Below are 115,343 nucleotides of genomic sequence, written 5' to 3'. Positions count from 1 at the left end.
ATCGCGGCGGCGGGCCACCCGGCGTGGTCGCGCACGGCGACGCCGACGGAGCGGAGACCCAGCGTGACCTCGCCATCCTCGACCGCCCAGCCGCGCGTGCGCACCTCGCGCAGCACGTCGCGCAGCTCGCTCGGGCGCGACGGACCCCGCCCCGTGCGGTCGGCGAAGGCCGAGGCATCCGGATACAGAGCTCTCACCTGCTCGCGGGGGAGCGCCGCGAGCATCGCCCGGCCGGTCGCGGTGAGGTGGGCCGGCAGACGCACGCCGACATCGGTGACGAGAGCCGGGCGACGGGGTGCGCGCTCCTCGACGATGTAGAGCACATCGCGTCCGGTCATGACGGCGAGGTGCGCGCTCTCGCCCGCCCGGTCGGCCAGCGCTGCGATGAGCGGGCGGCCGAGCCGGGCGAGGGGCTGCTGGCGCGAGTAGCCGCCGGCGAGCTCGAAGGCCGCAGTGCCGAGCCCCCATCGGCGCTCCGTCGGCAGGTGGATGACGAAGCCGTGCGCCTCGAGCGCGGCGAGCAGGTGGTACGTGCTCGACCGCGGGATGCCGAGGGTCGTCGCGATCGTGCTCGCCGCCACGGGTCCGCGCTGGCGCGCGAGGAACGACAGGATGCGCAGCGTCTGGTCGGCGGCGGGCACCTGGGGAGGGATGGAGTTGTCTGGCATGCCAGACACAGGATCCCACCACGGCCTGTCGCGCGCCACCCGGTCGGTGTGCAATCGACGCATGACCACCGGCATGACCACCGTCTCCGACCGCCGTTCGGGCGTCGTCACCGTGGGCGCGGCACCCCTGCGCCCCGAGGACGTCGTCGCCGTCGCCCGGCATGACGCGCTCGTCGAGATCGCCCCCGAGGCGCTGGCGCGCGTCGCCGCCACGCGAGCCCTCGTCGAGGGCCTGGCCGACGACCCCAATCCGCACTACGGCATCTCGACCGGATTCGGCGCTCTCGCGACGACGTTCATCGCCCCCGAGCGCCGCATGCAGCTGCAGGCGAGCCTCATCCGCTCCCACGCCGCCGGCACCGGACCCGAGGTCGAGCGCGAGGTCGTGCGGGCGCTCCAGCTGCTGCGTCTGCAGACGCTCGCCACGGGCCACACCGGCGTGCGCCCGATGGTCGTCGAGATGTACGCCGGGATGCTCAACGCCGGCATCACGCCGATCGTCCGCGAGTACGGCTCGCTCGGCTGCTCGGGCGACCTCGCCCCGCTGTCGCATGTCGCGCTCGCCGCGATGGGCGAGGGGCGCGTGCGCGACGCCGGCGGCATCGAGGTCGACGCGGCGGACGCGCTGGGCGCAGCATCCCTCACCCCTCTCGTCCTGCGCGAGAAGGAGGGACTGGCGCTCATCAACGGCACCGACGGCATGCTCGGGATGCTGCTGCTCGCGCTGCACGACCTGTCGGTGCTGCTCGACACGGCCGACGTCGCCGCCGCGATGTCGGTGGAGTCTCAGCTGGGCACCGACGCCGTGTTCGCCGCCGACCTGCAGGCGCTCCGTCCGCAGGCGGGTCAGGCGGTCTCGGCCGCGAATCTGCGCGCGGTGCTCGCCGGATCGCCGATCGTCGCGTCGCACAAGGATCCCGCCGTCTGCACGCGCGTGCAGGACGCGTACTCGCTGCGCTGCTCGCCGCAGGTGCACGGCGCCGCCCGCGACACCGTGGAGCACGCCCGGCTGATCGCCGCACGCGAGCTGGCCGCCGCCGTCGACAACCCCGTCATCACCGACGACGGCCGCGTCGAGTCCAACGGCAACTTCCACGGCGCGCCCGTCGCGTACGTGCTGGACTTCCTCGCGATCGCCGTCGCCGACGTCGCGTCGATCTCGGAGCGCCGCACCGACCGCGCGCTCGACAAGGCGCGCAGCAACGGGCTGCCGCCGTTCCTCGCGCACGAGGTCGGCGTCGACTCGGGCCTCATGATCGCGCAGTACGCCGCGGCGGGCATCGTCTCGGAGCTGAAGCGCCTCGCGGTTCCGGCATCCGTCGACTCGATCCCCTCGAGCGCCATGCAGGAGGATCACGTCTCGATGGGCTGGGCGGCCGCACGCAAGCTGCGCCGCGGCATCGACGGACTCGGCCGCGTGCTCGCGATCGAGGTGCTCACCGGCGCCCGCGCCCTCGACCTGCGCGCCCCGCTCGAGCCGGGCGCCGCGACCGGCGCGGTGCGCGACCTGGTGCGCGACGCCGGCGTCGGCGGTCCCGGCGCCGACCGCTTCCTGTCGCCCGACATGGAGACCGTGACCGAGCTCGTCGCCTCGGGCGCCGTCGCCGCGGCCGCCTTCGGGACCGCGGCATCCACCCCCGCCCGTTCCGCCCCCTCGACCCACACCCCTCCCACCCACACCCCTCCCACCTCCCCAGAACAGGTGATCTGACGCACACAGGACGAGTCGACGCAGAATCTCCTGTCCTCGCCAGATCACCTGTTCCGAGCAACCGCAGATCACCGAAAGAGAGCGATCATGACGACCACCGACACCGCCGCCCGCACCGTGCGCGCCGCGCGGGGCAGCGAGCGCACCGCGAAGAGCTGGGGCGCCGAAGCCGCCAAGCGCATGCTCATGAACAACCTCGACCCGGAGGTGGCCGAGCATCCCGAAGATCTCGTCGTCTACGGCGGCACCGGCAAGGCGGCGCGCAGCTGGGAGGCGTTCGACGCGATCGTGCGCACGCTCGACGAGCTCGAGCCCGACGAGACGCTGCTCGTGCAGTCCGGCAAGCCGGTCGGCGTCTTCCGCACCCACGAGTGGGCGCCCCGAGTGCTCATCGCCAACTCGAACCTCGTCGGCGACTGGGCGACGTGGCCCGAGTTCCGCAAGCTCGAGGAGCTCGGCCTCACGATGTACGGCCAGATGACCGCCGGCTCGTGGATCTACATCGGCACGCAGGGCATCCTGCAGGGCACCTACGAGACGTTCGCCGCCGTCGCCCGGTCGCTCGGCCGGGACGACCTCAGCGGCACGCTCACCCTCACCGGCGGCGCCGGCGGCATGGGCGGTGCCCAACCGCTCGCCGTCACCCTCAACGGGGGAGCGGTGCTCATCGTCGACGTCGACGAGTCGCGCCTCGCCCGCCGCGTCGAGCACGGCTACCTCGACGAGTATACGACGGATCTCGACGCCGCCCTCGCGCGCGTCGTCGCCGCCAAGGCCGCGGACGAGGCGCTCAGCGTGGGCGTCGTCGGCAACGCGGCCGAGGTCTTCGGCGATGTGCTGCTGCGCCACCGTGCCGGCGAGCTCACCGTCGACATCGTCACCGACCAGACGAGCGCCCACGACCCGCTCGCCTATCTGCCGGTGGGCATCGCCTTCGAGGACTGGAAGGCCGAGGCATCCCGCGATCCCGAAGGGTTCACGGCACGTGCCCGCGGAAGCATGGCGAAGCACGTGGCGGCGATGGTGGGATTCCAGGATGCCGGCGCCGAGGTCTTCGACTACGGCAACTCCATCCGCGCCGAGGCGCAGCTGGGCGGATTCGACCGCGCGTTCGAGTTCCCCGGATTCGTGCCGGCGTACATCCGCCCGCAGTTCGCCGAGGGGCGCGGGCCGTTCCGCTGGGTCGCGCTTTCGGGCGACCCCGAGGACATCCGCAAGACCGACGAGGCGGTCAAGGCGCTGTTCCCCGACAACGCCGGGCTCGTGCGCTGGCTCGACAAGGCGGGCGACGCCGTGCACTTCGAGGGGCTACCCGCCCGCATCTGCTGGCTCGGCTACCAGGAGCGCCACCTCGCGGGGCTGAGGTTCAACGAGATGGTGGCGTCGGGGGAGCTGTCCGGCCCGATCGTCATCGGCCGAGACCACCTCGACTCGGGCTCGGTGGCGAGCCCGTACCGCGAGACCGAGGCGATGGCCGACGGCTCCGATGCGATCGCCGACTGGCCGCTGCTCAACGCGCTGCTGAACACGGCGAGCGGCGCCGCATGGGTGTCGATCCACCACGGCGGCGGTGTCGGCATCGGGCGCAGCATCCACGCCGGTCAGGTCACCGTCGCCGACGGCACCGCGCTTGCCGCCGAGAAGCTCGAGCGCGTGCTCACCAACGACCCCGGAACCGGCGTCATGCGCCACGTCGACGCCGGGTACGACCGCGCCAAGGAGGTCGCCCGCGAGCGCGGCCTCCAGGTGCCCATGCTCGACGCCTGACCGTTCACCGCCCGGGTTCAGTGTCCACAGACGCCGGGTCGCTGCCATCGTCAGCCCTGCACCTGTGGACACTGAACGACAGGGAGAGAGGGATGCTGTGACCGCGACGCTCATCACCAACATCGGCGAGCTGACCACCAACGTCGAGCGCGACGGCGACCCCACGGGTCTCCTGCGCGATGCGGCGGTGCTGGTGGAGGGCTCGCGCATCGCGTGGGTCGGCGCAGCCGCGGATGCCGAGACCCACCTTCTGCGACGAGACGACGCGCCGAAGCCGACGTCTCGTGACGGATTCGACGTCTCGCGCATCGGGAGCGGGAGCGACGGGAGCGCGGGCGGCGGGGACGTCCAGGTCGTCGACGCGGGCGGGCGGGCCGTCATCCCGGGGTTCGTCGACAGTCACACGCACCTCGTGTTCGGCGGCGACCGGGCCGACGAGTTCGAGGCGCGCATGACCGGAACGCCTTATGCCGCCGGCGGCATACGGCGCACGGTCGCCGCGACGCGCGCCGCGAGCGACGAGGAGCTGCGCGCCCGGCTCGCCGGCTTCGTCGCCGAGCTGCACGGCCAGGGCACGACGACGTTCGAGGTCAAGACCGGCTACGGGCTCTCGGTGCACGACGAGGCCCGCCTTGCCCGGCTCGCCGCCGAGGTCACGCCCGAGGTCACGTTCCTCGGGGCGCATGTCGTACCGGCCGACTACGCCGAGCGCCGCGACGAGTACGTCGACCTCGTGGTGGGGGAGATGCTCCGCGCGTGCGCTCCGCACAGCCGCTGGATCGACGTGTTCTGCGAGCGAGGCGCCTTCACCGCCGACGAGAGCCGACGCATCCTCGCCGCCGGCGTCGCGCACGGCCTGCTGCCGCGCGTGCACGGCAATCAGCTCGGACCGGGCGACGGCGTGCGACTCGCGGTCGCCGCGGGCGCGGCATCCGTCGACCACTGCACCTACCTCGACGACGCCGATGTCGCCGCGCTCGCCGGGTCGGACACCGTCGCGACGCTCCTGCCGGGCGTCGAGTTCTCAACGCGGCAGCCCTACCCGGACGCGCGCAGGCTGATCGACGCGGGGGTCACCATCGCCCTCGCAAGCGACTGCAACCCGGGGTCGAGCTTCACCTCGTCGGTGCCGCTCATGATCGCGCTGGCCGTGCGCGAGATGGGCATGACGCCGGCCGAGGCGGTGTGGTCGGCGACCGCCGGCGGCGCGCGTGCCCTGCGCCGCGACGACGTCGGCGTGATCGAGCCCGGCCGACGCGCGGACCTCGTGCTGCTGCACGCGCCGACGCGCGTGCACCTGGCCTACCGGCCCGGAGTCCCGCTCATCGACCGCGTGTTCAAGGACGGCGTCGCGCCGGTGTGAGAGGCCGCGCTCAGCGCGGCGTGTCGATCGTCCACTCGTCGGGATCCAACGACGTCGCGACGTCCCAGTCGTCGGTCGCCCAGGTGAATGTCGCGACCGCGCACGTCGGCATGGCCGCGATGCCGCCGTCGGACAGGCGCTCGGCGAGGGTGGTCATGCCCGGGTCGTGCGCGACGACCATGACCCACGACGCGCGCGACTCGACGGCCGCGCGAAGGATCCGCGACGCCGGCGCCCCGTAGAGCTCCTCCTGCTGTTCGACGGCCACCTTCGTGCGCTCGCTGAAGAACTGCGCGGTCGTGCGCGCACGCAGCGCGGTGCTCGACAGGATGACCGCCGGACGCCAGCCGCCCGCCGCGAACCGCTCGGCCATGCGCGGCGCGTCGCGCAGGCCGCGCTCGTTGAGCGGCCGGTCGTGGTCGTCGAGCGACGCATCGCCCCAGTCGGACTTCGCGTGACGCACGAGTGCGAGCCGGATCATGCTGCGACCGCCTTTCCGGCGAGGAGCTCGAGCACGCAGAGCGCGGCCAAGCGCACGGTGCGTCCGTCCGGGGCGTCCGCCGTCGCGTCCACTTCCACGATGTCGGCGCTGCGAAGGCGGGGATCGGATGCTGCGTCCCGCACCAGCGCGCGCAGCTCCCACGCCGCGAGACCACCGGGCACCGAGGCCGGGCAGCCGGGCGCGACCGATCGGTCGCACACGTCCACGTCGATGTCGAGGTGGATGCCGCCGCCACCGCCACCGGCGATCTCGAGCGCCTCGGCCATGACGTCGGCGGCGCCGCGGCGGCGCACCTCATCGAGCGTGACGACGGTGATGCCGAGGTCGGTCGCGCGCTGCGCGTACGCCGCCGAGTTGGCGAAGTCGGCGATGCCGAGCTGCACGATGTGCCGGGGATCGAGGCCGTCCTCGACGAGGCGGCGCACCGGCGAGCCGTTCGAGACGCCGTCGCGCAGGTCGTAGTGCGCGTCGATCGTGATGAGTCCCGCCGCCCCCGCGCCCTGCGCGACCGCGTACGTCGCGGAGTTGTCGCCGCCGAGTGCGATGACGAGTCCCGCGTCGGCGATCAGCTCGCTGACCGCCGTGCGCACGGATGCCTCGCCCTCCGGTCCGTCGGGCGAGGCGATGTCGCCCGCGTCGGCGATGCGCAGCGCCTCGGAGAGGTCGACCGGTGGCGGCCCGATCAGCGTGGGGCTGTAGCGGCGGAGCGCCTCGCGCACCGCCGCGGGCGTCGCGTGGGCGCCCGTCGGCGAGAGCGACGTGCGCCAGGCGGGCACGCCGAGGATCGCGGCATCCCACCCCTCGGCCTCGTCGGGAGAAGACCAGCCGCCGGCACGCGGCCACAGCGGATCGTGCGAAAGCGTCACAGGGTCGACGGTACTCCGAAGCGCGGCTCACACCGAGACGTACGCCCAGGCGCGTCGTCCGCTGGCGAGCACGACGGACACGCGCCGGTACAGCGCGACCTCGTACTCGTCGGCCGCGTCGAGCTCGTCGGCCGTGACGCGCAGGGTCTTGCCGACGACCTTGTCGAGCGGGCTGCCCGTCTCGCGCACGATCGGGTGCACCGTCTGCTTCGAGAGGTCGACGACGCGGTGGTCCTCGATCTCGGCGTAGTCCACCGTGTACCCGGGGAGGACGTCGTCCTCGGCGTCCAGCAGGCGGCCGAACGTGTCGAGCTGCACCTGCGGATGCTGAAGGGTCCCGTAGCTGAAGAGGAGCTCGGTCGACGGAGCGCTGGCCACGGGATCAGGCTAGCGCCCGAGGCACGGGAGGGCACCAGAGACGCCGACGCGGCTCAGCCGAGCAGCGCGTGGGCGATGGTGAAGATCACGAGGCCGGCGAGGGCGCCGACGCGGCTCAGCCGAGCAGCGCGTGGGCGATGGTGAAGATCACGAGGCCGGCGAGGGCGCCGACGATCGTGCCGTTGAGACGGATGTACTGCAGATCCCGGCCCACCATCAGCTCGATCTTCTCCGTCGTCTCGGCGGGATCCCAGCGCTCGACCGTGTCGGTGATGATCGACGCGATGTCGTGGCGGTAGCGCTCCACGAGGAAGACGGCGGCATCGGTGACCCACACGTCCACGCGGCGCTGGAGCGCGGCATCCGTCGTCAATCTCTCCCCGATCTCGGCGAGCGCCGCCGCCGCCCGGATCCGCAGCCCGCTCCGCGGATCGGCCAGCGATGCGAGGAGCCCGGCCTTCGCGGTGTTCCAGGCCTCGGCCGCGAGCTCGCGCACGCGCGGGCTGTCGAACACGCCGGACTTGGCGTCTTCGAGCCGGCCGATCGTGCCGGGGTCGTGCTGGAGGTTGTCGGCCAGGCGGTCGAGATAGCCGTCGATCGCGCGGCGGGCGGGATGCTGTGCGTCGAGCCGGATCGCCGCGACGAGCTTGACCGCCTCGCTGTACACGGTGTCGTCGACGAGCCGGTGGGCGACACCGGGCAGCCAGGACGGCAGGCGACGCGACACGAGTCCCGTGAAGGCCGGCTTGTTGGCGTCGAGCCAGGCCGCGACGGTGTCGAACGCGAGGTCGACGGCGCCATGGTGGGCGCCCGACTCGACGATGCGCCCGAGCCAGGCGCCGAGCGGCGGCCCCCACTCCGGCGCGATGAGGTGCTCGCGTGCGAGATCCTCGATCACGCTCTGGACGTCGTCGTCACTCAGCGCCTGCAGAACGCCGGACGCGAGAGCGGATGCCTCGGCCGACACCCGCTCGGCATGTGCGGGCTCGGCCAGCCACTCGCCGAGGCGCGCCGCGATCGCGGTCGCCTCGAGCTTCGTGCGCACGACGTCGCCGCGCAGGAACTCCGTCTCGACGAACTCGCCCAGGTTCCGGCCGATCTCGTCCTTGCGGTTGGGGATGATCGCGGTGTGCGGGATGGGGATGCCGAGCGGATGCCGGAACAGGGCCGTCACCGCGAACCAGTCCGCCAGTGCGCCCACCATGCCGCCTTCCGCGAACGCGCGGAGGTAGGCGAGAGCCGGGATCTGCTGCTGGAACGCGAACGCGAACGCGAAGAGCACGGCCATGAACAGGAGGGCCCCGAGGGCGACGCCCTTCATGAGCCGCAAGCCGCGCCGGCGCTCCTGGTCCGCCGGACTGAGGAGGGCCGTCGGCGTCGGGGACATGCGCTCATCCTCGCACGCGGGGTCGGTGCGGTCCCGGGCCTTGACGCTGAGCGCTCCGATCGTCGCGGCCTCGCTTACTATCTACTACGTCAGTGGGGCGCGACGACGATGTCGGGCGCAGGGGGAGGTGGATTCGTGGTCGAAGTGCTGAGCCTGCGCGCCAGCGGCTTCGACGTGGTCGAGCAGACCTGGCGCGAGTTCGTGCCTTCGGCCCGGCTGCGCGAGCCGGGTCCCGACGTCAGCGCGGAGCTCGCGTGGCAGTCCGCCGCCGTCGAGGGACTGTCGGCGGTCGCGTATCAGCTGTCGGGCAGCGTGCGCTCGTCGATCGAGCCCCACGGCCAGCTCATGGCCTGCCGTGTCGCGACCGACGACGGCTGGGTGGGTGTGCCTCGGCGCCAGTTCGACACTCGTCTGCCGTGGGTGTCGTCGGGTGCGGCAGCCGAGGCCGCGTGGGACGGCACCGCCACCGTGCGCGCGCTCATCTTCGACCTCGAGAGCGCCCAGCACACCGCCCGGCTCACGTCGGGCGACGACGGCCTCGTGCTCGACGTGCTCGACCCCGCGCCGCGCAGCGCAGCACTCGGTGCCCAGTGGGAGAGGACCCAGTCGTACGTGCTCTCGGCGCTCGTCGCCGTGTCTCGGTCGAACGACTCCGAGCCGCTTCTGGAGGCAGAGTTGAGCCGACATGCGCTCCATGCGACGCTCAGCGTCTTCTCCACGACGTTCGCCGAGGCGCTGGAGCGGTCTGCTCAGCCGGGACCGGCACCGCGGGCGGTGCGCCGCGCGATCTCGTTCATGGAATCCCGCATGGCCGACCCGATCACGATCGACGACGTGGCGGCCGCCGCCGGCATGTCGACACGCGGACTCCAGGCCGCCTTCCGCCGCGCGCTCGACACGACGCCGACGGAGTACCTGCGCGGCCTCCGCCTCGCCGGGGCGCACGAACAGCTGCGTGCCGGAGGCCCCGAGACGGTCGCGGAAGTCGCCCGCTCGTGGGGATTCGCGCACCCGTCGCGATTCGCGGCGTTCTATCGAGAGCGCTACGGCCGCAGTCCGAGCGAGACAGCGCGCCGCGGCTGAGTCGGGTCAGTCCTCGACGGGGCCGAGCCAGGCCGTTGCGACGGTCGAGTGCGCCGACTCCGGATCGCTCGGATGGAAGAGGCCCGCGAGCACGTCGCGGTACAGCCTGCCGAGCTCGTTCGAGGCGAAGTACGACGAGCCTCCCGCGACCAGGACGGCGTCGTCGACGATGGCCTTCGCAGCCGTGACCGCGCGGTGCTTCATTCCCGCGAGCAGGGAGAACCAGCGGGGGCCGTGGTCGGTGAGCCCGTCGACGTCGCGCGCGAGCGCGTCGAGCTGCGGCGGCAGGGCATCGTAGGCGAGCGCCATGTCGGCGATCCGCCAGCGGGTGTCGGGGTCCTGGCTGTACGGCCTTCCGGTGCGCTTCGACGTGCGCTTCGCCGCCGCCGCGACCGCCAGATCGAGCGCGCGCCGGGCGATCCCGGTGTACACCGAGGCGAGCAGCAGCTCGAAGACGCTGAAGATGCCGAAGACCAGCGGATCGGGGTTCGGGCCCGGATCGATGCGCCGCGCGACGCGCTCGGGAGGTGCGACCGCGCCGTGCAGCTCGGTGGTGCGCGACTGCGTGCCTCGCATGCCGAGGGTGTCCCAGTCGTCGCGGGTCACGATCCGACCGGCGGGCTCCTCCGACCGCGAGACGAACGCGTAGACCATCTTCGGACCGTCGGGAGACGTCGTGTCGAGTCCGTGCAGACCGAGCTGCGTCCACACGGGGGCGAGTGACGTGAAGATCTTCGTGCCGGTGAACGCGTAGCCGCCGTCGGCCTGCGGCGCGGCATCCGTCCCGCTCCCGAACAGCACGAGGTCGTTCCCCGCCTCGCTGATGCCGAACGCGAACACCTCGCCGGCCACGGCGCCCTCCTGCACGAACCGCAGCGCGTCGACGCCGCGATCGGACAGCACCTTGGCGACCCCGGTCCACACGAGGTGCATGTTGATCGCGAGGGCGGTGGCCGGTGCGGCGCCCGCGAGTCGCTGCTGGAGAGCGGATGCCTCGGCCAGCCCGAGACCCCCGCCGCCGAGCTCGGCGGGCACGAGGATCGCGAGGTAGCCGGCATCCCGCAGCTCGTCGAGGTCTGCCTCGGGGAACGTGTTCTCGCGGTCGTGCCGCGGGGCCCGCTGACGGATGCGCTCGAGCAGATCGTCGGGGAGGTACGCGGTCGGGTCGAAGTCGGTCACCCGGCCATTCTCCCGCCTCTCTCCGCTCGCGGGCGCGGCGTGCCACGATGATCGCAGACAGTGAGGAGTCGACATGTCGCGGCTAACCCAGACCCTCATCCCGACCGCTCAGCGGCAGTCCGTCGAGGAGCTCACCGACGCCCTCGACCTCGGCCATGGCGACACCCTCGCCAAACGCAGCGGCTTCCTCATCATGCTCACCCTCGCGGGCCTGATCGCGATCGCGGGCGTGCTGACAGACTCGACCGCGACCGTGATCGGCGCCATGATCATCGCACCGCTCGGCACCCCGATCCTCGGCATCGGGCTCGGCATCGTCACAGGACACCTCAGCCTCGTGATCCGGTCGATCCTGTGGGTGCTCGTCGGGCTCGTGATCGTGGTGGCCCTCGGTCTCGTCTTCGCGCTCTTCGTCGCGACGCCCGAGAGCCTGGCCGCGAATTCGCAGGTGGAGGGGCGCACATCGCCCAGTCTCATGGACCTGGTCGCCGCGCTCGCCACCGGGTTCGCCGGCGGATTCGCGATGTGCCGAAAGGACCTCAGCGCCGTGCTGCCGGGCGTCGCGATCGCGATCTCGCTCGTCCCGCCGCTGGGCGTGGTCGGCGTGTGCGCGGGGCAGGGACTGTGGGGCGACGCGCTCGGGGCGCTCGTGCTGTTCCTCTCGAACGTCCTCGCGCTCGTGATCGCCGGCACGATCGTCTTCACGATGGGAGGGTACGCACGCGACCCCGGATCGTCGCCCACCGCGAACCGCCGTCGCGCGTACGTCGTCGTGACGGTGCTGGCCCTCGTGGTGACCGTGCCACTGGCGGCGAACTCGATCGTCGCGGTCGCACTCGCGCGCTGGACCGCGACGATCCAGACCGTCACCACAACGTGGCTCGCGGACGAGCCCGGCGCCCGCGTCTACGACGTCACCTGGAGCGGCGCGGATGCCACGGTCGACGTGACCACCGACGACGGTCAGGTGCCCGACATCGGCGATCTGCGGACCGCGCTGTCGACGGCGATCCCGGGCTGGGTGGGCGTCGTGGTCGACGTCGGCCAGGGGAGCGAGTACGTCGTGCAGTGAGCCCGGTGTGCCGCGGGGGCGGCGGTGGTGGCGCTCAGGTGTCGAGTCCTTCGAGTGCCTCGAGGAACTGTGCGATCGTGGCCTCGGGCTCGTCGCGATGCGGCGAGTGACCGGCGCCGGCGACGACCGACATGGTGATGCGCGGGTTGGCCTCGACCACCGACTCGGCAGGCTTGCCGCGGAAGATGCTGTACACAGCGGGGTCGGACGCGATCACGTGGGTCGGCACGGCGAGGGCGGTCGCGGCATCCGTCACATCCCATTCCGCGTTCTGCACGCTCGTCTGCTCGACCGCCCAGCGGCTCGCCTGCTGCGCGGACAGGGCCTTGAGCTCGACGTCGTGCTCGTGCCAGTGCGGGTGCGCCTCGCGCACCGCGCGCGGTGAGGGGTCGGCGAAGGACTCCTCCTGGCTCGTGCGCACGATCTCGCGGTCGCGGTCGGTCAGGGAGATCGCGGGGTCGATGAGCACGAGCCGGCGCGTCCACGCGGGATCGGCGGCGACCGCCACGGTCGAGGCGGCCGCGCCGAGCGAGTGACCGACGACCACGTCCCACGCCGCGCCGCCGACCGGACGCGTGGCCGCGAGATCGGCGGCGTAGGCGGCGATCGTGTAGTCGAGCGCGCGCGGCGCAGTGCCGTGGCCGCGCAGGTCGACGGCGTCGGCGCGCCAGCCCGCATCGGCGAGCGCGACGCCGTACCGCCACATCAGCGGACCGTTCGACCCGAGGCCGTGGACGAGCAGGGCGCGGCGCGCGGCATCGGGTGCACCCCAGGACAGACGCGGAAGGACGACGGGTGACGGCATGGTCTCCAGCCTAGAAGCGGCCCGGGGGTGCGCCGTGCCACGGCAGGATGGTGGCATGATCTCGACGGAACTGGCAGTCGCACTGCGCGATGCCGGGCTGGTGTGGCATCCACGATCAGGCGACCGGTTCCAGCTCGACGAGCCCGAGTTCGAGGCCGACGTCTTCACGGTCAGCGAGATGACCATCGAGCCGCGCGAGTATCCGACCGGGCGCATCCTCGCCTTCAATGGCACGACCGAGTGGGCGCTGGACTCGGTCGCCCTCGAGGACGCGCTGTGGCTGCCGCACGAGAGCCAGCTGCGCGACATGCTCGGCGCCGCGTTCCGGGCGCTGCGCCGCCTGCCCGACACCTATGAGGTCGAGATCGTGCTCGCGGGGGAGAAGCGCGTGTTCGAGTACCCCGATCCCGCCGACGCGTACGCGCTGGCGCTGCTGGAGGTGCTGCGCCGGATCGCCTGATCCCCTCGTGCGCCTGGGCGGGTGCGTGGGGGTTCGGGTGTGTGGGGGTTCGGGTGCGTGGGAGTTCGGGTGCGCCGGCCGGTGCGCCGGCCAGTGCGCCGAGACACCGTTTTTGCGATGAGACGACGTGTGGGGCGTGACGTCTCGTCGCGGATGCGCCGTCTCGCGGTGGGGCGGGGGTTGCCCGGTCCGGCGGGTTGCACGGCTGCGGGGTTGCCCGGGTCAGGTGATGGTCGGAACCGGCTCGGTGTCGGGGATCGGGCTCGCGTCGCGGCCGCGCAGGTCGGGGAAGCCGCGCACGAAGGCGACCGCCACGAGGAGACCCGCCGCGGCGAAGGCGGTCGCGGCGACGTACGCGCCGGTCGGGCCCAGGTCGTCGATCAGGAAGCCGGCGATGGCCGAGCCCGCCGCCGCGCCGATGAGCTGACCCGTGCCGACCCAGCCGAACGCCTCTGCGGTGTCGCTGAACTTCACGCTCGCCGACGTCATGGCGAACAGCACGGCCAGGGCAGGTGCGATGCCGATGCCGGCCAGCACGAGGGTGCCGCCCAGCCAGAACACGTTGAGCGAGACGATCGTGAGTGCGAGGCCGACGGTGACGATCGCGAGACGGCGGGCCATCGCCCACGGCCCGATCGGGATGTGCCCGAACCCGAGGCCGCCCGCGAGACTGCCGACCGAGAAGAGCGCGAGCACGATCCCCGCCTCGAGGCCGCCGTGGTCGAACGTCGCGACGACGCCGGCTTCCACCGCCGAGCAGGCGCCGATGAGGAGGAACCCGACGACGGTCGCGAGCAGCACCGGGGTCTTGGTGAGCACCTTGCCGATGCTGCGGCGACTGCGCGGGATGCGGACGCGCCCGACCTCGGGGGAGAGGATGAACCACGATCCGCCGCCGATGAGGATCACGACGATGAGCAGCAGCGCCTGCACGGTGCCGACCTGCGTCGCGACGAGCGTGATGACCACGGGCGCGATGATCCAGATGATCTCCTGGAGCGACGCGTCGAGGGAGAAGAGCGGCGTCAGCTGCTTGGAGGTGACGAGCTTCGGGTAGATGGTGCGGGCCGCGGACTGGATCGGCGGCGTCGACAGGCCGCTCACGAATCCGAGGGCCATGTAGCCGGGCAGCGGCAGCGCGAGCAGGGCGATCGCCGTGATCGACAGCGCGCACACGATCATCGTCGACGTGATGACGGGGCGCATACCCCACCGGCCCATCCAGCGGCTGGTCACCGGCCCGGCGATCGCCTGCCCGATCGAGGCCGCCGCGAGCACGAGGCCCGCCGCGCCGTACGAGCCGGTGACGTGCTCGATGTGCAGCAGGATCGCGAGGCTCGTCATGCCGTTGGGGAAGCGCGCCGTCAGCTGAGCGGCGATGATGCGGCCGACGCCCGGAGTGCGAAGAAGATCCCGGTAGCCCGCCACAGAACAACGTTAGCGCGGCCCCCGGCGCCGGCGAGATCGGTTCATGGGCCGCTTCGACGGCGGCAACCCTGCGACACGCCGCGACGCGCCGCGACACGCCGAAGACGTCTCTCCACAGGCAGATCCGATGTCGGAGGGGCGATCTAGCGTCAGACCTGTGGACAGCCGCGGCCGCGGCATCCGAAACGCCCGTGATTCAGGCTTTTTCCAGGTTCGAGACCAGAGGCCGACCTGTGGATGAAACGGTGGACAACCTGTGTTGTACATGGGGAGAGCGGTGGAAAATCACACGGATGTAACTACTAGCCCTTGTGGTGCTATCCAATGTCGGTACCCATATGTAGTATTGGACTCCCGGCGGGGGGCCTGCCGGAAAATGAGCGGATTTGAGGGGAAAGACACGATCAACATGGCGATCACCGTCTACACGAAGCCCGCGTGCGTGCAGTGCACCGCGACCTACCGAGCCCTTGACTCGAAGGGCATCGAATACGAGATCCACGACCTCTCAGAGGACCCTTCGGCCCTCGAGCAGGTCAAGGCGCTGGGCTACCTCCAGGCGCCCGTCGTCATCACCGATGAAGACCACTGGTCGGGCTTCCGGCCCGACAAGATCGACGAGCTCGCCTCGCGGCTCGCGTGACGCCATGGCAACCGCGATCGCACAGCGAGACGCGGTTGCCGGGCGGGCGACCGCGGCACGTCTCCTCGTCTACTTCTCGAGCATTTCGGGCAACACCGCGCGTTTCATCGAGAAGCTCGGGGCGAGGGCGGTCCGGATTCCGCTGCATCCGACGGATCCGGCCCTTGTGGTCGACGAGCCCTTCATCCTCGTCACACCGACGTATGGCGGAGGCCAGGGTCGGGGCGAGGAGAAGGGCGCCGTTCCCAAACAGGTGATCCGGTTCCTCAACGACGAGCGCAACCGCAGCCTGATTCGCGGAGTCATCTCCGCGGGCAACACCAACTTCGGCGAGCACTTCTGCATCGCCGGCGACATCATCAGCCGCAAGTGTCATGTGCCGCACTTGTACCGGCTTGAGGTTTTCGGCACGCCTGAAGACGTGGAACGCGTAAGCGAGGGATTGGAACGATGGCAGACGCTGCAGTGACAGAGAAGGACTTGAAGACAGAGGCGCGCTTCGAGGGCATGGACTACCACGCCCTCAACGCGATGCTGAACCTCTACGACGCCGACGGGAAGATCCAGTTCGACGCCGACAAGCGCGCCGCGCGGGAGTACTTCCTGCAGCACGTGAACCAGAACACCGTCTTCTTCCACTCGCTGAAGGAGCGCCTCGACTACCTCGTCGAGAAGGAGTACTACGAGCCCGAGGTGCTCGCGAAGTACCCGTTCGAGTTCATCCAGCAGCTCAACGACTTCGCCTATGGCAAGAAGTTCCGCTTCGAGACCTTCCTCGGCGCGTTCAAGTACTACACGAGCTACACGCTCAAGACCTTCGACGGCAAGCGCTACCTCGAGCGCTTCGAGGACCGTGTCGTCATGACCGCCCTCGCGCTGGCTGACGGGGACCAGGAGCTCGCGACCTCCCTCGTCGACGAGATCATCAGCGGCCGCTTCCAGCCGGCCACGCCGACCTTCCTCAACGCAGGCAAGGCGCAGCGCGGTGAGCTCGTCTCGTGCTTCCTGCTGCGCATCGAAGACAACATGGAGTCGATCGCCCGCGGCATCAACTCCGCGCTGCAGCTCTCCAAGCGCGGCGGCGGCGTCGCGCTCCTGCTGTCGAACGTCCGTGAGTCGGGCGCGCCGATCAAGCAGATCGAGAACCAGTCGTCGGGCATCATCCCGGTCATGAAGCTCCTCGAAGACAGCTTCAGCTACGCCAACCAGCTCGGCGCGCGTCAGGGCGCCGGCGCAGTGTACCTCAGCGCACACCACCCCGACATCATGCGCTTCCTCGACACCAAGCGCGAGAACGCCGACGAGAAGATCCGGATCAAGACCCTGTCGCTGGGCGTCGTGGTGCCCGACATCACGTTCGAGCTCGCCAAGAACGACGAGGACATGTACCTCTTCTCGCCGTACGACGTCGAGCGCGTCTACGGCGTGCCCTTCGGCGACATCTCGGTCACCGAGAAGTACCGCGAGATGGTCGACGACCCGCGCATCAAGAAGACAAAGATCAACGCGCGCGAGTTCTTCCAGACGCTCGCCGAGATCCAGTTCGAGTCGGGCTACCCGTACATCATGTTCGAGGACACGGTGAACAAGGCCAACCCGATCAACGGCCGGATCAACATGTCCAACCTGTGCTCCGAGATCCTGCAGGTCAACACTCCGACCACGTACAACGAAGACCTCTCGTACGCGCAGATCGGCAAGGACATCTCGTGCAACCTGGGCTCGCTCAACATCGCCCTCGCGATGGACGGCGGCAACCTCGCCAAGACGGTCGAGGCGAGCATCCGTGCTCTCACGGCCGTCAGCCAGCAGAGCCACATCGCCTCGGTGCGCTCCATCGAGGACGGCAACGACCGCTCGCACGCGATCGGCCTGGGTCAGATGAACCTGCACGGCTACCTCGCCCGCGAGCACGTCTACTACGGCTCGGAAGAGGGTGTCGACTTCACGAACATCTACTTCTACACGGTCCTGTTCCACGCGCTGCGGGCCTCGAACAAGATCGCGATCGAGCGCGGCGAGACGTTCGACGGGTTCGAGGACTCGAAGTACGCGTCGGGTGAGTTCTTCGACAAGTACATCGACCAGGAGTGGGTCCCTGCCACCGAGAAGGTCGCCGAGATGTTCGCCGGCCACCACATCCCGACGCAGGACGACTGGCGCGAGCTGAAGGCCTCGATCCAGCAGTACGGCATCTACAACCAGAACCTGCAGGCCGTGCCGCCGACCGGCTCGATCTCGTACATCAACAACTCGACGTCGTCGATCCACCCGATCGCGGCAAAGGTCGAGATCCGCAAGGAAGGCAAGCTCGGCCGCGTCTACTACCCGGCGGCGTTCATGACGAACGACAACCTGGAGTACTACCAGGACGCGTACGAGATCGGCTACGAGAAGGTCATCGACACCTACGCCGCCGCGACCCAGCACGTCGACCAGGGTCTGTCGCTCACGCTGTTCTTCAAGGACACCGCGACCACGCGCGACATCAACAAGGCCCAGATCTACGCCTGGCGCAAGGGCATCAAGACGATCTACTACATCCGCCTGCGTCAGATGGCGCTGGAGGGCACCGACATGTCCGAGTGCGTCTCCTGCACGCTGTGACGGCCACGGAACTCTGAGAGAAGAAGGACGATGAGCGAGAAGCTCCAGCTCCTGGACCACGTCCAGGCCATCAACTGGAACCGCATCCAGGACGACAAGGACCTCGAGGTGTGGAACCGCCTCGTGAACAACTTCTGGCTGCCCGAGAAGGTGCCGCTGTCGAACGACATCCAGTCGTGGAACACGCTCACCCCCGAGGAGCAGACACTCACGATGCGGGTGTTCACGGGCCTGACGCTGCTCGACACGATCCAGGGCACCGTCGGCGCCGTGTCGCTCATCCCCGATGCGCTCACCCCGCACGAGGAGGCCGTCTACACGAACATCGCGTTCATGGAGTCCGTGCACGCGAAGTCGTATTCGTCGATCTTCTCGACGCTGTGCTCGACGAAGGAGATCGACGAGGCGTTCCGCTGGTCGGTCGAGAACCCGAACCTTCAGAAGAAGGCGCAGATCGTCATGGAGTACTACCGTGGCGACGAGCCGCTCAAGCGCAAGGTCGCGTCGACCCTGCTCGAGAGCTTCCTCTTCTACTCGGGCTTCTACCTGCCGATGCACTGGTCGAGCCGCGCCAAGCTCACCAACACGGCTGACCTCATCCGCCTCATCATCCGCGACGAGGCCGTGCACGGGTACTACATCGGCTACAAGTTCCAGCGCGGGCTCGAGAAGGTCGACGAGGCCACGCGCAACGACATCAAGGACTACACGTTCTCGCTGCTCTACGAGCTCTACGACAACGAGGTGCAGTACACGCAGGACCTCTACGACGGCGTCGGTCTGACCGAAGACGTCAAGAAGTTCCTGCACTACAACGCCAACAAGGCCCTGATGAACCTCGGCTACGAGGCGATGTTCCCTGCATCGGTCACCGACGTGAACCCGGCGATCCTGTCGGCACTCTCGCCCAACGCCGACGAGAACCACGACTTCTTCTCGGGGTCGGGCTCGTCGTACGTGATCGGCAAGGCCGAGGCGACCGAGGACGAGGACTGGGACTTCTAGACGCTCCGACCGTGAGCCGAAACGGCGAGATCGGCTGAACAGCACCAGGGGCCTTGCGCACGTCTTGCCCGCATCTGTGCGGCGCCCAGCGCTGGGCCGCAGGTAATACTTGAACGCGTTTTGGCCGATCAGCCGACTGATCGTTCATCTCCTGCATTGATGCCTTCGGCAGGGCATGGGCCGTAGGCTGGGATCGACGTTCGCGTTCACCATGGCCGTCCCCAGCGGCCGCAAAGGGTTCGCCCTGTCCCCAGCAGGGCGTGAGCCGGACCTGTCCCCACAGGCCCGGCGTCGCGATCCGTCCGGTCCCCTCGGGCCGCTCGGCTGGCTTGCGTTCGGCTCGAGGGGGCTGCTCCCCAGCCCCGAGCGTGCCCGTCGGCTTGGTGATCCCCAGCGTGGTGGCGGGTGCGGGACAAGATCCCCAGATCTCCCCAATGCCCCTCACGGCGCCTCCATCGACTACGGTAGCTGTCCCCCATTCGGGGGACAAACTGTGACGCTGAAGGTTTCCGCAAGGAATGCGCAAGACGCATCCACCTGAGTGTGGTCGTCAGCCGTTCGGGTTCGGACGGGCTGCGGAACAGCTCGGGACTTCTGTCCCGTGCCGGCGGAGGTGCCGAAGCGCCGAAGCCAGCGTCCGGCACGAGTTGGCGGCGCGCTGGGCCCAAGGTCCCGCGCGCCGTTCTCCATCCGCACCGTGGACGGGGGTGCAGACGCGTCGCGCGCGGACGACACGGGACCTTGTGCCCGTCCGCGCGACGACGGCTTCTGCACGCTGGGAGGTGACGGAAGCACGAGCAGAGGAGACGTGAAATGCGCGTTCTTGTCACGTACGCAACCAAGAACGGTTCCACCCAGGAGATCGCCGACGCCATCGCAGACGAGTTGATGGCTCACGGACTCGACGTCGTCTGCGCGTCCGCGGCGGACGCCGATGCCGCCGATTTCGACGCGGTGGTGCTCGGCAGCGGAGTCTACGCGGGACGCTGGCTGCGGCCGGCACGGCGATTCCTCAAGGCGAACGCCGACCACCTGCATCGACTCCCGTTCTGGGTGTTCAGCTCCGGACCGTTCGGAGAGCAGGCAGTGAATCCATCAGCCGAGGATCTGAAGTGGCAGGAGCCTGCGAAGGTGATGGCTCGCGCCGAAGATCTCGGGGTTCGCGAACACGTCGTCTTCGGCGGGAGGCTTCCGCTCGAGCCGCACGGCTTCATAGAGAACGCCATGGTGCGCAACACCCCGTCTGAGAACCGCGACGCACGGGACTGGACGCGGATCCGGGCGTGGGCATCGGGCATCGCGCAATCGCTGGGCGCCCCCTCGCGGAGGACGACTCCACTGGTCGTCGACTGACCTCGTCGAGACAGGCCAGGCGTCCATCGCGGCTCGAGGAGCGTCCGTCGGGGGTCAGCCGCCTCGGACTGAGAGCCGCGACACGCCACGTGAACACCGCCGGTGATACGTCCCGACGACGGGTGCAGAGCGATAATGTCAGGACTGCGGATGTCCCCAGCATCCGCCGGACGACGGGTGTCCCCACACCCACGTCTTTACATCGCCGGGGCTCGTGGCCTTGGGCGCACGAGCCGATACTCGCGATGGCCGGGCTTCGGGTGTCCCCAGCACCCGAAGCCCGGTTGCGTGTCGGCGACCGGGCCATCGATGATGAGCGGATGCCGCGCCCCGCCGGCGCCGGTGGATCATCCTGAGCGGGTGAGGCCCGCTGCGTCAGCGCGTCCCTACAGTGGGCATCACACCGTCCGGCGTCGCCCCCCGACGACGCCCCTGGGGAACGGCGAATGGAGACGCGCCCATGAGCAGCGACAGCACACCTCCGATCACCCAGCCGTCGGCCGCTGTGCCGGCGAGCCCACCGCCGTCCGCCGGTGTGACCAGCCGGACGCTCATGTGGTTCGGCCTCGCGATCGTCGTGCTGGCCTTCTTCGCCGCGTTCCTCGGCTCGTGGCTCGCGCGGTCCGTCGACACGGCCGATCAGGCGCCGGCCGCGGCATCCGCTCCCGAACCGTCCGCCGCACCCGAGGAGACGCCGACGGTCGAGGACTACGAGGCCGCACTCGAGGAGATCCTCCCGGCGGGGTCCGCGGTGCGCGCCGGAACCGGTGCGCCCGAGTCGGGCAAGGGCAGCGAGGGCGACGTGTACATCGACATCGCCACCGCCGACGTCTACCTGTTCGAAGACGACTGGACGCGCGTCGGCAACATCCGCGAGTCGGCTGCCGCGAACCTCACCGGCGCGACGGGCGCGACCGGAGCCACGGGAGCCCCGGGCCAGCAGGGCCAGCAGGGTGAACAGGGCGAAGAAGGGGAGCAAGGCGAGGCAGGGGCGCCCGGCACGCAGGTGACCCTCGGCTCAGGGGAGCCCGTCGACCCGGCATGCGAGAGCGACGACATCTTCATCGACACGACGACGCCGATGTTCTACCAGTGCAGCGATGGCGCGTGGGTCGCGTTCTCACCGCCGCCGCCGGCGACCGAGGAGTGACGCGTCGGCCTGAGGAGAGTCAGCGCCGCGTCGACGCGGTCACCGTGAACTTCGCGTTGCGCGCGATCTGACGCGTCGGTCCGACGAGGCGCTCGAGTGCGGGTCGGTACTGCAGCGCGGAGTTCCACACCGTCCACAGCTCGCCGCCCGGTCGAAGCACCCGCGCGGCGTCGGCGAACATGCGCGGCGCCACACCGTCGTTCACCGCTGCTCCCACATGGAAGGGCGGGTTGAGCGCGATGAACGACGCCGTGGCGTCGGCCTGCGAGCGCAGCATGTCGTCGCGCACGACCTCGACGCGATCGCCGACGCCGTTCGCCTCGGCGGTGGCACGCGCAGACGCGACGGCGGTGGCCGACTGATCGCACGCGACGACGTGAAGCCCGGGATGCCGCAGCGCGAGCGTCGTCGCCACGACTCCCGTCCCGCACGCGAGGTCGATCACCGAGCCCGCCGGCGCGCCCCGCTCAGGCAGGTGCTCCCGCAGCAGCCGGGTGCCGATGTCGATCGACGTGCCGGCGAACGCGCCGCCGAAGGCGCACACGACGAGGTCGCCGTGCGTCTCGGTCCGAGGCTCCGGCTCGCGCCCGTCATGGGGGCCGCGCGCGATGAGCACGCGTGACTTCTGGCGGGCGTGGCTCACGTCGACGCGCGTGAAGTGCTCGCGCAGCACGTCGTTCATCGCGGGCGTCATGTGCTTGATCCGGCCGCCGGCGTACACGACGACGTCGGCACCGGCGTGCGCGGCGATCAGCCCCGACTGGTCGCGAAGCGCGTCGAGCGACCGGGGGAGCCTCAGGAGCACCACCCGCGCGCCCGCGACGAGGTCGGCGCCGAGGGGATGCGACGCGAAGGTTCCGGCGAGGCCGAACCGCTCGGCGTTCGCCGCGAGAGCCCGTTCGCCGGTGAGCGCGTCCTGATGCACGCGGATGCCGCGCGCGCCCTCGCTCGCCGCGCCCAGTGCGAGCGCGCCGTAGCCGTCGCCGATGACCACCACGGCACCGTGGACGGCATCGCGTCGCGCGTCGGCGGACTCATCGAGGATCAGCCGGTCCGCGGCATCCACGGCCGGCAGGTCGGGACCTTCGAGGTCGGGCCAGCGTCGCAGCGCGGCGGGGGAGTACTCCACCGTTCCACGCTAGCCCGTCGGCCGCGCACCGTCCGCCCCACCGGGAGGGCCGTGGCGGGCCCGGACTCCCGGCGAACCTAAGCTCGAAGCATCCCCACCCGAAGGAGACCTGTGTTCCGCACGCCCTTGAACCTCTTCCGTGTGCTCGCCGTCGCGGAGGCCATCTCGTGGACGCTGCTGATCGCCGGGCTGATCCTCCGCGCCACGAGCGACTTCGCCATCGGAGTCACGGTGGGCGGCGCGATCCACGGCTTCGTGTTCCTGTCGTACGGCGCCACGGCGATCCTGGTCGCTCTGAACCAGCGCTGGGGCGTGTGGCCGACGGTCGTCGCGGTCGTGAGCGCCGTGATCCCGTACGCGACGATCCCGACCGAGCTGTGGCTGCACCGCTCGGGTCGCCTGACCGGCGCATGGCGGCTCACCGCCACGGATGATCCGCGGGATGCCGCGTGGCACGACCGTCTGATGCGCTGGTTCCTCAACCGGGCGTGGCTGCTCGTGGTGCTGATCGCTGCGGCCGTCGTCGTCCTCTATGCGGCGCTGCTGGTGATCGGCCCTCCCGGCGGCCGCCACTGACCGCCGTCCGTGCGCTCACCAGCCCGTCGTGAGCACCCGGTCGAGCGCCGCGACCACGGCGTCTGCGCTCTCGCGTGAGAAGCACATCGGCGGCTTGAGCTTCAGGATGTTCTGGTGGTCGCCCGTCGGCTGAGCGATCACGCCGAGCTCGCGCAGCCGGGCGCAGATCGCCGCGGTCTCGGCCGTCGCGGGCTCCCACGTGCCGCGGTCCCGCACGAACTCCGGGCCGAGGTAGAACCCCGAGCCGTGGACGGCGGCGAGGAGCGGATGCCGCTGCCCGAGCTCTTCGAGTCGTGCCTTGAGGTATCCGCCGACTTCGCGCGCGTTCTCCTGAAGTCGCTCGTCGCGAATGATGTCGAGCACCGCGAGCCCGACCGCGCTCGACACCGGACTGCCGCCCGCCGACGAGAAGAAGTAGCCGCCCTCGCGGTAGCGCTCGGCGATCTCGCGGGTGGTGACGACGGCGCCGAGCGGATGCCCGCTCCCCATCGCCTTGGCGACGGTCACGATGTCGGGCACCACGCCCTGCTGCTCGAAGCCCCAGAACCAGGTGCCCAGGCGTCCGTAGCCCACTTGCACCTCGTCGGCGATCGCGAGCCCGCCGTGCGCCCGCACCGCTGCGTAGACGGCGTCGAGGTAGCCGCCGGGAAGCGCGACGCCGCCCGCGTTGCCGAAGATCGGCTCGGCGATGAACGCGCCGACCGGGGTGCCCTCGGCTGCGAGCCGCTCGACCTCGGCGACGGCGCCGTCCGCGTACCGCGCCGGCGAGGCACCGCGGTGGCCGTAGGGCGCCGGCACGGTGTGCACCCACTCCGGGCGGGTCTCGAGCGCGGCGGGGTTGTCGGCGACCGACGTCGACACCGCATCCGACAGATAGGTCCACCCGTGGTACGCCTCGCGCACTGCCAGCACGTCGCGTCGCCCCGACCACGCCTGCCCCAGACGCAGCGCGAGATCCACGGCCTCGGACCCGCTGTTCACGAGGAAGACGGTGTCGAGCGGCTCGGGCAGCAGCGCCGCCAGCCGCTCCGAGAACTCGACCACGGCGGGGTAGTGGAACCGCGAGTTCGTGTTCAGCAGCCGCCACTGCGAGGCGACGGCATCGACGAGTCTCGGGTGCGCGTGCCCGACCGACGTGACGTTGTTGAGCGTGTCGAGGTAGACGCGGCCGTCGGCGTCGACGAGGTGCTCGCGCCAGCCGCGCACCATCACGGGCGGGTCGTCGAAGTAGTGCTCCTGCACGTCGGCGAAGACGGCGTCGCGGCGAGCGAGCAGCGCGGCCCCATCGACGGCGCCGGAAGAGGAAGATGCGGGATGCCCCGGCACGAGCGGGCTCGGATCGGCGACCACCGCCCGCCAGGCGCCGGCGAGGCCGCGAGGCGCGAAGCGCGGTGCGTCGGCGCCGACGCCGGCGCGCACGACCTGCACCCACAGCGTCTCGTCCGCTTCGCCGAGCAGGTCGCCGGCCTCGACGGCGCTGCCGTCGTCGAGCGCGGTGCGCATGCCGTCCAGGCGCAGGGTCCAGTCGCCGGTGCCGACGAGCACGCCGGCCGACGTCACTGCGACGACGCCGGCCCACGGCGCCGCGAGCGGCTGCCGGTCGGCGAACCGCAGCTCGACGCCGAGTGCGACGTTGTGCGGCTCGTCGGGATCGAGCGGCCGCGAGCGGGTGAGCCGGGCCTCGCCGAACCTGGCCACGGCCACGCGGGCGTTGTCGAGGCATCCGCTCATCACATCGTGCTCGGCGGATGCCGCCAGCCAGCGTCCCTCGTGCAGGTGGGGGCTCGTCGGCGACAGGTCGGCCACCACGACGTCGTCGGCGATCAGCCACGGCACGAGCAGCTGCGCCGGCGGGAGGACCGGCTCGGGAACGGCCTGCCCGAGCGCCTGGAGGACGAGCGCGCTCGCGACGTCGAGCGGCACCGACGTCGCCGCGTCGAGGATCGCACGCTCGTGCAGGAGGTTTGCGGCCGCGTAGGCGTTGGCGGGGTCGGTCGCGAGCACGTGGTGGGCGCTCGCGACGAGCGTCGCCGCGCGCACGACGACCAGCGGCCACAGTGCGCGGAGTTCCGGCGGGCTGAGCGGCCGCACTCGGTGGTAGGCCGTCACCGCGCGCATCGCGGCGGGGAGGTCGACGCCGTCGTGATGGAGCAGCGACGAGACGGTGATGGCCAGCTCGCCGACCGCCCAGGTGCGGTTGAGGTCGCCCAGGTCGATCACGCCGTCGGGCAGGCGGGTGACGCGGTCGGCGGTGACCACGTTGTCGTCGGTGAGGTCGCCGTGGATGAACTGCACCGGCAGTGCCGCTGCGACGGCGTCGACCTCGGCCCACGCCGCGGCGGAGGCTTCGGCGAGCCGTTCGCGGAGCACGGCGTCGTCGACGAACGGCAGCAGCTCGGCGAGCGCGCCCGGCGCGTGTCGGAGGTCCCACTGATGGCTGCGCTCCGCGGCGGGGGCGTCGAGATCTTCGAGGGCGAGGGCGACGCGCCCGGCCAACGTGCCCAGCGACTCGACAGCCGCGCGCGACAGGTGGCCGGTGAGGGTCGCGCCCTCGAGGAATTCGAGCACACGCGCCTGCATCTCAACGCCGCCGACCGTCACCGGCCGGACCGTCGCACCGCCCACGACGAGCGCACGGGGGGCGCGGCATCCTGCCCGTTCTGCGATGCGCACAGCGGCAGCCGACTGCGCTTCCAGCTCGACCGCGGTCACGCTGGGGTTCGCGATCTTCAGCAGGAGCGGGGACGCGTCATCGCGCTCGAGGAGGAAGTTGCGATCCTGGTGGCTGCCCAATGCGCGCGCAGACGCCTCGATGCCCCAGACGTCGCGCGCCAGCCGCGCGGCGAGCGCGTCGGAGATGTCGGGCGGAGCGGGCTGGGTCAAGGTGCCCGAGCCCTGGTCGGGGCCCGAGCCCTGGTCAGGGCCCGCGCTCGGGTCGGGGCTCGCGCTCGGGTCGGCGCTCATCTCGTGCTCCTCGCTGGGATCTGGCACGAGGCTACCGGTGGAGCGAGAGCCCTGACGAGCAGGTCAGGAGCGGCTCGGCAGCTGCTGCAGCGTCCAGGCGTTGCCATCGGGGTCGGCGAACGTGACGAACCTGCCCCACGCCTGCTCATCCACGCCCTGCGCGTCGACACCCCGCTCGCGAAGGTGCGCGAGCGCCTCGTCGGCGTCGGGCACGACCACCTGGATCGTGTCTTGCTGACCGGGCTGAAGCGTGCCGCCCAGGCCGGTGCCGAAGGCGATGGAGCACGCCGAGCCCGGCGGCGTCAGCTGCACGAACCGCAGCCCTTCGAAAGGGGTCTGGTCGTGATCGAGGTGGAACCCGATGCCGACGTAGAAGTCGCGGGCCCGGTCGACGTCGGAGACGGGCACGTGGATGAGTTCGATCTTCCAGTCCATGCTGGATCCTCTCTCTCCGCCGGAAGGCGCGGCGCCCGCCGACGCCCTCACGCTACGCCCGGGTTCGGACACGCCCGCCGAGCCCGCGGCGTCAGGCGCGAGCGCTCTCGCCGAGGAACGCGCCCAGCTGCTCGGGCGGGCACGCGGCGACCGCGGCGCTGCGTCCGGCGAGGTCGGCGAGCGTGTCGAGCGCGCCCAGCACCGCGCCGTCGTCACCGGCGTCGCGATGCGCCAGGACGAGTCCCTCGACGGCCGCGATCTGCCGCGCGCGGTCGCCGGCCGCCGTCGCGATCGCCGAGGCCTCGCGCAGCGCGGCCACGCGACTGCGCGCGTCGGCGGCGCGGTTCGCGCGCAGCATCAGGACGCGGTGGACGCACCGCAGATCGCCCAAGTGGCGGAATGACGCCACCAGCTCGTCGAGTTCGCCGCTCTCGTCCAGCCCGAGAGTCGCCTGCACCAGCCGGCCGTGCGCGAGTTCGTGCTCGTTGGCGGTCGACTCGGAGTAGGCGACGCACTCGGCGGCCCAGCGGGCGGCGCGCTCGGAATCGTAGCCGGACTCGGCCGCGGTCAGGGCCATCATGAACCGCACGTTGTTCACGTGGGTCTCGTCGCCCGCGCGCGCATACGCGCGCATCGCGCCCTCGAATGCCTCGACGGCGTCGGCGACGTCGCTGCCCCGCCCCTCCTGCACGGCGATGGTGCGGAGCGCGACACCGCGGAACTGGCGGGCGGCTGCGGCATCCCACGGGCTATCGTGCTCGATGGCGAGACGCTCGGCGGTGTCGAGGTGAGGCAGGGCGGCGGCGGGGTCCGGCCCGTAGGCCGCCGCGAGTCCGGCGAGCTGGTGGGCGGCGCGCAGCTCGTGCAGATCAGCGGGGTCGGCGGCGGCGAGAGCGCGCTCGGCGAGCCTGCTCACCACCTCGATGTCGAAGAACGCGAGGGCGTTGCCCAGCACGAGCAGCTGCGACGGCGTGGCGTGTTCGAGCAGCCAGTCGTCATGCGCGCCGAGCGCCAGAGCCTCGACGCTGTCGGCATCCGATCCGTACTGTTCCACGCCGACGGCGAGCAGCGCCGACAGCCGGACGGCCACCGGGTCGCGCTCCGCGAGCGACCAGCGGAGCGCGGCGTTCACCTCGGGGCACAGCATGACCGAGAGTCCCATCGCCTCTTTGCTCGCGTCGGTGCGTGCCCGCGCGATGAAGCCCTCCGACACGATCGTCACCATCTCGGCGTGGCGCCGCAGCACGTCGCGCACCACCTGCGGATCGGTGCGTGCGAGCACGAACTCGCGCATCACCGCGAGCAGGCGCCAGCGACCGCCGTCGCCGAAGGCGGGTACGAGCAGCGACCGGTCGAGCAGGCGCAGCACGATGCGTTCGGCGCCTTCGTGGCTGACCGCGACCGCCAGGTCGATGTCGAAGGTGCGGGGGAGTGCGGCGAGCCGCTGCAGCACATCGCGCTCTTCGTCGTCGAGCAGGTGCCACGTCCACTCGAACGCCGTCTCGAGGCTGCGGTGCCGACCCTCCGGCGTCGCACGGTCGAGCATCGCGAAGTCGCGGTCGAGGCGTGCGGACAGTTCGGCGAGGGGCAGGTGGCGTGCGGCGGAGGCGGCGAGTTCCAGCGCGAGCGGAAGTCCGTCGAGCCGGGTCGCGATGTGGTCGACGAACGGCTCGTCCTCCGCCGAGGGCGAGTGCCCGTGGGCCGACAGTCGGTCGCGCAGGAGTGCGCTCGCCGGCGCGTCGACGCCGTCGGCGGCGAGCGGTGGCACCAGGTGCACGTGCTCGTCGTCACCCCCGAGCGGGGTCTGCGAGGTGACGAGCACCTTGAGGCCGGGCGCGAGCGGGCGCAGCCGGGCGATCATCGAGCGCGTCGCGGGCCCGACATGGTCGGCGTTGTCGAGCACGAGCAGGTAGGGCTGCGCGGCGAGGGCGACGCCGACCGAGGCGAGGAGGTCTTCGTGGGGGGATGCCTCGAGCCCCAGCACCCTCGAGATGCGGTTGACGACATCACCCGCGGTGGCGTGCTCGAACTCGACGATCACGGGGGTGCGCGCATCCTGCGCCTTGGCGAACTCGAGCGCGAGGCGGGTCTTGCCCACGCCGCCCGGACCGACGAGGGTCAGCAGGTCGCCTGCTCGGACGGCCGCCTCCAGCTCGGCGACGTCGCGACCCCGACCGCGGAACGGATTCGCCGGCACGCGCACCGAGGCATCCCGCAGCTCTCGCGCCGCGGAGACCAGATCGGCGCGGCTCTCGGCCTCGAGCTTGCGGCGCAGGCTTGCGATATGGCTCTCGACGGTGCGCACCGAGATGAACAACTCCGAGGCGATCTCGGGGTTGGTGAGCCGTCGCTCCACGGCGGCGAGGACCGCGCTCTCGCGCGGCGTCAGGGGCGGCCCCAGCACGCGCCCAGTGTACTCACGGGCGGGCGTTCGCGGCACCGGTCGGAGGGCGCGCTCCGCCGGCAGCGCGCGGAGACGTGCTGCCGGCGGAGCAGGTGCGCTCACGCGCGACGCGGGAGGAGTCGGAACAGGATGCCGCCGGACGCCTTCGCGGAGCGCGCCGAGACGACGGGAGACTCGACGTCGGCGCGCTCGCGGGCGCGACGCCGGAGTTCGAGCTCGCGGAGCAGCTCGCTCTGGGCCATCCCGTGCAGGGCATAGGCATCGTGGGCGTACACCACGGCCGCCTCCTCTCGGTCGTGCGGCGGTCAGCGGACCGTCGCGGTGAACAGCAGGAACTCGGAGTCGATGACTCCATCGCGCGCGATGGCGCGGTCGCCGAGGCCGCGCAGGGCCTCGTCGATGGCCGCCACCGCGGCCGGGTCATCGGCGTTGCGGTTGTAGACCGCGATCGTCGGCCCGTAGTGCGACGCGAAGTAGGCGCGGAACTCCTCGCCCGTCGCGAAGCGGTCGAACCGCACGCTCTCGCGCACCGCGCGCACGTCGGCGACGCGATCGCCGAAGAGCTCGCGCACGTGCGACTCCTCCCCCCACAGCGGCGCCGGCCGCGCGCCCGCGGGAAGCGGCGCGTTGAACGGCTTCAGCGCGGCGAACAGCTGGCCGATGAAGCCCTGCGGCGTCCAGCTGATGAGCCCGATCCGCCCGCCGGGGCGGACGACGCGGGTGATCTCGCCGGCGCTGCGCTCGTGGTGCGGCGCGAACATCACGCCGACCGTCGAGATCGCGACGTCGAACTCGTCCTCGCCGAACGGCAGCACCTCGGCGTCCGCCGGCCGCCACTCCAGCTCCACGCCCGCCTCCTGCGCGCGGCGGTGGCCGTCGCCGAACAGCTCGGGCGTGAGGTCTGTCGCGACGACGTCGGCTCCGCGCTGTGCGGCGGGGATCGCCGCGTTGCCGCTTCCGGCCGCGATGTCGATCACGCGCTCTCCGGAGCGCACGTCCACGGCCTCGACCACTCGTGGGCCGAGCGACCAGATGAGGTCATGGGCGAGCGTCGGGTAGTCGCCTGACGCCCACATCGCGCGGTGCTTGGCCTTGAGGGCCTGATCGGCCTCGTCGATCGCGATCGTGTTCAGATCCGTCATGATGTGTCCTTCTCCTTCTGGTTCTGTGGACGCCTCCCAGGGTTCTCGGGAATCGCCGCGGCCACATCCGTGCCGTGCACGGAAATCGGCACCGGGACTGAAGAGTGCGGACGGCGTCGGGGAATACACGACCCCCGCACAGCCTTGAAGTTGATACGACTGTGCTCAAGTTCGTAAACTTGACAGCCCTTACCTCAACTTTCAGGAGATTGCGGAATGCCCGAAGACTTCACACCGTCCGCCGGCGCCGACGACAGCGGCAGCTCGTTCGACGAGTTCCTGGCGCGGTACCTGGCAGGCGAGCGCGCCCGCGCAGAGCGGTCCATCGACCTCAGCCGGTTCCTCGGCGCCCGCACGCAGGAGCTGCTCCAGCGCGCGGGCCGCTTCGCGCTCGAGCGCGGCCAGCGTGAGCTCGACGCTCTGCATGTGCTGCGCGTCCTCATCGACGAGGCGCCCGCGCGTGACGCCGTCCAGCACATCGGCGCGGACCCGCGCGCGATCCTCCGCGCGACCGAGGAGCGCCTGCCCGCCGCGAGCAGCCCGGCCGACGTCGACGGCGCCGTCATCACGCCGTCGGTGCAGCGCGCGCTGTTCCACGCGTTCCAGGTGGCCCGCTCGTCGGGCTCGACCTACGTCGACCCCGAGCACCTGTTCTTCGCCCTCGTTCTCGCGCAGGACACGCCCGCGGGGCAGGTTCTGGCGCGCGCCGGCGTCACCGCCGAGGCACTCACCCAGGGCCTGCGCGAGACCGTGACCACGGGCGCGGCGCCGTTGACGGACGATGAGACGGATGCCGCGGCATCCGACACCCCGATGCTCGACACGTACGGCACCGACCTCACCGCGCAAGCTGCGGCCGGAGAGCTCGATCCCGTGATCGGGCGCGCCGACGAGATCGAGCAGACCATCGAGATCCTGAGCCGGCGCACCAAGAACAACCCGGTGCTCGTCGGCGAGGCCGGCGTGGGCAAGACCGCCATCGTCGAGGGCCTCGCGCAGGCGATCGTCGAGGGCGGCGTTCCCGAGCAGCTGCTCGGCAAGCGCGTCGTCGCGCTCGACCTGCCCGCGATGCTCGCCGGCACGCGCTACCGCGGCGACTTCGAGGAGCGGCTCACCAAGACCATGGACGAGATCGCCGCCCACAAGGGCGAGCTCATCGTGTTCATCGACGAGGTGCACACGGTCGTCGGCGCGGGCGGCGCCGGTGACGGCGGCATGGACGCCGGCAACATCCTCAAGCCCCGCCTCGCGCGCGGCGAGCTGCACCTCGTCGGCGCGACCACGCTCAAGGAGTACCGCGTGATCGAGAAGGATCCCGCGCTCGAGCGCCGGTTCCAGCCGGTGCGCGTCGGCGAGCCCTCGATCGAGGACGCCGTGCTCATCCTGCGCGGCCTGCAGCCGGCGTACGAGGAGCACCACGGCATCGCGTATACCGACGAGGCGATCCGCGCGGCCGTCGAGCTCAGCGACCGGTACCTCACCGAGCGGGTGCTGCCCGACAAGGCGATCGACTTGATCGATCAGGCCGGCGCGCGGCTGCGGCTGCGCCTGGGGGCGAAGCTCGACGTCAGCGCGCTAATGACCGAGCTGGCCACCCTCGAGGCCGACAAGAACGCGGCGGTGTCGGCCGAGCACTACGAGGAGGCCTCGCGCATCCGCGACCGCATCGCGGCGGTGCAGGCCAGGCTGGACGACGTCGCGGCCACCGGAGCCGCCGCCGGCGACGAGGCTGTGGTCGGCGAGCCCGAGATCGCCGCGGTGATCAGCCGTGCCACCGGCATCCCGGTCAACCGCCTCACCGAGTCCGAGCGCGAGCGCCTCGCCGTGCTCGAGGACGAGCTGCACGATCGCGTGATCGGCCAGGACGACGCCGTCGCCGCGGTCGCCAAGGCGGTGCGCCGCAACCGCACCGGCATGGGCGACGCCCGGCGTCCCGTGGGCTCGTTCCTCTTCCTCGGTCCGACCGGCGTCGGCAAGACCGAGCTTGCCAAGGCGCTCGCCGCGTCGCTGTTCGACGACGAAGGCGCGGTGATCCGCTTCGACATGAGCGAGTTCGGCGAGCGGCACATCGTGTCGCGCCTGGTGGGAGCCCCTCCGGGATACGTCGGCTACGACGAGGCCGGCCAGCTCACCGAGCGCGTGCGCCGCAACCCGTACGCGATCGTGCTGTTCGACGAGATCGAGAAGGCGCACCCCGACGTGTTCAACCTGCTGCTGCAGGTGCTCGACGACGGCCGCCTGACCGACGGCCAGGGGCGCACCGTCGACTTCCGCAACACGGTGGTCGTGATGACGTCGAACCTCGGCTCGGAGTTCCTCGCCTCGCGGGGCGGCGCGATCGGCTTCATCGCCGACGGCGGGGGATCGACGGGCTTCGGCTCCGAGAAGGACCTGCGCGACCGCGTCATGGCGCGTCTGCGCGAGGCCATGCGACCGGAGTTCCTCAATCGCATCGACGAGATCGTGCTGTTCCGCAAGCTCGACCAGCCGCAGCTGCGCCAGATCGTCGGGCTGCTGCTCGGCGCGTCGGAGGCCCGGCTCGCCAAGCGCGAGGTGGGGCTGGTCGTCACGGAGGCCGCGACCGACTGGCTCGCCGAGCACGGGTACGAGCCGGAGTACGGCGCGCGTCCGCTGCGCCGCCTGATCCAGCGCGAGGTCGACGACCGCATCGCCGACCTGTTCGTGACGGGTGCGCTCGTCGACGGCGGATCGGTGACGGTGGATGCCGCGGCCGGCGAGCTCGTCGTGCGGGCCGCGGCTCCCGCGGTCATCGCCGCCGCGGCCTGACGCACCCGCACCCCCTTGCTCACCTGTCACGATCTGCCGGTCGCGCCGACGATTCGTGACAGGTGAGCAGGGAGGGATCGCGTGGCCCGAGCGGGGAGGGATCGCGTGGCCCTCGGCAGGAGAGCGTCGCCGGGGCGTGCCAGGGTGGAGGGATGGCACGCATCGGCGCGATCTTCAACCCGTACACGCACGCACCCGAGGAGTTCCGCGAGGCGGTGGCCGTCGCCGAGCGCGAGGGGCTGCCCGAACTGTGGATCTGGGAGGACTGCTTCCGCACGTCGGCGTTCGCGACGGCCGCCGCCGCGCTCGCTTGGACCGAGCAGCTGCGCCTCGGAATCGGCATCTCGCCCATGCCGCTGCGGAACGTCGCCGCCACGGCGATGGAGATCGCGACCGTCGAGCGGCTCTTCCCCGGCCGGCTCCTTCCCGGCGTCGGGCACGGCGTGCTGCCGTGGATGGGCCAGGTGGGCGCGCGGGTCGCCTCGCCCCTGACCCTCATGCGCGAGTACGTGCCCGCCCTGCGGTCCCTGCTTGCGGGCGAGCAGGTCGACACCGCGGGCCGCTATGTCACCCTCGACGCCGTCCGGCTCGACACGCCGCCCGCGACGGCGCCGCTCGTGTACGCGGCGGCCGAAGGGCCCAAGACGCTGCAGCTGTGCGGCGAGGTGGCCGACGGCGTCGTGCTCGACAGCAACCACACACCCGCCGAGGTGCGCGCCTCGATCGAGGCGATCCGCGGCGCGCGCGCCGCAGCGGGTCGGGAGGGCGATCACGACGTCGTCGCCTTCGTGATCGCCGCCTTCGGCCCCGACGCCGAGTCACGGGCGCTCGCCGACGTGGGCGACAAGCCCGATCCGCACCAGCGCGCGGTGTGGGGCGATCCGGCCGAGGTCGCCACGGCGCTGGGCGGGTTCTTCGACGCGGGGGTCGACGACGTCGTGCTGCTCCCGGCCTCGCGCGTCGACGCGGCCGCGTACTACGCGTCGGCTGCCGAGGTGTCGCGCCTCGTCGCGGAGCGCACGCCATGACCGGCACCGGTGCTCTGTCGATCGGCGTCGCCGCCGCCGTCGGACCCGAGCTCGCCGCACGCCTGGCCCCGGCGATCGAGGCCGCCGGGTTCCATGCCCTGTGGGTCAACGACACCTCGGGCGACGATGCGCTCGAGGTGCTCGCGGCCGCCGCGCGCGAGACCGAGTCCCTCGTGCTCGCGACAGGTGTCGTCCCGGTCGACCGGCGTCCGCCGGCCGAGATCCTCGATCGCGTGTCGGCGCTCGCGCTGCCGGAGGACCGGCTCGTGCTCGGCATCGGCTCCGGCGGTCGCCGCGAAGGAGCGCTGGCGCTGGTGGGGGATGCCGCGGCCGCACTCCGGGCGGGATCGTCGGCGCGCGTCGTGGTCGGCGCGCTCGGCCCGAAGATGCGGCGGCTCGGGGCCGCGGCATCCGACGGTCTTCTTCTGAGCTGGCTGACGCCCGGCGTCGCCGCACGGCAGACCGACGCCGCCCATGAGGTCGCCGCCGACGCCTACGTCGCGGTCTATGTGCGCACGGCGCTCGACGCCGATGCCGAGCCGCGGCTCGAGCGCGAGGCTGCCGCCTATGCCTCGTACCCGGCGTACGCCGCGAACTTCGCCCGACTGGGCATCGGGGCGATCGACACGGTGATCCGATCCGATCAGGGCGCGCGGATCGCCGCGTACCGGGCGTCGGCCGACGAGGTCGTGCTGCGTGCGATCACCGCCGGCGAGACCGCCGACGACTACCTGCGCTTCGTCGACGCGGCGCGGGCGGCCGCGGCCCGGTGACCGCGGCGCCCGCCCGCTGACGGGTCAGCGGCCCATGCGCGGGACCTTCACGTCGACCCACACCAGTCGGTGGTCGCTGCTCGGGAACGGGAACACCCCGGTCAGGCGCGACAGCGGGTCGGCTGTCACGGGCCAGAAGACGCCCGACGCGACGGGCTTGAGCGTCCACGACGGCAGCACGTAGTCCGCGCGGAGGTTGCCGGGCGCGGTGTCGCTGAAGTCGGCGGTGTCGTACTTCGGGTCGCCCCGGTGCGTGGCGTTCGCCCCGCCCTGCAGCGCAGACGCTTCGACGGCTCCCTGCGACGTGGGCTTCGCGTCGCGGATCCAGTGACTGCCGAGCAGCTGGTCGATCGCGGCGTCGACGGAGTCGCCGTCGAGGGGGTCCGCGTTCTGGTCGCCGACGATGACGAACGACGACGCCGGGCGCAGTCCGCCGCGCACGCCGTCGTCGTCGTAGATGTAGCGGCCCTTGCCGGGTGCGACGTAGTCGGCCCAGAACCGGATCTCGTCGTGGTTGCGCGTGCCGTTGCGGTCCTCGGGTCCGTCGAAGGTCGGCGGGGTCGGGTGCGAGGCGAGGATGTGCACCGTGTGGTTGCCGACCTTCACCGGCACATCCCAGTGCGACTTGCTCGACAGCCGGAAGACCTCGAGCTCCGCGGGGGAGTACCAGTCGGCCGGGAGCACCGTGTTCGGGTCGTCCGGCAGCAGGGCGCCGGGCATGTCCTTCCACAGGAACTTCTGGAATGTGCGCACGTCGTCGGTCACGATCGGGTGCTGGGACAGCACGACCATGCCGTACTGGCCCTCGTAGAGGCCGAAGCCGAACGCGTCGTCGCCCCCGCCGATGGTCCCGTTGTTGTTGAGGTCGAAACCGCTCGGGATGCCGGTGTTCGACGGCGCCACGAACGCGTAGGGGTACTCCGCCGCCGGCGCGCCGTTCTGGCTGACCTCGAGGTAGTTGTCCCGGAACAGATCGACGGCGACCCCGCCCTCGACGTAGTCGAACTCGTTCAGCAGCACGACATCGGGGGCGGTGCGCTGGATCACCTCGGCCACCGTGCGCGCCTGAGCGTTGTCGCCCGTCGACAGGTCGGTCACGAGCTGGCCCGCCGCGCTGCGGTTGAGCGAGAGGTTGTAGGTCGCGACGCGCAGCGGCTCCTTCTGGTAGAGCACGTCGGGTTTGTGGGGCGAGGGCGGCGCGGCCAGGGCCGGGGCAGCCGAGCCCGCGCCGATCAGCGCGGCGGCGGTGAGGGCGGCGAGAGCGCCGCGGATGCGGGGGGACATCGTTCTCCTTCGAACAGGCGCCGTCTTGTGGACGGCGCTGGCGGATGCAGCGACGCACTCGCGTGATCAGCGGCGAGGTCGACCGCACCTCAACGGTAGGCGGCGAACATGACCAGCGGAAGAACGGCGGCTGTCGAGGCCAGGGGATGCGAGACTGGGCGCGATGACCGCTCGATCCACGACCCGCACCGATTCCGTACCGAAAGTCGTGGCGCGCATCGTGCTCGCGGCACTGCTGCTCATCGCCGGGGCATCCCACCTCACGTGGGGGCGCCGCGGCTACCGCATCGTGGTGCCCGATTGGGCGACGGCGCTGCTGCGCACCGACAAAGACGCGATCGTGGTGGCATCCGGCGCGGTCGAACTGATGCTGGGAGGCGCGCTCCTCGCACTCCCACGCGAGCGCGGACGCATCGGCTGGATCGTCGCGGTCTTCTTCGTCGCCGTCTTCCCGGGGAACGTGCATCAGTGGCGAACCCGCCGCGATGCCCCGCTGATGCGCACCGACCGGGCGCGGTTCGTGCGCCTGCTCCTGCAGCCCGGTCTCGTGGCCTGGGCGCTGTGGAGCAGCCGGCCGGAGCATCGAGCGGGAAGGACGGCGGCGCGGTGACCCGCCCCGTCGCCGTGATCGCCGGCGCCTCCGGCTTCGTGGGCGGTGCGCTGCGGACCGCGCTCGTCGACGAGGGCTACGACGTCCGGCTGGTCGGCCGCAGCGGACCGGATGGGCGCTGGTCGGATCCTGAGAGCCTGCGGCGCGTCGTCGACGGCGCCGACCTGCTGATCAATCTCGCCGGCAAATCGGTGAACTGCCGCTACACCGATGCGAACCGCGACGAGATCCTGCGATCCCGTGTCGAGACGACCCGCCTCCTGCGGGAAGCGGTGACGGATGCCGCGGCCCCGCCTGCGCTGTGGCTGAATGCCGGCACCGCCACCATCTACCGCTACGCGATGGACCGCCCGCAGACGGAGGCGGAGGGCGAGCTCGGGTCGGGCTTCTCGGTCGACGTCGCCCGCACGTGGGAGGAGGAGTTCTTCGCCGGCGACCTTCCCGCCACGCGGCGCGCGTCGTTGCGCATGGCCATCGTCCTCGGTGGCGGACCCGCGACCCGGCTGCTCGTGCGGCTGGCCCGCCTCGGGCTGGGCGGCCCGCAGTACGACGGGCCCTGGTTCCCGCATCGCCGCTACCGAGGCATCGGCCCGCACCCGACCGGCAACGGCAGGGCGCCGACGCATCGCTCGCGCGGGCGGCAGCGCTTCAGCTGGATCCACATCGACGACGTCGTCGGCAGTGTGCGCTTCATCCGCGACCACCCCGAGATCGCGGGACCGGTGAACCTCGCGGCACCCGATCCGATCGACAACACCACGCTGATGGAGACGCTGCGTCGCCTGGTCGGCGCGCCCGTCGGCCTGCCCGCGTGGCGCTTCATGCTCGAGCCCGCGATGTGGGTGCTGCGCACCGAGCCGGAGCTCGTCCTGAAGAGCCGCTGGGTGCTTCCGGGCGTGCTGGAGGATGCCGGATACCGCTTCGCGCATGCCGAGGCCGGTCTCGCCCTCGCGGACGTCGTCGGGCGCCTCTCCCCGGCGCGTGACAGCGCCGCGGAAGCCGCCGCCCGCCTGGGTTAGAGTGCCAGAATGCAAAGGCTGGCCGCGTGATCGGAGGACTCCGCTTCGCCCTGGCCCGGGCGCGCGCCGCAGCGACGCCGCTCCTCACCCTCGGGGTCGTCTCCGCGCTCGCCGCGCTGCTCCTCGTGGCGGTCGTCGCCCTCATCGGCACGGTGGAGACCCGCGAGGCGCGCTCGGCCCTCGCCGCGGCGACGGGTGATCGCGGTCGTATCGTCCTGACCGTCGACGCCGGGGTCTCGGCCGACGAGGTCGCCGACGCCGCCGCAGACGCGGTTGCGGATGCGGGCGCCGCCGGAGCCCTCGCGATCGCCGCCGACGACGGTGCAGTCGTGCTCACGCCCGACCTCGACAGGATCACCGGGGCGCAGGCGGTCGCCCTCGTCGACGGGCTCGCCGGTCTGCGTGACGCCGTCGAGGAAGCGACCGGCGACCGCCCGCAGGAGTCGGGCGGCCTGCGCGACACGCTCGCCGGCGTCGGCGACGGCCTCGAGGCGCGCCGAGGGCCGACCGCGGTCGCACTGGGCCTGCTCGGTCTGCTGACGGCCGTCGTCGTCGGCGCCGTCGCGCTCGAGTCGGTCCGGGCGCGCGAGTCCGAGACCCGGCTGCTGCGCGCGCGTGGTGCGCGCCGGCGCGACCTGGTGTGGCTGGCGGCGCTCGAGTCGGCGATCGTCGCCGTGGCGGGCGGTCTGGCCGGCGCGTTCCTCGGCGTGCTCGTGGCGGGGATCTGGGGTGCCGCGCCCGCGGGTGCGCTCGTGCCCCCGGCCGTCGCGGTGGGCATCGCAGCGGTGGTCGCGACCGTCGTCGCGGTGGCCACGGCACGCGGCGCCGAGCGCGGATCGGCCCGGGCCCGCGCCGTGGCCGACATCGGGCTGATCGTGCTGCTGGCGGTCGTCACCGCTCTCGCGGTCTGGCAGTTCGTGCAATCCGGAACCCCGGTCGTCGAGCGAGGCGACGGCGGCTCGACCCTCGATCCACTCGTGGCGGTCGCTCCCGCGCTGGCTCTCGGACTCGCCGCGCTGATCGCCGTGGCCCTCGCGACCCCGATCGCGCGGGCGATCGGCGCGGCCTTCGCGCCCGGTCGGGCGGTGTCGCCGACGACCCCGTTGCGGCTCGCGTCCCGTCGTCCGGCGCGCCACGCCCTGTCCATCACGGTCGTCGCGTTCGCGATCGGGACGATCACGGTGGCAGGTGCCTACCACGCCAGCCTCACCGCCCTCGGCGACGCCCCCGAGGCCCTGCGCGTCGGCGCGGACCTCAAGGTCGGCACGATCCCCGAGGACGTCGTGGCAGCGGATGTCGCGGCCGTCGGCGCGCCCGATGCGGCGATGCTCGCACGCCCCATGAGCGCGCAGGGCGCCGATCAGCGCATCCCCATCCTCGCTGTCCAGGCACCACAGCTGGGTGCGGTCATGCTCGACGCGGACGGCACGATCGACCCTGCCGCACTCGGCGCGGAGCTCACGCTCCCCGAGACGAGCGCGGTGCTCGAGGACGACACGTTCTCCCTCACTCTCGTGGCACCCGCGGGCGAGCCCGTCGAGTTCGACGGAGAGCTCATCCCGCAGGGCTCTCCGGCCTTCAACGGCCGGGCGACCGTGGTCTCTTCCGCGGGAGCCGTCGCGACGTTCGGCTTCAGCAACGCCGATCTCTCGGTGATCGAAGACGACGACGGCAACACGTTCACCGACCTGGAAGTGCGCGACGAGGAGACGTACACATTCGAGCTGCCCTCCGACGACGAATGGTCGCTCGCGGCCCTCGCGATCGCCTACCACCCGCTCGGCCACGTGCCGGGCGGCGGCGAGATCTCCGAGGTCTCGAGCGGTGGGGTCACCGTCGACCTGACGGAGTTCCGCCCGGCGGCGGGCACGCCCGGAGTCGTCGACGTCACCGACGCGGGCATCGGGTTCGCACCCGAGGCGAGCGAGGGCCAGCCCTACAGCCAGGCCGTGGCCACCGGCATCCCCCCCGCGGTTCCGACGGTCATCACCGCGCAGCTGGCTGCCTCGCTGAGCCTCGAGGTGGGTGACTCGATCGCGCTCGAGGTGATCAAGCCCGAGTTCGAGGCGGACTTCGAGATCGTCGACGTGGTCCCGGTGCTCCCCGGATCGACCACCGGCGAGGGGATGCTCGTCGATCTCGGCACCGTCTCGACGGCCAGCCCGTTCGACGTCGTGCCGACGCAGGTGTGGCTGTCCACCGAGGATCCCGGGGCGATCGCGGCGGCCGTCTCGGCGGAGTTCCCGCAGACCGTGACGATCGTGGCCGATCCGCGATCGGCCGAGAACGCCGCGGGCACGGCCGCGGCCTTCTTCCTCGCTGCCGCAGGTGCGGTGGTGCTCGCCGTGGTCGTGCTCGTGCTCCGACGCACGCGCAGCCGCGCCGATTCGCGCGAGCTCGCCCTCTTCGCCGTGATGGGCCTGGGCCGTCGCCGTGCGTCGCGGCTGCGCGCGCAGGAGGACCTGTTCGCGGTGGCGATGGGCGCAGTGGGGGGCATCGCGGCGGGTGCGGCCACGGCATGGCTCATCGTGGCGCCGCTCGTGCGCGCCGCGTACGGCAGCGTTCCGGAGTCCTATCCCATCGTGCTGCGTGCCGACCCGCTCGTGCTGCTCCTGGTGGTCCTCGCCGCGGTCGGCGTCTTCGCGGTCATCGTCGCGACCGTGCGGGCCCCCGCCCGCCTCGCGCCGCTCATGAGGGAGGACGAGTGACCAGGTCGCCCGGACTCTCCGCCCTCACCCGTCGCCGCTTTGCGACGCCTCGCAGCGCAGCCCTCGTCATCATCGCGCTCACCGCCTTCGCGGCCTTCGTGATCGCGGCGGCTCCGCGCGCCCTCGTCGGAGTCGTCCGCGCCGAGGTCGCCCACCAGGTCTCCGACATGCCGGCGATCTCGCGCGACCTGTCGGCGAGTCTCATCGGCTCGCCGGCCCTCGGTTCCGCGAACGATCCCGAGGTCATCGGCGGCTGGGACGAGGGCGCGGAGGACGTGTTCGGCGCGGTCGGCCAGCTGCTCGCCGACAACCGGGCCTCGCTCGAGCCCGCCCTCGCACCGCTCGTCGGCGAAGCACAGTTCGCCGCGTACGCGCAGGATCTGCGCGTCGACCCCGAGAGCCTTCCCCCGCAGGCGCCCATCTCGATCGTGCAGCTGTTCGCCGAGCCGGCGATGCAGTCGAGTGTCGAGCTGGTCGACGGCGGCTGGCCCGAGCCGTGGACCGGCACGGGGCCCGTGGAGATCGTGCTGAGCCAAGTCGCTGCCTCGACGATGCAGTGGCCGGTCGGCGAGGTGCGCAGCGCACCGCCGTCGACCCGGGTCACGTCGGTCGACGACTGGCTCGAGGGAGCGGTCGAGATCCAGCTCGTGGGCACCGTCACGGCGATCGATCCCGATGCCGATCGATGGGCTCACCTGCCCACCTCGCTCATCGCCACCGTGTTCGACGACGGCAACCGGCGGCCCACCGCCACGTCGGTCGCCTGGGTGCATCCGGAGTCCTGGGCGCAGATCGTCCCGGCCCTGCGCGCGGAGCTGCAGGCGTGGTACCCGGTGGACGGCGGCGCGGCACTCGGAGCCGAGCCGGTCGAGCTCCTCTCCGCGCTGCGTGCGGCGACGTCGACGAGCGTCCCCGTCGACGAGACGGGTCAGCTGCGGGTGCGCTTCCAGAGCGAGATCGTCGACGTGCTCTCGACCGCGCTCTCCCGGGCGAACTCCGCGAGCGCGATCCTCGCCGTTGCTGCGGTCGGCCCGCTCGCGGTGAGCGTCTCGCTGGTCGTCCTCGCCGCCGCCCTCATGATCCGTCGCCGGCGCGCGGATCTGTCACTCATGTCCGCCCGCGGGGCGCCGCTCGCCCGACTGCGTCGGCTGCTGTTCGGCGAGGGGCTCATCCTCGGCATCCCCGCCGCGATCCTCGCGGCGATCGGCGCGATCGCCGTCACCCCGAACGACGCCGGGCCGCTGCCGACGCTCCTCGCGGTCGCCGTCGGTGTGGTGCCGGGCGTCGCGCTCGCCTTCACGTTGCGGCCCGCGCTGCTCGAGCGCGGACGCGCCGACCTCGACGCCCCGGTGCGCAGCAAGGCGGTGCGCATCGCCGAGGCGGTGGTGCTCCTGCTCGCCGCCGTGGCCGTCGTGCAGCTGTTCCTGCGCGGGATCGGATCGGCCACCGACGGGATCGATCCCCTCGTCGTCGCGGCACCGCTCCTGGCCACGGTCGCCGTCGCGCTCATCGTCGTCCGGCTCCACCCGATCCCGATCGCCGCGGCCCTCCGGGTCGCGCGCCGCGGCCGTGGCGTCGTCGGCCTCGTCGGTGCGGCGCGCAACCTGCGCGACTCCGCGGCGGGCACCACGGCCGTCCTCGCGATGCTCGTCGCCGTCGCCATCGCCGTGTTCTCGTCGCTCGTGCTCGCCACCGTCGACCGCGGTGCCGTGGTGGCCGCGCAGCGCGACGTCGGTGGCGACATCCGACTCGCCGGCCCCTATTTCGACGACGACATGATCGACTCCATGCGCGCGGTGGAGGGCGTCGACGACGCCGTCGGCGTTCTGCGTGGCGATTACGTCACGGTTGCGGGCCCGGACGGTCGTGAGAGCGTGCAGGTCACGGTGACCGATGTCGACACGCTCGCCGCCGTGCAGCGCGGCATGGTCGGGGCGCTGCCCGCCGGACTCATCACGCCCGCATCCGACCCCGTGCAGATCGTCGAGTCGAGCGTGCTCGCCGCGGACCTGGGGGAGGGGCAGACCACGTTCGTGACCTCGCCGGTCGACGTCGTCGGAACGCTCGACCGCGTGCTGGGCCTCACCGGATCCGAGAAGTTCGTGCTGATGGACCGGGCCGACTACGCAGCCCTCACCGGATTCGGGTTCTTCCCGCGCACGGTGATGATCGACGTCGCACCGGGAGCGGATGCTGCGGCCATCGCCGACGAGCTCGGCGACCTCGTCGGGTCGGCGCACTCGACGCGCATCCTCGAGGAGTCGACGGCCGAGATCCAGGCATCCCCGGCGGTCTCCGCCCTGCGGTTCGTGCTCCTGTCGGCGCTCGCCGTCGCGGTGGCGCTGTCGGTCGTCGCTCTCCTGCTCGTCGCGGGGGTCTCGCGTGATGCGCGCTCCCGCGTGATCGCGCTGCTGCGCAGCATGGGTCTCGACCGCCCCCGATCCCGCGGCGTCGTCGCCTGGGAGTTCGTGCCGCTCGGCGTCACTGCGCTCGTGGGCGGCGTGGTGCTCGGCGCCCTGCTCCCGCTGCTCGTCGTGACCTCGATCGACCTGCGCCCGTTCACCGGCGGCGGCGGTCAGCCCAGCATCGCCGTCGACCCCGTCCTGAGCGGCACCCTCATCGCCGTCGTGGTCGTCGCGCTCGCCCTCGCCGTGGTCGGCGGCGTGGCCAGCGCGCGCACGACGTCCATGGCGACCGTGCTCCGAACCGAGGAGGACTGATGACCGAACCCGACATCGTGTGCGAAGGACTCGTGAGGATCTTCGCCGTCGCCGACATCGAGGTGCAGGCGCTGCAGGGCCTCGACCTGGTGGTCGGCCGCGGCGAGTTGGTCGCCCTCGTCGGCGCGTCCGGCTCGGGGAAGTCGACGCTGCTGTCGATCCTCTCCGCGCTCGACGCTCCCACCGCCGGCTCCGCACGCGTGGCCGGGCGCGACCTGCCGTCGCTCTCGGCGCGCGACCGCGTGACGTACCGGCGCGAGGTGGTCGGCTTCGTGTGGCAGCAGACCGCACGCAACCTGCTGCCCTACTTGTCCGCCCGCGAGAATGTGCAGCTCGCGCGGGCGATCGGCGGCGATCGCAAGCATCCCGAGCGTGCGACCGAGCTGCTCGAGCTCGCCGGCGTGGCCGATGTCGCCGACCGGCGTCCGGCGGAGCTGTCGGGTGGTCAGCAGCAGCGTGTCGCGATCGCCGTCGCTCTGGCGAACGACCCGCGCGTGCTCCTCGCGGATGAGCCGACCGGCGACCTCGACGAGCATGCGTCGGCGGAGGTTCTGTCGACGTTCGAGACGGTCAACCGCGAGCTCGGAACGACCGCGCTCATCGTGACGCACGATCCGGCGGTCTCGGAGCACGTGCAGCGCACGGTGCAGATCCGCGACGGGCGCACCTCCACCGAGGTGCTGCGGTGGACGCACACCGACGACGAGGGCCGGGAGCATGACATGGCCGAGGAGTTCGTCGTGCTCGACAAGGTCGGGCGGCTGCAGCTGCCGACCGAGTACATGCATCAGCTGTCGCTGCGTGAGAGGGTGCGCCTCAAGCTCAATCCCGACCACGTCGGCGTGTGGCCGGGCGATGGCCGGCAGACGCCACCCGCGGCGACCCCGGCGACCCCGGGACCCGCTGACGGCGAGGCGCCCGCGACGCGACGGAGTCGTCGCGAGGGATCACAGGAGGAGGGATCATGAGCGAGCCCGTGCTCGAGGCATCCGATCTGTCGGTCGTGCACCGCACCCCCGCCGGCGACGTGCACGCGCTGTCGGACGCGTCGCTCGAACTGCATCCGGGTGAGCTCGTCGTGCTCGTGGGGCCCTCGGGTGCCGGCAAGACGACCCTGCTCCACGTCCTGGGCGGGATCCAGCCGCCGACCACCGGCCGGGTGCGGGTCGGCGACGTCGTGCTCACGGAGGCACCCGAGAAACAGGTCGACGCGGTGCGGCGCGACGACATCGGCTACGTCTTCCAATCGTTCGGGCTGATCGGCGCGCTGTCCGCCGAAGAGAACGTCGAGCTGCCCATGCGCATCCGCGGCACCGAGCCGGCCGAACGGTCGGAGCGCGTCACGCGGCTGCTCGAGCGCGTCGGCCTGGCCGATCACGCCACGCAGCGACCGGCGGAGCTCTCGGGCGGTCAGCAGCAGCGCGTCGGCATCGCGCGCGCCCTGGCCGGCTCGCCGCGCATCGTGCTCGCGGACGAGCCCACCGGTCAGCTCGACTCGCACACCGCGGCGACGATGATCGACCTCATCGCCTCGATCGCGCACGAGGACGGCGTCGCCGTGCTCCTGTCGACCCACGACCCGTCGATCATGCTCCGGGCGGACCGCGTGCTCGAGCTGCATGACGGCGTGCTGCGCGCAGGAGTGGTTCCGGCCGCGGTCGTCTAGGCCGGACCGCCCGCCGCGGCACCACCCGTCGCCGGATCTCCTAGCGGGTCGGCCGCGGGTGCGCCAGGGCGTCCGCGGTGTCGTGACTGGGTGCGAGAATTCCCGCATGCTGCTCACCGAGGTCGTCGCGGCGACCGAAGCCGTCGCTGCGACGTCATCGCGCCTCGCGAAGATCGCGGCGCTCGCCGACGTGCTTCGCGGCCTCGCCGGCGACGAGGTGGCGCCGGCGATCGGGTTCCTGGCCGCGAGCCCGCGCCAGGGCCGCCTCGGCGTCGGCTGGCGCAGTCTGTCGGCGCTCGAGACGCCGCACGCCGCTCAGCCCTCGCTCACGGTCCTCGACGTCGACGCAGCGCTCGATCGCCTCGCAGCCACCGACGGGCCGGGGTCGGTCGCGGCACGCCGCAGCGAGCTCACCGCGCTCAGCGAGCGCGCGACGGCCGCCGAGTGGGACTTCATCGCCCGGGTCATGCTCGGCGAGCTGCGCACCGGTGCGCTCGAGGGCGTGCTGCTCGACGCGGTCGCCAAGGCATCGGGGAAGGATGCCGCGGCCGTACGCCGCGCGGCGATGCTGTCGGGCGATCTCGGGGCCACCGCCGACCTCGCCCTGACGGGGTCGGCCGAGGCGCTGGATGCCGTCGGACTGCAGGTGGGGCGTCCGGTGATGCCGATGCTCGCTTCGACGGCGGGATCAGCGGCTGAGGCGCTCGGGGCGCTCGGGGGAGCGGCATCCGTCGAATACAAGCTCGACGGCGCGCGCATCCAGGTGCACCGCGACGGCGACGACGTGCGCGTCTACACCCGCAGCCTCGCCGACATCACCCATCGCGTGCCCGAGATCGTCGAGGCCGTGCGTGAACTGCCCGCCGAGCGCGTGATCCTCGACGGCGAGACGCTGTCGCTCGACGAGGACGGCGGCCCGCGCCCCTTCCAGGACACGATGGCACGGTTCGGCTCCGAGAGCGGCGCCGCGGCGGTGCTGCGGCCCTGGTTCTTCGACATTCTCCACCTCGACGGACGAGACCTGCTCGACGAGCCGCTCGCCACGCGGCTCGATGTCCTCGAGCGGGTCGCGGGGCCGTCGCGCATACCGGGCATCGTCACCGACGACCCTGCCCGCGCCGAGGAATTCTCGCGCGAGGCGCTCGCCGCGGGGCACGAGGGCGTGATGGTCAAGGGCATCGATTCGGCGTACGCGGCGGGGCGCCGCGGCAAGAGCTGGCTCAAGGTCAAACCCGTGCTCACCTTCGACCTCGTCGTGCTCGCGGTGGAGTGGGGCTCGGGCCGTCGCACCGGGCAGCTGTCGAACCTCCACCTCGGCGCGCGCGATCCCGACGGCGCCTACGGCGATCCGGGCGGCTTCGTGATGGTCGGCAAGACGTTCAAAGGACTCACCGACGCCCTCTTGCGCTGGCAGACGGATCATTTCCCGACGATCGAGACGCATCGGTCCGCGTACGCCGTGCACGTGCGGCCCGAGACCGTCGTCGAGATCGCGATCGACGGTGTGCAGCGATCGACGAGGTATCCGGGCGGAGTCGCCCTTCGCTTCGCGCGGGTGAAGGGCTATCGGCCCGACAAGGGTCCCGGCGAAACCGACACGATCGCGTCGCTGCGCGCGCTCCTGCGCGGCTGAGCCAATCCTGAACGCGCGTCGCCCCGGGCCCTCCACGCCCGGAGCCGGGCACACTGGATCCATGCGCATCGTCGTCCTCACCGGCGCTGGGATCTCGGCCGAGAGCGGCGTGCCCACCTTCCGCGACGCCGACGGGCTGTGGGAGGGACACCGGATCGAGGACGTCGCGACTCCCGAGGCCTTCGAGCGCGACCCCGGCACCGTGCAGGCGTTCTACGACGCGCGACGGCGTGCCGTGGCATCCGTCCACCCCAATGCCGCCCACCTCGCTCTGGCCCGCCTCGAAGCCGCGCTGGGGGAGGAGCTCCTGGTCGTCACGCAGAACGTCGACGACCTCCACGAGCGGGCGGGCACGCGCAACCTCGTGCACATGCACGGTGAGCTGCGGCGCGCCCTGTGCCTGGCCTGCGGGGCTCGACCGGTGTGGGACGCCGACCTCTCGCCGCGACCGCCGTGCCCGGTCTGCGGCGAGCGGATGCTGCGCCCCGACGTCGTCTGGTTCGGTGAGCTGCCCTACGGTCTCGACCGGATCGAGCAGGCCGTCGTCGCCTGCGACGTGTTCGCGTCGATCGGCACCTCCGGTGCCGTGTACCCGGCGGCCGGGTATGTCGCGCTCGCGGCGGCGTTCGGAGCGCGCACCGTCGAACTGAACCTCGTGGCGAGCGACGCGGTCGTCCCGTTCGACGACGCCCGCGCCGGCCGCGCGGGCGACCTCGTGCCGGCGTGGGTGGACGAGATCATCGCAGCGTCCTGACACGGCTCCGCGAACGACGGAAGGCGCCGGGGCGGATGCCGCGCCCGACGCCTTCCGACGGTGAGAACCGCTAGGTGCGCACGCCGTTGCCCCGCAGGCGGGAGACGGCGTCGACGGTGGCTGCGAGGATCAGCACGCCACCCGTGACGAGCAGGTTGACGCCCGCAGGCAGGTTCAGCAGTGCCAGGCCGTTCGTGATGGTCGCGATCACGAGCGCACCGATGGCGGCGTGCATCAGGCGCCCCTTGCCTCCGAAGAGGCTCACGCCGCCGACCACGGCCGCCGCGACGCCGCTCAGCACGATGTCGCGACCGACCGTGGCATCGACCGTTCCCACGCGCGAGACGCTGAGCAGAGCCGAGAAGACCGCGAGGCTCGAGCAGATCACGAACGCCCACCACTTGATCCAGCGGACCTTGACACCCGACCGGCGTGCCGCCTCGGCGTTGCCGCCGATCGCGTAGATGTACCGGCCGAACTTCGTGCGGTCCAGCGCGAACGTGCCGACCCAGAGGATCACGAGCACGATCGGCACGACGTTCGGCACGCCCTGCACCGCGTTGACGGACTGGCCGCGGTCCTGGTTCAAGATGTACACGACGGTGCCGCCGAGAACGGCGATGACGGCGAGCTTGATGAACACCAGCGAGATCGCCCGATTCGGCACGCCGGCGCGGGTGCGGCGCGCGCGGTCCCAGAACGACGTCGCAGCCGAGATGATCAGCATGATCGCGAGCATCGCCCAGCCGCCCCACACCGGGAGATTGCCGTTCTGCAGAGCGATGAGCTCGGGCACCTCCACCCGGAACAGACCGCCCGGCCCGATGATCACGAGCGCGAGTCCCTGCAGACCGAGGAACAGGCCCAACGTGACGACGAACGACGGGATCCCGACTCTCGCCACGAAGAAGCCGATGAAGGCCCCGATCAGGAAGCCGAACCCGAAGCCCAGCAGAAGGGCCAGGGGCCACGGGACGTCGAACTGCGAGTTCAGCACGACGAACAGCGCCATCCCGACTCCGCCGGTGACACCCGCCGAGAGGTCGATCTCGCCGAGCAGCAGCACGAAGACGAGTGCCATGCCCAGCACGACCAGCGTCGCCGCCTGATTCAGGAGGTTGGCGAAGTTGCGCTCGGTGAGGAAGAACGGGCTCAGGGCCGTGAACAGGATGCCGAGGACGACGAGCCCGCCGATGGCGGGCAGCGCGCCCATGTCGCCGCTGCGCACGCGCTGCCACCAGGCTCGTGCCTGGTCGACGACGCCGCCCTCGACGCCACTCCCGATCAGGTCGCTCGCGAGCGGATCGGGAGCGGCCTCCGTGCGTGTCGCATTGCTGCTCATAGCGCCCCCTCCTCGGTGCGAAGCGTGGACGTGTCGACGATGCTGACGCCGCCCAGGGTCTTGGTGCCGGTGATGTACCCGACGACGTCGTCGCGGGTGGTCTCGCTGACCGGGATCTGCGCCACCATCTGGCCCAGATACAGGACGGCGATGTCGTCGGCCACTTCGAACACATCGGCGAGGTTGTGGCTGATGAGGATCACCGCGACCCCCTGTTCGCTGAGCCGCTTGACCAGATTCAGCACCTGCTCCGTCTGGGCCACGCCGAGGGCGGCCGTGGGCTCGTCGAGGATGACGACCCGGGCCTTCTTCAGCACCGCCCGAGCGATCGCGACGGTCTGCCGCTGTCCGCCCGAGAGGCTCGACACCTTCTGCCGCACCGACTTGACCGTGCGCACCGAGAGGGAGCGCAGCGTGTCGGACGCCTCCTTCTCCATGCGCCCCTCGTCGAACGTGCCGATCGAGGTCTCTTCGCGGCCGAGGAACATGTTCTGGACGATGTCGAGGTTGTCGCACAGGGCGAGGTCCTGGTAGACGACCTCGATTCCGAGTCCCGAGGCGTCCCTCGGCGCGTGCAGGTCGCGGTGGGTGCCGTCGATGAGGACTTCGCCCTCGTCGTACGGCTGCACTCCGGCGAGGCCCTTGATGAGCGTGGACTTGCCGGCGCCGTTGTCGCCGACCAGGGCGGTCACCTTACCCGGGTACACCTTGAGGTCGACGCCCTTGAGAACGCTGACAGGGCCGAAGGACTTCTTGACGCCGACCAATTCGATGATCGGCTCTGTGGCTGTGATCGTGTCTGACATACTCGCTTCCTTGCAGAGTGTCGGTGCGAGCGCGCAAGGGCGTCGCGTCCGTGATGACGCGACGCCCTCGCGGCTCTTGCCCGACAGATTACTCGGCGGTGACCCCGAACTCCTCGCATGCGGCCATGACTTCCGGCGTGCACACGTCGTCGTAGGCGGCGTCGCCTGCGGCGATGACGTCCTTGACCTCGTTCGGGCCGACGAGCACCGGCGTCACCTGGATGTACGGCGTGCCGTCCTCCAGTTCGGCGTCGGTCTCGACGGTCTCTCCGTTGAGCAGGGCGATGGCGGTGTCGACGGCGGCGCTGGCCTCGTCGGCGACCGGCTTGTAGACCGTGGCCGTCTGCCAGCCGAGCAGGATGTTCTGCAGACCCGCGACGTTCGCGTCCTGACCCGACACGGCGACGCCTTCGAGGTTGTTGTCCTGCAGCACCTTGATGACACCGGCGGCGTTGGTGTCATTGGCGGCCCAGACGCCGTCGACCTGGCCGTTCAGGCTGGTGAGGGCCTGCTCGAAGTTGGTCTGCGACTTCGCCTGGTCCCACGCCCCCGGCGGCTCGGCCGCCGGCTCGATCCCCGCGGCCTCCATGACCTCGACCGCTCCGTCGTGGAACATCTTCGCGTTGCCGTCGGTGGGGTCGCCGCCGATGTACACGACGGTCGCCGCGGCCGGGTCCACACCCGCGGCTTCCAGGCCGTTGAGCACCGTCTGCCCCTGCAGGCGGCCGACCTCGACGTTGTCGAACGACACGTAGTAGTCGGCGCCCGCGAACGGGCGGTCGTAGGCGATCACCGGGATGCCCTCGGCCTTGGCCTTGGTGGCGACGGCCTCGGCCGCACCCTGGTAGTCGACGAGCAGCATGACGCCGCAGCCCTGAGTGAGCTGCTGGTCCGCGATGGTCGCGAACTTGGCGACATCACCCTGCGCGTTCTGGATGTCGACCTCGAAGCCCGCGCCCTCCAGACCCTCCTGAAGGTACTTGCGGTCGAAGTTCTCCCAGCGGGGCGAGGATGCCGCGTCGGGGAGGATCACACATGCGCGGCCGCCGGTGGCCTCGCCGCCGTCGTCGCCGCCGTCGGTCGGGGTCCCACCGGAGCCGCCGGCGCAGCCCGCGAGCATCACTGCGGCGGCGCCCGTGAGGGCGGCCACGGTGAGGAGTGAAGACTTCTTCATCATTCGCCTTTCGTCATTGAAGTGCGCGAGCCCCAGGATCGTCCCTGACGCACTTCGCGCTTGAAGCGATCATTTCGGGGAGGATTCTTGGCGTCAAGTCTTGAACGTAACGCTTTGGCAACGCCGCTCCTTCGATGCGGTGAGAAAGCGTTCGCCCACGGACGGTTCGAAAACTTTCGTGCACAATGCTCGTGGGAACGGTTGCACCGAGACATTTCGCACAGCGTTTCGTGCACGAGGATCGAAACGATACGACGACGGCTTTGTGCTCTGAAGGCAGACGGGCGTCAGGCCAGACCTGTCGCGGCGCGCGTGCGCCGCGAGATCGAGTCGACGATGACCGCCAGCACGAGCACGACGCCGGTGATCATGAACTGCACGGAGGAGTCCAGCGTCAGCAGCGTGAGGCCCGACGAGATGGACTGGATGACGATGATCCCGAGCAGTGCGGAGAAGGCCGACCCGCGGCCGCCGAAGAGGCTCGCACCGCCGATGACGGCCGCGGCGATCGCGTTGAGATTGACATCGCCGGTTCCCGAACTCTGACCGGCCGAAGCCAGCCGCGCCGCGGCGAGTATGCCTCCGACGGCGGCGAGCATCGAGCACATCGCGAACACCGAGAGGTAGATGCGGTCGACCCGGATGCCGGCGCGCCGCGCGGCCTCGACGGAGCCGCCGACCGCGTACACGGCGCGGCCCCAGCGCGTACGCGTGAGCACCAGGTTCATGACCACGACGAGCGCGATGAAGAAGACGAACATCACGCCGACACCGCGGTGGAGGTTCAGGTACCACGCGGTCGACAGCAGGAACACCAGCAGCCCCCCGCTGCGCAAGCCGATGTCGAGGTTGCTCTGGCTCACGAGGTTGGCGGCCGCGCGCCGCCGCGCGCGGCGCAGCAGCACCCACGCGTAGGCGCCCACCGAGAGGACCACGAGAAGATAGGCGGCCCAGTGGGGCAGGAACCAGTCCTGCGCGAACTCGACGATCCACGAATCGAACGGGAGCCCGATTGTGCCGGTGTCGCCGAGCACCCACAGCTGGAGCCCGAGGAACCCGAGGAGCCCCGCGAGTGTGATCACGAAGCTGGGGAGCCCGAAGCGGGTGTACAGGAAGCCGTAGAGGAGACCGACGAGGCATCCGATGCCGATGGCGGCCACGAGTGCGAGCACGAGGGGCCAGTTCAGCTGCACGAAGCTGACGGCCAGGACGGCGGCCGCGAGGCCCGACACCGACCCCACGGACAGGTCGATCTCGCCCAGCAGCAGAACGAGCACCACCCCGAGCGCGATCGTGCCGATCGCAGCGCATTGCATCGTCAGATTGACGAGGTTCTCGCTCGAGAGGAAGACCGGATTGAGCGCTTGGAAGATCAGCCAGATGACGATGAGCCCGCCCACCACGGGCGCAGCTCCGAGGTCGCCTCCGCGGATGCGCGCGAACAGGGACTCGACCGCTCCCCGCAGGCCCGCGACGCTCAGCAGCCGCGGGTCGGCGTCGGTGCCCGCTGCGAGCGGATGCTGATCGCGGCTCACGGACGACCGTCCTTCGGCGTCGACGGACGACGCGGCCGCGAGCGCGGCATGCGGATGATCTCGGCGGCCGGCCCGTCGTCGTCGGCGGGCTCTCCTTCGACGGGCGCCTCCGTGGGCGACGCGCTCGTCACGCTCCGCTCGGCGGCCGAGCGCCCCGCCGAATTGTCGGCGGCGCCGGTGATCGCGGCGATGAGCATCTCGCTGGTGACCTCGGCGACGTTGTAGACCCCGTTGTTGCGACCCAGGCGCAGCACCACCACGCGATCCGCCACGGCCATGACGTCGGCCATGTTGTGACTGATGAGGATCACCCCGTGCCCGCGCTCGCGCAGACGCTCGATGAGGTTCAGCACCTCGGCGGTCTGCGCGACGCCGAGGGCGGCCGTCGGCTCATCGAGGATCACGATGCGCGGATCGCCGATGAGCGACCGGGCGATCGCGACGGTCTGGCGCTGGCCGCCCGACAGCGACGCCACCGGGATGCGCACGGAGGGGATCTTGGCGGACAGCTCCCGCAGAAGCGTCCACGTGCGCTGCTCCATGTCGACCTCGTCGAGTCCCAGGCCGTCGCGCAGCTCGCGCCCGAGCCACAGGTTGGCGACGACGTCGAGGTTGTCGCACAGGGCGAGGTCCTGGAAGATCGTGGCGATCCCGAGATCCTGCGCGTCGGCGGGACTCGGGATGTCGACGAGCGCACCATCGAACTCGATCGTGCCGGTGTCGGGCGCGTGCACACCGGCGAGCACCTTCACGAGCGTCGACTTGCCGGCGCCGTTGTCGCCGACGAGCGCGACCACCTCGCCCTCGTTGACCCAGAAGTCCACGTCGGTGAGCGCTTTGACCGCGCCGAAGTGCTTCCCGATGCCGCGCATGGTGAGCACGCGCTCGCGCGAGCGTCCCGCCCGCGGCTGTGTCGTCGACATCCGCTCATGCCCTCCTCGCCAAGGTCAGGACCTTACCCGATGCCTGCGGCTTCGCACGCATCGACGTACTGCGGAGTGCAGATGTCGGCCACGGTCCAGAACCCGTCGGCGACGACGGTCTCGAGGATGTTGTCGACGGTCACCGCCACGGGATCGAGCAGGGTCGTCGGCACGCCGTCGACGCGCATGGGCGCCGTCACCTCCTCCCCGTTCAGCAGGGCGACCGCGACCTCGGCGGCCAGCTCCGCCTGCGGCTTGATCGCCTTGTAGACCGTCATGTGCTGGTCGCCAGTGATGATCCGCTGCAGCGCCGACAGCTCGGCGTCCTGACCGGTCACGACGGGGAACGGTTCGACGTTCGCCGCCTTCAACGCCGCCACCGCGCCACCCGCCGTGCCGTCGTTGGCCGCGTAGACGCCGACGATCTCGTCGCCGTACTGCGCGATCTGCGCCGCGACCCACGCCTGCGCCTTGTCGGGGCTCCAGTCGGGGGTGTCGTACTCGGCAAGGACGTCGAGCCCGCTCGCGTCGATGAGGCGGTGCGCGCCCTCGCGGAACTGGGCGGCGTTGCTGTCGGTCGGCGACCCGTTGACCATCAGGATGCCGCCGCCCCCGGCATCCTCGACCGCGTCGACGAACTCCGCGGCCTGCAGCTCGCCGACCTTCTCGTTGTCGAACGAGACGTAGTACGCGAGGTCGCCCCCGGCGATGAGCCGGTCGTACGAGATGACGGGCACGCCCTTGGCGTTCGCGGAGCGCACGATGCTGACGGCGGCGTTGGCGTCGACGGCGTCGAGGACGAGCACGCCGGCGCCCGCAGTGAGGGCGGACTCCGCCTGCTGCTGCTGCTTCGCGGCGTCCTGGTCGGCGTTGGAGTACAGCACGTCGTAGTCGCCGAGTTCGGCGACGCGCGCCTCGAAGAACGGCCGGTCGAACGTCTCGTAGCGCGCCGTCTTGGCGTCGGGGAGCAGGAGGGCGATGGAGTCGGATCCGCTGCTCGGCGAAGGTCCGGGGTGGGAGTCCGAGCACCCGGCGGCGCCGCCCGTGACCGCGAGCAGCAGCGCCGTCATGACCGCCGCGCGCCCGAGCGCCTTCCTCAGAACCTCGCGTCCTGATCTCGACATCGCCACGCCCTACGCCGAATGGGGGAGTGCTTGCGCATCCACCGTCACGTGGTCGAGGGCGATGGCGATGGCGCCGCGGGTCTCGGCCCATTCGCCGAACGAGGCGCCGACGATCTCGGGCAGTCCGCCGGCAGAGGGCAGCGCGGTGCGCTCGAGCGAATGCCGCATGGGCGCCATGAGGATCTCGCCCGCCTGGGCCAGCTCGCCGCCCATGACGATCAGCTCGGGGTCGAAGAGATTGCACAGACTCGCCGCGGCGATGCCGATGTGGCGTCCGGCGTCGGCGATGACCCGGCGCGAGCTGCCGTCGCCCGCCTCGGCGGCCTGGAGCAGATCGCCGAGCCGCTGCATGCCTTCACCGGCGGGGAACAGCGACAGCAGCGCGGGACCGCCCGCGTAGGTCTCGAGGCAGCCGCGATTGCTGCACCGGCAGATCGGCCCGTTCTCGTCGATCGTGACGTGGCCGATCTGGCCGGCCTTGCCGTTGACGCCGCGGAAGAGGTCGCCGCCCACGATGAGGCCGGCGCTGATGGTGTGCCCGACACGGATGAACACCGACGAGGATGCCTCGCGCCCGCTGCCTTCGCGGGCCTCGGCGAGGCCACCGAGGTTGGCCTCGCTGTCGACGTAGACGGGCCGCCCGCTGCGCGCGGAGAGACTCTCCGCGACGTCGACGCCCTCCCAGCCGCGCAGCAGCCCGGGGGTCGACACCATGCCGGTGCGGGGATCGATGGGGGCGGGGAGGGCCATGCCGACCGCGAGCAGGTCGGACAGCGAGCCCCCGAGCGACTCCATCATGTCGCCGAGCAGCAGGCTGAGACGATCGAGCTCTGCGTCGTGGCGATGATCGAGGGCGAGCGGGAGCGACGACTGCGTCACGATCGCGCGCGCCGTGTCGGCGATCGCGATGTGCAGCTGGCGCGAGCTGAAGTGCACGCCGGCGACGAGTCCGAGCTGGCGGGCCAGCGACACCAGCGTCGCGCGGCGACCGCTGCGCGACGTGAACGAGGTGTGCAGCAGGCCGGAGGCGGTGAGCTCCTTGACGATGTTCGACACCGTCGCGGGGGACAGGCCCGTCGAGCCGGCGAGCTCGACCTGGGTCAGGCGGCCGTGGCGCTTGAGCGACTCGACCAGGCGCGCGCGATTGGCCTCGCGGAGCGAGGTCTGCGAGCCGGGAGGCGGGTTGCGGCGTGCCACGAACCACACTGTACCCGACGCGTGATTCCCCAGATCAGGGGCGGCTCCGGGCATTCGTCGGGGGCCCTTCGGGCAGAGAGGAGCGGATGCCTCGTCGCAAGGGAACGAGGCATCCGCTCGGTTCTCACACCGCGGCGCGGTCGGCGGTCAGCCGCTCCTCGTCGACGCGATCGAGGTCGTGGAGCGACGATCCCTTCGTCTCGCGCATGGAGACGACGGCGACGAGCGTGATCGCCGCGGCGATCGCGAGGTACACCGCCACCGGTTGCCACGTGCCGTACTGCTGCAGCAGAGCGGTCGCGATGATCGGCGCGAGCGACCCCGCCACGATCGACGTGACCTGGTAGCCCAGCGAGACCCCGGAGTAGCGCATGCGCGTCGGGAACATCTCCGACATGATCGCCGGCTGCGGGGCGTACATGAGCGCGTGGATCATCAGGCCGAGGCAGATCGCCACGATGATGATGATCGGGTCGCGCGTGTCGAACATCGGGAACGCGATGAAGCCCCACGCCGCAGCCAGGACGGTTCCGGCGAAGTACACCGGCTTGCGGCCGACGCGGTCGGTGAGCGCGCCGACCAGCGGGATCACCACCATGTGCACGATGTGCGCGATGACGAGGTAGCCGAGGATCGCGGCGACGTCGAGCTGCAGCGCGGTGCGCAGGTAGACGATCGAGAACGTCACGACGAGGTAGTACATGATGTTCTCGGCGAAGCGCAGGCCCATGGCCGTGAGCACGCCGCGGGGGTAGCGCTTGATGACCTCGACCACGCCGTAGCGCGTGTGCTGCGACTCCTCGGCCTGCTTCTGCGCCTCCGTGAAGATCGGGGCGTCGGTTACCCGCGTGCGGATGTAGTACCCGACGGCGACGATCACGACGGAGAGCCAGAAGGCCACGCGCCAGCCCCACGAGAGGAACGCCTCGGGCGAGAGCGTGTTGCTCAGGACGAGCAGCACCACGGTCGCGAGCAGGTTTCCGAGCGGCACGGCGGCCTGGGGGAACGACGCCCAGAAGCCGCGTGAGCGGTCGGGGGAGTGCTCGGAGACCAGCAGGACGGCGCCGCCCCACTCGCCGCCGACGGCGAAGCCCTGGGCGAAGCGCAGGAAGAGCAGGAGCCCGACGGCCCAGTAGCCGACCTGGTCGAACGTCGGGAGGCAGCCCATCAGGAACGTCGCGACGCCCACGAGGATGATCGCGAGCTGCAGGAGCTTCTTGCGGCCGTACTTGTCGCCGAAATGCCCGAACACGATGCCGCCGAGCGGACGCGCGATGAAGCCGATGGCGTACGTCGTGAGCGCGGCGATGATCGGGGTGTACGGGTCGTCCGACGGCGGGAACATGACGACGTTGAAGACCAGTGTTGCCGCGGTGGCGTACAGGAAGAACTCGTACCACTCGACGACGGTGCCCGCCATCGATGCGGTGACGACCCTGCGCAGACTGGACTGCTTGTCGGGGGATGCCGTGGCTGATGCCATGCGCTGATACCTCCTCGTAGAGCGCGATGCGGCCGGAAGGCCGCCGGGGCGACGCTACATGAAGGAGGATTCAGGTTTCAAGGATGTCGGGTGAGAATGTCCTCACGTATGGCGGACGACTACGCGCGGTCGGCGGCGAGGCGGATGAGCACGATGTTGCCGGAGTCGTCCATCTCGGCGACAGCGGGGTGCGCGCGCACGAACTCCGTGAAGCTCTTGTAGCCCAGCGCTTTCTCGCTGAACGCCGGATCGAGCCGCTTGATGAGGCTCTTAACCTCCGAGGCGTGCTGCCATTCGACGTCCGCCTTGTCGCTCTCCAGCCGCAGCGCACGCTCGAGGAGCGCCTCGACCGGATCGGGCGCGGCGGCCTTGCGGGACCGCCGGCGCGAGGGCGTCGAGTCGTCCTTGTCCTTCTTCGTCGGCTCGGGCGCGGCGACGCCGGGCAGGGCGTCGTACGAGTCGAACTGGTCGCACGCCGCGGCGAGCGACTTCGCCGTCGACCCCGCGACGCCGACGCCCACGACGAAGCGGCCGAGGCGCTTGCAGCGCTGGGCGAGCGGCACGTAGTCCGAGTCACCGGCGACGATCACCACGTGTGTGAGGTCGGGGAGGCGGAACATGTCCTCCACGGCGTCGACGGCGAGTCGGATGTCGGCGCCGTTCTTCGCGTACGCCGCGGCGGGGAACAGCTGCACGAGGTCCACCGCGCGGGCGACGAGCTGCGAACGGTAGACCGCGTTCACGGGCGACGACCAGTCGGCGTACGCGCGGGTGAGCACGAGTGTGCCGAACGACGTGGCGTAGTCGATGATCGCCCCGACGTCGATCATGGCGGCGGCGAGACGCTCGGCGACGGCCGGGTCCTCGGCATCCGACATGATCTTCTGCCGGTCGCGCGAGTAGGAGTTCTTGCCGTGCACGCGGTCGTACCAGCTCATGACGATGTTGTCGAAGTCCAGATAGACGGCGACGCGGGCGTTCTGCAGGTCGGTCATGTCACTCCTCGCCGGGGTAGCGCACGCCGATGAGCTCGCGGATCTCGTCGAGCGTCGACATGATCGCCACGGTCTCGTCGATCGGCAGCACATCGCTGTCGGTCAGCCCTGCGGCCACGAGGCGTTCCGCGGCGAGCGCCTGGAACTGCATGCCACGGCCGGTGATCGCGGACGCGTACTCCTCGAGCGTCCTGCCGTCGGGCGCGATGAGGCGGAAGGACGTCGCGTTGTACCAGACCGAGGCGATGTCGATGCGGGCCTCGGTGCCGATGATCGAGGCGGTGTTCGGACCCGCGGAGCGCGATCCCGAGATCGAGGTGGACAGGGCGCCGGAGGCGTGCGACATGATCGTCGCCACCTCGGAGTCGGCGCCGGTCTCGCCGAGCCGCGCCGACGCGGTGATGGCGAGCGGTTCGCCCAGGATGTCCCACGCGAACGAGATCGGATAGATGCCGAGGTCGAGCAGCGCTCCGCCGCCGAGCTCCAGGGCGTTCAGGCGGTGGGCCGGGTCGGTCGAGATCTTCTGGGTGTGGTCGGCCATCACGATCCGGATGTCGCCGAGCGCGCCCGAGGCGACGATCTCGCGGATGCGCGCCATATGCGGCAGATAGCGCGTCCACATCGCCTCCATCGCGAGCAGACCCCGCTCTGCGGCCACGTCGCGCACGCGGGCGGCTTCGACGCCGGTGAGTGTGAACGGCTTCTCGACGAGCACGTGCTTCCCGTGCTCCAGCGCCAGGATCGCCTGCTCCGCGTGGAACGGGTGCGGCGTCGCGATGTAGACGATGTCGACATCCGGGTCGGAGACGAGGGCGTCGTACGACCCGTGCGCATGGGCGACCTCGAAGTCGGCGGCGAAGGCGCCGGCCGAGTCGGCGCTGCGGGATCCGACCGCGACGAGGTCGAGGCCGGCGGTGCGCAGATCGGAGGCGAACGCGCGGGCGATGCCGCCCGGTCCGAGGATGCCCCAGCGCAGGCCGGTCGAGGGGGAGGAAGAGGTCATGGTCCCGAGCGTAGCGACCGTCCGGGCGGCGCGGGGCACGGCCCCGCCTCGGGAGGCCCCCGCGGCCGGATTAGGCTCGGGGCGTGGCATCCCCCGTCGACCGCTTCCGCGAGCTCCTGCGCATTCCCACCGTGTCGCACGCCGACGAGTCCGAGATCGACTGGGAGGCCTTCGACGCCTTCCAGGAGACGCTCGAGCGGCTGTACCCGGCGGTGCACGCGTCGCTCGAGCGCGAGGTCGTCGACGGTCACTCGCTGCTGTTCCGGTGGCGGGGAGCGGATGCCGGGGACCCGCTGGTGCTCATGGCCCACATCGACGTCGTCCCCGTCGTCGAGTCGGAGTGGGACACCGCCCCGTTCGCGGCGGAGATCGCGGGCGAGGGAGCGGAGGCTGCGATCCACGCGCGCGGCGCGATCGACGACAAGGGCTCCCTCGTCGCGATCCTCGAGGCGGTCGAGCAGCTCGCGATAGAGGGGTTCGCGCCCGCGCGCGACGTGTATCTCGCGTTCGGCCACAACGAGGAGACGGCCGGGGGCGGCGCGCAGGCGATCGTCGACGTGCTGCGCGGGCGCGGCATCCGTCCTGCTCTCGTGCTCGACGAGGGCGGCGCCGTGGTGGAGGGCGTGATCCCGGGTGTGACCGTGCCGACCGCCATGGTCGGGGTCGCCGAGCGCGGGGTGATGACGCTGCTGCTCACAGCCCGCGAGGGCGGTGGACACGCGTCGACGCCGCCCGCGGTGCCGGCGACGGCGCGCCTCGCGCGGGCCATCGACCGGCTGCACCGCCATCCGTTCCCGACGCGTCTGGCCCCGCCGGTGCGCGCGATGCTCTCGACGATCGCCCCGCACGCTCCTCAGCCCCTGCGCTCGCTGTTCCGCAGCCTCGCCGTCACAGGGCCGCTGGTCGCGACCGCGTTCGCGCGGCTGGGGCCGGAGATGAACGCGATCGTGCGGACGACGGCCGTCGCGACCGAGCTCAGCGGCGCGCCAGGCGAGAACGTGCTCGCGACCACGGCGAAGGCGTCGATCAACATCCGGCTGCTCACGGGCGACACCGTGTCCGGTGCCGCCGAGCGCGTGCGTCGCGTCGTCGGCGACCCCGAGGTCGAGATCGAGGTGCGGCACGGCTCCGACCCGTCGCCGGTGTCGCCGTGGCAGGGCGACGCGTGGCGGCGCCTCGCGACCGCCGTCGCCTCGTCGCTCGGCGAGGACGTGGTGACGACCCCCTACCTGCAGCTCGGGGCGAGCGACAGCCGGTGGTTCACCGCGATCTCGGAGCACGTGTACCGCTTCACGCCGTTCCACCTGACGCGCGCCGAGCGCGACGCGCTGCACTCGCACAACGAGCGCATCCGCGTGGACGTGTGGCTGCGTGGGATCGGGTTCTACCGGGCGCTGCTCGCCGCGAGCTGAGGCTCGGATGCGTCGGCCGCAGTCCGCGCGGCCGGGGATGCCGTCAGGCCGGCGAGCGCCTGCGCGAGGTCGGCGACGATGTCGGCCGGATCCTCGAGTCCGATCGAGAGACGGATCGTCGTCGGCGTGATCCCGGCATCGGCGAGCTGCGCGGGCGACAGGTGGCTGTGGGTCATCGACGACGGGTGGGCGACGAGGCTGCGCGCGTCGCCGATGTTGGCGACGAGCTTCACCAGGCGCAGACGCGCGATGAACGCCTCGACGAGAGCGAAGTCGGCCTCGGCGTCACCGGTGCCCGGCAGATCGAACGCGAACACCGAGCTCGCGCCGCGCGGCAGATACTCGCTCGCGAGGGCGTGCCAAGGACTGGACTCCAGCCCCGGGTGGTGCACGCGGGCGACGGCCGCGTGGCCCGCGAGGAACCGCGCGACCTCGAGCGCGCTGGCGGAGTGGCGCGCGATGCGCAGGTCGAGCGTCTCGAGGCCCTGCAGCAGCTGGAACGCGTTGAAAGCCGACAGCGACGGGCCGAGGTCGTGCACGTACTTGGTCTTCACCAGCGCGATGTACGGCGACCCGGTCGCTCCGAAGCGCTGGACCAGGCTGCCGCTCGGCACCCGCGCGTACGTCTGCGTGAGCTGGGGCCAGCGCCCCGGCTCGGCGGCGAAGTCGAATGTGCCGAGGTCGACCACGACGCCGCCGAGCGACGTGCCGTGTCCGCCGAGGAACTTCGTGGCCGAATGGACGGTGATGTCCGCCCCGAGGTCCTTGACCCGTTGCAGGTACGGCGTCGCAACGGTGGCGTCGATCACCAGCGGCACGCCGGCGCGATGCGCGAGGTCGGCGACGGCGCGCACGTCGAGCACCTGCGCGATCGGATTGGTGATCGACTCGGCGAAGAACGCGCGCGTGGTGGGACGCACGGCCGCGGCCCAGGCATCCGTGTCGTCCTGATCGACGAAGGTGACGTCGATGCCCCAGTCGGCGAAGGTGTCCTGCAGCAGATCGACGGTGCCGCCGTACAGCTGGCGTGCGGCGACGATGTGCTCTCCCTGCTTGGCGAGCGCGAGGAGAGCGATGGCCACGGCCGCCTGCCCCGACGCGACGCCGGCGGCGGCCACCCCGCCCTCGAGCTCGGCGACGCGCTTCTCGAAGACCAGCACGGTCGGGTTGGCGGCGCGACTGTAGATGTTGCCGTCGCGGCGCAGCGCGAAGAGGTCGCGGGCCTCGCTCAGGGACCGGAACTCGAACGCGTTCGACTGGTGGATCGACGGCACGGCGGTGTGCTCGGCGATGCCGGCGTCGTAACCCGCCTGCACCTGTGCCGTCGCGAACGCGCGAGAGGACGGGGACATGCGATCCATTGTCGGGTCGTGAGGCGCCCGTGACCCGCCTGTGTCGAACTGTTGCACGCCGCATGGGTGAGGATGGAGGCGTGGCCCAGCTGATCACCCCCGCAGAACTCGACCACCTCCTCTCGTCGCGCGACGACGTGCGCGTGCTCGACGTCCGGTATCGGCTCGACAAGCCGGACGGCCGCCCCGACCACCTGGCCGGTCACATCCCCGGCGCGGTCTACGTCGACCTGGAGTCCGAGCTGTCGCGTCACGGTCGCGCCGAGGACGGCCGGCACCCGCTTCCCGCGCTCGACGACCTCCAGGCGGCGGCCCGTCGCTGGGGCCTGCGCGCCGGCGACACCGTGGTCGTCTACGACGACGCCCGTTCGCTCGGCGCGTCGCGCGCGTGGTGGCTCCTCACGCGGACCGGCGTGACCGACGTGCGCCTGCTCGACGGCGGGCTCGGCGCGTGGAGGGCGGCCGGGCTCCCGGTCGAGGAGGGCGCGGTCGAGCCCGCTCCGGGCGACGTCGTGCTGCAGCCGCTCTCCGAGCCCGTGCTGTCGATCGACGAGGCCGCGGCGCTGCCGTCGGAGGGCGTGCTGCTCGACGTGCGCGCGCCCGAACGCTATCGCGGCGAGGTCGAGCCGATCGACCCCGTCGCCGGGCACATCCCCGGTGCCGTGAATCTGCCGACGACCGACTACGTCGTGGAGGATCGATTCCGGGATGCCGCCGCCCTCCGCGCGCTGTTCGCCGAGGCCGGCGTCGCCCCCGGCGTCTCTGCGGCGGCGTACTGCGGGTCCGGCGTCACGGCCGCGCAGGCCGTGTTCGCCGCCGAACTCGCGGGGCTCGACCTGAGCATCTACCCCGGCTCGTGGAGCCAGTGGTCGAACACCCCGGGCCGCCCGATCGCGACGGGGCCGGAGCCGGCCGCACCACCTGCGTAGGCGCATCGCGACAGCTGAGCCCGCCCGCTTCGCACGGGGCCTGCTCGCCCGCGGGGGCCTTGCTCGCCTCGCCCGCGGGGGCTTGCCTCGTCCGCGCACGGCCTTGCCCCGCCCGCGCCGGGCCTTGCCTCGCCCGCGCAGGGCCTTGCCCCGCCCGCGGGGGCTTGCCTCATCCGCGCGCAACACTTGCTCGCCTGTCACGAAGTGCCGCCCGTACCGGCACATTGCGACAGGTGAGCCGCGCTCGCTTGGCGCGGGCCGCGCTCGCTTGGCTCAGGCCGCGCTCGCGTCGCGCAGCCGCGCGGGGCCTTGCTCGCCTGTCACGAAGTGCCGCCCGCAGCGGCATGTTGCGACAGGTGAGCCGCGCTCGCTTGGCGCGGGGTTCACGAAGCCGCGCGGAGCCTTGCCTCGCCCGCGCGGGGCTTTGCTCGCCTGTCAGGAAGTGCCGCCCGTACCGGCACATTGCGACAGGTGAGCCGCGCTCGCTTGGCGCGGGGCTTCGTGCCGCCGCAGGGCTCTGCTCGCCCGTCACGAAGTGCCGCCCGCAGCGGCATGTTGCGACAGGTGAGCCGCGCTCGCTTGGCGCAGGCTTCGCTCGCCCCCGCAGAGCCTTGCCTCGCCCGCGCGGGGCTCTGCTCGCCTGTCACGAAGTGCGGCCTGTAGCGGCATGTTGCGACAGGTGAGCCGCGCTCGCGGGGCGCAGCCGCGCGGGGCTCGCTCGCCCGCGGGGCCTCGCCCGCGGGGCCTCGCCCGCGCAGGGCCTCGCCCGCGCGGGGTCTTGCTCGCCCGCGGGGCCTCGCCCGCGCAGGGCCTTGCTCGCCTGTCACGAAGTGCCGCCTGTACAGGCATGTTGCGACAGGTGAGCCGAGCTCGCTTGGCGCGGGGCTTCACGAAGCCGCGGGGGGCTCGGCTCGCCTGTCACGAAGTGCCGCCCGCGCCGGCACATCGCGACAGGCGAGCCGCCCGCGGCCGCGCTGAAGAACGCCAAGCCGGGACCGGCGCGGGGCGGGGACCGGCGCGGCGGGCGGGCCTACGGGACGAGCGTGATCTTGCCGTCGACCCCGGCCTCGACCGCGCGATGCGCGTCGACGGCGTCGGCGAGCGGGAACGACGGGCCGAGTTCGACGGTGAAGCGCCCGGCGGCGAGCAGCGCGAGCACGACGGGCACGGCTTCTCCCCGCCAGGCCTGCTGCTGAGCGGTGAGGGGCACGGGCGAGCCGCCCGAGAAGGCGCGGATGCCGAGGGACGCGGCATCCCGGCCCCTCACGAGCGTCGCGATGCGCGACCTGTCGGCGACCACGTCGATCGAGGTCTGCAGCGCCTCGTCGGTGCCTGCGGCGTCCATCGCGACCGTGATGCCCTGCGGAGCGAGTGCGCGCACGCGGTCGGCGAGTCCGTCGCCGTACGGCACCGGCGTGGCGCCGAGTGCGCGCACCGCCTCGGCGCGGCGAGGCGACGAGGTGGCGATGACGGTCCCGCCCCACAGCACGGCGAGCTGGATCGCGGCCTGCCCCACGGAGCCCGAGCCGGCATGCAGCAGGAGCGTGTCGCCCGGACCCACCGAGAGCGAGCGGAGCGTCTGGTAGGCCGTGCCGACCGGGATGCCGAGCGCAGCGCCGGTCGCCGCGTCGACCTGCGGCGGACGGGAGTGCACGCGGTCGGCCGGAACGACGAGGTCGGAGGCGTACGCGCCGGATGCGCCGGAGAACACCACGGCGTCGCCCGGCCGGAATCCGTCGACGCCGTCGCCGACGGCGGTGACGATGCCGGCGCCGTCATTGCCGACGCGCCGCGGCTCGACGATGTCGGCCGACGCGCGCTTGCCGGAGCGGAGCTTGGCGTCGATCGGATTCACCCCTGCCGCCTCGACGCGGATCGCGACCTGGCCGGTCGCGGGGGCGGGCGCGGAGATCTCGACGGCGTGGAGGACCTCGGGTCCGCCGAACTCGGTGTAGACGATCGCAGTGGCCATGGCTGGGGCAACCTCCTCGTTCTGGAACCCTATTCCCGCAGCGCCTTCTGGATGCGCTGCAGCGACACCGCCTCGGCGGTGCCGAGCTGCTGGGCGAACAGGCTGACGCGGTACTCCTCGAGCAGCCAGCGCGTGCGGGTGAGCGCCGGAGCCTGGCCCGCCGGCACCGGGATCACACCGCCGGCCTCGGCGAACGCGGCCGCCGCCCGCTCGAACTCCGACATGCGCTGGCGGTCGCGTCCCGGGTTGTCGGCGAGGGCCTTCACACGGTCGAGTGCACCGCGCAGATACCGCGGGAAGTGGGCGAGCCGGGTGGTGCCGGTGCGCGAGATGAAGCCGGGGAACACCAGCCCCGCCACCTGGCTCTTCACGTCGTTCAGGGCGCCGAGCAGCGTGAGCGAGTTCTGGCCGCGTACGGCGCGCTCGACGTCCCGCGCCGTGGTCAGGATCTTCGCCGTCAGCGACACGGTCTGGAAGAGCTCGTCCACGACGACCGCCGAGAGCGCGTCGCGCACCGCGTCGAACCCGGCGCGCGTGCGCACGACGCCGTCGGGCGCGGTGCGCGCGATGACGGCATCGGCCACCGCCACGCGCGCGTCCTCGACGAGCGCCTTCGCGGACGGGTAGGGGGATGCCGCGAGCGCGAGCTTCTCCGCCGACGTGAGGTGGTCGAGCACATAGGCCGAAGGGGAGGGCACTGCGAGCAGGAGCAGTCGCCGGGCGCCGACGTGGGTCGCCGTCGCCGCGGCCTCGGGCGTCGCCTCGATGCGGAGGGCGACCGTTGCGCCCTCGTCGACGATCGCGGGGTAGCCGCGCACGACGCCACCGGCGACGCGGGTGTCGACGACGTCCGGGAGGTCGCCGAAGGTCCACTCGGTGAGGCCGGTGCGCTCGGTGAAGGTCGAGGCGGCACCTGGCGCCGGTGGCGCCGGCGCCGCCGGTGCCGACGCCGACGGCGCGGCGGGACCGCGGCGGTTCGGCGCACCCCGCTCGCTCAGCGACCGCGACACGGCTGTCCGGGCCCGGTCGGCGAGGCGGCTCTGGAGCGCCGCGAGGTCGCGGTCGGAGCCGACGGTCCGGCCGCGCTCGTCGACGGCGCGGAACGACACGAGAAGGTGGCCGGGCACGCGGTCGAGCTCGAAGTCCGCGGCCGTCACGGGCTGGTTGGCGACGCGCTGGATACGGGCGGCGAGCGCCTCGCGCAGACCCGTCGGCGGGAGTCCCTCGTGCGACTCGGGGCCGTGACCTGCGAGCTCCGCGCCGAAGGTGGCCGCCCAGTCGGCGGCCGGCACCACGTGCCGGCGGATCGCCTTGGGAAGCGCGCGCAGCAGCGCTGTGATGAGCTCGTCGCGCATCCCGGGCACCTGCCAGTCGAAGCCGTCGGGACGCAGCTGGGCGAGCAGGGCGAGCGGCACCACCGCGGTCACGCCGTCGTCGGGTGCGCCCGGCTCGAACCGGTAGGCGAGCGAGAGCACCTGGTCGCCCTGCTGCCAGCGCGCGGGGAAGTCGCGCTCGTCGCCGCGCGACGCCTCGTCGACGAGGTCGGCCTCGGTCATGTCGAGCAGCCGCGGAGTGCGCTCCGCCGTGTCGCGCCACCACGCCTCGAACGAGCGGACGTCGAAGACGTCGCGGGGGATGCGGGCGTCGTAGAAGCGGTACACGGCCTCGTCGCCGACGAGGATGTCGCGACGCCGCTCGCGCTCCTCGATCTTCTCGAGGCGGCGGCGCAGTTCGAGGTTGCGCCGCTCGAACGCCGTCAGCCGCTTGTCGAGGGCCGAGGCATCCCACTCACCCTCCACCAGCGCGTGCCGCAGGAACAGCTCGCGGGCGAACGGTCGATCGAAGCGCGCCAGCTGCACGCGGCGTCGCGGCACGATGTCGACGCCGAAGAGCGTCACTTTCTCGTAGGCGGATGCCGCACCCGAGGCCTTCGACCAGTGCGGCTCGCTCAGCTGGCGCTTGGCGAGGTCGCCGGCGAGCGGCTCTGCCCATTCCGGGTCGATCGCCGCGACGGTCCGCGCGAACAGGCGGGACGTCTCGACCACCTCGGCCGCCATGACCGCGGTGGGCCGCTGCTTCTTGAGACCCGAGCCGGGGAAGATCGCGAAGCGGGTGCCGCGGGCGCCGAGGTATTCGGCGGACCGTCGCTCGGGGCGCTCGGTGCCGCGTCCGCCGCCGCGCTGGGCGGTCTTGGCGGGGGTGCGGTCGTCGAGGATGCCGATCTGCGACAGCAGCCCGGAGAGGATCGCGCGGTGGATGTCATCGGGATCGGCGGTCGGCCCCGTCGCGGCGGACGCCTTGCGCGACAGGCCGAGGATGGCGCTGAGCTGGCGGTGCACATCTGCCCACTCGCGCACGCGGACGTAGTTGAGGTGCTCCTGGCGGCAGAGGCGCCGGAACGCGCTCGAGCCGAGCTCCGCCTGCTTCTCCTGCAGGTGGTTCCAGAGGTTCAGCAGGCTCAGGAAGTCGCTCGTCGGGTCGGTGAAGCGGGCATGCAGCCGGTCGGCCTCGTCGCGGCGCTCCTCGGGGCGCTCGCGCACGTCCTGGATCGAGAGGCCGGCGACGATCACCAGCACGTCGCGCAGCACGTTCGTGCGACGCGCCTCGATGAGCATACGCGCGAAGCGCGGGTCGATCGGAAGGCGGGCGATCTCGCGGCCCAGGTCAGTCAGGGTGGGGGAGCCACCGCCGCGTCCGGCGCGCACGGCGCCGAGCTCGACGAGCAGGTCGAACGCCGCCTTCACGCCCCGGGAATCGGGTGGCATAAGGAACGGGAACGACGAGATGTCGCCGAAGCCCAGCGACAGCATCTGCAGGATGACGGAGGCCAGGCTGGTGCGCAGGATCTCAGGGTCGGTGAACTCGTCGCGGGCGGCGAAGTCGTCTTCGGCGTACAGGCGGATGGCGACACCCGGGCTCGTGCGACCGGCGCGTCCGGACCGCTGCTGCGCCGATGCCTGCGAGATGGGCTCGATGGGCAGGCGCTGGATCTTGCTGCGGTTGCTGTAGCGCGAGATGCGGGCGGTGCCGGTGTCGACGACATAGCGGATGCCGGGCACGGTGAGGCTCGTCTCGGCGACGTTGGTGGCCAGGATCACCCGCCGGCGCACGCCGGCGACGGCCGATCGCTCGAACACGCGGTGCTGCTCCGCGGCGCTGAGGCGTCCGTAGAGCGGCAGCACCTCGGTGGGAGCGGCATCCTTCGAATACATGCCGCGCACGGCATCCATCGCGTCGCGGATCTCGGCCTCGCCCGGCAGGAACACCAGCACGTCGCCGGCGGGCTCGCGATCGAGCTCTCGCAGTGCGGCCGTGATGCCGTCGACGTCGTCGGACTCGCCCGTGCCGGACGGCGAGGGGGGACGGTAGCGCACCTCGACGGGATACGTGCGGCCCGAGACCTCGATGATCGGGGCGGGCGTGCCGTCGGCTGCGGCGAAATGCGTGGCGAAGCTCTCGGGATCGATCGTCGCGCTGGTGATGACGACCTTGAGGTCGGGGCGGCGCGGAAGCACCCGCTTGAGGTATCCGATGAGGAAGTCGACGTTGAGCGACCGCTCGTGCGCCTCGTCGACGATGATCGTGTCGTAGCGAGAGAGCAGCCGGTCGCGGTGGATCTCGTTGAGCAGGATGCCGTCGGTCATCAGCGCGATGCGCGTGTCTTCGGACACCTTGTCGGTGAAGCGCACCTTGTAGCCGACGGTCGAGCCGAGAGGGACCTGGAGCTCCTCGGCGACGCGTTCGGCGATCGTGCGTGCCGCGATGCGCCGCGGCTGCGTGTGGGCGATCCGGGTGCGACCGAGCTCCAGGCAGATCTTCGGCAGCTGGGTCGTCTTGCCCGACCCGGTCGCGCCCGCGACGATCACGACCTGGTGCTCGCGGATCGCACGCGCGATCTCGTCGCGCGCAGCGCTGACGGGCAGCTCCGGCGGGTACGAGATGACGGGTTCGGGCGCAGACATAGCCCTCCATCGTATGACGGACGTGCCACGACGGCCGACGGAGACGGTCAGGCGTTCCTGGGGCGGAGTCGCCGATTCGCGACCCGGGGGCTCCGCCGCTCGTAGGCTGGACGTCATGGCATCGACCCCCACTGTGAAGCTCAACGACGGCAACGCGATCCCGCAGCTCGGCTACGGCGTGTTCAAGGTTCCGGCGGACGACACCGAGCGAGCCGTCTCCGAGGCTCTCGAGGTCGGCTACCGGCACATCGACACCGCCGCCATCTACGGCAACGAGGAAGGCGTGGGTGCGGCGATCGCCGCCAGCGGTCTCGCGCGCGACGAGCTCTTCATCACGACGAAGCTCTGGAACGACCGCCACGACGGCGACGAGCCGCACGCCGCGATCCGCGAGAGCCTCGGCAAGCTCGGCCTGGAGAAGGTCGACCTCTACCTCGTCCACTGGCCGACGCCCGCCGCCGACAACTACCTGCACGCCTGGGAGAAGATGATCGAGATCCGCGACGCGGGGCTCACGCGCTCCATCGGCGTCTCGAATCACCTCGTTCTCCACCTCGAGAAGATCGTCGGCGCGACCGGTGTGGTCCCCGCCGTCAACCAGATCGAGCTGCACCCCGCCTACCAGCAGCGCGAGATCACCGACTGGGCTGCCGTGAACGGCGTGAAGATCGAGTCGTGGGGCCCGCTGGGTCAGGGCAAGTACGACCTGTTCGGCGCAGAGCCCGTCGCGTCCGCCGCCGCGGCGCACGGCAAGACGCCCGCCCAGGCGGTGCTGCGCTGGCATCTGCAGAAGGGGTTCATCGTGTTCCCCAAGTCGGTGCGCCGCGAGCGCCTCGAGGAGAACCTCGACGTGTTCGACTTCGAGCTCACGGACGCCGAGATCGCGGCGATCGACGCGATGGAGCAGCCCGGCGGCGCGGGGCGCGTGAGTGCGCACCCCGACGAGGTGAACTGACCGGGATGCCATGAACCCCCGTCTCGCGGAATCCACGAGCCCGTATCTGCGCGCCCATGCGGGCAATCCGGTCTCGTGGTTCCCGTGGGGCGAGGAGGCGTTCGCCGAGGCGCGCGCCCGCGACGTGCCGGTGATGGTGTCGATCGGCTACTCGACCTGCCACTGGTGCCACGTCATGGCGCGGGAGTCGTTCGACGACCCGACCGCCGCGGCCGAGGTCAATGCGGGCTTCGTGGCCGTCAAGGTCGACCGTGAGGAGCATCCCGAGGTCGACGCCGCCTACATGGCGGCCGCCGGCGCCTTCACCGCGAACCTGGGCTGGCCGCTGACCGTCTTCGCGACGCCGGAGGGCCGCCCGTTCTTCGCCGGCACCTACTTCCCCCCGCAGCCGCGCGGCGGCATGCCCGCGTTCCGGCAGGTGCTCGCCGCCGTGCGCGAGGCGTGGGCGGAGCGTCGCGATCAGATCGACGGCACCGCGGACGCCGTGGTGTCGGCGCTCGCCGAGGTGAGAGCAGACGGCGGGGGCGGAGCATCCGCTCTCCCCTCGATCGAACAGCTGGCAGACGCCGCCCGCGTGCTGGCCTCGCGGGAGGATCGCGAGTTCGGCGGGTTCGGCGGGGCGGATCCGAACGCTCCGAAGTTCCCCGTCGCGACGGCGCTGCGGTTCCTGCAGGCCCGCGCGGTGCGCGAGGCGGCGGCCGAGGCATCCGCGGTCGCCGATCGGGCGCTCGCCGCGATGGCGGCCTCACCGCTGCGCGACCGCGTCGAGGGCGGGTTCTTCCGGTATGCCACGCGACGCGACTGGTCGGTGCCGCACTACGAGCGGATGCTGACCGACAACGCGCAGCTGCTCGACGTCGCGCTCGACGCCGGCGACGACGGGACGGCGCGCGGCGTCGCGGGATTCCTGCTCGATGTGTTGCAGCAGCCGAGCGGCGGGTTCGGCGCCGCGCAGGACTCGGAGTCCTGGATCGACGGCGCCCGCAGCGAGGGCGGCTATTACGCGAGGGATGCCGCGGCCCGCAGCGACCTCGAGCCTCCCTCCGTCGACGGCAAGGTCGTCAGCGGGTGGAACGGCCTCGCGATCGGCGCGCTGGCCCGGGCCGGCGCTCGCCTGGGCGAGCTGCGCTGGATCGAAGCGGCGCGGTGGGCCGCCGACGCCGTGCTCGAGACGAACACCACCGCGGACGGACGGCTCGTGCGCGCGTCGCTCGATGAGATCCCGTCGCGTGCGTCGGCGACCCTGGCCGACTACGGGCAGCTCGCCGGCGGCCTCGTGCGGCTGGCCCTCGCGACCGGCGACGTGGCCTACGCCGTGCGGGCCCGGGCGCTGGTCGCCGCGTGCGTCACGCCCGCCGGCTCCCTCGCCGTGCCGGGCGGGGGAGATCCCGTGCTCGCCGCGCAGGGAGTGGGGGCACCGGATGCCGCATCCGACGGCGACGAGCCCTCCGGGCCCGCGGCGCTGGCCGATGCCGCGCTCTCGCTGTGGGTGCTGGGCGCCGGCGACGAGTGGCGAGAGACTGCCGAGCGCGTCGTCGGTGCGTACGCGCCTGCCGGGCTCGGCCAGCCGCTCGCCTACGGCGCGCTGCTGCGCACGGCCGCGTCGCTCGCCGTGGCGCCGCGTCAAGTGGTGGTCGTGAGCGAGGAGCCGACCGGGCCGCTCGCCACGGCGGCTCGCCGTATCCCTGCCGATGTCGTCACCGTGGTCGCGCCGGGGCAGGCCGGCGCGTTCGCCTTGGCTGGATTCTCGCTCTTCGAGGGCAAGGTGGCGCAGGGAGGCGTCGCCACGGCCTACGACTGCCGCGACTTCGCGTGCCGGCTGCCGGTGACGAACCCGGCCGACCTCTCCGGCTGAGTCGTCAGACCCAGGTCGGCAGCCAGTTGTGCAGCCGCCAGAAGTCGTACGGCACCGACATCGCCGAGACGACCGGGTACCAGAACGCCGACAGCGCGAGGGCGACGACCAGGAAGACGATGACGAGCCGCTGCCCGGTGAGGCGACGGTAGGCGTCGGCGTGCCGCGGACCGGCGATGTCGCGCAGCGCGAAGGTGAGCGCGAGCAGCACGAACGGCAGCACCAGCACCGTGTAGAACTGGAAGATCGTGCGCTCGGGGTAGAACAGCCACGGCACGTAGGTGACGGCGACGCCGGTGAGCACGAGAGCGTGGCGCCAGTCGCGCGCCACGACGAACCGGTAGGCGAGGTAGATCACCGCGGCGACGCCGGCGTACCAGATGAGCGGGTTCGGGATGCTGGCCACGACCTCCGAGCAGCCGTTCGTCGCCGTGCAGCCGTTCACCCCTACGGCGTCGTGGTGGTAGTACATGCCGGTCGGGCGGACGAGCAGCGGCCACTGCCACGCCGGGCTCGCATACGAGTGGCCGGACGTGATCTGCGACGCGGAGTTGAGCATCGTGACGTGGTCGAGCCACAGGCTCTGCAGCGACAGCGGGACCCACGACCACACGCCGGTGGCGGGGTCGGCGTCGGCGGCGTGGCGGCTGTAGCCGCCGTCGGTCAGCAGCCAGCCCGACCAGGAGGCGACGTACACCGCCACCGCGACGGGGACCAGCAGCACGAACGTCGCGACGCCCTGACGGATCGCGTCGCTGGGCCAGAACAGCACGCCGGCCCGACGGCGCGCGAGGGCGTCAATGACCACGAGATATACCCCGAGTCCGGCGAGCACCCACACGCCCGACCATTTGACAGCGGATGCCGCGCCCAGCGCCACGCCTGCGGCGAGGATCCACGGCCGGTTCCACAGGATGGGGCCCCACGAGGGCGGTTCGTCGCCGTCATAGCGCGCGGCCACCGTCTGAGCGATGCGGGTCATCGTGCGTTCTCGATCGAGCAGCACGAAGAGGAACGCGAGGAGCACGAAGAAGGTGAGGGGTGTGTCGAGCAGTGCGACGCGGCTCATCGAGATCGCGAGGCCGTCGACGGCCATGAGGAGACCGGCGACGACGGCGAAGGTCGTCGAGCGCGTGAGCCTCTTCGCGATCAGCATGAGCACGAGCACGGCGGCGGTGCCGAGAATCGCGGTCGTGATGCGCCAGCCCCACCCGCTCTCGGGACCGAGCACCATCATCCCGAGCGCGATGATCCATTTGCCGAGAGGGGGATGGATGACGAACGCGGGGTCGGTGGTGAAGATGTTCACGTCGCCGGCGAGGAAGCGGGCGTTCGCCTCGGAGGGCCACGCGGCTTCGTATCCCAGCTGCGAGAGGGTCCACGCGTCCTTCACGTAGTACGTCTCGTCGAACTGGTTCATCAGGTCGTGCGCGGCGGCGAGGTTCCACAGCCGCAGGACGGCGGCGAGGATCAGGACGAGCGCAGGACCGAGCCAGGCGTACAGGCGCCGCGCGCGCGGGTCGTCGGCGAGGCGCGAGGTGAAGCGCTCGTACAGGCTCGGCCGCACGGAGGGGAGCAGCGGCTCGGTGTGCGCGGCGGGGCGCTCGGACCCGGCCGTCGGCTCGGCGGGCGGGTCGGCGTCCAGCCGGGCAAGGTGCGTCACCCGCACATTCTAGGAGTGCGCCACCTGGGGCTTTCGTGCACGGCATGCGCGCGGTGGACAGCACCGCTCGTATGATTCCTGCGTGGAGCACAACAGCGGCTACTGGTACGGCGACGGCGCCGACGACCGCCGCCGCCGTGCGATCGAGCTGCTGCAGGCGTTCCGTCTCTACCGGGCGGCCGAGGTGGCGATGCGCCGCCGCACGCGGGATTCGATGGCGATGGGCGAGAACGACCTGCTCACCCTCCGATACCTGCTCAAGGCGCAGCGCGAGGACCGCGTCGTGTCGCCGGCCGAGCTGGCGCGGTACCTCGCCGTGTCGACGGCATCCGTGACGGCGATCATCGACCGGCTGGAGAAGTCCGACCACGTCCGTCGCGGCCCGCACCCGAGCGACCAGCGCCGGATCGTGGTCACGCCGACCGTCGAGACGGACGAGGAGGTGCGCCGCACGCTGGGGGCGATGCACAGCCGCATGCTGGAGGCGGTGATCGACCTGTCGCCCGAAGAGACGCGCATCGTGATCGACACGCTGGGCCGCCTGCAGTCCGCCGTGGACCAGGTGGAGCCCGTGCCCGCCGACGGGCCCGCGCCGTAGGCTGAGGGCGTGATCATCCTCGCGGCCACGCCGATCGGAAACCTCGGGGACGCCTCACGACGTCTCATCGAGGCCCTCCAGACCGCGACCGTCGTCGCCGCCGAAGACACCCGCACGACCCAGCGGCTGCTCGCGGCGCTCGGCGTCGAGAATCGTCCGCGCCTCATCGCACTGCACGACCACAACGAGAAGGACCGCGCGCCCGAGCTGGTCGAGCTGGCGCGCGATCGCGATGTGCTGGTGCTGAGCGACGCCGGCATGCCGACGGTGAGCGACCCGGGCTACGGTCTCGTCGCGGCAGCCGCGGCGGCGGGAGTCGTCGTCACCGCGATCCCCGGTCCGAGTGCCGTGCTCACGGCGCTCGCCGTCTCGGGTCTGCCGACGGATCGCTTCACGTTCGAGGGCTTCGTGGCGCGCAAGCCCGGTGAGCGCGCCGGCGCGCTGCGCGCCCTTGCGAACGAGCCGCGCACGATGGTGTTCTTCGATGCGCCGACGCGCGTGGCTGCGACGCTCGCCGACATGGCGGCCGCGTTCGGCGCCGACCGTCGCGCGGCGGTCTGCCGTGAGCTGACCAAGCTGCACGAGGAGGTCGCGCGCGGCACGCTGGACGAGCTCGCCGCGTGGGCGGCAGACGGCGTGCGCGGTGAGCTGGTGATCGTCGTCGCGGGTGCGGCGCCGCGTGAGGTCGCGTTCCCGGACGCCGTGACCCAGGTTCTCGAGTTGGTGCGGTCCGGGACGAGATTGAAGGATGCCGCGGGCGAGGTGTCTGCGCACACCGGTCACTCCTCGCGCGAGCTGTACCAGGCAGCGCTCGCCGTCCGCGGATGATCTGCGGCGGACACGTCATATGACGATCGCGCCGCGACGCACACCCGGCGACGGCCCCGATGTCACGACGGCCGGTGCCGGCATCCCGCCCGACTAGAATCCTCGGGTGACTTCCGGCCGCCAGTCCTTCTACATCACGACGCCGATCTACTATCCGAGCGACGTGCCCCACATCGGCCACGGCTACACGACCGTGGCCGTCGACACGCTCGCGCGCTGGCACCGCCAGGCGGGCGACGACACCTGGATGCTCACGGGCACCGACGAGCACGGTCAGAAGATGATGCGTGCGGCCTCGGCCAACGGCGTCACCCCGCAGGAGTGGGTCGACAAGCTCGTCACCGAGGCGTGGTTCCCGCTCCTCGAGACGCTCGACGTCGCCAACGACGACTTCATCCGCACGACGCAGCCGCGCCACGAGGAGCGCGTGCAGCAGTTCGTGCAGGCGATCTACGACCGGGGTTACATCTACGCGGGCGAGTACGAGGCGCTCTACTGCGTCGGCTGCGAGGAGTTCAAGCCCGAGTCCGAGATCGTCGACGGCACCGGCCCCTTCGAGGGGCTGAAGGTCTGCGCCATCCACTCCAAGCCGCTCGAGCTGCTTCAGGAGAAGAACTACTTCTTCAAGCTGAGCGAGTTCCAGGACAAGCTCCTCGAGCTCTACTCGAGCGTGCCCGACTTCGTGCGTCCCGAGTCGGCCCGCAACGAGGTCGTCTCGTTCGTGAAGAACGGTCTGAAGGACCTGTCGATCTCGCGTTCGGCGTTCGACTGGGGCATCCCGCTTCCGTGGGACGAGTCCCACGTCATCTACGTGTGGGTCGACGCCCTCCTGAACTACGCGACGGCGATCGGCTACGGCACGGACCCCGAGCAGTTCGCCCGCCGCTGGCCGGCGTACCACATCGTCGGCAAGGACATCCTGCGCTTCCACGCGGTGATCTGGCCCGCGATGCTGATGGCCGCGGGACTCGAGGTGCCGCGCGGAGTGTTCGCGCACGGCTGGCTGCTGGTCGGCGGCGAGAAGATGTCGAAGTCGAAGCTCACCGGCATCGCGCCGACCGAGATCACCGACGTCTTCGGCTCGGACGCCTACCGCTTCTACTTCCTGTCGGCGATCGCGTTCGGCCAGGACGGGTCGTTCTCGTGGGAGGACCTCTCGGCCCGCTACCAGGCCGAGCTCGCGAACGGCTTCGGCAACCTCGCGTCGCGCACCACGGCGATGGTCGAGCGCTATTTCGAGGGCGTCGTGCCTCCGGCGGCCGAGTACTCCGAGGCCGACCTGCACGTGCAGAAGACGGTGGCGGATGCCGCGGCGTCGGCCGATGCGGCGATGGAGCGGTTCCGCATCGACGAGGCGATCACCTCGATCTGGACGATCGTCGACGCGCTGAACCTGTACATCACCGAGAACGAGCCGTGGGCGCTCGCCAAGGACGAGGCGCAGCGCACGCGCCTCGGCACCGTGCTGTACACGGCCGCCGAGGGTCTGCGTGCGCTCGCGGTGCTGCTGTCGCCGGTGATGCCCGAGTCTACGGACAAGCTCTGGATCGCGCTCGGCGCCGCGGAGACGATCGGTCGTCTGCACGACCAGCCGATCCGCGAGGCGGGTGCCTGGGGCGTGCTGAAGCCCGGCACGTCGGTGAACGGGCTCGCGCCGCTGTTCCCGCGTGTGGAGCAGTCGGTCTGATGTCGTCGCCTGCGGTGCCGTACCCGGCCGAGGGCGCGGATCCGTCGCAGTACGTCCGCACGCGCGAGCAGGGCACGCGCGACGTGAGCTATCCCGAGGCGCCCGAGCCGCTCGCCGTGCCGGCGTACGACAATCACGCGCACCTCGAGATCGAGGACGGCGTCGGGCTGTCGCTCGACGAGCAGCTCTCGCGGGCCGACGAGGTGGGCGTGATCGGCGTCGTGCAGGCCGGTGGTGACATCGAGTCGAGCCGCTGGTCGGCGTGGGCCGCGGCATCCCATCCCCGTGTCCTCGCCGCGGTGGCGATCCATCCGAACGAGGCGCCGGCGTACGAGGCGGCCGGTCGGCTGGATGAGGCGATCGCCGTCATCGACGAACTGGCCGCACAGCCCCGCGTGCGTGCGATCGGAGAGACGGGGCTGGACTTCTTCCGCACCGACGAGGACGGGATCCCCGCGCAGCTCCGCTCGTTCGAGGCGCATATCGCGCTGGCGAAGAAGCACGGGCTCGCGATGCAGATTCACGACCGTGACGCGCATGACGCCGTGCTCCAGACGCTCGAGCGGGTGGGGGCGCCGGAGCGCACCGTGTTCCATTGCTTCTCGGGCGACGAAGCGATGGCGCGGATCGCGGGGGAGCGCGGCTACTACCTGTCGTTCGCGGGCAACGTGACCTTCAAGAACGCGCAGAATCTCCGGGATGCGCTGGCGGTCATCCCTCGGGATCGGATCCTGGTGGAGACGGATGCCCCGTTCCTCACGCCCGTGCCGCATCGGGGGCGTCCGAATGCGCCGTACCTGATCCCGGTGACGCTGCGGTTCATGGCCGAGGAGCTCGGCATCGGCGTCGACGAACTGTCCGCGCAGGTCGCCGCGAACACGCTCGAGGTGTACGGCCCGTTCGAGGACTGATCCGTGGACGGCGAGCTGTGGGATCTGACAGATGCCGCGGGCGCGCCCACCGGCGAGCTGTTCCGTCGCGGTGACCCCGACTTCCCTGCGGGGCTGTTCCACGTCGTGGCGTCGGTGTGCGTCGTGCGCGGTGATGGTCTGGTGCTGATGACGCGGCGGGCCGCGGTGAAGGACTGGCCGCTGTGCTGGGAGTTCCCGGCGGGCAGTGCGCTCGCGGGTGAGTCGAGCGCCGAGGGCGCAGTGCGGGAGCTCGAGGAGGAGACCGGCGTGCGCGTCGGCGTCGGCGACCTGGCGTTCGTCGGTCGGGTGTTCGAGCGTCAGGCGCTGTTCGATCTGTACGTCGCGCGGGTGACGGGTGACCCCGTGCTGACGCTGGATCCGGATGAGGTGTGCGAGAGCGCGTGGGTCCCGTTCGCGGAGGCGCTACGCCGGGGCGAGGCGGGCGGCGAAATGGCGGGTCCATGGGTGCCGCGCCTGACACAGCTCGGCGCGCGGCTCGGCGAGCTGGTGGGTGGCTGACCCCTCGCGATCGCTGGTTCCTGCACGCGCTGCTGGTTCCTGCACGCGCTGCTGTTTCCTGCACGCGTTGCTGTTTCCTGCACGCGCGCTGCTGTCCCCCTGCACGCGCTGCCGTTTCCTGCACGCGCTGCGACGATCGGCGGCGCGGACGCAGGAAGCAGCAGCGTTCGCGTCAGCCGCCGATGCGCACGCCGACCCCGGCCGGGATCGACAGGAGGAACTCGCTCAGGTCGGTCCAGAACGCGTGCCGGCGCGCTGCCCGCGTGCGGCGGCGTTCCCGCCGTGCCTCGCGGATCCGTTCGGCGTACTCGCGCTCGTCGTCGGCGGTCATCGTGCTGTACATGGTGTGCCGTCACCTCTCGTTGTGGCCGATCCGGTGATCCGCCTCACCCATGCCACGAACGGCGACCGCCCGATTCGACAGGCGCGCAGGATCGCGATGTTCGTGGACTTTTCTTCCGCGGCGGTGTCGAATCGGACGTGGTCCGATCGTCGATCTGGTGAGGGTCGCGATCGCGATCACGGAGGAGAGAGGCCGGGCATGGTTCGCAGCGGAGCAGCGAGTGGGCGGGGGATCGGGCGTTGAGCCCGCGCGCCGACCGGCGGGGGATCGGGCGTTGACCCCGCGCGCGAGCCGGCGAAAGGTTGGGCGTTGACCCGGCGCACCGACGTCGCGGCGGCGATCGCATCGACCCACCGGAGCGAGTGGGCACGCGTGGTCGCGGGCCTCGCGCGTCGTTTCGGAGACCTCGACATCGCCGAGGAGACGGCGGCCGAGGCCTTCGCGGTGGCGGTCGAGCGGTGGCCGGTCGACGGCGTCCCGCCGAACCCCGGCGCATGGATCACCACCACGGCGTACCGCAAGGCCATCGACCGGCTGCGGCGCGAGGCTCGGCGAGACGATCTGCACCGGGAGGCGCTCCTGCTGGCCGACGGTGCGGACACCGAAGACGTCGGCGCGGTCGAGGACGACCGGCTGCGACTGGTGTACGTGTGCTGCCATCCGGTGCTGCCGGCCGAGGCGCGCGTCGCGCTCACCCTGCGCATCGTGGGCGGGCTCACGGTCGCCGAGATCGCCCGCGCCTTCCTCGTCCGCGACACCACCATGGGACAGCGGCTGAGTCGGGCCAAGGCCCGGATCCGTTCGGCCGGGGTGCCCTTCGCGATGCCCGAGCAGGACGATCTGGCCGAGCGCACCGACAGCGTGCTGACGGTGCTCTACCTGATCTTCAACGAGGGATATCTGGCGACCGATCACGCGTCGGGCGCGCTGCGGCCGGACCTCACGGGCGAGGCGATCCGGCTCACACGGCTCGTGCGCGACCTGCTCCCGCCCGGGGAGGACCGCGCCGAGGCGACCGGCCTGCTGGCGCTCATGCTGCTGACCGAGTCCCGCGCCGCCGCCCGCGTCTCACCGGACGGTGCACTCGTGCGTCTCGACGAGCAGAATCGCGGAGCGTGGGACCGCGCGCTGATCGACGAGGGCCTCGCCCTCGTGCGTGAGCGCGTCGACGCCGAAGGCCGAGGGGAAGGTCGGATGCGCCGCTACCAGCTGCTGTCGGCGATCAACGCCGTCCACGTATCGACCGCGCACGCTCGCGACACCGACTGGGCGCGCATCGTGGCGCTCTACGACGCCCTGGAGCGCGTCGACCCGAGCCCGGTCGTGACGCTCAACAAGGCGATCGCCGTGTCGGAGTACGACTCGCCGCAGGTCGCTCTCGCGATGGTCGAGCGCCTGAGCGGTGCGCTGGATCGTCACCACGGCTTCCACACGACCCGAGCGGAGCTGCTGGCCCGCGTAGGTCGCTCGGGCGACGCGCTCGTGGCATACGACCGCGCGATCGCGCTCGCAGCGAATTCCGCCGAGGTCGCGCATCTGATCCGTCGCCGCAGCGATCTGCGGCATCGCACCGAAGGAGAGACACCATGACCACTCAGCAGTACCTCGTGCTCCACCTGACCGACGCCGGCGGTTCGACCCTCGATGAGGGCGACGACCGTCGCATGCTCGAGTCGTGGGTGGACGAAGGGGTCGAGGCCGGCACCGTGGGGCTCGGAAGCCCGGTCGCCGGGCGGGACCGTGCCAAGTCGGTCGTCGTCCGCGAGGGGCGCACGATCGTCACGGACGGCCCGTTCCCCGAGTTCAAGGAGTGGTTCGCCGGCTACGACATCCTCGAGGCGGAGTCCATCGAGCAGGCGGCGGAGTACATGGCGAAGCATCCCACCGCCGTCGCGGGTCGCGTCCTGATCCTGCCCACCGTCGAGCACTCCTGGGAGACGGACGACTGAGCTGCCGCCGGTGAGCCGGCGGCGTCCGTCGGTGCCGCCGCCGAGCGCGGCGAACAAAACTGGCCTGCTCGTCAGGCCCGACCTCACGCGGGCGTCTCGTGACCTCGTACTGGCGCTGGATTCAGGCGCGGTCGCGAGCGGGCGTGATTCCGTTCGCAGAGGCGGGGCGACGGCTCCCCACGAACCCGCCGGTCAGCGCCGGTCAGCGCCGGTCCAGTCCACGCGCGCTGGCGTACGTCAGCCTCATGTTCGTCCGCCAGTGGCTCACGCCGCGGGACGGAACATCCCTTGGCGCACGCTCGCCCGCACCCGACCCCGCGCCGCCGGGCGCGCGGACATCCTTGGCGCGCGCTGGTCCACATCGACCTCACGTGGCCGAGCGTGCGGAACATCCCTTGGCGCGCGCTGGTCCGCACCCGACCTCACGCGGCTGAGCGCGCGGACCATCCGCGGCGCGCGCTCGTCCGCACCCGACCTCACGCCACCGCTGGGCGGAAGCGCTGGGGAGGTGGGGCGAGGTCGGCCCACGCGTAGCGGAGAGCCAGGCGAGGACGGAGCGCGATCGGGTGTCCGCGACCGGGCGGCGGATGCAGCAGGAAGTCCGCGCGCCCTTCTCGGGTGATCCGCCAGCCGCCGTGATGCAGCTCCATGTGATGGAAACGGCAGAGCAGGATCCCGCGATCTATGTCGGTGAGGCCGCCGCCGGCGTACGGGTCGATGTGGTGCGCCTCGCAGTACGAGGCGGGTCGGTCGCACCCGCGCCATCGGCATCCGCCGTCGCGGGCCGCGAGCGCGACGCGCTGTTGCGGCGTGAAGAGGCGCGCTTCCCTCCCCATGTCGAGAGGGTTCCCCGAGCCGTCCACGGTGAACGTGACGGATCCGCTGTCGCACGCGTGCTGCGAGATGAGCCAGGCGGGCAGGGCTGTCTGGTCGTCCTCGACGAGACCCGTCGCGGGCGCTCCCGCCGTCGACGCGACGAGCGACGACCCGGCGATCACCACGCGCACTCCCGCCTGACGCGTGCCGAAGACCTCCTTCGCATCGGCCAGTGCGCCCGCGCGGAAGACATCGAGCAGCAGGTCGTACGCCAGCTGGTCGTTCGTGCGCGGGTCTGCGATCAGGGCGTCGGCGTCGGTCTTCTCCTCGGGATCCACGAATCTCGGCCCGCCGCGTCGCGGTCGCAGGGCGGCGTCGAGCACCGTCTGCGCCCACGTGCCCCCGAAGTCTTCGAACACGATCGATCCGCGACGCACACCGTCGTGGTCGCGCCACAGCCGGAACGAACGCGCGTCGAATCGCTCGTCGAACCGTCGCTGGGCGCCTTCAGGATCGAGCTGATCGCGCACCGTACGGGCAGTGCGACCGAGCTCTTCGACGGTGCGCTCCTGCGCCTCGTCGATGAGCTGCTCGGCTGCCACCGTCCACGCCTCACGGGCGGCCTGCGCGGCGTCGTCGTCGTCGTCGCACGCGGGCGGCTCACCCAGGCCGCGATAGATCGCGTCGTGCTGAGCCGAACCGATCACGCCCGAAAGGAGCGCACGCCCGAGCGGGGCATGCCACGGCTCGACACAGGCCCCAGCGCTGCCTGACGCCGCACCCTTCTCTCCGCCCGGTTCGACGCCCGGTCCCGCGGCCGGCGAGCCGGAGGCCGAGGCATCCGGCACGGCTTCTTCCGCCACCGGATCGAGACCCGCCGCCGCGCGCAATGATTCGCCGAGTCGAACGTGCTTCACGGCTTCAGCCCGCGTGGCGCCGGTGATCTCCTGGATGAGCGTCGCGGGGGAGCGGTGACCACGGCGTTGCGCGAGTCCGTCGTGGCCGGCTTCGCGCGCGGATCGTGCTGCGGCGACACCGGCCGCCGCGATGCGAACCTTCTCGCCGGCGCGCACGAACTCGGTCGCTGCCGCGATCACCGCGACGACATCGTCATCGCCGATCCGGTCGAGCATCACGGGCAGACCGCCCGCATCGATCTCCGTCCCGAGCAGCGAGCGCAACCGCGCGAGCTGCGACTCGAGTTCGGAGAAGAAAGCCATAGTTCATCTTGTCGCACGCCTCCGACATTCGAACAGATATACGATAAACGGCCGAGAGTCAATCAGGTAGCGGCATCCCACCTGCGCCCGGCTCGCCTTCGGCCTCGACGACGGCGACGGACCCTTCATCGAGCACCGGCTTGGCCGCGGCGATGTGCGAGATGGAGCGCCAGACCAGCGCGAGCGTGATCAGCGACCCTGCGAAGGCGAACCACCAGGGCGCCGTCAGCCCGAAGAGCTGAGCCAGGATGCCGCCGATGAACTGCCCGATCACGAGCCCGCCGAAGACGCCGACCATGTTGACCGACGCGATGCGTCCCTGCAGCTCGATGGGCACGAGCCGCTGGCGCACCGTGGTCGAGATCGTCGCCCAGATGAACGCATAGAGCCCGAAGCCGAACATGATGACGAAGGCGACGACCGGCGACGTCGTCAGGGCGAAGCCGAGGTGCATGAGCACTTCCAGCGAGAGACAGACCCGCATGAGCGTCGAGAACGAGACCCGCTTCTCGAGCCAGCCGAACGCGAAGATCGCGATGAACCCGCCGAGGGCGGACGCGGTGGTGAGCGCTCCGTAGCCGACCGGGCCCATGCCGAGGTACTCCGTCGCGTACAGCACGAGGATGCCCCACGGCGCTGCCCACGTGATGTTGAACACCAGGATGATCACGATGAGGGTGCGGACCGGCGCGTTGTGACGGAGCCATCGCAGCCCCTCGCGGATCGCGTGCGCCTTCGACTCGGAATCGGATTCCGGATGCTCGGGAATCGGCGTGCGTGCGATGCGTGAAATGAGAAGCACGGCCAGCGCCACGCACAGCACCTGCAGGACGAACGGCCAGAACGACCCGACGGCGAACAGGAAGGCGCCCAGCGGTGGACCGGCGAGCTGGTTGGCCACGAGGAAGCCCGCCTGCATGCGCGCGTTGCCGATGCCGAGGTCGGCGGGCTTCACGAGCATCGGGAGCAGCGTGCTTCCCGCGGAATCGGCGAACACCTCCGCGGTGCCGTAGAGGAAGGCGGTGGCCAGCACGATCCAGACGTTCGCGTACCCGGTCACCAGGAACGCCACGAGCCCGGCGACGATGACGGCGCGCGTCGCGTTGGCGATGATGACCAGGCGCCGGCGGTCGTGATGGTCGGCCACGGCCCCCGCGAGCAGGCCGAAGAGGAGCCACGGCAGGTACTGCAGCATGGCTCCCGCGGCGACGAGGATGGGCGACGAGGTGAGTGAGGCGATCAGCAGCGGCGCGGCCGCGAGCGCGATGCCGTCGCCGAGGTTGCTGGTCCACGAGGACGCGAGGAGCCAGCGGAAGTCGCGGCCCATCCGGCGGGGTGCGACGAGGTCGCCGAGCGAAGGCATCCCACGATCCTACGAGCGCCACCGCGGGCATGCGACCTCACACTACGGCCGCCTGGAGACGGCCAGGTTCCGGGCGGGGATCACGGCCATCGGACGGGACCGTCAGCGCACGCCGCCGTGCTGACGGCCTCGCCTTCGAGACACGCTCCGTCGATCAGCGAGCGGTCGCCGAGCGGCTCGGTCAGGGTGACGACCACCTCCACGGCGTCGTTGGCGGGGCATTCGAAGGCTCCGGCGCCGAGCGGCTCGGCGTCGACCTCGATGACCACCTCGTCCTCGTCATAGGACACCCGCGGGACGCGCAGCTCACCGGTCTTGCCGCTGGAGCACCCGAGTCGGGTGACCGCGACCCGCACGTCGGTGGTCGCGGCACTGATCGCGGCGGGATCGACGAGGGTCCAGGTCGCCGCGTCGCCGGGCGCGTCGACCCCCGTCGACGGCGAAGGCGACAGCGCAGAAGGAGCGGCCGGGTCCGGGGCCGACGTCGACGCCACCGGGCCGGACGTGTCTGCGACGGCGCAGCCGCCCATCGCGAACGCGAGGACGCCCACCGTGAGCAGCGCCGCACACCGCGCGGTCATCTCGCCTCGCCGCGGCTCAGGTCCGCACTTCGCTGCGGCCGTCGTCCGACATCGACTCGAGCGTGCGCCCCTTGGTCTCGCGCACGTACCTGATGACGAAGAAGATCGCGACGAAGGCGAAGAACGTGTAGACGCCGTAGGCCAGGCCGAGTCCGACGGCCGCCAGCGCCGGGAACGTGGTCGAGATGACGAAGTTCGCGGCCCACTGCGCCGCGGCGGCGACCGACAGTGCGACGGCGCGGATGCGGTTGCTGAACATCTCGCCGAGCAGCACCCAGACCACCGGTCCCCATGAGGCCCCGAAGAACACCACGTACAGGTTCGCGGCCAGCAGGGCGGTGGTGCCCGCAGCGCCCTCCAGAACCGGTTCGCCGTTGACGATCGGCGCCGTCGCGAACACCACGGTGAGCACGGCCAGGCACACGAACTGACCCATCGCGCCCACCAGGAGCAGCGGCCGGCGCCCGATCCTGTCGATCAGCAGGATCGCCACGATCGTGGTGACGATGTTCGTCACGGAAGTGATGACCGTGATCGTGAGGGAGTCCTGCTCGGTGAAGCCGACCGCCTGCCACAGCGTGGACGAGTAGTAGAAGATCACGTTGATGCCGGTGAACTGCTGCAGCACCGACAGCCCGATCCCGATCCACACGATGGGAAGCAGGCCGAACTTCGAGCCTCGCAGGATGGAGAAGCGCGGGCGGTCCGGCTTGCCCTCGACCGTCTTCAGGATGTCGGTCGACGTCTTCTCCACGTTGCCGCCGACGTACCGGGTGAGCACCTCCTTCGCCTTCTTCATCTCGCCGCGCGCGATGAGGTAGCGAGGCGACTCGGGGATCGTGAGGGCGAGGAGTCCGTAGATGACGGCGGGGACGAGCTCGGACAGGAACATCCAGCGCCAGGCCTCGAGCCCCAGCAGCCACGGAGCCGTCGCGCTGCCCGCTGCGGCGACGATCGCGGCGTCCGTCAGAAGAGCGACGAAGATGCCGATCACGATCGCCATCTGCTGAAGCGACCCCAGACGTCCGCGATGCTCGGGCGGAGACACCTCGGCGATGTACGCCGGCGCGATCACGGATGCCGCGCCGACGCCCAGACCGCCCACGATGCGCCAGAACGACAGGTCCCAGATGCCGAAGGCGAACCCGCATCCGAGTGCGCTGATCACGAAGAGCGCGGCGGCCAGGAGCATCACGCGCACACGGCCGAAGCGGTCGGCGATGCGCCCCGCGAACCAGGCTCCGATCGCGCAGCCGATGAGGGCGGAGGCGACCGAGAAGCCGAGCAGGAACGGACCGGCCGCGAACTGCTCGCCGATCGCGCTCACCGCGCCGTTGATCACCGCCGTATCGAAACCGAAGAGGAAGCCGCCGAGTGCCGCCGTCGCCGCCACGAGGACGACACGCGCGATCGGTACGGAGATGTCGGAACCGGATGCTGGGGCTGAGCTCATGTCGAACCTCCTCGTTCGAGCAGCCCGACAGGAGAACCGCCCGTGTCCGCCCACCCTGGCGCGCCGCCCGCGGGGCTGTCAAGGACGTGCGCCGTGCGCTCCCGTGCGCTATCGCGCCGCTCGCAGCACCTCCGCGCGGCACGTCCCGCACCGCGGCCTGGGTACAGTGAATCCATGCCCGTGTCCCTGCTCGGAGCCGCCGAGATCCGCGCGCTCGCCGCCGACCTCGACGTCACCCCGACCAAGAAGCTGGGCCAGAACTTCGTCGTCGACGCCAACACGGTCCGCAAGATCGTGCACGTCGCGGAGGTCGCGCCCGGCGACCGGGTGGTCGAGGTCGGCCCCGGGCTCGGGTCACTCACGCTCGCGATCCTCGAGGCCGGTGCCACGGTGACGGCGGTCGAGATCGACCACCGGCTCGCCGAGCGGCTGCCGGCCACGGCCGCCGCACACGGCGTCGCCGACGGTGCGCTCACCGTGGTCGACGCCGATGCGCTGCGCGTCCGCGAACTGCCGGGCGACCCCACGGTGCTCGTGGCCAATCTCCCCTACAACGTGAGCGTGCCGGTGCTCCTGCACTTCCTCGAGACCTTCCCCGGCCTCGAGCGGGGTGTGGTCATGGTCCAGGCCGAGGTCGGCGAGCGGCTCGCCGCCCCTCCCGGGTCGAAGATCTACGGCGCGCCGAGCGTCAAGGCGGCCTGGTACGGACCGTGGCGACTGGCCGGAACGGTGTCGCGTCAGGTCTTCTGGCCCGTGCCGAACGTCGACAGCGTCCTGGTGGGCTTCCGTCGCGACGCCGTCCCTCGCGGCGACGAAGACGAGCGCCGGCGCACGTTCGCGATCGTGGACGCCGCGTTCCAGCAGCGCCGGAAGATGCTCCGGCAGGCGCTGGCCGGGGTGCTCGGTGGTTCGGCGGCCGAGGCATCCGCTGTCCTGGAAACCGCCGGAGTGGCGCCCACCGCCCGCGGCGAGGAGCTGTCGATCGACGACTTCGTGCGCATCGCGCGCGTGCTGCGAGCTTAGATTTCCCTCAGCGTTCACCGCGCCTTACCCAGGTGCTCGAAACACGCCGGTAACATTCCCGCCAAGTCCTGACTCGACCGCAGGGCGGGGGAGATGACCCGATGCGCACCGCGGAGTATCCGGCACCCGAGCGGATCCTGCTGCACCTCAGCGACACCCACCTGCGTGCCGGAGGGTCCCGGCTGTTCGACCTGGTCGACGCCGCAGAGCGCCTGTCCCGCGCGCTCGCCGTCATCGAGGCGAGCGGTGTCCGCCCCGACGCGGTGGTCTTCACGGGGGACCTCGCCGATCTGGGGGAGCGGGATGCCTACGCCGAGCTGCGCGCGCTGGTCGAGCCGTTCGCGGCCCGCGTCGGCGCCCGGGTGATCTGGGTGATGGGAAACCACGACGATCGAGCGACCTTCCGCCGCGCACTGTGGGACGAGCTGGGCGATGCCGAGCCCGTCGATCGCGTCGATGAGCTCGACGGGCTGCGGATCGTCACGCTGGACTCGACCGTCCCCGGGCACCACCACGGCGAGCTCGCGGACGCGCAGCTCGTGTGGCTCGCCGACGTGCTGAAGACCCCGGCGCCGCTCGGCACGATCCTCGCGATGCACCACCCGCCCGTGCCGAGCGTGCTGCCGCTGGCGGCGAGCGTCGAGCTTCGCGACCAGTCGCGGCTGGCGAACGTGCTGCGCGGTACCGATGTGCGGGCGATCATCGCGGGCCACCTGCACTATTCGACGTTCGCCACGTTCGCCGGCATTCCGGTGTCGGTCGCCTCCTCCACCTGCTACGCGCAGGACCTCACGGTGCCGACCGGCGGCACCCGTCCGCAGGACGGCGCGCAGGCGTTCAACCTCGTGCACCTCTACGACGACACGGTGGTGCACTCCGTCGTGCCGGTCGACGTGCCGCGCACGCTCGAGCACATCGACGCCGAAGAGGCGCAGCGGCGCCTGATGCTGGCCGGGGTCGGCCCGTTCAGCGACGTGCGGAGGGGTGCGCCGACCGAGCCGATCGCTCTGCCGCGCTGAGCTCGTCGCGCTCCCACGGCGCGCGGACCGGGAACATCCGGTCGAGGGACTCGCGCACCACGCGGGTGCGCAGCTGCTCGGGGACCTCGGTCTCGCCGCCGTCGTTGAGGCAGAACATGTCGACGTCGGTGCGCTTGGCGAGCCGCTCCATGCGCCGCAGCGACGCCGCCAGCGTGGTCTGCACGTAGCGGGTGCGGGGCTCCCTGGTCGCCACCGCGCGCCCGGTCATGAGCGCGAAGTAGTGGTACAGGCTGTTGGTCACCGAGATGTCGGTGGCGGAGCGGAATCGGGATGCCGCGGTGCGCGCGAAGTCGTCGGGGAACGTCTCCTCGAGCTCGGCCATCACGCTGCGCCGCAGCGGCGTGGCGCAGTGCTCCAGGTCGCGCACGATCCGGCGGCCGAAGCGGTCCTGAAGGAGCGCTCGGTTCACCCGCAGCCCGTTGTCGTGGCCGCTGCGGTGCGCGGCAGGGTCGCCGGAGCCGATGCGCACCTCGCACTCGACGAATTTCGTCACGCCGGCCGGGGTGAAGAACAGCTCGGGCTCGACGAGGCGGCCGAAGAACATGTCGTCGTTCGAATAGAGGAAGTGCTCGGCGAGGCCGGGGATGCGGTGCAGCTGCGCCTCGACCGCGTGCGAGTTGTGCGTGGGCAGCGACGACGGGTCGGCGAAGAACTCCTCGCTGCGCACGACGGTCACCTTCGGGTGATCGAGCAGCCATGCGGGCGTGGGCGAGTCGGTCGCGATGAAGATGCGCCGCACCCACGGCGCGTACATGTGCACGCTGCGCAGGGCGTAGCGCAGTTCGTCGATGTGACGGTAGCGTGCGGGCCCGTCGTCGCCCTCGCCGACGACGTACTCGGCCATGCGCGCCGCCCGCTGGCGCTGGAAGTCGCTCGATGAGCCGTCGACCCAGGAGAAGACGATGTCGACGTCCTGCGAGAACTCGTGGGGCTGGAGGTCGAACATTCCTGAGATCGTGCGCCAGCTGCGGCCGAAGCGCTCGACCCGGGTGAACGAGAGATCGTCAGCCGGCGTCAGCCGGCGGGTGTACGCGTTGTCGTGCGGCGCCTCGACGAGGTCCGTGCCGAATCGCCAGAACTCGACGCGGGCGCCGAGGGCGGAGCCGTAGCGCAGTCCGCCGGTGCGTGCGATGCGCGGCCGGTACACGCGCAGGGCGGAGGGTCCGCCGCGGGGCACGTCCACCTCGGTCGCGCGTTGCAGGGGGCGGCCCTTCTGCTTGACGTAGAGCGGCTCGATCTCGCCGAGCCCGGCGAGCGCCGCCAGCGCGGCGTCGCGCGCGGCGAGATCGACGACGATGGCCGGCACGGATCGGCCGTGCCGGATGAGCATCACTCCGATGCCCGCTCCCTCGAGCGTGTCGGCGACGAGGAGCAGGTCGGCCGTGCGGGCCTCCACAGGCGTGACGTCGTCATGGACGACGTGCAGGATGCCGTCGTGGAGTGCGATGTCGGTGCGGCCGAGGAGTGTCGACCACGTGTCCTGAGGGGTGGGCACGACGGACAGCTGGGGCAAGGGGATCCTCCTTCTTCGGGACCGGGCGCACGGGTCCCGAGTCTCACAGTAAGCACAGTCCGTTACGGCCACGTTTCCGCGCACGCCCCTTGACACGCGGCGTCTCGATGTGCCTCTGCGAGTGGGCCCGCGTCGATGCCTGCGACCCCCTGCGGTCGAGGCGATGCGCCGCTAGCCTTGACCGGTGACCGAAGAGCAGCGATACCGTGCCAACGGCGGAGACCTCCACCGCCCCTACACCGCCGCCGACGACCGCTACGACGGCGCCGCCTACCGCCCCGTCGGCACCTCCGGCCTGACGCTCCCCCCGATCTCGCTCGGCCTGTGGTGGAACTTCGGCGACAACATCCCGTTCGACGACCAGCGGGCTCTGCTGCGCCATGCGTTCGACCGGGGGATCACGCACTTCGACCTGGCGAACAACTACGGCCCGCCCTACGGCTCGGCCGAGACGAACTTCGGCCGCATGATGCGCGAGGACTTCGGCCGCTACCGCGACGAGCTCATCATCTCGTCGAAGGCGGGCTACGACATGTGGCACGGCCCGTACGGCAACGGCGGTGCGCGCAAGTACGTCCTGGCCAGCGCGGAGCAGTCGCTCCGGCGGATGAGCGTGGACTACGTCGACATCTTCTACTCGCACCGCGTCGACCCGGACGTGCCGATCGAGGAGACCGTTGGAGCGCTGGACACGCTGGTGCGTCAGGGCAAGGCGCTCTACGTCGGCATCTCGTCCTACAGCGCCGAGCGCACGGCGGTCGCGGCATCCGTCGCCCGCTCACTCGGCACGCCCCTCGTCATCCATCAGCCCGCGTACTCGATCCTCAATCGCTGGGTCGAGGACGGGCTGACCGGCGTGCTGAAGCAGGAGGGCATGGGCGCGATCGCCTTCACACCGCTCGCGCAGGGCCTCCTCACCGACAAGTACCTCGGCGACGGGCCCGCCCAGCGCGCGCAGCAGCGCTCGTCGATGCCCGACGGCGCCCTGTCGGAGAACGGGCTGGCGAAGCTGCGCGGTCTCGACGTGATCGCGAAGGAGCGCGGCCAGACGCTGGCCCAGATGGCGATCCAGTGGGTGCTGCGCGACCCCGTGGTCACGTCCGCGCTGATCGGGGCGTCGCGTCCCGCGCAGCTCGACGAGAACCTTGCGGCGCTCAACGGGCCCGGCTTCACGACGGAGGAGCTCGAGCAGATCGATGCCCTCTCCGACGGCATCGACGTCGACCTGTGGGCGAGGTCGGCGACCTCGTGAGCGAAGCCGTCGTCACCGACCGCGTCCATGTGCGCGCGCCCGGGAAGCTCAACCTGTTCTTCGAGGTGGGCGGCGTGCAGGAGGACGGCTACCATGACGTCGCCTCGGCGTACCAGGCGGTCTCGCTGTACGAGAACGTCTGGGCTTCGCCCGCCGACGACTTCACGGCGACGGTCTCGGGCACGGTCGACGTCGAGGGCGTGCCCGCCGACGATCGCAACCTCGCGGTGCGTGCGGCGCGCATGGTCGCGCAGCGCATCGGCCACCGCGGGGGCGTGCACCTCGACATCGTGAAGAACGTGCCGGTGGCAGGCGGCATGGGCGGCGGATCAGCGGATGCCGCGGCTGCGCTGGTCGCATGCGATGCGCTCTGGGGTGGCGAGCTCGGCACCGCTGAACTGCACAAGCTCGCCGCGCGGCTCGGGGCCGATGTGCCGTTCGCGCTGATGGGCGGGACGGCGATCGGCACGGGTCGAGGCGATCAGCTGAGCCCCGCCCTCGCGCAGGGCCGGTTCGACTGGGTCGTCGTGCCGTCGTCGGAGGGCCTTTCGACTCCTGAGGTGTATGCGCACCTCGACACCCTGCGCGCGGAGAACGACATCAACGTGAGCGGGCGCGCGCCCGATGTCGACACGGGCGTGCTCCACGCGCTCCGGGCAGGCGACCCGGCTGCGCTTGCGGAGCAGGTCCGCAACGACCTGCAGGCTGCGGCCCTCTCGCTCCGGCCCGAGCTGCGCGCCGCGCTCGAGCTGGGGGAGCGCTCGGGCGCCCTTGCGGGGCTCGTGTCGGGGTCGGGCCCTACGCTGGCGTTCCTGACCGGCGATCCCGAGTCGGCGCTCGAGCTGCAGGTGACGCTCTCGGCCGCCGGCCTCGAGGCCCTGCACGTGCACGGGCCCGTCGCCGGCGCCCGTGTCATCGGCTGAGCGTGCCGCGAAAGCTCCCCAGACGATTTCGATGGAAGGAACGACGATGACGTTCGACACCGACACCCGGCGCGATGCCGACTCGACGACGGTGGATGCCGCGGCCTACCCGGTGGCGCCCGTGAACGAGCGCTCGCGCGCCCGGCTCGCCGAGAACGGGCTCGATTACCGCCTGGTGCCCGTGGCGGGCGACGACTACCCGCAGTGGCTCCAGTCGGTGGCGCGCGGGTTCCAGGACGGCGAGCGCAGCGATGAACAGGTCGCGTCGAGCCGGGAGCGCAGCGCCTACCGCCGCGTGACGGGCGTCTACGACTCGGCGGCGCCCGTCGCCGACGCCCCGGTCGGCACGATCGCCTCGTGGATCGGGCAGCTCACGGTGCCGGGCGGCGCCGCGCTGCCGTCCTGCGCGATCTCGGCGGTCACCGTGGCCCCCACGCACCGCCGCCGCGGCATCGCGCGCGCGATGCTCGAGGGCGAGCTCGGCGCCGCGGTCTCCGCAGGCGCGCCGCTGGCCATGCTCACCGTCAGCGAGTCGACGCTCTACGGCCGTTACGGCTTCGCTCCGGCGGCGGCCAGCGCGTCGTGGCGCATCGAGACGAAGCGCGCGACGTGGATCGGCCCGCGCCCCGACGGCCGGGTCGACTTCATCCCGCGCCAGCGGTTCCGCGAGCTCGTGGCGCCGCTGCACGAGCGCGTGCGGCTCAGCGTCGCAGGCGAGATCGACGTGCAGGGCGGCTTCTGGGACGGCTTCGCCGGAACCAGCCCCACGGCCGAGAAGGCGGGCGAGAAGCGCGCCGTTCAGTACGCCGACGCGTCCGGAGAGGTGCGCGGGGTCGCGGTGTACACCGTGAAGGAGAACCACGACGACTTCACCAAGGCGAGCGTGCACGTCGGGTATCTGCTGGCCGAGACCGACGACGCGTACGCGGCGCTGTGGCGCTTCCTGCTCGAGCTCGACCTGGTGGCCGAGGTGAACGCCGGCGAGCTGTCGGTCGACGAGCCCCTGCGGTGGATGATCGCCGACCAGCGGGCTGCGACGGTCACCCTGCGCGACCACCAGTACGTCCGCATCCTCGACGTTCCGGCCGCGCTCGAGGCGCGCCGCTACGGGGCACCCGGCACGCTCGTCCTCGACGTGACCGACGTGCTGGGGCATGCGGGCGGCCGCTTCCTCCTGTCGGCCGACGACGACGGTCGCGGCACGGTGAGCACCCGGTCCGACGGTGCTGCAGCGCCCGACGGCGCCGTCGAGGTGTCGCTCGGCATCGAGGAGCTCTCCGCGGCGTACCTCGGCGGAGTGTCGCTCGCGACGCTGGCCGCCGCGGGCCGGGTGCGGTCGACGGATGCGGCGGCTGCCGCACGCGTGTTCTCGTGGCACGTCGCACCACGGCTGAGCATCTGGTACTGACGCCCGCCCCGGGCGGCGTCGCGGGAGCGCGTGCTCGGAGACGCCGGCGCTCGCCTAGCCTTGAGGAGACATGGCACATCTTCTGGGGGCCGAGGCCCTGCACCTGGAGTTCCCGACCAAGGTCGTCTTCGACGGCGTCTCGCTGGGCGTCGACGAGGGCGACCGCATCGGCATCGTCGGCCGCAACGGCGACGGCAAGTCGAGCCTGCTGGCGATGCTCGCGGGACGCCTCGAGCCCGACTCCGGACGCGTCACCGTGCGCAGCGGCGTGCGGGTCGGCGTGCTCGATCAGGCCGACACGCTCGACGACTCGCTGACCATCGCGCAGGCGGTGGTGGGCGATCGCGCCGAGCACGACTGGGCGGGCGATGCGCGCACGCGCGACGTGATCGCGGGGCTGCTGGAAGGGCTCGACTGGGATGGCCCGGTGACCGGCCTCTCGGGCGGTCAGCGCCGGCGGGTCGCCCTCGCCGCGCTCCTCACCGGCGACCACGACGTCATCTTCCTCGACGAGCCGACGAACCACCTCGACGTCGAGGCGATCGCCTGGCTGGCCGAGCATCTCCAGCGCCGGTGGTCGTCGAACCAGGGCGGACTGCTGGTCGTGACGCACGACCGGTGGTTCCTCGACGAGGTCTGCACCCGCACGTGGGAGGTGCACGACCGCATCGTCGAGCCCTTCGAGGGCGGCTATGCGGCCTACATCCTGCAGCGCGTCGAGCGCGACCGGCAGGCGGCGGCGATCGAGGCGCGCCGGCAGAACCTCGCGCGCAAGGAGCTCGCCTGGCTGCGTCGCGGAGCTCCGGCGCGCACGTCGAAGCCGAAGTTCCGCATCGACGCGGCCAACGCGCTCATCGCGGACGTGCCCGAGATCCGCGACAAGACCGAACTCCAATCCCTCGCCGTCACCCGGCTCGGCAAGGACGTCGTCGACCTGCTCGACGCGTCGGTCAGCTACCCGGCGCTCGACGGCGGGCCGGACCGCGAAGTGCTCCACCCCGTCGAGTGGCGCATCGCGCCCGGCGAGCGCACCGGCATCCTCGGCGTCAACGGCGCGGGCAAGTCCACCCTCCTCGGCCTCGTCTCGGGCGACGTCGAGCCCACGTCGGGTCGGGTCAAGCGCGGCAAGACCGTGCAGGTCGCCACCCTGACGCAGCGCCTGGACGAGCTCGAAGAACACCTCGACGACCCGGTGCGCGTCGTGATCGCCCGTCTGCGCACGACCTACAGCTTCGGCAGCGGATCCAAGGCCCAGGAGCTCACCCCCGGTCAGCTCCTCGAGCGCATGGGGTTCGCGAGCGCCCAGCTCTCCACGCCGGTGAAGGACCTCTCGGGCGGCCAGAAGCGTCGTCTTCAGCTGCTGCTGATCCTGCTCGAGCAGCCGAACGTGCTGATCCTCGACGAGCCGACCAACGACCTCGACACCGACATGCTCGCCGCGATGGAGGATCTCCTCGACACGTGGCCGGGCACGCTCCTCGTCGTCTCGCACGACCGCTACTTCATCGAGCGCGTCACCGACCAGCAGTACGCCATCCTCGGCGGTCACCTGCGCCATCTGCCCGGCGGGGTCGACGAGTACCTGCGGCTGCGTGAGCGTGAGCGTGCGGCGGCGTCGACGGGAGGGAGGGCGACGGATGCCGCGCCCGCCGCGGCACCGTCCACCCCGGCGCTCAGCGGGGCCGAGCTGCGCGTCGCGCAGAAGGAGATCACGGCGCTCGAGCGCCGGCTCGAGAAGCTCGAGGCGCAGATCACGAAGGCGCGCACGGCGCTGGCCGACCACGACCAGTCCGACTACGTCGGGCTCGGCGCCGAGATGGCGAAGATCGGCGAGCTGGAGTCCGAGCGGGACGACGTCGAACTGCGCTGGTTCGAGCTCACCGAGCAGCTCGGCTGACCGGCCTCAGACGTCGAAGCCGAGGCTCAGCTTGCGCAGGAGGCCGGCGAGCCGGTCGCGGTCGCTGCGCGACAGCGTGGCCAGGAGCAGCGCTTCGGCGTCGACCAGCCGCGTGATCGCGGCATCCACCCGCGTCTTGCCTTCACCGGTGAGGGTGACCAGGATGCTGCGCCCGTCGTCGGGGTCCGCCACGCGGTGCACGAGACGGCGTCCGACGAGCCGGTCGATCCGGTTGGTCATCGTGCCGCTCGACACCAGCGTCTGCTGCAGGAGCTGCTTCGGGCTGAGCTGGAACGGCTCCCCGGCGCGGCGCAGCGCCGACAGCACGTCCCACTCCCACGGTTCGAGGTCGCTGCGGCGGAACGCGTCGCGTCGCGCGCGGTCGAGGTGTCGCGACAGGCGGTCGACGCGCGAGAGCACCTCGAGCGGCGAGAAGTCGAGGTCGGGTCGCTGTGCGACCCACGCCTGCACGATGCGATCGACCTCGTCGGTCTCCTTGGCCATCCCCCCATTATCGAGGTCCCGCAGGGCGCGCCTGTGACGCCCGCGCGCAGACACCCGGGGCGGGCGCGCGCGGACGGGTCTGGCAGACTTGACGACGGCCGCGGAGCGCGGCGATCCGCCGTGGTGTAACGGCAGCACGACAGCCTTTGGAGCTGTGAGGCCCAGGTTCGAATCCTGGCGGCGGAGCATGACCCACAACAACGACGACCGCAGTCTCGCCGTGATCGTGCTGGCCGCCGGCCAGGGCACGCGCATGAAGTCGAGCACGCCCAAGGTGCTGCACCGCATCGGCGGACGCCCGCTCGTGGGTCACGTGATCGACACGGCCCTCGCACTCGGCCCGGAGCGGGTGGTCGTCGTCGTGCGCCACGAGCGCGACCTCGTCGCGGGCGCGGTCGTCGACGCGGCGCCCGGCGTCGTCGTCGTCGACCAGGACGAGGTGCCGGGCACCGGCCGCGCCGTCGAGCTGGCGCTCGACGCGCTCGACGACTTCGCGGGTGACGTGCTCGTGCTGAGTGGCGACGTGCCGCTGCTGGAGGCCGACACGCTCGCCTCCCTCGTGGCCGCGCACCGCGCGGGTGCGGCCGCTGCCACGGTGCTCAGCGCCGTGCTCGACGACGCCACCGGGTACGGCCGGATCATCCGCGACGCCGACGGCTCGGTCATGCGCATCGTCGAGCAGAAGGACGCCACCGAGGACGAGGCATCCGTTCACGAGATCAACGCGGGCGTCTACGTGTTCGAGGTGGAGGCGCTGCGCGCCCACCTGTCGCACGTGGGCACCGCCAACGCCCAGGGCGAGAAGTACCTCACCGACGTCGTCGCGCTGCTGCGCGACTCGCGTCTCGTCGTCGCCGCTGCGGCAGCGCCCGACGCCGCCGCGGCGCTGGGTGTGAACGATCGCGTCCAGCTCTCGGAGGCGGCGCGGCTGCTCAACGCACGCACGGTGCGCCGCTGGCAGCTCGAGGGCGTGACGATCCTCGACCCGGCCACGACCTGGATCGACGTCGACGTGACGCTGGCCGCCGACGTCACGGTGCTGCCGAACACGCACCTGCTGCGGGCGACCTCGGTCGGCGCGGGCGCGATGATCGGCCCGGACACGAGCCTCGTGACCTGCGAGGTCGGCGAGAACGCCGTCGTCACGCGCACGGACGCGACGCTCGCGGTGATCGGCGCGGGCGCCAACGTCGGGCCGTTCGCGTACCTGCGCCCGGGCACGTACCTCGGCGACAAGGGGAAGATCGGCACCTTCGTCGAGACCAAGAACTCCACGATCGGCGAGCGCAGCAAGGTGCCCCACCTGTCGTACATCGGCGATACGACCATCGGGACGGGGGTCAACCTCGGCGCCGGCGCGATCACCGCGAACTACGACGACCTGACGAAGCACCGCACCGAGATCGGCGACGAGGTGCACACCGGCTCGCACAACGTCTTCGTCGCGCCCGTTAGGATCGGAGATGGCGCGAAGACCGGGGCCGGGGCGGTCATCCGCAAGGATGTTCCCGCCGGTGCCCTTGCTCTCAGCGTGGCCCCTCAGCGCAACGTCGAGGGGTGGGTCGAGAAGAACAGACCGGGAACCGGAGCGGCGGATGTCGCCGCCAAGGCTCGGTCCGCACAGAAGGCGGACGATGGGGCGCAAGAAGAAGACCGTTGAGCTCGACCGCGAGAAGGACATCGCGCCCGGACTGGTCGCCAAGACCAAGAAGCGCCTCGTCGTCGCGCGCGGCAGCTCGCACCCCGCCCTGGCGACCGACGTCGCCGCACAGCTCGGCACAGAGCTGGTCCCCACCGAATACCGCACCTTCGCCTCGGGTGAGATCCTCACCCGCTTCGAGGTGTCGATCCGCGGGTGCGACTTCTTCCTGATCCAGAGCTTCGGCCCGCCGGTCAACGAGTGGCTCATGGAGACGCTCATCATGCTCGACGCCGCCAAGCGGGCGAGCGCGAAGCGCATCACCGTGGTGGCGCCGTACTACCCGTATTCGCGCCAGGACAAGAAGGGCCGCGGCCGCGAGCCGATCAGTGCACGCCTGGTCGCCGACCTGCTCAAGACCGCCGGCGCCGACCGCGTCATGAGCGTCGACCTGCACGCCGCCCAGATCCAGGGATTCTTCGACGGCCCGGTCGACCACCTCTTCGCCAAGCCGGTGCTGCTCGAGTACTTCCAGCAGACGCTCTCGCCGGAGGACCGCGAGAAGCTGACCGTGGTCTCGCCCGACACCGGACGGGTGCGCGTCGCCGATACGTGGTCCGACAGTCTCGGCGCCCCGCTGGCGATCATCCACAAGCGTCGCGACCCCAACGTCGCCAACCAGGTCACGGTCAACGAGATCGTCGGTGACGTCGATGGCCGAGTCTGCCTGCTCGTCGACGACATGATCGACACCGGCGGCACGATCGTGAAGGCCGCCGAGGCCCTCAAGGCGAACGGCGCGGTGCGCGTCATCGTGGCCGCGACGCACCCCATCTTCAGCGATCCCGCAGCGCAGCGCCTGCAGAGCGACGCCATCGACGAGGTCGTCGTCACCGACACGATCCCCATCCCCGACGAGAAGCGCTTCCCGAGCCTGACGGTTCTTCCGATCGCACCGCTGCTCGCGCGGGCGATCCACGAGGTCTTCGAGGACGGCTCCGTCACGAGCATGTTCGACGGGGCGGCCTGAGCCGACCCATGGGCGAGCCGCGGGCGGTCGGCGAGTACCGCGTCGAGCGCCCGCACTCGCTGCCGGTCGGCGAGGTCGAGACGGCACTCGCGACCGGGACCGCAGGACTGTCGTCGGATGCCGCGGCCGGCCGGCTGCGTGAGGTCGGGCCGAACCTCCTGCCCGAGCCCCGGCGCACGCATCCGATCCTGCGCTTCCTCGCGCACTTCAACGACACCCTGATCTACATCCTGCTCGGCGCCGCAGTGATCAAGGCGATCATGGCGGACTGGCTCGAGTTCTGGGTCATCATGGCCGTCGCCATCATCAATGCCGTGATCGGCTTCGTGCAGGAAGGTCGCGCCGAGAAGGCTCTCGCAGGCATCCGCGGGATGCTGTCCGCCGACGCCCGCGTGCGCCGCGACGGCGCATGGGCGACGGCGCCCGCCGCCGACCTCGTTCCGGGCGACGTCGTGCGCCTCATGCCCGGCGACAAGGTTCCCGCCGATCTCCGCCTCTTCGAGGCCTTCCAGCTGCGCGTCGAGGAAGCCGCGCTCACCGGCGAGTCGGTGCCGTCGTCGAAGCACACGGATCCTGTCGCGGCCGACGCCGGCGTGGGGGATCGCGCGTCGATGGCGTTCTCGGGGACGATCGTCTCGGCCGGTCAGGGACGTGGCATCGTGACGGCGACCGGCGAGCGCACCGAGATCGGCAGGATCCAGACCCTCGTCGGCGAGGCGGGGTCGCTCGACACCCCGCTGACGAAGCAGCTCGACTCGTTCGGCCGTGTCCTCACCCTCGTGATCCTGGGAATGGCCGCGATCATGCTCGCGATCGGCCGGTTCCTGCATGCCATGCCGTTCGACGAGCTGATCTCCGCGGCGATCGGCTTCGCGGTCGCCGCGATCCCCGAGGGGCTGCCCGCGCTCGTGACGATCACCCTCGCGATCGGCGTGCAGCAGATGGCGCGGCGCAATGCGATCACCCGCAAGCTCCCCGCCGTCGAGACGCTGGGCTCGGTCACGACGATCTGCTCCGACAAGACCGGCACTCTCACGAAGAACGAGATGACGGTGGAGCGCATCGTCACGCCGCTGGGCTCCTACGACGTCACGGGGCTCGGATACGACCCGGAGGGCGAGATCCGGCCGCGCGGGACCGCCGGCGACGGCCGCGACCTCGCCGCGATCCTCGGTGTGGCGACCCTCTGCAACGACGCGCACATCGTCGCCGACGACTCGACCCCGGGTACGCGCCGCTGGGCACTCGTCGGCGAGCCGACGGAGGGGGCGCTCAAGGTGGTCGCCATGAAGGGCGGCGTGAAGTCCGCCGGCAGCGCCCGCGTCGCCGTCGTGCCGTTCGATTCGGCGAACAAGTTCATGGCCACCCTCAACGAGGGCGCGGAGGGGTCGCGCGCGATCCTGGTGAAGGGCGCCCCCGACCGACTGCTCGACCGCTCGACGCGTCAGCGCGGTGTGGCGGGCCCGGAGGCTCTCGACATCCGACTGTGGGAGTCCGTGATCGACGACCTCGGCCGAAGCGGCCTGCGCGTGCTCGCGGCGGCCCGCCGTCCGGTGCCGGCGGACATGGGCGCGCTGGCGGTCGACGACCTCGACGACCTGGAGTTCCTCGGGGTGTGGGGCATCCTCGATCCGCCTCGCCCCGAAGCGGTGGAGGCGATCGCCGACTGCCACGCCGCGGGCATCAGCGTGAAGATGATCACCGGCGACCACGCGGGCACCGCGGTCGCGATCAGCCGTGACCTCGGCCTCGCCCACGACGACGAGGTCTCCGTGCTCACCGGCGCGGAGCTCGAGGCCATGAGCCAGGAGCAGCTCAAGGAGGTGGTGCGCGACGTCGACGTGTACGCGCGGGCCAGCCCCGAGCACAAGATCCGCATCGTGCGCGCGCTGCAGGCGCACGACGAAGTCGTGGCGATGACGGGTGATGGCGTCAACGACGCGCCCGCCCTCACGCGGGCGAACGTCGGCATCGCGATGGGGATCAAGGGCACCGAGGCCACCAAAGAGGCCGCCGAGATCGTCCTCGCCGACGACAACTTCGCCACGATCCGCTCCGCGGTGCGCGAAGGACGCCGGATCTACGACAACCTGCGCAAGTCGGTCGTCTTCCTGCTCCCGACGAACGGCGCGCAGTCGCTGGTGATCCTCGTCGCCGTGGTGTTCGGCTTCACCCTCCCGCTCACGCCGGTGCAGGTGCTGTGGATCAACATGGTCACCGCGATCACGCTGTCGCTCGCCCTGGCGTACGAGCCTGCCGAGAAAGGGATCATGACCCGCCCGCCGAGGACTCCCGGCGGTCCTCTCATCGACCGCCGCGAGATCGGGCTCGTGCTCGCGGTTTCGCTGCTGATCGGCGGGGTGACGCTGGGCGTGTTCGCCGCCGCGCTCGCCGGCGGCGCAGAGCTCGCCTACGCCCGCACCGAGGCCGTCGCCATGCTCGCGCTCGGTCAGCTCGCCTACCTGCTCAACTGCCGATTCCTCCGGATGTCGAGCCTCACGCCCGACGTTCTGCGCGGCAACCGCGTCGTCTGGTGGTCCGCGCTCGCGCTCGTCGCGCTGCAGCTGTTCTACACGTACGTCCCGTTCATGAACGACCTGTTCGGGTCGCGACCTCTCGCGGCCTCGTCGTGGGTGCTCCCGGTGGTGCTGTCGATCGCCGTCTTCCTGGCCGTGGAGGGCATCAAGGCCCTCCGGCGCCGCACCCTTCCTCGGAGGTGACTCATAGCGAACGCCGCGATGATGCAGGGACGCAGTCGCTACCGTTTGGGGTGCACCCCCGCCCGAGGCCCGGCAGAAGAAGGACCACCATGATCCGTCCCCCCGCATCCCGCCAGACCGCCCGCGTCCGCGTCGCGGCGGCCCTCGTGGGGGTCGCCGGCGCCGTCGTCCTCGCTGGATGCGCTCCGGCCGCCACCACCGGCCAGAACGGCGACACCGCCGACACCGGGAACGGCTCGAACGGCGCGGTCGGCGGCACCGGCGGCGGAGGCACGTACGCCGACGGCACCTACACCGCGGTGGGGGGCTACCAGACCCCCGAGAGCGTCGAGCAGATCTCGGTCACCGTGACGCTCGAGGACGACGTGATCACCGCCGTCGAGGTCGTGGGCGATCCGCAGAAATCGGAGTCCGAGAAGTACCAGGGCGAGTTCATCGGCGGCATCTCCGACGTCGTGGTCGGCAGGGACATCGACGAGATCTCGGTCAGCCGCGTCGCCGGGTCGTCCCTCACGAGCGGCGGGTTCAATCAGGCGATCGAGACGATCAAGGCCGAAGCGGCCGCGTGACATGCCCGGCTCGAAGCCGGCACACCCGGCCGTCGTCCCGTGGCGTTTCGATGCGATCGGCACGGGGTGGGAGGTCGTCACCGACGAGCCGCTCGGCGGTGCCGTGCGCCGCCACGTGCTCGCTCTCGTCGAGCGCTTCGACGCGGAGTGGTCGCGGTTCCGCCCCGATTCGACCGTCTCGGAACTCGGTGCAGCCGGCGGCTCGGTCACCGCGCCGACGGATGCCGCCGCGATGCTCGACGCCTACGCCGAGCTGTCGGCGGCCACCTCCGGAGCAGTGAACCCGCTCGTCGGCCGGTCGCTCGAGCGGCTCGGCTACGGCGCGGACTATGCCCTCACGGCGAGTGAGCCGGTCGCCGCCCCGGCGGACTGGACGGAGGCGCTGACCTGGGACCGCGGCATCCTCACCCTCCATCGCCCCGCGGTGATCGACGTGGGCGCCCTCGGCAAAGGTCGGCTCGTCGACCTCGTGGCCGCCGAGCTGGCGGATGCCGTCGACGGATCGATCGTCGTCGACGCCGGGGGAGACATCGCTGTCCGCGGTGCACCGCAGCGCATCGGACTCGAGCACCCGTTCGACGACCTGCGCGCGATCGGCGTGTGGCAGGTGGCGGATGCCGCACTCTGCGCATCGGCGGTCAACCGGCGTGCCTGGGGCGACGGCCTTCACCACGTGCTCGACGCGCGCACCGGCACGCCTGTGAGGACGGTCGCGGCCACGTGGGCCGTGGCGGCGACGGCGATGCGGGCGGATGCCATCGCGACGGCGCTCTTCTTCGACGGCGGCCCGCGGCTCGCGCACGCATGGGGCGTCGAGTGGGTGCGCATGACCACCGACGGGCGCGTGGAGTGGTCGCCCGGGTGCGGTGCCGACCTGTTCACGCGAGAGGCTAGCGTGGAGAGGTGACTCCGTCGCCAACCTCCGCACAGGTCCTCGCCGTCGCGCGCGACCATGCGCATCGCTTCAGCAAGCCCACCCACGACGAGATCACCCTCATCGCCGGCTACGGCGTGGAAGGCGACGCGCATGCGGGCGCGACGGTGCAGCACCTCTCGCGGGTCAGACGCGACCCCTCGAGCCCGAACCTGCGTCAGGTGCACCTGATCCACTCCGAGCTGTTCGACCTCATGGCCGAGCGAGGGCACGGCGTCGAGCCTGGCGCGCTGGGTGAGAACATCACGACCGTCGGTGTGGATCTGCTGGGGCTCCCGCGCGGCACGCGATTGGAGATCGGCGAGGGGGCGGTGGTCGAGATCACCGGGCTGCGCAATCCGTGCTCGCAGATCAACGGCCTCTCGAAGGGACTGATGAAGGAGCTCGTATACGTGGACGACGAGGGTGAGACCGTGCGTCTGACGGGCGTCATGTCGGTCGTCGTGTCCGGCGGCGTGGTGAGGCCGGGAGACGGCATCCGCGTCATCCTGCCGTCCGGTGCCCACGAGCGCCTCCCGGTGGTGTGACGTGATCACCTCGCTCACCTCCCTCTGGAACCGCGTCTTCGCCCTCCTCGGGCGCGTCTCGATGTACCGCGTCGTGTACGTCGCCCTCGCGACCCTTGCCGTCATCGCGTTCGCGCTGTCGTTCTTCGACCTCGTCGGCCCGGATCCCCTGGAGCTGATCGTGACGCTCGCGGTGCTCTCGATCGTGTGCGGGGGAGTGGATGCCACGGCCCAGCGCATCCTGCATCTCCCGTGGCGTATCGAGTCGTCGCTGATCACCGCGCACATCCTGCTGTTCGTCCTGCGCCCGACGATCGAGGTGGCCGGCCTCGCCGGCATCGCGATCGCGGGGGCCGCGGCATCCCTCTCCAAGTACGTCCTCGCGTGGCGCGGCCGGCACATCTTCAACCCCGCGGCGGTGGGCGCGACCGTGCTCACGCTGCTGAGCATCGCCTGGCCCGACCTGGGCGCGTCGTCGTGGTGGGTCGGCACGCCGGCCCTCGCCGGCCCTGTCATCGTGCTCGGACTGGCGGTGCTGTGGCGCACCGAGAAGCTGCGCGTGGTGGCGGTGTTCCTCGTCGCCGCCGTCGCGATCGCCGTGCTGCGCACCGCCGCCCAGTCGCAGGCTGCGGGGCTCGACGTCGACGCGATGGCCGTGTTCTGGCAGATCCTGTGGTCGTCGCCCTTCCTGTTCCTCGGGGCGTTCATGCTGTCCGAACCGCTGACCCTCCCACCGCGCCGGTGGCAGCAGTTCACCGTCGCCGGCATCGTCGGCGTGCTCGCGGGCTGGCCGATCCCGCTCGGCGAGATCTCGCTCGGACAGGAGCGCGCGCTGCTCATCGGCAACGCCATCGCGTTCGCGTTCGCGGTGCGCACGGCGGTGCGCCTCACCCTCGCGTCTCGCGCCGACCGGACGCCGACCGTCCGCGAGCTGACGTTCCGCGTGCACGACCGGCTCTCGTTCGTGCCGGGCCAGTACCTCGAGCTCGAGGTGCCGCACGCGCACCCCGACGCGCGCGGCACGCGACGCGAGTTCAGCATCGCATCGGCACCCGACGACCTCCCCGAGCTGCGCGTCGCCTTCAAGGAGAACACCGCCGCGTCGGCCAAACCGCAGAGCTCGTACAAGAAGGCCCTCGCGCAGGTCGCCGAAGGGCAGCGCCTCGCGATCACCGGCGTGTGGGGCGACTTCGTGCTGCCCAAGCGCGCGGCGGCTCCTCTCCTGATGGTGGCGGCGGGCATCGGCGTCACGCCGTTCGTGTCGCAGCTGCGCCACGTGCGGGCGGCGGGCGAGGAGCGCGACATCATCCTCGTCTACGTCGCGTCGGACGCGTCGGAGCTCGCGTACCGCGAAGACATCGAGGCATCCGGCATCCCCGTGATCGTCTTCACGCGCGACCGCCCCGCCGATCTTCCTGCGAACTGGATGTGGGCGCGCGGCGTGCGGCTCGATGCCGAGGGCCTCATGCGCGTCGTGCCCGACATCGCGTCCCGCCACGCGTACATCTCGGGTCCGGCCGGGCTGATCGCGGACCTCTCGCCTGCCCTCGAGCGCGCCCGCTCGATCACGACCGACGCCTTCAGCGGATACTGAGCCCCGCGGGTGAAGGGGGAGTAGGGGTGGGGGATGCCGCGGGCCGCGGGCTACGCGTCGCCCGCGGCGGCCCCGGGGTCGCGGGGGCGCGCGGGAAGGCGCACCTCGAAGGTCGTCGAGCCGGGTTCGCTCTCGACGGTGATCGAGCCGCCGTGGGCGTCGACGATGGCGCGGGCGATCGACAGCCCCAAGCCCGTGCCACCGGTCTGGCGTGCACGCGACCGGTCGGCGCGCGAGAAGCGCTCGAAGAGCTCGTCGCGGAGCGCGGGGTCGATGCCCGGCCCGTCGTCGTGCACGCGCAGCACCGCCGTACCGCCGTCGCGCTCCACGCCGACGGTGACCGTCGTGCCCTCGGGCGTGTGGGTGCGGGCGTTGGCGAGCAGGTTCGCGACCACCTGGTGCAGGCGCCCGGCGTCGCCGGCCACCTGGACCGGCTCATCCGCGAGCTCGAGCACCCAGGTGTGGTCGGGACCCGCCGGCCGCGCGTCACCGACGGCCTCGAGCGCGAGCCGCGTGAGGTCGACGGCCCCGTAGACGAGCTCCTGGCCTTCGTCCAGGCGAGCCAGGAGCAGCAGATCCTCGACGAGGCGCGTCATGCGCAGCGACTGCGCCTGGATGCGCTCGAGCGAGGACTCGGTCGTCTCGATCGTCGCGACTCCGTGGTCCTTCGACAGGGCGCGCAGTGAGAGCTCCGAGTATCCCCGGATCGAGGCGAGCGGCGTGCGCAGCTCGTGGCTGGCGTCGGCGACGAAGGTGCGCATGCGCTCCTCGTTGCGCTGACGCGCGGTGAGCGACGTGCCGACATGATCGAGCAGGGTGTTCAGCGCCTCGCCGACCCGCCCGACCTCGGTGCGCGGGTCGGCCTGGTGGGCGGGCACGCGCTCGGGGATCGACACCTCGCCCTGATCGAGGGGGAGCGCCGACACGCGCTCGGCGGTCGCCGCCACGGCGCGCAGCGGCGCGAGGCCGGCGCGGATCGTCCAGGCCGTCGCGAGGGCGAGGAGGATGAGGCCGCCTGCGGTGAGGAGCCCGATCGTGGTGAGCATCCGGCCGATCGAGCTCGCGACCTCGTCACGGGAGATGCCGACGACGACCACCGACGCACCGCTGGGCTGCCCTTCGACACGGAAGCTGCCGAGCCCGTCGATCGTCACGACCGAGGGCGTCTCGCTGCGCAGGCCGTCGGCGAGGTCGCCGATCTGGTCTTCGGTGAGCTCCGTCACGGTGGTGTCGGAGTCCACCACGGCCGCCGTCGGGGCGTCCGGGGGCGTCTGGATCGCGAGCAGGAACCCGGGCTGCTGGGGCTGCTCCTCGAGGATCTCCTGCGCCGTCCAGCCCTGGGCGATGTAGCCGCGCACCAGCACGGCGGTACGCTCGGCGGCACTGGTGACCCGGCTGTTGAGGCCGTCCTCGAGCACGCCGCCGAGGATCGCGCTCGTCGCGACGCCGACCAGCACCATGATGAACGAGGTGATCGCGACGACGGTCACGATCAGCTTGCGCTGCAGAGTCCAGGGGCGGCGAGCGGATGCCGCGGCCGAGCCATCCGCCCGGGTCGTGTCGGCGGCGGTGGGTTCGGCAGTGGCGGCAGTGGCGTCGGCGTCGGCAGCGGCGTCGCTCGGGACCGGATCGGCCCCGGCGGCGAGCACCGGCGCGGCGGCCGGCGCCGACGGCTGCGCGGACGCGTCGCCGCGCGGGTCGGTCATGACGGTGCCTTGATCATGTAGCCGACTCCTCGCACCGTGTGGATGAGCGGCTCGCGACCCTGATCTATCTTCTTGCGCAGGTACGAGATGTACAGCTCGACGACGCTGGACCGGCCGCCGAAGTCGTAGTTCCAGACGCGGTCGAGGATCTGCGCCTTCGACACGACGCGGCGCTGATTGCGCATGAGGTAGCGGAGCAGTTCGAACTCGGTCGCGGTGAGGTCGATCTCGTCACCGCCGCGCTCGACCTCGTGACTGTCCTCGTTGAGCGTGAGATCGGCCACGCGCAGGATCGGCTCGGCACCCGAGGCATGGGCGGTGCCCGCGCGGCGCATGAGTCCGCGAAGGCGCGCCACGACCTCTTCCAGCGAGAACGGCTTGGTGACGTAGTCGTCGCCACCCGCCGTGAGCCCCGCGACCCGGTCGCTCACGGCGTCCTTCGCGGTGAGGAAGAGCACCGGCACGTCGTCGCCCGACTGGCGCAACCGCTGCAGCACAGCCATGCCGTCGAGGTCGGGCATCATGACGTCGAGCACCATCGCGTCGGGGGCGAACTCCCGCGCTGCCTGCAGCGCCTCGAAGCCCGATCCCGCGGCGCGCACCTCCCAGCCCTCCATGCGCAGAGCCATCGACAGCAGGTCGGTGAGCATTTGCTCGTCGTCGACCACGAGCACGCGCAGCGGTGACCCGTCGGGACGAAGGAGGGCAGGGGAGGCGTTGGTCATGCGTCCATTGTGCTCGCGTTCCTATGCGCTTCCTATGGAGCCGGCTATGCGCGTGCTGTGAGTGCGGCGCGCCCTCAGCCGGCCGAGCGGGCGTAAGCGGCGATGCGATCGAACAGCGCATCGTGGTCCGCGTCGACCCGCTGCTCCTCGGGGTGCGCGTCGTAGTGCGCGAGGATGCGGCGCGCGCCCTCGTCGAACGTGATCGTCGTGCGGAAGTCCGGCACCAGCTCGGTGACTTTGCGGTTGTCGAAGACCATCGAGTGCGCCTTGTCGCCGATGAGCGTGGGGCCGAGCTCGGGATCGAACGCGGCGATCGTGTGGGAGGCGACGTGGACGAAGTCGGGATGCCGCACCCCGGCCGCATCGGCCAGCCAGGCGTAGATCTGATTCCAGGTGGGCGCGTGCGAGCCCGTGATCGTGAACGCGTCGCCGATCGCCGCAGGATTGCCGAGGAGGCCGGCGAACGCCACGGCGAAGTCGTCGCTGTGCGTGATGGTCCACAGGCTCGTGCCGTCGCCGTGGATCACGACGGGCCGGCCCTCCCGCATGCGGGCGATGTCCGTCCAGCCGCCGAGAGTGGGAAGGAGCCGCTCGTCGTAGGTGTGCGACGGGCGGATGATCGTCACGGGCAGACCGCGCTCGCGATGCGCGGCGACGAGCAGGTCCTCGCACGCGATCTTGTCGCGCGAGTAGCGCCAGTACGGATTGCGGAGCGGCGTGGACTCGGTCACCGGCAGGCCGCGCGGCGGCTTCTCGTAGGCGGAGGCCGAGCTGATGAAGACGTACTGCCCGGTGCGCCCTTCGAAGAGGTCGAGGTCCTGCTGCACGTGCTCCGGCGTGAACGCGAGGAACTCGGCGACCACATCGAACTCGCCGTCGCCGACGGCATCGCGCACCGACTGCGGGTCGCGGACATCGCCGACCACCTCGCGGACGCCGTCCGGGAGGGGGCGCCTCGCCGAGCCGCGGTTGAGGACTGTCACGTCGTGACCGGCGGCGAGGCTGCGCTTCACGCACGACGCGCTGATCGTTCCGGTTCCGCCGATGTAGAGCACTCGCGTGGGGGTCATCGTCCGACCCTAGCCTGGCGGGCGCGCTGCGGTCCGTGGCAGGAACGGGCCTACCGGATGTCGGCACTGCGCGTTACCGTGACGCGGGTGACTGATCTCTCTCTGACAGATCTGGCGGCCGGAACGGTCGTCAAGCCCGGCGACGCCGATTGGGATGCCGCCCGTTCCTTCCACTCCGGTGTGGGAGAGCCGACCATCATCGTCCGCGCATCGACCGTCGACGACGTCCGCGCCGGCGTGCGCTACGCCGCCTCCGAACGTCTCGACGTCATGATCCGGTGCGGGGGCCACAGCGTGTGGGGCGCCGTCCCCGGTGGGCTCACGCTCGACCTCAGCGGAATGGACGACATCCGCGTCGACGGCACGCTCGTGCAGGTGGGCGGCGGCGCCACGTGGGGCGCGGTCGCGGCCGAACTCGCCCGGCATGGGCTGGGCGTCAGCTCCGGCGACACCGCGTCCGTCGGTGTCGGGGGCCTCACCCTCGGCGGCGGCATCGGCTGGATGGTGCGCGCGTGGGGGCTCGCCGCCGATCAGCTCGTCGGCGCCCAGGTCGTGACCGCGCGCGGCGACGTGCTCGAGGTGAACGAGGCATCCCACGCCGACCTGCTGTGGGCGCTGCGCGGCGGCGGCGGCAACTTCGGCGTCGTGACGCGGTTCGATTTCCGCGCGCACCCGCTGACGGGGGTGGTCTTCGCGACCCTCGGGGTCGACGGCGACGCGCGGCCGGTGCTGCGTGGGCTGCGCGACACGATGAGCAACGCCCCGCGCGATCTCACCGTTACCTACATGGACGTCCCGGCGATGGACCCGAATGCTCCGGCCGGGGCGACGATCACCGCGTGCTGGATCGGCGACGATGAAGACGCGGCCCGCGCTGCGCTCGCGCCGCTCCTCGCGCTCGACGGTGTCACCGAGACCGAGCTGGGCGCGCGGAGCTATCCCGACATCCTGATGGACGCACCGCCCGCCGACCCCGAGCAGCCCATGCCGGGCTTCGTCGGCGGCAACACCCTGCTCGACGCGCTGACCGAAGACGCCATCGACCGGCTCGTGTCGTTTCGCGAGGCGAACCAGGCATCCGTGCTCTTCCTCCGCTCGCTGGGCGGCGCCTTCGGCGACGTCGCCCAAGAGGACACCCCGTTCCCGGCCCGCTCCGCGACGTGGTTCGCGATGGCCGGCGCCTTCGACATCCCGGGGCTCGTCCATGACGGCAACCGCCCGCTCATCCAGGCCGAGTGGGACGCGATCGAGGCGGTGGGGGCGGGGCTCTACGGCAACTTCACCGTCACGACCGATCCCGCGATCGTGTCGCGGATGTACTCACCTGGGACGATCGCGCGCCTGGCCGAGATCAAGCGCCGCTTCGACCCGCAGAACCGCTTCTGCCGCAACCACAACGTCGCACCGAGCTGACGCAGCCGACGGCGAAGGCCCCCGCCGATCGGCGGGGGCCTTCGTGACGACGCGTGGTCAGTGGGTGTCTTCGGCTTCGATCTCGGTGCGGTCGCCGGACCAGAGCGTGTGGAAGGTGCCGGGCTTGTCGATGCGCTGGTAGGTGTGGGCGCCGAAGAAGTCGCGTTGGCCCTGCACGAGGGCGGCGGGCAGGCGCTGGGCGCGGAGGCCGTCGTAGTAGGCGAGCGAGGAGGAGAACGCAGGGGCGGGGATGCCGGCTGCCGCGGCGGTCTGGACGATGCGGCGCCAGGCGTCCTGGGCGCGGCCGAGCGCTTCGACGAAGTAGGGGGCGGTGAGCAGCACGGGCAGGTCGGGGGTGTGGCCGTAGGCGTCGGCGATGCGGTTGAGGAACTGGGCGCGGATGATGCAGCCGCCGCGCCAGATCTTCGAGACCGCGCCGAGGTCGATCTGCCAGTGGTATTCGGCGGCGCCGGCGCGGATCTCATCGAACCCTTGCGAGTAGGCGACGATCTTCGAGGCGTACAGGGCGAGGCGGACGTCTTCGATGAACGCGTCGGGGTCGTCGACGGCGAGTCCCTCCGCGGGGCCGGGGAGGTCTGCGGAGACGGCACGCTGCTCGGGGTGGCTGGACAGCGACCGGGCGAACACGGCCTCGGCGATGCCGGAGACCGGCACGCCCAGGTTCAGCGCGGTCTGCACCGTCCACGCGCCGGTGCCCTTCGCGCCGGCCTGGTCGAGGATGACATCCACCAGCGGCAGGCCCGTCTCGGCGTCGACCTGGCGGAGCACCTCGGCGGTGATCTCGATCAGGTACGACTCCAGCTCACCCCGGTTCCACTCCGCGAACACGTCCGCGATCTGCGCGGGGGACTTGCCGGTGCCGCGGCGGATCAGGTCGTACGCCTCGGCGATCAGCTGCATGTCGGCGTACTCGATGCCGTTGTGCACCATCTTCACGAAATGCCCGGCACCGTCGTGGCCGATGTGCGTCACGCACGGCTCACCCTCAGCGACCGCCGCGATCGAGCGGAGGATCGGGCCGAGCGTGACCCACGACTCATCCGACCCGCCGGGCATGATCGACGGGCCCAGCAGCGCACCCTCCTCACCACCGGAGATCCCGGCGCCGACGAAGTTGATGCCCGTCTCACGCACCGCCTTCTCCCGGCGGATCGTGTCGGTGAACAGCGCGTTGCCGCCGTCGACGATGATGTCGCCCGGCTCGAACACATCCACCAGCGCATCGATCACCGCATCGGTCGGACGCCCGGCCTTCACCATGATGATCGCCGTCCGCGGCTTCTGCAGCGACGCCGCGAACTCGTCATACGAGAACGCGGGCACGAACCCCGCCTCCGGGTGGTCGGCGAGGAGCGTGTCGGTCTTCTCGTGGCTGCGGTTGTAGATCGCCACCGTGTTGCCCTCGCGGCTGGCGAGATTGCGGGCCAGATTCGACCCCATCACCGCGAGGCCGACCACACCGATGTTGGCGGTGGGGGCGACTGCCGCGTCGGGCCCGGTCGGCTCGGGCGCCGGACGCGACACCTCCTCAGGACGCGGGGCGCCCTCATGCTCCCGCGCCGCTCCCGGCTGGTCGTCGCGATCGGTCGAGATGTTCGTCTGCGCCGCGGGCTCGTTCGAAGACACACGCACTCCTGAGGGTCGAGAGGGGGGAGGGTTCCAGCCTAGAGTCTGGCGTACCCGTGTTACACGGGATGGGCGTGATCCTCACCGCGCCCCGACGTCCGTTGTGCGTCGGAGGTCAGTCCTTGCGGTAGTTCGCGCGGCCCATCGACCACAGCGCGCCGGCCGTGAGTAGAGCGCCGAGGGCGGCCATCGCGCCGATCAGCCAGAGCAGCGCGTGAGAAAGAAAGCCGTATTCCATCGGATCCTCCGTGGGCGAAACAGGGTGCGCTCCCCATCGTAGCCGGGAGTCGCGTCCTCTCGCGGGGCGGCCGTGACCGCGCGCCAGGCACACACGGCTTCGGCACCACGCTCCCGACTGGTAGACTCGACCCTTGAACTTCGGCGAGGGATGCCTCGCGCCCGCCTTGTCGGCGGGATGCGGCATCCGTGATCGACGCGGTGGAGCAGGCCCATGGCTTTCCTCACGCGTGTGCGTTCGAGTCGAGAAACCCCCAAATACCTGGGCCCGCCACCTGAGCGGACCCGCGATCAGAACGGGCTCACGCCCGCGAGGAGAAACCATGTCGACCGAGACCGACACCAAGGTCCACGCCGAAGTCCGCGAGAACTTCGGAAAGGGCTTCGCCCGCCGCCTGCGCGCCGCCGGCAAGATCCCCGCCGTCATCTACGGCCACGGCACCGACCCGCTGCACGTCGCGCTGCCCGGTCACCAGATGGCCCTGCTGATCCGCCGTGCCAACGTCGTGCTCGAGCTCGACGTCAACGGCAAGGAGCAGCTCACCCTGGTCAAGGACGTCCAGAAGGACCCGGTGCACCAGATCATCGAGCACATCGACCTCCTCGTCGTGAAGAAGGGCGAGAAGGTCCAGGTCGACGTTCCCGTCGTCGTTCTGGGCGAGCCCTTCGCCGGCACGATCGCCAACCTCGACGCGACGACCATCGCGCTCGAGGTCGAGGCGACCCACATCCCGCAGAACATCGAGGTCGACGTCGAGGGCCTCGAGGACGGCACGCACATCACCGCCGCCGACCTGAAGCTCCCGAAGGGCGCGACGCTGATCGCCGACCCCGAGACGCTCGTCGTGGCCGTCTCGGTCCCGGCCGCGACGCTCGCCGCCGAGGACGAGATCGCCGAGGCCGACGCCGAGGTCGCCGCCGAGCAGTCGGAGGAGGCCGAGCAGGCCGCCGAGGGCGAGGCAGCGTCCGAGTAAGGACTCACCGCAGCATCCGTCGAAGCCCGTCCCCGATAATCGAGGGGGCGGGCTTCGCCGTCGAAAGGGGAGACATGGCACAGGCGTGGCTGATCGTGGGACTGGGCAATCCCGGACCGCGGTACGAGCTGACCCGTCACAACGTCGGACAGCTCGTCCTCGACGAGCTGGCCGCCCGGCGCGGTGAGTCGTTCAAGGCCCACAAGGCGAACGCGCGCGTCGCCGAGACCTGGCTGCGTCCAGGAGGATCGAAGCTCATCCTCGCGAAGCCGAACACCTTCATGAACGTCTCCGGTGGTCCGGTCGCCGGGCTCGCGAAGTTCTACGGCGTCGAGCCCGAGCACGTCGTCATCGTCCACGACGAGCTCGACATCCCGTTCGACACGATCAAGCTCAAGACCGGCGGCGGGCACGGCGGGCACAACGGGGTCCGCGACGTCGCGAAGGCGCTCGACTCGGGCGACTTCGCGCGCGTGCGCGTGGGCATCGGCCGCCCGCCCGGCCGCCAGGACCCCGCCGACTGGGTGCTCGACCCCTTCGGCGCCGCCGAGCGCAAGAACCTGCCGATCCTGCTCGGCGACGCTGCCGACGCCGTCGAGCAGCTCGTCGACGAGGGGCTGCTCGCAGCCCAGCAGAAGCACCACTCACCGCGCTCCTGACGCGGCGCGCGGGTACGTGGTCAGCCGCCGACGCCCGTCCCGGCGCCGAGTCCGGCCGTGAGGAGGCCCTGCAGCACCGCGAAGAACACGACGGGGCCGAGCGCAGCCACGGCGATCGCCACGATCGCCCATACTCGGCCGCGGTCCTTCACCAGCGCGACGATCCCCTGCGCGAGGGCCCAGACGCCGAGCACCGTGCCGACCCAGAACGACACCTCGGCGAGCAGCACGGACTCACGCACCGGGGCGAGCACCGACCAGTCGAAGTCGCCGGTGAACGGGCGCTCCGCGATCTCGCGCCCGGCTCCGAGGCCGATCGCGAACGCGGAGATCCCCGCGCCGAGCGCAGCCCCCACGGTGCCCACGGTCGCGAGGACGAACGCGACGATGCCGAGCCCGCGCCCCGATGAACGGCGAGCGGATACCGCGCCCGGATGCAGGCCGGGTGCGGGCGCCGGCGTGCCGTAGCCGGCGGGAAGTGCATAGCCGGCGGGAGGGGCGTAGGCGCCGCCGGCGGGCGATGCCGTGCCGCCCGGCGTCGGGGCGGGGGCGACCGCCGATGGCGCACCGAACGGCGGAGCGGCCGGCGCGGCCCATGCGGTCGGCGCGGGCGCCGGGGGAGCCACCGGAGGGGTGGGCTCGGGTGTCGGCGGGGTCGGCTGCTCGGCGGGGTCGCTCACGCGCTCATCCTATGAGGCGCGGGCCGCGGCATCCGTCCCGTCCGACCGCCGCCCCCGCTGTCGGCGGCCGCGCGTAGACTCGTCCGGTGACAGTTCCCGGGATCGTGCGCGCCCTCGAACAGGCGGAGTCGTTTCGGGATGCTGTCGCCGCAGCATCCGTCGATGCCGACTTCTCCCTGGTCGAAGGCCTCGACGCACCGCTGCTCTCCGCCCTCCTCGAGCGTCGCCGCAGTGCCGGCAGGCCGCCGGTCATCCTGCTCGTCACGCCGACCGGTCGCCGCTCGGAGTCCATCGGTCCGGCGCTGGGTGCGCTGCTGCCGGGCGCCGAGGTGCTGCACTTCCCGGCGTGGGAGACCCTGCCGCACGAGCGGCTCAGCCCGAGCCCCGAGATCGTCGGCAACAGGCTCGACGTGCTGGGGCGCATCGCGCGCTGGAACGGCGAGACCCCCCTCGTGGTGACGGCGTCGGTGCGCGGTGCGATCCAGCCGCTCGCCGCCGGCCTCACGGACGTCCCGCCGATCGACCTCGTCGTCGGCGGCCGCGGGCACGAGCTGGGCGATGTCTCGGTGCGACTGATCGAGCTGGCCTATCACCGCGTCGACATGGTGTCGCGTCGCGGTGAGTTCGCGGTGCGCGGCGGCATCCTCGACGTCTTCCCCCCGACGGCGGCCCACCCGTACCGCATCGAGTTCTTCGGCGACGAGGTCGACCAGATCCGCGCGTTCTCGGTCGCCGACCAGCGGTCGCTGCCCGGCGAGGTGCGCGAGGTGTCGCTCATCGCGAGCCGTGAGCTGCTGCTCACCGAGGCCGTGCGCGGACGCGCGCGGCAGCTCAAGGACGAGTTCCCCGGACTCGCCGGCATGCTGGAGAAGATGTCGGAGGGCATCCCGGTCGAGGGCATGGAGTCGCTGCTCCCCGCCGTCGTCGATCGGCTGGTGACCGTCGTCGACTACCTCCCGGAGGGCGCCGCCGTGGCCCTCGTCGACCCCGAGCGCGCCGTCACGCGTGCGATCACGCTCGGCGAGACCAACCGCGAGTTCCTCGAGGCCGCCTGGAGTGCCGCGACCGCCGGCGCGCAGACACCCATCGACCTCGGGGCGGGCGACTTCCTCACGCTCCTGGCACTGCGCGAGGCCGCGCACGCGCGCGACGACGTGTGGTGGACGCTCAGCGCGTTCGATTCCGGAGAAGCGGATGCCTCGGCCGAGGGCCTGCTCGACATCGACGTCGCCCTCGAGGCCGCCGCGGCGATCCGCGTCGCCGCCGCGCCGGTGCCCTCGTTCCAGGGCAACGTCGACGGCGCGACCGCGCACGTGGGCGAGCTGCTCGCCGACGGCTGGCGCGTCGTGGTCGCCGCCTCCGGTGCGGGCCTCGTCGAGCGTGCGCGCGATGTTCTCGCCGAGCGCGGGATCGCGGCCCGCAAGGTGGACGAGGTTCTCGCCGCACCCGAGCCCGGCGTCGCGCACCTGGTCGTGTCGGTGCTCGAGCGCGGCTTCGAGGTGCCCGATGCCAAGCTCGCCGTGCTCACCGAGACCGAGTTCTACGGCCGTACGATCGGCGGCGACCAGCGCGTCGTCAAGAAGCTCGCGTCGCGCCGCAAGAACGTCGTCGACCCACTGCAGCTCAAGCCCGGCGACCACGTCGTGCACGTGACCCATGGCATCGGCAAGTTCGTGGAGCTCACACAGCGCGAGGTGTCCAGCGGCGGCCGCAACCCCGTGAAGAGCGTGCGCGAGTATCTCGTGCTCGAATATGCGCCGTCCAAGCGCGGCTACCCGGGCGACAAGCTGTTCGTCCCCACCGATCAGCTCGACCTGCTCTCCCGGTATGTCGGCGGCGAGGCGCCGAGCCTGTCGAAGATGGGCGGCAGCGACTGGGCCGCGGCGAAGGGGCGGGCACGCAAGGCTGTGCGCGACATCGCCGTCGAGCTCGTCAAGCTCTACTCCGCCCGCATGGCGGCGAAGGGCTACGCGTTCGGGCCCGACACCCCGTGGCAGCGCGAGCTCGAGGAGGCGTTCCCGTTCGCCGAGACGCCCGATCAGCTGCAGACGATCGACGAGATCAAGGCCGACATGGAGAAGCCGATCCCGATGGACCGCCTGCTGTCGGGCGACGTCGGGTTCGGCAAGACCGAGGTCGCCGTGCGCGCCGCGTTCAAGGCGATCCAGGACGGCAAGCAGGTCGCGATGCTCGTGCCGACGACGCTTCTCGTGAAGCAGCACCTCGAGACGTTCACCGAGCGCTTCGCCGGATTCCCGGTCAAGGTCAAGGCGCTCTCCCGCTTCCAGACCGACAAGCAGGCGCGTGAGGTCGTCGACGGACTCGCCGACGGCACGGTCGACATGGTCATCGGAACGCACCGCATCCTCACCGAGAAGGTGCTCTTCAAAGACCTCGGCCTCCTGATCGTCGACGAGGAGCAGCGGTTCGGCGTCGAGCACAAGGACCAGCTGAAGAAGCTCAAGACCAACGTCGACATCCTGGCGATGAGTGCGACGCCCATCCCGCGCACGCTCGAGATGGCGGTCACCGGCATCCGGGAGATGTCGACGCTGCAGACCCCTCCCGAGGACCGGCATCCGATCCTGTCGTATGTCGGCGCCCGCAACGACAAGCAGATCGCCGCCGCGATCCGTCGCGAGCTGCTGCGCGAGGGCCAGGTGTTCTTCGT

94 protein-coding genes and 1 tRNA gene (2 of these 95 running past the window's edge) are annotated in these 115,343 nt (G+C 71.4%); 53 read left to right on the top strand and 42 right to left on the bottom strand.

Going from position 1 to position 115,343, the window contains the following annotated elements; genetic code table 11:
* Positions 1-668: the 5' portion of an IclR family transcriptional regulator gene (locus ACFC1W_RS01040; protein WP_375987616.1), read on the bottom strand. Its footprint begins 103 nt before the window's first position; the window shows 668 of its 771 coding nt (coding positions 1-668); it begins with the start codon at positions 666-668; its stop codon lies off the left edge, out of view.
* A gap of 61 nt (positions 669-729) precedes the next feature.
* Here ACFC1W_RS01040 and hutH point away from each other — a divergent pair, with 61 nt between their 5' ends.
* From hutH to hutI, 3 genes are all read left to right on the top strand, one after another.
* Positions 730-2,379, top strand: coding sequence for a histidine ammonia-lyase (gene hutH / locus ACFC1W_RS01035; protein WP_375987614.1), 1,650 nt, complete (start codon positions 730-732; stop codon positions 2,377-2,379).
* Positions 2,380-2,466: 87 nt separating this feature from the next.
* Positions 2,467-4,146 carry a urocanate hydratase gene (gene hutU / locus ACFC1W_RS01030; protein WP_375987612.1) on the top strand — a complete coding sequence of 560 codons (1,680 nt, stop codon included), beginning with the start codon at positions 2,467-2,469 and terminating at the stop codon, positions 4,144-4,146.
* 97 nt (positions 4,147-4,243) lie between these two features.
* Entirely contained in the window at positions 4,244-5,509 is a 1,266-nt protein-coding gene (gene hutI, locus ACFC1W_RS01025; protein WP_375987610.1) for an imidazolonepropionase, read from the top strand.
* A 10-nt stretch (positions 5,510-5,519) separates the two neighbouring features.
* Here the strand turns inward: hutI and ACFC1W_RS01020 are convergent, their stop codons facing one another.
* The 4 genes from ACFC1W_RS01020 to ACFC1W_RS01005 all read right to left on the bottom strand — a co-directional run bounded on the left by ACFC1W_RS01020 (position 5,520) and on the right by ACFC1W_RS01005 (position 8,642).
* The gene (locus ACFC1W_RS01020) at positions 5,520-5,990 is read right to left on the bottom strand and encodes a histidine phosphatase family protein (RefSeq protein ID WP_191767167.1); all 471 of its coding nucleotides are present in this window, start codon (positions 5,988-5,990) and stop codon (positions 5,520-5,522) included.
* On the bottom strand, positions 5,987-6,877 hold the full coding sequence (locus ACFC1W_RS01015; RefSeq protein WP_375987608.1) for an arginase family protein: 891 nt from the start codon (positions 6,875-6,877) through the stop codon (positions 5,987-5,989). The genes ACFC1W_RS01020 and ACFC1W_RS01015 overlap by 4 nt, the downstream gene beginning before the upstream one ends.
* Before the next feature lie 27 nt (positions 6,878-6,904).
* Positions 6,905-7,255: a gamma-glutamylcyclotransferase family protein gene (locus tag ACFC1W_RS01010; RefSeq protein WP_191767165.1), complete on the bottom strand. Its 351-nt coding sequence runs from the start codon at positions 7,253-7,255 to the stop codon at positions 6,905-6,907.
* Between the two features lie 115 nt (positions 7,256-7,370).
* Positions 7,371-8,642, bottom strand: coding sequence for a DUF445 domain-containing protein (locus ACFC1W_RS01005; protein ID WP_375987606.1), 1,272 nt, complete (start codon positions 8,640-8,642; stop codon positions 7,371-7,373).
* Positions 8,643-8,777: 135 nt separating this feature from the next.
* Here ACFC1W_RS01005 and ACFC1W_RS01000 point away from each other — a divergent pair, with 135 nt between their 5' ends.
* A complete protein-coding gene (locus ACFC1W_RS01000) occupies positions 8,778-9,725 on the top strand; it encodes a helix-turn-helix transcriptional regulator (protein WP_375987604.1) in 948 nt (315 codons plus the stop codon).
* A 6-nt stretch (positions 9,726-9,731) separates the two neighbouring features.
* On the opposite strand, the gene ACFC1W_RS00995 is transcribed toward ACFC1W_RS01000, so the two are convergent.
* Positions 9,732-10,904 (bottom strand): acyl-CoA dehydrogenase family protein, encoded by a 1,173-nt coding sequence (locus tag ACFC1W_RS00995; RefSeq protein WP_375987602.1) that lies wholly within the window; start codon positions 10,902-10,904, stop codon positions 9,732-9,734.
* A 73-nt stretch (positions 10,905-10,977) separates the two neighbouring features.
* On the opposite strand from ACFC1W_RS00995, the gene ACFC1W_RS00990 reads away from it, so the two are divergent.
* A complete protein-coding gene (locus ACFC1W_RS00990; RefSeq protein ID WP_375987600.1) occupies positions 10,978-11,976 on the top strand; it encodes a TIGR00341 family protein in 999 nt (332 codons plus the stop codon).
* A gap of 34 nt (positions 11,977-12,010) precedes the next feature.
* Here the strand turns inward: ACFC1W_RS00990 and ACFC1W_RS00985 are convergent, their stop codons facing one another.
* Positions 12,011-12,781, bottom strand: a complete 771-nt coding sequence (locus ACFC1W_RS00985) for an alpha/beta fold hydrolase (protein WP_375987598.1) — start codon at positions 12,779-12,781, stop codon at positions 12,011-12,013.
* Positions 12,782-12,836: 55 nt separating this feature from the next.
* Here ACFC1W_RS00985 and ACFC1W_RS00980 point away from each other — a divergent pair, with 55 nt between their 5' ends.
* Positions 12,837-13,241: a pilus assembly protein CpaE gene (locus tag ACFC1W_RS00980; protein ID WP_375987596.1), complete on the top strand. Its 405-nt coding sequence runs from the start codon at positions 12,837-12,839 to the stop codon at positions 13,239-13,241.
* A gap of 222 nt (positions 13,242-13,463) precedes the next feature.
* Here ACFC1W_RS00980 and ACFC1W_RS00975 read toward each other — a convergent pair whose 3' ends face one another.
* Entirely contained in the window at positions 13,464-14,669 is a 1,206-nt protein-coding gene (locus ACFC1W_RS00975) for an MFS transporter (RefSeq protein WP_375987594.1), read from the bottom strand.
* 409 nt (positions 14,670-15,078) lie between these two features.
* Here ACFC1W_RS00975 and nrdH point away from each other — a divergent pair, with 409 nt between their 5' ends.
* The 6 genes from nrdH to ACFC1W_RS00945 all read left to right on the top strand — a co-directional run bounded on the left by nrdH (position 15,079) and on the right by ACFC1W_RS00945 (position 21,427).
* The gene (nrdH, locus tag ACFC1W_RS00970) at positions 15,079-15,312 is read left to right on the top strand and encodes a glutaredoxin-like protein NrdH (RefSeq protein ID WP_019181042.1); all 234 of its coding nucleotides are present in this window, start codon (positions 15,079-15,081) and stop codon (positions 15,310-15,312) included.
* A gap of 4 nt (positions 15,313-15,316) precedes the next feature.
* On the top strand, positions 15,317-15,781 hold the full coding sequence (gene nrdI / locus ACFC1W_RS00965) for a class Ib ribonucleoside-diphosphate reductase assembly flavoprotein NrdI (RefSeq protein ID WP_375987591.1): 465 nt from the start codon (positions 15,317-15,319) through the stop codon (positions 15,779-15,781).
* Positions 15,763-17,919: a class 1b ribonucleoside-diphosphate reductase subunit alpha gene (gene nrdE / locus ACFC1W_RS00960; RefSeq protein ID WP_375987589.1), complete on the top strand. Its 2,157-nt coding sequence runs from the start codon at positions 15,763-15,765 to the stop codon at positions 17,917-17,919. The genes nrdI and nrdE overlap by 19 nt, the downstream gene beginning before the upstream one ends.
* Positions 17,920-17,949: 30 nt before the next feature.
* A complete protein-coding gene (gene nrdF, locus ACFC1W_RS00955) occupies positions 17,950-18,924 on the top strand; it encodes a class 1b ribonucleoside-diphosphate reductase subunit beta (RefSeq protein ID WP_191767155.1) in 975 nt (324 codons plus the stop codon).
* Between the two features lie 813 nt (positions 18,925-19,737).
* Positions 19,738-20,277: a flavodoxin domain-containing protein gene (locus ACFC1W_RS00950; RefSeq protein WP_375987587.1), complete on the top strand. Its 540-nt coding sequence runs from the start codon at positions 19,738-19,740 to the stop codon at positions 20,275-20,277.
* A gap of 460 nt (positions 20,278-20,737) precedes the next feature.
* Positions 20,738-21,427 (top strand): hypothetical protein, encoded by a 690-nt coding sequence (locus ACFC1W_RS00945; RefSeq protein WP_375987585.1) that lies wholly within the window; start codon positions 20,738-20,740, stop codon positions 21,425-21,427.
* A 19-nt stretch (positions 21,428-21,446) separates the two neighbouring features.
* On the opposite strand, the gene ACFC1W_RS00940 is transcribed toward ACFC1W_RS00945, so the two are convergent.
* Positions 21,447-22,556: a class I SAM-dependent methyltransferase gene (locus tag ACFC1W_RS00940; protein ID WP_375987583.1), complete on the bottom strand. Its 1,110-nt coding sequence runs from the start codon at positions 22,554-22,556 to the stop codon at positions 21,447-21,449.
* Between the two features lie 111 nt (positions 22,557-22,667).
* On the opposite strand from ACFC1W_RS00940, the gene ACFC1W_RS00935 reads away from it, so the two are divergent.
* Positions 22,668-23,132: a DUF3817 domain-containing protein gene (locus tag ACFC1W_RS00935; RefSeq protein ID WP_375987581.1), complete on the top strand. Its 465-nt coding sequence runs from the start codon at positions 22,668-22,670 to the stop codon at positions 23,130-23,132.
* Positions 23,133-23,147: 15 nt separating this feature from the next.
* Here the strand turns inward: ACFC1W_RS00935 and ACFC1W_RS00930 are convergent, their stop codons facing one another.
* The 5 genes from ACFC1W_RS00930 to ACFC1W_RS00910 all read right to left on the bottom strand — a co-directional run bounded on the left by ACFC1W_RS00930 (position 23,148) and on the right by ACFC1W_RS00910 (position 30,077).
* Positions 23,148-26,096 (bottom strand): aminotransferase, encoded by a 2,949-nt coding sequence (locus tag ACFC1W_RS00930; RefSeq protein WP_375987579.1) that lies wholly within the window; start codon positions 26,094-26,096, stop codon positions 23,148-23,150.
* Positions 26,097-26,159: 63 nt separating this feature from the next.
* Positions 26,160-26,531 (bottom strand): VOC family protein, encoded by a 372-nt coding sequence (locus tag ACFC1W_RS00925; protein WP_241111273.1) that lies wholly within the window; start codon positions 26,529-26,531, stop codon positions 26,160-26,162.
* A gap of 91 nt (positions 26,532-26,622) precedes the next feature.
* Positions 26,623-28,935 carry a LuxR C-terminal-related transcriptional regulator gene (locus ACFC1W_RS00920; protein WP_375987577.1) on the bottom strand — a complete coding sequence of 771 codons (2,313 nt, stop codon included), beginning with the start codon at positions 28,933-28,935 and terminating at the stop codon, positions 26,623-26,625.
* 98 nt (positions 28,936-29,033) lie between these two features.
* On the bottom strand, positions 29,034-29,213 hold the full coding sequence (locus ACFC1W_RS00915; protein ID WP_375987575.1) for a hypothetical protein: 180 nt from the start codon (positions 29,211-29,213) through the stop codon (positions 29,034-29,036).
* A 27-nt stretch (positions 29,214-29,240) separates the two neighbouring features.
* Positions 29,241-30,077, bottom strand: a complete 837-nt coding sequence (locus ACFC1W_RS00910) for a class I SAM-dependent methyltransferase (protein WP_375987573.1) — start codon at positions 30,075-30,077, stop codon at positions 29,241-29,243.
* A gap of 216 nt (positions 30,078-30,293) precedes the next feature.
* On the opposite strand from ACFC1W_RS00910, the gene ACFC1W_RS00905 reads away from it, so the two are divergent.
* The 3 genes from ACFC1W_RS00905 (at position 30,294) to ACFC1W_RS00895 (ending at position 34,665) form a co-directional block, all read left to right on the top strand.
* Positions 30,294-32,864, top strand: coding sequence for an ATP-dependent Clp protease ATP-binding subunit (locus ACFC1W_RS00905; protein WP_375987571.1), 2,571 nt, complete (start codon positions 30,294-30,296; stop codon positions 32,862-32,864).
* A 152-nt stretch (positions 32,865-33,016) separates the two neighbouring features.
* A complete protein-coding gene (locus tag ACFC1W_RS00900) occupies positions 33,017-33,892 on the top strand; it encodes an LLM class flavin-dependent oxidoreductase (protein WP_375987569.1) in 876 nt (291 codons plus the stop codon).
* A complete protein-coding gene (locus ACFC1W_RS00895) occupies positions 33,889-34,665 on the top strand; it encodes an LLM class flavin-dependent oxidoreductase (RefSeq protein ID WP_375987567.1) in 777 nt (258 codons plus the stop codon). The genes ACFC1W_RS00900 and ACFC1W_RS00895 overlap by 4 nt, the downstream gene beginning before the upstream one ends.
* Positions 34,666-34,689: 24 nt before the next feature.
* Here the strand turns inward: ACFC1W_RS00895 and ACFC1W_RS00890 are convergent, their stop codons facing one another.
* Positions 34,690-35,949, bottom strand: coding sequence for an endonuclease/exonuclease/phosphatase family protein (locus ACFC1W_RS00890; RefSeq protein WP_375987565.1), 1,260 nt, complete (start codon positions 35,947-35,949; stop codon positions 34,690-34,692).
* Between the two features lie 163 nt (positions 35,950-36,112).
* Here ACFC1W_RS00890 and ACFC1W_RS00885 point away from each other — a divergent pair, with 163 nt between their 5' ends.
* The 8 genes from ACFC1W_RS00885 to ACFC1W_RS00850 all read left to right on the top strand — a co-directional run bounded on the left by ACFC1W_RS00885 (position 36,113) and on the right by ACFC1W_RS00850 (position 47,059).
* On the top strand, positions 36,113-36,559 hold the full coding sequence (locus ACFC1W_RS00885; RefSeq protein ID WP_375987563.1) for a hypothetical protein: 447 nt from the start codon (positions 36,113-36,115) through the stop codon (positions 36,557-36,559).
* Positions 36,556-37,578 carry an epimerase gene (locus tag ACFC1W_RS00880; RefSeq protein ID WP_375987561.1) on the top strand — a complete coding sequence of 341 codons (1,023 nt, stop codon included), beginning with the start codon at positions 36,556-36,558 and terminating at the stop codon, positions 37,576-37,578. Before ACFC1W_RS00885 ends, ACFC1W_RS00880 begins: the two co-directional genes overlap by 4 nt.
* A 26-nt stretch (positions 37,579-37,604) precedes the next feature.
* A complete protein-coding gene (locus ACFC1W_RS00875; protein WP_375987559.1) occupies positions 37,605-40,286 on the top strand; it encodes an FtsX-like permease family protein in 2,682 nt (893 codons plus the stop codon).
* Positions 40,283-43,006, top strand: a complete 2,724-nt coding sequence (locus ACFC1W_RS00870; RefSeq protein WP_375987557.1) for an FtsX-like permease family protein — start codon at positions 40,283-40,285, stop codon at positions 43,004-43,006. The genes ACFC1W_RS00875 and ACFC1W_RS00870 overlap by 4 nt, the downstream gene beginning before the upstream one ends.
* Complete coding sequence (locus ACFC1W_RS00865; protein ID WP_375987555.1) at positions 43,006-43,974, top strand: ABC transporter ATP-binding protein; 969 nt, start codon at positions 43,006-43,008, stop codon at positions 43,972-43,974. Before ACFC1W_RS00870 ends, ACFC1W_RS00865 begins: the two co-directional genes overlap by 1 nt.
* Positions 43,971-44,672, top strand: coding sequence for an ABC transporter ATP-binding protein (locus ACFC1W_RS00860; protein ID WP_375987553.1), 702 nt, complete (start codon positions 43,971-43,973; stop codon positions 44,670-44,672). Before ACFC1W_RS00865 ends, ACFC1W_RS00860 begins: the two co-directional genes overlap by 4 nt.
* A 106-nt stretch (positions 44,673-44,778) precedes the next feature.
* A complete protein-coding gene (locus ACFC1W_RS00855) occupies positions 44,779-46,305 on the top strand; it encodes an ATP-dependent DNA ligase (RefSeq protein WP_375987551.1) in 1,527 nt (508 codons plus the stop codon).
* A gap of 61 nt (positions 46,306-46,366) precedes the next feature.
* Entirely contained in the window at positions 46,367-47,059 is a 693-nt protein-coding gene (locus tag ACFC1W_RS00850) for an NAD-dependent deacylase (RefSeq protein WP_375987549.1), read from the top strand.
* Positions 47,060-47,129: 70 nt separating this feature from the next.
* Here ACFC1W_RS00850 and ACFC1W_RS00845 read toward each other — a convergent pair whose 3' ends face one another.
* The 10 genes from ACFC1W_RS00845 to ACFC1W_RS00800 all read right to left on the bottom strand — a co-directional run bounded on the left by ACFC1W_RS00845 (position 47,130) and on the right by ACFC1W_RS00800 (position 58,641).
* Positions 47,130-48,401, bottom strand: coding sequence for a sugar ABC transporter permease (locus ACFC1W_RS00845; protein WP_375987548.1), 1,272 nt, complete (start codon positions 48,399-48,401; stop codon positions 47,130-47,132).
* Complete coding sequence (locus tag ACFC1W_RS00840; RefSeq protein WP_241111289.1) at positions 48,398-49,207, bottom strand: ATP-binding cassette domain-containing protein; 810 nt, start codon at positions 49,205-49,207, stop codon at positions 48,398-48,400. The genes ACFC1W_RS00845 and ACFC1W_RS00840 overlap by 4 nt, the downstream gene beginning before the upstream one ends.
* Before the next feature lie 88 nt (positions 49,208-49,295).
* Positions 49,296-50,381 carry a sugar ABC transporter substrate-binding protein gene (locus ACFC1W_RS00835; protein ID WP_191767131.1) on the bottom strand — a complete coding sequence of 362 codons (1,086 nt, stop codon included), beginning with the start codon at positions 50,379-50,381 and terminating at the stop codon, positions 49,296-49,298.
* A 287-nt stretch (positions 50,382-50,668) separates the two neighbouring features.
* Positions 50,669-51,865: a sugar ABC transporter permease gene (locus tag ACFC1W_RS00830; RefSeq protein WP_375991355.1), complete on the bottom strand. Its 1,197-nt coding sequence runs from the start codon at positions 51,863-51,865 to the stop codon at positions 50,669-50,671.
* 47 nt (positions 51,866-51,912) lie between these two features.
* Positions 51,913-52,839, bottom strand: coding sequence for an ATP-binding cassette domain-containing protein (locus tag ACFC1W_RS00825; RefSeq protein ID WP_375987545.1), 927 nt, complete (start codon positions 52,837-52,839; stop codon positions 51,913-51,915).
* A 32-nt stretch (positions 52,840-52,871) separates the two neighbouring features.
* Positions 52,872-53,963: a sugar ABC transporter substrate-binding protein gene (locus ACFC1W_RS00820; protein WP_375987543.1), complete on the bottom strand. Its 1,092-nt coding sequence runs from the start codon at positions 53,961-53,963 to the stop codon at positions 52,872-52,874.
* Positions 53,964-53,972: 9 nt separating this feature from the next.
* Complete coding sequence (locus tag ACFC1W_RS00815; protein ID WP_375987541.1) at positions 53,973-55,160, bottom strand: ROK family transcriptional regulator; 1,188 nt, start codon at positions 55,158-55,160, stop codon at positions 53,973-53,975.
* A gap of 124 nt (positions 55,161-55,284) precedes the next feature.
* Positions 55,285-56,643 (bottom strand): MFS transporter, encoded by a 1,359-nt coding sequence (locus ACFC1W_RS00810; RefSeq protein WP_375987539.1) that lies wholly within the window; start codon positions 56,641-56,643, stop codon positions 55,285-55,287.
* A 119-nt stretch (positions 56,644-56,762) separates the two neighbouring features.
* Positions 56,763-57,638 (bottom strand): NYN domain-containing protein, encoded by an 876-nt coding sequence (locus tag ACFC1W_RS00805; protein WP_375987537.1) that lies wholly within the window; start codon positions 57,636-57,638, stop codon positions 56,763-56,765.
* 1 nt (position 57,639) lies between these two features.
* The gene (locus tag ACFC1W_RS00800; protein WP_375987535.1) at positions 57,640-58,641 is read right to left on the bottom strand and encodes a Gfo/Idh/MocA family protein; all 1,002 of its coding nucleotides are present in this window, start codon (positions 58,639-58,641) and stop codon (positions 57,640-57,642) included.
* Between the two features lie 83 nt (positions 58,642-58,724).
* Between ACFC1W_RS00800 and ACFC1W_RS00795 the strand changes: the two genes are divergently transcribed.
* The gene (locus ACFC1W_RS00795; RefSeq protein WP_375987533.1) at positions 58,725-60,053 is read left to right on the top strand and encodes a M20/M25/M40 family metallo-hydrolase; all 1,329 of its coding nucleotides are present in this window, start codon (positions 58,725-58,727) and stop codon (positions 60,051-60,053) included.
* On the opposite strand, the gene ACFC1W_RS00790 is transcribed toward ACFC1W_RS00795, so the two are convergent.
* Positions 60,026-61,405, bottom strand: coding sequence for an O-acetylhomoserine aminocarboxypropyltransferase/cysteine synthase family protein (locus ACFC1W_RS00790; RefSeq protein WP_375987531.1), 1,380 nt, complete (start codon positions 61,403-61,405; stop codon positions 60,026-60,028). The two genes, ACFC1W_RS00795 and ACFC1W_RS00790, sit on opposite strands and share 28 nt — an antisense overlap.
* An 80-nt stretch (positions 61,406-61,485) precedes the next feature.
* On the opposite strand from ACFC1W_RS00790, the gene ACFC1W_RS00785 reads away from it, so the two are divergent.
* Complete coding sequence (locus ACFC1W_RS00785) at positions 61,486-62,334, top strand: sulfurtransferase (protein ID WP_375987529.1); 849 nt, start codon at positions 61,486-61,488, stop codon at positions 62,332-62,334.
* Between the two features lie 1,030 nt (positions 62,335-63,364).
* Here ACFC1W_RS00785 and ACFC1W_RS00780 read toward each other — a convergent pair.
* Both ACFC1W_RS00780 and hrpA read right to left on the bottom strand, forming a co-directional pair.
* Entirely contained in the window at positions 63,365-64,306 is a 942-nt protein-coding gene (locus ACFC1W_RS00780) for a zinc-binding alcohol dehydrogenase family protein (RefSeq protein ID WP_375987527.1), read from the bottom strand.
* 29 nt (positions 64,307-64,335) lie between these two features.
* Entirely contained in the window at positions 64,336-68,268 is a 3,933-nt protein-coding gene (gene hrpA / locus ACFC1W_RS00775; protein WP_375987525.1) for an ATP-dependent RNA helicase HrpA, read from the bottom strand.
* A 115-nt stretch (positions 68,269-68,383) separates the two neighbouring features.
* Between hrpA and ACFC1W_RS00770 the strand changes: the two genes are divergently transcribed.
* Together ACFC1W_RS00770 and ACFC1W_RS00765 are read left to right on the top strand one after the other, a co-directional pair.
* Positions 68,384-69,223: an aldo/keto reductase gene (locus tag ACFC1W_RS00770; protein WP_375987523.1), complete on the top strand. Its 840-nt coding sequence runs from the start codon at positions 68,384-68,386 to the stop codon at positions 69,221-69,223.
* Positions 69,224-69,233: 10 nt separating this feature from the next.
* On the top strand, positions 69,234-71,078 hold the full coding sequence (locus ACFC1W_RS00765) for a thioredoxin domain-containing protein (protein WP_375987521.1): 1,845 nt from the start codon (positions 69,234-69,236) through the stop codon (positions 71,076-71,078).
* 4 nt (positions 71,079-71,082) lie between these two features.
* Here the strand turns inward: ACFC1W_RS00765 and ACFC1W_RS00760 are convergent, their stop codons facing one another.
* Positions 71,083-72,741, bottom strand: a complete 1,659-nt coding sequence (locus ACFC1W_RS00760) for a dolichyl-phosphate-mannose--protein mannosyltransferase (protein ID WP_375987519.1) — start codon at positions 72,739-72,741, stop codon at positions 71,083-71,085.
* A gap of 82 nt (positions 72,742-72,823) precedes the next feature.
* Between ACFC1W_RS00760 and ACFC1W_RS00755 the strand changes: the two genes are divergently transcribed.
* The 5 genes from ACFC1W_RS00755 to ACFC1W_RS00735 all read left to right on the top strand — a co-directional run bounded on the left by ACFC1W_RS00755 (position 72,824) and on the right by ACFC1W_RS00735 (position 77,284).
* Entirely contained in the window at positions 72,824-73,339 is a 516-nt protein-coding gene (locus tag ACFC1W_RS00755; protein ID WP_375987517.1) for a MarR family winged helix-turn-helix transcriptional regulator, read from the top strand.
* A 9-nt stretch (positions 73,340-73,348) separates the two neighbouring features.
* Complete coding sequence (rsmI, locus tag ACFC1W_RS00750; RefSeq protein ID WP_375987515.1) at positions 73,349-74,167, top strand: 16S rRNA (cytidine(1402)-2'-O)-methyltransferase; 819 nt, start codon at positions 73,349-73,351, stop codon at positions 74,165-74,167.
* 106 nt (positions 74,168-74,273) lie between these two features.
* Positions 74,274-75,854 (top strand): methionine--tRNA ligase, encoded by a 1,581-nt coding sequence (metG, locus tag ACFC1W_RS00745; protein ID WP_375987513.1) that lies wholly within the window; start codon positions 74,274-74,276, stop codon positions 75,852-75,854.
* Positions 75,854-76,765: a TatD family hydrolase gene (locus tag ACFC1W_RS00740; RefSeq protein ID WP_375987511.1), complete on the top strand. Its 912-nt coding sequence runs from the start codon at positions 75,854-75,856 to the stop codon at positions 76,763-76,765. The genes metG and ACFC1W_RS00740 overlap by 1 nt, the downstream gene beginning before the upstream one ends.
* A gap of 3 nt (positions 76,766-76,768) precedes the next feature.
* Positions 76,769-77,284 carry an NUDIX domain-containing protein gene (locus tag ACFC1W_RS00735; RefSeq protein WP_375987509.1) on the top strand — a complete coding sequence of 172 codons (516 nt, stop codon included), beginning with the start codon at positions 76,769-76,771 and terminating at the stop codon, positions 77,282-77,284.
* A gap of 172 nt (positions 77,285-77,456) precedes the next feature.
* Here the strand turns inward: ACFC1W_RS00735 and ACFC1W_RS00730 are convergent, their stop codons facing one another.
* The gene (locus tag ACFC1W_RS00730; protein WP_375987507.1) at positions 77,457-77,615 is read right to left on the bottom strand and encodes a hypothetical protein; all 159 of its coding nucleotides are present in this window, start codon (positions 77,613-77,615) and stop codon (positions 77,457-77,459) included.
* 321 nt (positions 77,616-77,936) lie between these two features.
* On the opposite strand from ACFC1W_RS00730, the gene ACFC1W_RS00725 reads away from it, so the two are divergent.
* Together ACFC1W_RS00725 and ACFC1W_RS00720 are read left to right on the top strand one after the other, a co-directional pair.
* Entirely contained in the window at positions 77,937-79,217 is a 1,281-nt protein-coding gene (locus ACFC1W_RS00725; protein ID WP_375987505.1) for an RNA polymerase sigma factor, read from the top strand.
* Positions 79,214-79,576 carry a YciI family protein gene (locus ACFC1W_RS00720; RefSeq protein WP_375987503.1) on the top strand — a complete coding sequence of 121 codons (363 nt, stop codon included), beginning with the start codon at positions 79,214-79,216 and terminating at the stop codon, positions 79,574-79,576. Before ACFC1W_RS00725 ends, ACFC1W_RS00720 begins: the two co-directional genes overlap by 4 nt.
* Before the next feature lie 476 nt (positions 79,577-80,052).
* On the opposite strand, the gene ACFC1W_RS00715 is transcribed toward ACFC1W_RS00720, so the two are convergent.
* The 4 genes from ACFC1W_RS00715 to ACFC1W_RS00700 all read right to left on the bottom strand — a co-directional run bounded on the left by ACFC1W_RS00715 (position 80,053) and on the right by ACFC1W_RS00700 (position 85,009).
* Positions 80,053-81,612 (bottom strand): DUF222 domain-containing protein, encoded by a 1,560-nt coding sequence (locus tag ACFC1W_RS00715; protein WP_375987501.1) that lies wholly within the window; start codon positions 81,610-81,612, stop codon positions 80,053-80,055.
* Between the two features lie 58 nt (positions 81,613-81,670).
* A complete protein-coding gene (locus ACFC1W_RS00710) occupies positions 81,671-82,975 on the bottom strand; it encodes an MFS transporter (RefSeq protein ID WP_375987499.1) in 1,305 nt (434 codons plus the stop codon).
* Positions 82,976-83,055: 80 nt separating this feature from the next.
* Entirely contained in the window at positions 83,056-83,556 is a 501-nt protein-coding gene (locus ACFC1W_RS00705) for a hypothetical protein (protein ID WP_375987497.1), read from the bottom strand.
* Between the two features lie 16 nt (positions 83,557-83,572).
* Positions 83,573-85,009 (bottom strand): sugar porter family MFS transporter, encoded by a 1,437-nt coding sequence (locus ACFC1W_RS00700; protein ID WP_241111312.1) that lies wholly within the window; start codon positions 85,007-85,009, stop codon positions 83,573-83,575.
* Positions 85,010-85,183: 174 nt separating this feature from the next.
* Here ACFC1W_RS00700 and rsmA point away from each other — a divergent pair, with 174 nt between their 5' ends.
* Both rsmA and ACFC1W_RS00690 read left to right on the top strand, forming a co-directional pair.
* The gene (gene rsmA / locus ACFC1W_RS00695; protein ID WP_375987494.1) at positions 85,184-86,032 is read left to right on the top strand and encodes a 16S rRNA (adenine(1518)-N(6)/adenine(1519)-N(6))-dimethyltransferase RsmA; all 849 of its coding nucleotides are present in this window, start codon (positions 85,184-85,186) and stop codon (positions 86,030-86,032) included.
* Between the two features lie 101 nt (positions 86,033-86,133).
* Positions 86,134-87,051, top strand: coding sequence for a phosphodiesterase (locus ACFC1W_RS00690; protein WP_375987492.1), 918 nt, complete (start codon positions 86,134-86,136; stop codon positions 87,049-87,051).
* On the opposite strand, the gene ACFC1W_RS00685 is transcribed toward ACFC1W_RS00690, so the two are convergent.
* On the bottom strand, positions 86,999-88,585 hold the full coding sequence (locus ACFC1W_RS00685) for a stealth family protein (RefSeq protein ID WP_375987490.1): 1,587 nt from the start codon (positions 88,583-88,585) through the stop codon (positions 86,999-87,001). The two genes, ACFC1W_RS00690 and ACFC1W_RS00685, sit on opposite strands and share 53 nt — an antisense overlap.
* A 184-nt stretch (positions 88,586-88,769) precedes the next feature.
* Between ACFC1W_RS00685 and ACFC1W_RS00680 the strand changes: the two genes are divergently transcribed.
* The 4 genes from ACFC1W_RS00680 to ACFC1W_RS00665 all read left to right on the top strand — a co-directional run bounded on the left by ACFC1W_RS00680 (position 88,770) and on the right by ACFC1W_RS00665 (position 94,065).
* Positions 88,770-89,837, top strand: coding sequence for an aldo/keto reductase (locus tag ACFC1W_RS00680; RefSeq protein ID WP_375987488.1), 1,068 nt, complete (start codon positions 88,770-88,772; stop codon positions 89,835-89,837).
* Entirely contained in the window at positions 89,834-90,760 is a 927-nt protein-coding gene (locus ACFC1W_RS00675) for a 4-(cytidine 5'-diphospho)-2-C-methyl-D-erythritol kinase (protein ID WP_375987486.1), read from the top strand. Before ACFC1W_RS00680 ends, ACFC1W_RS00675 begins: the two co-directional genes overlap by 4 nt.
* 46 nt (positions 90,761-90,806) lie before the next feature.
* Positions 90,807-92,168, top strand: coding sequence for a GNAT family N-acetyltransferase (locus tag ACFC1W_RS00670; protein WP_375987484.1), 1,362 nt, complete (start codon positions 90,807-90,809; stop codon positions 92,166-92,168).
* A 70-nt stretch (positions 92,169-92,238) separates the two neighbouring features.
* Positions 92,239-94,065, top strand: coding sequence for an ABC-F family ATP-binding cassette domain-containing protein (locus ACFC1W_RS00665; protein WP_375987482.1), 1,827 nt, complete (start codon positions 92,239-92,241; stop codon positions 94,063-94,065).
* A gap of 6 nt (positions 94,066-94,071) precedes the next feature.
* On the opposite strand, the gene ACFC1W_RS00660 is transcribed toward ACFC1W_RS00665, so the two are convergent.
* Positions 94,072-94,569: a MarR family winged helix-turn-helix transcriptional regulator gene (locus tag ACFC1W_RS00660; RefSeq protein WP_375987480.1), complete on the bottom strand. Its 498-nt coding sequence runs from the start codon at positions 94,567-94,569 to the stop codon at positions 94,072-94,074.
* Between the two features lie 114 nt (positions 94,570-94,683).
* Between ACFC1W_RS00660 and ACFC1W_RS00655 the strand changes: the two genes are divergently transcribed.
* From ACFC1W_RS00655 to ACFC1W_RS00620, 8 genes are all read left to right on the top strand, one after another.
* Positions 94,684-94,755 (top strand) — tRNA-Gln (locus tag ACFC1W_RS00655).
* A 1-nt stretch (position 94,756) separates the two neighbouring features.
* Positions 94,757-96,229 (top strand): bifunctional UDP-N-acetylglucosamine diphosphorylase/glucosamine-1-phosphate N-acetyltransferase GlmU, encoded by a 1,473-nt coding sequence (gene glmU / locus ACFC1W_RS00650; RefSeq protein ID WP_375987478.1) that lies wholly within the window; start codon positions 94,757-94,759, stop codon positions 96,227-96,229.
* Positions 96,204-97,238 carry a ribose-phosphate diphosphokinase gene (locus ACFC1W_RS00645; RefSeq protein WP_375987476.1) on the top strand — a complete coding sequence of 345 codons (1,035 nt, stop codon included), beginning with the start codon at positions 96,204-96,206 and terminating at the stop codon, positions 97,236-97,238. Before glmU ends, ACFC1W_RS00645 begins: the two co-directional genes overlap by 26 nt.
* A gap of 8 nt (positions 97,239-97,246) precedes the next feature.
* The gene (locus tag ACFC1W_RS00640; protein ID WP_375987474.1) at positions 97,247-99,958 is read left to right on the top strand and encodes a cation-translocating P-type ATPase; all 2,712 of its coding nucleotides are present in this window, start codon (positions 97,247-97,249) and stop codon (positions 99,956-99,958) included.
* 89 nt (positions 99,959-100,047) lie between these two features.
* Complete coding sequence (locus ACFC1W_RS00635) at positions 100,048-100,527, top strand: hypothetical protein (protein WP_375987472.1); 480 nt, start codon at positions 100,048-100,050, stop codon at positions 100,525-100,527.
* Between the two features lies 1 nt (position 100,528).
* Positions 100,529-101,434, top strand: a complete 906-nt coding sequence (locus ACFC1W_RS00630; protein ID WP_375987470.1) for an FAD:protein FMN transferase — start codon at positions 100,529-100,531, stop codon at positions 101,432-101,434.
* Entirely contained in the window at positions 101,431-101,988 is a 558-nt protein-coding gene (locus ACFC1W_RS00625; RefSeq protein ID WP_375987468.1) for an MOSC domain-containing protein, read from the top strand. The genes ACFC1W_RS00630 and ACFC1W_RS00625 overlap by 4 nt, the downstream gene beginning before the upstream one ends.
* A gap of 4 nt (positions 101,989-101,992) precedes the next feature.
* Entirely contained in the window at positions 101,993-103,561 is a 1,569-nt protein-coding gene (locus ACFC1W_RS00620; protein WP_375991353.1) for an FAD-dependent oxidoreductase, read from the top strand.
* 50 nt (positions 103,562-103,611) lie between these two features.
* Here ACFC1W_RS00620 and ACFC1W_RS00615 read toward each other — a convergent pair whose 3' ends face one another.
* From ACFC1W_RS00615 to ACFC1W_RS00605, 3 genes are all read right to left on the bottom strand, one after another.
* Positions 103,612-105,267, bottom strand: coding sequence for a sensor histidine kinase (locus tag ACFC1W_RS00615; protein ID WP_375987466.1), 1,656 nt, complete (start codon positions 105,265-105,267; stop codon positions 103,612-103,614).
* Entirely contained in the window at positions 105,264-105,992 is a 729-nt protein-coding gene (locus tag ACFC1W_RS00610) for a response regulator transcription factor (RefSeq protein ID WP_375987464.1), read from the bottom strand. The genes ACFC1W_RS00615 and ACFC1W_RS00610 overlap by 4 nt, the downstream gene beginning before the upstream one ends.
* Positions 105,993-106,066: 74 nt before the next feature.
* A complete protein-coding gene (locus ACFC1W_RS00605) occupies positions 106,067-107,062 on the bottom strand; it encodes an SDR family oxidoreductase (protein ID WP_375987462.1) in 996 nt (331 codons plus the stop codon).
* Positions 107,063-107,149: 87 nt separating this feature from the next.
* Here ACFC1W_RS00605 and ACFC1W_RS00600 point away from each other — a divergent pair, with 87 nt between their 5' ends.
* Positions 107,150-108,475 carry an FAD-binding oxidoreductase gene (locus ACFC1W_RS00600; RefSeq protein ID WP_375987460.1) on the top strand — a complete coding sequence of 442 codons (1,326 nt, stop codon included), beginning with the start codon at positions 107,150-107,152 and terminating at the stop codon, positions 108,473-108,475.
* Between the two features lie 57 nt (positions 108,476-108,532).
* Here ACFC1W_RS00600 and gndA read toward each other — a convergent pair whose 3' ends face one another.
* Together gndA and ACFC1W_RS00590 are read right to left on the bottom strand one after the other, a co-directional pair.
* Positions 108,533-110,020 carry an NADP-dependent phosphogluconate dehydrogenase gene (gene gndA, locus ACFC1W_RS00595; protein WP_375991350.1) on the bottom strand — a complete coding sequence of 496 codons (1,488 nt, stop codon included), beginning with the start codon at positions 110,018-110,020 and terminating at the stop codon, positions 108,533-108,535.
* A 217-nt stretch (positions 110,021-110,237) separates the two neighbouring features.
* Positions 110,238-110,360: a hypothetical protein gene (locus tag ACFC1W_RS00590; protein WP_375987458.1), complete on the bottom strand. Its 123-nt coding sequence runs from the start codon at positions 110,358-110,360 to the stop codon at positions 110,238-110,240.
* Positions 110,361-110,682: 322 nt separating this feature from the next.
* Between ACFC1W_RS00590 and ACFC1W_RS00585 the strand changes: the two genes are divergently transcribed.
* Together ACFC1W_RS00585 and pth are read left to right on the top strand one after the other, a co-directional pair.
* Complete coding sequence (locus ACFC1W_RS00585) at positions 110,683-111,333, top strand: 50S ribosomal protein L25/general stress protein Ctc (protein WP_375987456.1); 651 nt, start codon at positions 110,683-110,685, stop codon at positions 111,331-111,333.
* Positions 111,334-111,407: 74 nt separating this feature from the next.
* A complete protein-coding gene (gene pth, locus ACFC1W_RS00580; protein ID WP_375987454.1) occupies positions 111,408-111,992 on the top strand; it encodes an aminoacyl-tRNA hydrolase in 585 nt (194 codons plus the stop codon).
* A 20-nt stretch (positions 111,993-112,012) separates the two neighbouring features.
* On the opposite strand, the gene ACFC1W_RS00575 is transcribed toward pth, so the two are convergent.
* Complete coding sequence (locus ACFC1W_RS00575; protein ID WP_375987452.1) at positions 112,013-112,672, bottom strand: hypothetical protein; 660 nt, start codon at positions 112,670-112,672, stop codon at positions 112,013-112,015.
* Positions 112,673-112,758: 86 nt separating this feature from the next.
* On the opposite strand from ACFC1W_RS00575, the gene mfd reads away from it, so the two are divergent.
* Positions 112,759-115,343: the 5' portion of a transcription-repair coupling factor gene (mfd, locus tag ACFC1W_RS00570; RefSeq protein WP_375987450.1), read on the top strand. The gene runs 1,039 nt beyond the window's last position; 2,585 of the gene's 3,624 nt are visible here — the first part of the coding sequence; its start codon is at positions 112,759-112,761; its stop codon lies off the right edge, out of view.

The sequence above is a fragment of the Microbacterium sp. NPDC056003 genome (assembly GCF_042274785.1).
Classification (GTDB): Bacteria; Actinomycetota; Actinomycetes; order Actinomycetales; family Microbacteriaceae; genus Microbacterium.
This window is presented reverse-complemented; position numbering and strand designations above follow the sequence as displayed.

Coding starts and splice junctions, on each gene's coding strand:
- ACFC1W_RS00845 (WP_375987548.1), bottom strand. CDS start 48,401: ATGAGCAGCAATGCGACACGCACGGAGGCCGCTCCCGATCCGCTCGCG.
- ACFC1W_RS00705 (WP_375987497.1), bottom strand. CDS start 83,556: ATGACCGCGCGGTGTGCGGCGCTGCTCACGGTGGGCGTCCTCGCGTTC.
- ACFC1W_RS00780 (WP_375987527.1), bottom strand. CDS start 64,306: ATGGCCACTGCGATCGTCTACACCGAGTTCGGCGGACCCGAGGTCCTC.
- ACFC1W_RS00835 (WP_191767131.1), bottom strand. CDS start 50,381: ATGAAGAAGTCTTCACTCCTCACCGTGGCCGCCCTCACGGGCGCCGCC.
- hrpA (WP_375987525.1), bottom strand. CDS start 68,268: ATGTCTGCGCCCGAACCCGTCATCTCGTACCCGCCGGAGCTGCCCGTC.
- hutH (WP_375987614.1), top strand. CDS start 730: ATGACCACCGGCATGACCACCGTCTCCGACCGCCGTTCGGGCGTCGTC.
- ACFC1W_RS00715 (WP_375987501.1), bottom strand. CDS start 81,612: ATGGCTTTCTTCTCCGAACTCGAGTCGCAGCTCGCGCGGTTGCGCTCG.
- ACFC1W_RS00670 (WP_375987484.1), top strand. CDS start 90,807: ATGACGTTCGACACCGACACCCGGCGCGATGCCGACTCGACGACGGTG.
- ACFC1W_RS00900 (WP_375987569.1), top strand. CDS start 33,017: ATGGCACGCATCGGCGCGATCTTCAACCCGTACACGCACGCACCCGAG.
- ACFC1W_RS00720 (WP_375987503.1), top strand. CDS start 79,214: ATGACCACTCAGCAGTACCTCGTGCTCCACCTGACCGACGCCGGCGGT.
- hutU (WP_375987612.1), top strand. CDS start 2,467: ATGACGACCACCGACACCGCCGCCCGCACCGTGCGCGCCGCGCGGGGC.
- ACFC1W_RS00630 (WP_375987470.1), top strand. CDS start 100,529: ATGCCCGGCTCGAAGCCGGCACACCCGGCCGTCGTCCCGTGGCGTTTC.
- ACFC1W_RS00890 (WP_375987565.1), bottom strand. CDS start 35,949: ATGTCCCCCCGCATCCGCGGCGCTCTCGCCGCCCTCACCGCCGCCGCG.
- ACFC1W_RS00905 (WP_375987571.1), top strand. CDS start 30,294: ATGCCCGAAGACTTCACACCGTCCGCCGGCGCCGACGACAGCGGCAGC.
- ACFC1W_RS00850 (WP_375987549.1), top strand. CDS start 46,367: ATGCGCATCGTCGTCCTCACCGGCGCTGGGATCTCGGCCGAGAGCGGC.
- ACFC1W_RS00765 (WP_375987521.1), top strand. CDS start 69,234: ATGAACCCCCGTCTCGCGGAATCCACGAGCCCGTATCTGCGCGCCCAT.
- ACFC1W_RS00665 (WP_375987482.1), top strand. CDS start 92,239: ATGGCACATCTTCTGGGGGCCGAGGCCCTGCACCTGGAGTTCCCGACC.
- ACFC1W_RS00885 (WP_375987563.1), top strand. CDS start 36,113: ATGACCGCTCGATCCACGACCCGCACCGATTCCGTACCGAAAGTCGTG.
- ACFC1W_RS01020 (WP_191767167.1), bottom strand. CDS start 5,990: ATGATCCGGCTCGCACTCGTGCGTCACGCGAAGTCCGACTGGGGCGAT.
- ACFC1W_RS00860 (WP_375987553.1), top strand. CDS start 43,971: ATGAGCGAGCCCGTGCTCGAGGCATCCGATCTGTCGGTCGTGCACCGC.
- ACFC1W_RS00770 (WP_375987523.1), top strand. CDS start 68,384: ATGGCATCGACCCCCACTGTGAAGCTCAACGACGGCAACGCGATCCCG.
- ACFC1W_RS00730 (WP_375987507.1), bottom strand. CDS start 77,615: ATGACCGCCGACGACGAGCGCGAGTACGCCGAACGGATCCGCGAGGCA.
- ACFC1W_RS00895 (WP_375987567.1), top strand. CDS start 33,889: ATGACCGGCACCGGTGCTCTGTCGATCGGCGTCGCCGCCGCCGTCGGA.
- ACFC1W_RS00640 (WP_375987474.1), top strand. CDS start 97,247: ATGGGCGAGCCGCGGGCGGTCGGCGAGTACCGCGTCGAGCGCCCGCAC.
- rsmA (WP_375987494.1), top strand. CDS start 85,184: ATGCCCGTGTCCCTGCTCGGAGCCGCCGAGATCCGCGCGCTCGCCGCC.
- ACFC1W_RS00950 (WP_375987587.1), top strand. CDS start 19,738: ATGCGCGTTCTTGTCACGTACGCAACCAAGAACGGTTCCACCCAGGAG.
- ACFC1W_RS00865 (WP_375987555.1), top strand. CDS start 43,006: ATGACCGAACCCGACATCGTGTGCGAAGGACTCGTGAGGATCTTCGCC.
- nrdH (WP_019181042.1), top strand. CDS start 15,079: ATGGCGATCACCGTCTACACGAAGCCCGCGTGCGTGCAGTGCACCGCG.
- ACFC1W_RS00610 (WP_375987464.1), bottom strand. CDS start 105,992: ATGACCAACGCCTCCCCTGCCCTCCTTCGTCCCGACGGGTCACCGCTG.
- ACFC1W_RS00740 (WP_375987511.1), top strand. CDS start 75,854: ATGTCGTCGCCTGCGGTGCCGTACCCGGCCGAGGGCGCGGATCCGTCG.
- ACFC1W_RS00810 (WP_375987539.1), bottom strand. CDS start 56,643: ATGGCATCAGCCACGGCATCCCCCGACAAGCAGTCCAGTCTGCGCAGG.
- ACFC1W_RS00855 (WP_375987551.1), top strand. CDS start 44,779: ATGCTGCTCACCGAGGTCGTCGCGGCGACCGAAGCCGTCGCTGCGACG.
- nrdI (WP_375987591.1), top strand. CDS start 15,317: ATGGCAACCGCGATCGCACAGCGAGACGCGGTTGCCGGGCGGGCGACC.
- pth (WP_375987454.1), top strand. CDS start 111,408: ATGGCACAGGCGTGGCTGATCGTGGGACTGGGCAATCCCGGACCGCGG.
- ACFC1W_RS00980 (WP_375987596.1), top strand. CDS start 12,837: ATGATCTCGACGGAACTGGCAGTCGCACTGCGCGATGCCGGGCTGGTG.
- ACFC1W_RS00605 (WP_375987462.1), bottom strand. CDS start 107,062: ATGACCCCCACGCGAGTGCTCTACATCGGCGGAACCGGAACGATCAGC.
- ACFC1W_RS00700 (WP_241111312.1), bottom strand. CDS start 85,009: ATGAGCTCAGCCCCAGCATCCGGTTCCGACATCTCCGTACCGATCGCG.
- ACFC1W_RS00930 (WP_375987579.1), bottom strand. CDS start 26,096: ATGAGCGCCGACCCGAGCGCGAGCCCCGACCCGAGCGCGGGCCCTGAC.
- ACFC1W_RS00660 (WP_375987480.1), bottom strand. CDS start 94,569: ATGGCCAAGGAGACCGACGAGGTCGATCGCATCGTGCAGGCGTGGGTC.
- glmU (WP_375987478.1), top strand. CDS start 94,757: ATGACCCACAACAACGACGACCGCAGTCTCGCCGTGATCGTGCTGGCC.
- ACFC1W_RS00820 (WP_375987543.1), bottom strand. CDS start 53,963: ATGTCGAGATCAGGACGCGAGGTTCTGAGGAAGGCGCTCGGGCGCGCG.
- ACFC1W_RS00710 (WP_375987499.1), bottom strand. CDS start 82,975: ATGCCTTCGCTCGGCGACCTCGTCGCACCCCGCCGGATGGGCCGCGAC.
- ACFC1W_RS00690 (WP_375987492.1), top strand. CDS start 86,134: ATGCGCACCGCGGAGTATCCGGCACCCGAGCGGATCCTGCTGCACCTC.
- ACFC1W_RS01005 (WP_375987606.1), bottom strand. CDS start 8,642: ATGTCCCCGACGCCGACGGCCCTCCTCAGTCCGGCGGACCAGGAGCGC.
- nrdF (WP_191767155.1), top strand. CDS start 17,950: ATGAGCGAGAAGCTCCAGCTCCTGGACCACGTCCAGGCCATCAACTGG.
- ACFC1W_RS00635 (WP_375987472.1), top strand. CDS start 100,048: ATGATCCGTCCCCCCGCATCCCGCCAGACCGCCCGCGTCCGCGTCGCG.
- ACFC1W_RS00645 (WP_375987476.1), top strand. CDS start 96,204: ATGGGGCGCAAGAAGAAGACCGTTGAGCTCGACCGCGAGAAGGACATC.
- ACFC1W_RS00985 (WP_375987598.1), bottom strand. CDS start 12,781: ATGCCGTCACCCGTCGTCCTTCCGCGTCTGTCCTGGGGTGCACCCGAT.
- ACFC1W_RS00925 (WP_241111273.1), bottom strand. CDS start 26,531: ATGGACTGGAAGATCGAACTCATCCACGTGCCCGTCTCCGACGTCGAC.
- ACFC1W_RS00840 (WP_241111289.1), bottom strand. CDS start 49,207: ATGTCAGACACGATCACAGCCACAGAGCCGATCATCGAATTGGTCGGC.
- ACFC1W_RS00790 (WP_375987531.1), bottom strand. CDS start 61,405: ATGTCCCCGTCCTCTCGCGCGTTCGCGACGGCACAGGTGCAGGCGGGT.
- ACFC1W_RS00945 (WP_375987585.1), top strand. CDS start 20,738: ATGAGCAGCGACAGCACACCTCCGATCACCCAGCCGTCGGCCGCTGTG.
- ACFC1W_RS00805 (WP_375987537.1), bottom strand. CDS start 57,638: ATGACCGACCTGCAGAACGCCCGCGTCGCCGTCTATCTGGACTTCGAC.
- ACFC1W_RS00585 (WP_375987456.1), top strand. CDS start 110,683: ATGTCGACCGAGACCGACACCAAGGTCCACGCCGAAGTCCGCGAGAAC.
- ACFC1W_RS00590 (WP_375987458.1), bottom strand. CDS start 110,360: ATGGAATACGGCTTTCTTTCTCACGCGCTGCTCTGGCTGATCGGCGCG.
- nrdE (WP_375987589.1), top strand. CDS start 15,763: ATGGCAGACGCTGCAGTGACAGAGAAGGACTTGAAGACAGAGGCGCGC.
- ACFC1W_RS00800 (WP_375987535.1), bottom strand. CDS start 58,641: ATGACCTCTTCCTCCCCCTCGACCGGCCTGCGCTGGGGCATCCTCGGA.
- ACFC1W_RS00990 (WP_375987600.1), top strand. CDS start 10,978: ATGTCGCGGCTAACCCAGACCCTCATCCCGACCGCTCAGCGGCAGTCC.
- ACFC1W_RS00615 (WP_375987466.1), bottom strand. CDS start 105,267: ATGACCGACCCGCGCGGCGACGCGTCCGCGCAGCCGTCGGCGCCGGCC.
- ACFC1W_RS00910 (WP_375987573.1), bottom strand. CDS start 30,077: ATGACGGATCTGAACACGATCGCGATCGACGAGGCCGATCAGGCCCTC.
- ACFC1W_RS00825 (WP_375987545.1), bottom strand. CDS start 52,839: ATGTCGACGACACAGCCGCGGGCGGGACGCTCGCGCGAGCGCGTGCTC.